Here is a 111,162-nt window from a genome sequence, read left to right as displayed (position 1 = left end):
AGCCTGTAAATTCGCTGCCAAGGCAATTTTGGTATTAGCCCTACTCAGTTGCCAGACCCCAGCACCACAGCCGATCGCAATCACCAGCAAGGCTGATAAAGTAGCGACTATGCGCTTGGCAACGAGGGCAAAAAACAGCTTATTCAATTGAGGGATTTGAGATGAAGTGGATTATTCCTATTGTCCTACTAATGATTGTTTTTAGCTTAGGATCGGCTTTGTATTACATGATGAAAGATAGGGGAAATAGCTCCCGCATGGTTCATTCACTGATGCTACGCATTGGCTTGTCCGTCGCGCTATTTTTAGGAATTCTGCTAGCCCACTACTTTGGCCTCATTGAGGCTACTGGTATCAGGGTGGGAACAAACTAACCGTTACTGCACAAGACAAGAGTACTAAAACAAATCGGGGCTTTAAAGCCCCGATTTTTTATTCAACTTACATCCAGTAAACAGCGATGTACAAGCCAAGCCAGACTACGTCAACGAAGTGCCAGTACCAAGCAGCGCCTTCAAAAGCAAAGTGGTGTTTAGCAGTAAAGTCGCCACGAATCATACGGCGCAATACAATGGCCAGCATAGTGCCCCCAAGGAATACGTGGAAACCATGGAATCCAGTCAACATAAAGAATGTAGAACCGTAGATACCTGATGTGAGCTTCAAATTGAGCTCATGGTAAGCGTGGTAATACTCAAAAGCCTGGAAGCACAAGAAGATGAAGCCTAGGCCAACAGTTGCAGCCAAGCCGATAATGGCCTTCTTCATGTGGTTCGCTACCAATGCATGGTGAGCAATAGTAATCGTCACGCCAGAGCTCAATAACAATAATGTGTTGATGGTTGGAATCGGCCATGGGCCCATAGTGGTGAACTTCTCAACCAATCCAGCAGGGCCATCATTTGGCCAGACAGCCTGGAAATTAGGCCAAAGTAATTTGCTCGTAACGTCACCCATCCAAGGCATTGCAATATTGCGTGCGTAAAAGAGGGCCGCAAAGAATGCGCCGAAGAACATGATTTCAGAGAAGATGAACCAAGCCATTGACCAGCGATAAGAAATATCAACGTTGATACCATTCTTGCCAGAATTGGATTCAGCAATCGTATCGCCGAACCAGTGATAGAGCACAAATAGAACCCATGCCACACCAACTAAACTTAGGGCACCGCCCCAAGAAGTGTGATTTACCCAGCCAGACATACCAGCGCCAAATGCAATTAAGCCGGCGGCGGCCATGGCAGGATGCCTAGATAGTCCAGGGACGAAATAGTATGGGGTTGAATTGGATGACATCTTATTCTCTCTATTCAATCAAAAAATAATCAATGGGACACAACTGCTTTCACTATCAACAGGAGAACGCCCATAAAAATCAAGGCGCCAACAACACCTGCAATGATAATGTGAACAAAACTGAGTGAAGCTACATCTTCCTGCAAACCTGATTGTTTACGCACCCCCAAAAAGCCCCACATCACGGCTTTCATGGACTGCATAAAACTACTTTTTTTCTTCATGACACCACCTTTGACTTTGGCGCAGGCGGTGTACCACCCATGCCCAGCTCAAAGAAGGTATACGACAAAGTAATGGTTTTCACGTCGTCCGGTAAACCCGCATCGATCACAAAAACTACCGGCATCTTCTTTGTTTCATTTGCCGCTAGTGTCTGCTCCTGAAAACAAAAACACTCTAACTTTGTAAAAAATTCTGTTGCGCTTTTAGGCGCATAACTTGGTATTGCCTGTGCTCGCACTTGGCGATTCTGATTATTGGTGACTTCATAAACAATCTCAGTCATTTCACCAGGATGCACTTCTAAAAAATTCTTTACTGGTTTGAAAGTAAACGGGCCACGGCTATTGGAGTCAAACTCAACCATCACCGTGCGAGCATAGTTAACCTGGGTATTACCAACCCTATTTGGGCTGAAAGCTCTAACGCCATAGTCATTTTTGCTCGTTACAACATTAATCCCGGTAGCTTCACACAAGGCTTTATACATTGGGACTAGTGCGTAACCAAATCCAAACATCATTACCGCTGCAATTAAGAGCTTTAATAAAATCTGGCGATTTAGTGATTGAGTTGAAACCATCGTCATTGCGGGATTAACCCAACATACTCCGTTTAATCACAATACCAATAAAAAATATCAGTGACACACTCAAAAGAATGAAGCCCATCCTGCGATTTTTCGCAGCAAGGGCTTGTTTCTCTGATGAATTAAATTCCGGCTTCATGCATTTGCTCAGCACTAGGTGGAGTTTCAAAAGTATGATGCGGTGCTGGAGAAGGAATAATCCACTCCAAGCCTTTAGCTCCATCCCATGGCTTCATTGGTGCTTTTTCACCTTGGCCGCGGTATGCAGGAAGCACGACGAAGATCAAGAAATAGACCTGCGACAAGCCAAAGCCCAATGCACCGATCGAAGCGATTAAATTGAAATCAGCAAACTGGGTTGGATAGTCGGCATAGCGACGTGGCATACCAGCTAAACCCAAGAAATGCATCGGGAAGAATGTGATGTTAAAGAAAATCATGGAAGTCCAGAAGTGGATCTTGCCGCGAGTTTCACTAGCCATGCGACCTGTCCACTTGGGGCACCAGTAGTAGAAACCGGCGAACATGGCAAACAATGAACCTGCTACCAGTACATAGTGGAAGTGAGCCACAACATAGTAGGTATCTTGCAAACCGATATCAATTGGCGCCATTGCTAAGATCAAACCAGTAAAGCCACCCATCGTAAATACGAAGATGAAACCAATAGCCCACAACATTGGAGTTTCGAAAGTCATCGAACCTTTCCACATTGTTGCTACCCAGTTAAAAATCTTTACACCAGTTGGAACAGCGATCAACATAGTTGCGTACATGAAGAACAGCTGGCCAGTAACAGGCATACCAGTTGCAAACATGTGGTGAGCCCAAACGATGAATGACAAGATCGCAATAGATGCGGTTGCATAAACCATTGAGCTGTAACCAAACAATGTTTTTCTGGAGAAAGCAGGAATAATTTCACTAACGATTCCAAATGCTGGAAGAATCATGATGTAAACCTCTGGGTGACCAAAGAACCAGAAAATATGCTGGAACATGATTGGGTCGCCACCGCCAACTGCAGAGAAGAATGAAGTGCCAAAGTGACGATCAGTCAAAGTCATCGTGATCGCACCAGCCAGTACAGGCATCACAGCAATCAACAAATAAGCAGTAATCAACCAAGTCCAGCAGAACATTGGCATCTTCATCAAAGTCATGCCCGGAGCGCGCATATTCAAGATGGTCACGATGATATTGATCGAACCCATAATGGAAGAAGCACCCAATAAGTGGAGGGCAAAAATTGCCATGTCCATGCCAGGACCCATTTGTGAGGTCAGCGGAGCATACATAGTCCAACCGCCTGCTGGAGCACCACCAGGGACAAGGAATGAGCTCAATAACAAGGTTGCAGCCACTGGAAGAATCCAGAAGCTAAAGTTGTTCATACGAGCAAATGCCATATCGGATGCGCCAATTTGCAAAGGCACCATCCAGTTAGCGAAACCAACGAATGCCGGCATGATCGCACCGAATACCATTACCAAGCCATGCATAGTTGTTAGCTGATTAAAGAACTCAGGGCGGAAGAATTGCAAACCAGGCTGGAATAATTCCAGGCGAATACCCAAAGCCATCGTGCCACCAGCCAATAGGCTGATGAATGAGAAGAGCAAATACATCGTGCCAATATCTTTGTGGTTGGTTGCAAACAACCAACGACGCCATCCGTGTGGCATATGATCATCATGCGCGTGGTCGTGTGCGTGATCGTGGGTAGTAGAGACTGTACTCATGGATTACTCCGGTTTCGTTTTTATCTGTATTAGTTAATCTGGATTACTTACCGCCATGTGCGGTCATAATTTCTTGCGTCTGAATCACTTCACCTGTCTTGTTACCCCAGGAGTTACGGGTATAAGTAATTACAGCAGCAATGTCGGCATCAGAAAGAACGCCACCCCATTTCGGCATTGCATTTTTACCGTTCAACAAAATATTAAATTGACCTGCTTTAGGTCCATTGACCACTTTGCTGCCATCTAATGCTGGGAATGCACCAGCACCTTTGCCATTCGGCTGGTGACAAGCCGCGCAATTAGCTGCGTATACTTTTGCGCCGCGCTCTTTTTGCTCTTCCAGGGTGTAAACCTTAGAAGGATCATCACCGCCAGCACCCATTGCTTTTTTCTTCTCAGCAACCCAAGCGGTGTAGTCCTCTTGTGACACTACTCTCACAACGATAGGCATGAATGCATGCTCTGCACCGCATAGCTCAGAACACTGACCGCGGAATGTACCAATCTTGTCGGCTCTAAACCAAGTGTCACGAACGAAGCCCGGGATCGCATCTTGCTTTACGCCAAATGCTGGGATAGTCCAAGCATGAATAACGTCGTTAGCAGTAGTGATTAAACGAATTTTTTTGCCAACTGGCACAACCATTTCGTTATCCACTTCCATCAAATAAGTATCAGACTTAGGTGCTAAGTTATTGATTGCTTCACGTGATGTTGCCAAAGTGGAAATAAAATTGATGCCTTCACCCTCACCCTTGATGTAGTCGTAACCCCACTTCCACTGATAACCAGTGGTCTTAATAGTGATGTCGGAGTTAGTAGTGTCTTTCATCGCCACAACAGTTTTTGTTGCTGGCAATGCCATGCCGATAACGATCAGCAGTGGAACAACTGTCCAAATGATTTCAACAGTCGTGCTCTCATGGAAAGATGCTGATTTGTGACCTAATGATTTACGGTGCTTCAAGATGGAATAGAACATCACTCCAAAAACACCAATAAAAATCACTGCGCAAATGACCAACATCATCCAATGCAACCAATGAATCTCTTGCATGATTTTGGTAGCAGGAGGCGCGAAATTCAGCTGATTAACAGCTGGGCCACCGGGCATGTTCTCTGCTGCATGAGCAAAAGCAGTGCCAAAAGCAACTGCGAAATAGAGCGAAGCCCTAGTGACTTTTCCAAATAAATTCATCTTATTCTCTGTTTATTGTCGTGAGCAAAGCAGCAAAAATGCCACAAAATGCCCAAAAAACGGTCTCAAGCCAATACATCCAGCCGTGATTATAGGGTTAATTAGGCGCAACAACAAACAGGGTTAACCCAGCTTGAACCAATCTTGGTCGAGGTTTAAATGATAGTAAGCACTTACACTTAGGCAGAATCTGACCTAGTCTTGTGCCCAATTTGATTTAGATCAATGTAGGCGACGTTGTCCTTTGCCTTTGCGAGGTGCTTTCCGAGTGCCCATGCATGCCCATAAACCACCTCTAAGGTGATTTTTTGCGGCAAAACCTCTTTTTCAGTGACTTCAGGAGGGGTGGAATGCATCAATTTCAGCGCACAAATGTCTGCTAACAGCAAGGCTGGCTTCTCATAGTCCAAAGTGAGGTACTCCATGTCCATTACGGGATCAGAAAACCGCTCACCCAGCAAAGCATCTCCCATATCGTGCATATCCCAGGGACTCAATAAATTCTTCAGCTTTACGTCCGGAAGCTCCAAGGCGCGCAACTCTTTTCCGGTATCGGGCCCTAAATAGCTAAATGTGATTAAGCCGCCCTCGCGCAGAACGCGCCAACACTCCTGCAAAAAATGCTTCGGATCAGGCAAATCGTGCAGTAAAAGATCGCTGAACACTAAATCAACAGAATTGTCGGGAATATCAAATCTTCCAGACGAGATGTAACTTGCGAAGGAGCTAGTGTTGCTAGCAAATAAGGATCGCCAATTACTAAGTGCTTTAGCACGCCACATTTGAAATCCTGAAACACCGTTTTCGGCGATGCTAAAAATGCGCGCCTTTGGATAGCGTTTAGCAAGTACATCCAGATGCTTGCCAGCAAAATCAGGCGCCACCAAAATGTCTTTTACATCAAGCTTAACGATGTCTAATTTCTGCAGCATGCGATCTGCAATTTCGTCTTGTAACCATCTAAGGGGCTGGGTCATTGGCTCAGTATACTCAGCGCCCCATGCGATTTCCAGAGAACATTTTTCAAACCATTTGTGAACAGCTTTTGCCCACGGCTTGCATTGCTTGTGGGGAGTTTCAAAAATCATCCCTATGCGATCGCTGTCTCAATCAATTGCGAGATGATGGCTTAATGAACTACCAATGCTGCTATCAATGTGGCATAGCACTTCAGGCACCAGAAATTGCAGAGCAAAGTTGTGTGCAATGCCAAATCTCTCGACCATACTTTGATGCAACCCATTGCTTGGATCGCTATGATGGATTGCTACAAACTCCACTGCATGAATTGAAGTATCAAAAACGCATTGCATTTGCTAATGCCCTTGGCAGAACATGGAACTTACTTCTTAGTAAGGAGCTTGAAGATATTTCTGCTGATTATTTACTGCCAGTGCCCCTCAGTATTGAAAAATTAGCGCAGCGTGGCTTCAATCAAAGCTGGGAAATTGCTAAACGAATTCGCTGCGGAAGGCATATTCAAAAATCACCTTTTATGCTGCAGCGCCATCATTATGCAAAGCACCAGGCCGGAAGCACCTTGAGTAATCGCCACATTGCCATTCAGGGAATGTTTTACGTTGAAGAGCGCTACATTCAGCAGCTAGCACACAAGACTGTGATTGTGTTTGATGATGTGATGACAAGCGGCGCAACCCTTAATGAAATTGCGCGCGTTCTGAAGGACAATGGTGTATCTCGCGTAATTAATTGGGTAGTACTTCGAGCTGCGCGACCAATTTAAAGAGTGTCAAATGTTTAATATTGTTTTATTTGAGCCAGAAATCCCACCCAATACAGGGAACATTATTCGCTTGTGCGCCAATACTGGAGCAAAGTTACATTTAATTGAGCCGCTTGGGTTTCCCATGGAAGATGCTAAGTTACGTAGAGCAGGTCTCGATTATCACGAGTTTGCACGGGTCATAGTCCACAAAAATTGGGCCCAGTTTTTAAATGATGAGCATCCTGATCCCCAGCATCTCTTTGCATTAACCACCAAGGGCTCAGGAAAGTTTCATGAAGGCAAATACGCGCCCGATGATTACTTCGTATTTGGCTCTGAAACTAAAGGCATTACAGATGAAGTTAGGGATTCCATTCCACCTGAGAATCGTATGCGCCTAGCGATGCAAGATAGCAGTCGCAGTCTGAATTTATCAAATACTGTTGCAATCGTAGTGTATGAAGCTTGGCGCCAGAATGGCCTTGCAGGCGGTCAGTAAAAACCGATTCAGCTGCTGTACTTACGATTCGATTTTAGGATCGCGCCCCATAAGCTTTTTAACGGCATCATGCGGCTTCAACTTTCCAGAGAGCACTTCACCCATCATCGAAGTAATCGGCATCTCAACCCCTAGGCGTTTTGCCAAATCGCCAACCGCCTCCGCACAAAGCACACCCTCGGCAACGTGACCAAGACTTGCAAGAACCTCAGGTAGCGACTTGCCAGCAGCAAGCTCAAGACCAACGCGACGATTGCGAGAAAGGTCACCAGTGGCAGTCAAGATTAAATCTCCAACACCAGTTAAACCCATACAAGTTTCAGATTTGCCACCGGCAGCCTTCACAATGCGCATCATCTCTGCTAAACCGCGTGTGAGAACAGCAGCGCGTGCATTCAGACCCAAATCCAAGCCGTCTCCAATACCTGCGGCAATAGCTAAGACATTCTTAATAGCGCCTCCTAACTCCACCCCAATCAAATCATCGCTTGAATACACGCGCATATTGCCGTGATGGAAAGCGGTCTGCACTACTTCACATAACTTGGGAGATTTGCTAGCAACTGTTAAAGCGCAAGGCATACCTTCACCAACCTCACGCGCAAAGCTTGGGCCAGATAAGGCGCCATATGAATGCGTTATTCCACGAGAATGCATCTTGCTCTCACGCTCTACAACCTGGTGGGGCAATAAGGCGGTATTCGGCTCAAGACCTTTGCAGAGCCAAATAATATTGAGTGGGTGCTCAGCAATCTTTAAAGCTTGGGCGATTGTTTCTGAGAGCCCCGACATTGGTGTAGCAATGACCAATAAATCATCACTAGAAAGTCTTTTGATGGCAGTAGAAAAGTTGCTCTCAAACTTGAGGCCTGCAGGCAACTGAATCCCTGAAAGATAAGCGCGATTTTCAGCGCTCTCTTCAATTTCTTTTAACTGTTGTTTGCTACGAGACCATAAAACAATATCACCTTCTTGGAGAAAGCGAGCTGCTTGCGCGGCCATCGCCGTTCCCCAGGCACCAGCACCAAGCAGTGTCACTTTCATGATCTGTGGGCTCGCTCGTTGAGCTTAGTGAGGCTTGCTCTCAGCGGCAGCGCCATCCTTAGCGGCAGCTTCTTGTTGAGCTTGCATCAAACGATGTTCATACATGCCGTGGAAATTAATCTCATTCAAATGAATTGGCTGGAAGCCTGCGCGACTAATAATGTCGGCGATATTTGAACGCAAATACGGATACAAAATCGTTGGGCAAGCAATGCCAAGCATGGGATCAATTTGCTCAACCGGAATATTACTAAATTCAAAGATGCCAGCTTGTTTTGCTTCTACCAAGAATAGTACTTTGGTATCGACTTTAGCAGTCACGGTGGAGCTTAGAGCCACCTCAAAGATACCTTCACTTAAGGGTGCAACGGAGATATCAATCTCAACATGCACTTGTGGCTCAGATGCAACCAACAAAATCTGCGGAGCATTTGGTTGCTCAAGAGATACATCTTTTAAGTAAATTCGCTGAATACGAAATCCAGGTTCTTTAGCTTGCTCGGCACTTGCCTGGGGTGCTGGGGATTTTTCAGTCATTGCTAACTTTCTTTGTATGTTTAATCTATTAAGCTAATAAGGGATCAAGCTTTCCAGCCCGATCTAATGCCACTAAGTCGTCATAACCACCAACATGCGTGTCACCTATATAGATTTGTGGAACAGTGCGGCGGCCAGTGCGTGTCATCATTATTTCGCGCTGGGCCGGATCACGATCAATCAAAATCTTTTCGAGATTAGCAACGCCTTTTTTAGTCAGCAACTTTTCCGCCATGACGCAGTAAGGGCAAACTTGGGTGCTATACATTGTTACTGGAGGCATCGATTTCTCCTTACTTCACTAAAGGTAGGGCTGCTGCTTTCCAAGCCAGCACGCCGCCATCTAAAGCGCCTACTTCGGCAAAGCCTAGTTTTTGAGCTTCGGCTACGAGTTTGCGTGACTGGGAGCCCGTTTCACAAACCAAGACCACTGGGTGCTTGCGGTCTAACTTGAGCTTTTCAATGGCTGCAGTTAAGCCGGCAGCATTGGCGAATTTGGCGCCAGGTAAATGCCCTGATTTGAAAGCCTCCTCCGAGCGCAGGTCCAAGACATAGGCTTTGCGACGATTAATCCAAATCGTCGCTTCAGTAGGCGTTAAGCCTTTCCCGCCAATAAGCGTAGATAATGAGGGTAGGAAAAGCGCTATGCCTGAAACCAACAGCAGGGCAATAAGCGCTAAATTATCAATTTGCGTAAGAAAGTTCATCACCAGATTATAGAATGGCTCTATGAAACAACTTGTCCTTATTCGTCATGGCGAATCCGCCTGGAACCTTGAAAACCGCTTCACTGGCTGGGCGGATGTCGACTTAACCCCTAAAGGCGCAGAACAGGCCATCGCAGCAGGTGAAAACCTCAAAAAAGCAGGCTATGAATTTGATATTGCCTATACCTCCGTTTTAAGGCGTGCCATTCGCACTCTTTGGCACGTTCAAGATGCCATGGATTTAATGTGGCTCCCTGTTGTCCATAGCTGGCGCTTAAATGAACGTCACTATGGCGCACTCACCGGATTGAATAAAGCTGAAACCGCAGCTAAATATGGCGATGAACAAGTTCATATTTGGCGTCGCTCCTATGATGTACGTCCGCCGCTACTTGAGCATGATGATGAGCGTCACCCAAAAAATGACCTCCGTTACTCAAAGCTCAATCCTTCTGATATTCCTTTGGGTGAATGCCTGAAAGATAACGTTGATCGAGTATTACCCTTGTGGAATGAATCTATTGCACCCGCACTCAAAGCTGGCAAACGCGTTTTACTAGTAGCACACGGCAACAGCATTCGCTCACTCATTAAGTATTTAGATCAAATGTCTGATGAAGCCATCATGGAAGTGAATGTACCTAATGGTGTGCCACTTGTTTATGACTTAGACGACAACCTCAAACCCATTCAACACTTTTATTTGGATTAAAGCAAAAGAGATATGCGCCAATTTCTAAAGAATTTCGCCCTGATAGCCGTTGGCCTTATCGCCGGCGTAGCAGCCACGATACAGCTCTCCGCGACCGCCCAGCAAAGCCCTCAGCTACCGCTGGATGAGCTTCGCACGCTCTCCAATGTCTTTGCCCAAATTAAGCGCGAATACGTTGAGCCTATTGAAGACAAGCAACTATTAACGGATGCTGTTAAAGGAATGGTCAGTAGTCTTGATCCTCATTCCACTTTCTTAGATAAAAAAGATTTTGCAGAAATGCAAGAGATGACCTCTGGAAAGTTTGCTGGACTTGGTATTGAAATCACTTCTGAAGATGGTGTAGTGAAAGTACTCAATCCAATTGAAGATAGTCCTGCTGCTCGCGCGGGTCTTCAAGCCGGAGACCTCATTACACGCCTTGATGACAAACCTGTACGCGGTATGTCTCTAGACAAAGCGGTACGCACTATGCGCGGCGAACCTGGAACCAAAATTACTTTGACGGTATTTCGTAAGAGTGAAGAGCGTAGCTTTCCGGTCACAATCACTCGCGCAGAGATTAAAGTTCAATCAGTCAAAACAAAAATTCTGGATAACGATATTGCTTGGGTACGCATCACCAGCTTTCAGGAGCGCACCGTTCCTGATCTTGCTAAGAAATTAACCGATATTGCCAATCAAGATCCAAAACTCAAAGGCATCATTCTTGATCTGCGCAACAATGGCGGCGGTCTATTGCAAGGAGCCGTAGGTGTGGCTGCAGCATTCTTGCCTGCTGACGCAGTTATTGTCTCCACTAAAGGCCAGTCCCCAGATTCAAAACAGGTATTTAATGCAACGCCAGCGATGTATCGCCTAAATGAGTCTGGCGACCCTTTGGCGGGTGTTCCAGCGATATTTAAGAAATTACCTATGGTGGTCTTGGTAAACGCTTATTCCGCCTCAGCCTCTGAGATTGTGGCTGGCGCACTCCAGGACTATAAACGCGCAACCATTATTGGAAAAACGACCTTTGGTAAGGGCTCTGTCCAAACCGTTCGCCCCCTGACCAATGATTCAGCACTGAAGATTACTACCGCTTATTACTACACCCCAAGTGGTAAGTCGATTCAGGCTTTTGGTGTAAAACCAGATATCCCAGTAGACCAAAACAAAGATGGTGATCCAGATGATGTCTTAATCACTCGTGAGATCGATAGCGAGAAACACTTACGCAATAAGCAGTCTGCTGAAGATAATCTGATTAAAGATCGCGAACAACGTCGCCTCGAAGAGCTGCAGCGCATTGAAGAGAAAAATGCCAAGAAGACTCCTGAAGAAAAAGAGAAAGATAAGAATAAGAAACCGCCTGAGCTAGGCAGTGCAGATGACTTCATGCTTTCTCAGGCAGTAGCCTTTATTAATGGCCAGCCCGTGAAGCGCTCCTCATCCAAACTCGAATAATCTTTTAATCTCTGCGGCTGGCACATGAATGACGAGCAGTTACTTCGATACTCAAGGCACTTGCTGCTTGACGAGATTGATGTTGCTGGCCAAGAGAAGCTTCTCCAATCACATGCATTAGTCATCGGCGCCGGCGGCTTAGGTAGTGCTGCCGCCCCCTATTTAGCCGCTGCCGGAGTGGGACACATCACCCTAGTAGATCATGATGATGTAGAGCTCACCAATTTGCAGCGTCAAATCATGCATACCGAAAGTAGCGTTGGCAAAAGCAAAGTTGCTTCAGGAAAAGAATTTTTACAATGCCTTAACTCCAGCATTCAGATTGAAACCATTCAGGCTAAAGCCACAGCTTCGCTATTAGATGAACTGCTGCCAAGCGTTGATGTTGTGCTCGATTGCACAGATAACTTTTCAACCAGACACCTTATTAATGCTGCCTGCGTTAAACATCAAATTCCATTGGTTTCAGGCTCAGCTCTCAAGTTCGATGGTCAAGTGAGCGTCTTTGATCTGCGAAATCCAAGCTCACCATGCTATGCCTGCATCTTTTCTCCAGATGAAGTATTTGAAGAAGTCAGTTGCTCCAGCATGGGCATCTTCTCGCCTCTAGTAGGGATCATTGGAGCCATGCAAGCCGCTCAAGCCCTGCAGGTATTAATTGGTTTTGGAGAGCCCTTGGTGGGCCGCATGTTGCTTTGGAATGGGCTTACGACCCAAATCGATGAAATCCGTATTAGCCGTAATTCCGAGTGTTCGGTATGCGGCTCAGCCCACTAGGCAGCGCAATAAATAATTAAGACAGCAGTCGCTCTAGAGCCTTTGCCTGCTCTTCTGGCTCATATGCCTTCAAGACTCTAGCAACGCGGGCTTTTAACAAGCCGACATTGGCCTGAAGAATTTCCCGCTTGACCAGCAATAACTGGCTGAAGTGCATTGAGAAATCCGTTAAACCCAAGGCAAGCAATAACTTCGTTAATGCAGGATCACCAGCCATCTCGCCACAAACAGCCACAGGCACATTGGCACGTTTAGCTTGCTCAATGATATTGGCTAATAAATTCAATATCGCTGGATGTAATGGGTCATATAAATGGGCAACTGCATGATCTGCACGATCAATCGCCAGTGTGTACTGAATTAAATCATTCGTTCCAATAGAAAGAAAATCGAATCGATTAATAAACAAAGGCAAGACTAAAGCAGCGGCCGGAATCTCAATCATTGCACCAACTTGAATATTCGGATTAAATGCTTTGCCACGCTGATGCAATTGTTGTTTCGCTTTTTCAATCAGTCTAAATGTTTCATCAATCTCTTTAGCATGAGCCAACATTGGAATCATGATGCGCGCTTGACCATGTGCTGATGCACGCAGAATTGCTCTGAGCTGCGTTAAAAAGATTTCAGGCTCCGTTAAAGACCAGCGGATTGCCCGCAAGCCCAATGGTGATGTGCCTGTTTGAGAAATATCGCCACCGCCGCCCAATGCCTTATCTGCACCAACGTCAATCGTTCTGATGTTGACAGGTAAGCCATGCATTAAATCGACTACGCGACGATATTCTTGGTATTGCTGCTCTTCATCTGGCAAAGCCTGCTTACGGTCCATGAATAAAAATTCAGAGCGGAATAAACCAACCCCTACAGCACCCAACTTCACCGCCTGAATAGCATCTTCTGGCAATTCAATATTGGCAAACAACTCAATCTCAACACGGTCGGCTGTTTCTGTTTTTGCATGCTTTAACTGTTGGAGCTTGCGAGCTTCTTTGAGAACCTGAGCTTGTAGTTTGCGATATTCGGCTAGTAGCTGCTCATCTGGGGCAACTACTACAACTCCTCGATCGCCATCTAGCACCAACCAATCACCATGACGAATCATTTCGCTAGCATGGCGCACACCAACTACTGCGGGTATTTCCATGCTGCGCGCCACGATAGCCGTATGGGAAGTTTTACCACCCAGATCCGTTACAAATCCGGTAAAAGCATGCTCTTTAAAACGCAGCATGTCATGCGGAGCAATATCGTGGGCAACGATGATGGACTCAACGCCGATATCACTGGTTGGCAAAAAATCGGCATCGTTTAATGGATCTTTTTTCTGGGCATTTAATGCCTTAATCACGCGTTCAGCAACCTGACGAATATCGTTGGCGCGTTCCTTTAAATACGCATCCTCAATGTCTGCAAATTGCTCCAACAGATCATTCAACTCAGTAGTTAAGGCCCATGCTGCATTTAATCGTTGCGTGCGAATGAGTTTAATGGGCTTCTCAGCCAATGCTGGGTCCGCCAATATCATGCCGTGCACGTCTAAGAATGCCGCCATCTCTTGCGGGGCATCTTTTGGCAATCCTTGGCGCAATTGCTCAAGCTCTAGGCGAACCTGATCAAATGCGTCTAATAGCTTTTGTGCTTCAGCCTCTTCTTTACCAGCCTCAATCAGGTGATGGCTGACTTCTAATGCTGCACGAGAAATCAGTACCGCCTTGCCAATGGCAATGCCTTTCGATACTGGAATTCCATGTAATGCAAAAGTCATACTATTTACTCACCCTCACCAAATCGGTCATTAATTAAGGCGGTGAGTGCCTGCATAGCTTCATCCGCCTTTTCGCCCACAGTCTCAAGGGTCACAGTGCTGCCGATACCGGCCGCCAACATCATCACACCCATAATGCTCTTCGCATTAATTTGACGCCCATTACGTGACAGAAATATTTCACAGGGAAACTGAGCGGCTAATTGAGATAGCTTGGCAGATGCGCGCGCATGCAAGCCTAATTTATTGATGATTTCGATTTCTACCGAAGGCATAGTGTGCTGGCCCTTATCTATTCTTGATTTACTTTTGCACCTAAGCGCAAGATGCCATTCTGTCCACCAGCAAGGGCTTTTTGCGCCAAGTCTTCCAGATTTTCTCCGCGATGAGAAATGCAACGCATCAGCATAGGAAGGTTTAATCCCGCCAACACAATTACAGGCGCATTCAATCCCGATAAAGGACCCAAGGCCTCTAACTTTGAGGCCACATTAGCAGGAGTTGCACCCATAACATCTGTCAGGATTAAGACGCCGTTGCCTGTGTTCACACCATAAGCCGCCTTCATCACGCGATCAAAGCTTGCCTTGGTATCTTCATGAGGAGGGATATCCACTGCTCGAACACGCTCAGGCAATACACCAAAAGTATGCTCAGCAAACCCCAGCATTGCGCTGGCAACCGGTGTGTGAGCAACGATGACAATTCCAACCATATTTATGCCAATGCTTTCTCTAGCGCTGCCAACCAAAATTGCGCAACATTAAAGTTGCTTTGGTCAGTAATTTCAACAAAACAAGTAGGGCTCGTCACATTAATTTCGGTGAGATAACCACCAATTAAATCCAACCCTACCAAGAATAATCCACGCTGATTTAAAACAGGGGCTAATTTTTCAGCAATCCCTTTTTCGGTCTCGGTTAAAGGCAACGCTACGCCTTTGCCACCGGCAGCCAAATTACCCCGAATTTCGCTACCCTGCGGAATGCGAGCTAGCGCAAATGGCACTACCTCTCCGCCAATTAAAAGCACCCGTTTGTCGCCCTGGGCAATTTCTGGCAGAAAACGCTGAACCATCAGGGTTCTTGCGCCATTCTCGCCAAGCGTTTCTACAATGCTAGCAAGATTGAGTCCATCAGCCCCAACCCTAAATACACCCATGCCGCCCATGCCATCTAAAGGCTTAATCACGATATCGCGATGTTCCTGATGAAAAAGCTCTACCGCAGCTAATTCACGCGTGACCAAGGTAGGCGGAATCAGTTCTGGAAACTCTGTAATAGATAGTTTTTCTGAATGATCTCGAACAGCGCTTGGCTCGTTAAATACTTTCGCGCCCTGACGTACTGCGGCCGATAACAACCAAGTGGTATTGAGATATTCAATATCGAAAGGAGGGTCTGTGCGCATGAGCACAGCAGAAAAAGACTTGAGTGTTCGAGACTCAATCTCACCCAACTCAAACCAGTTCGTGGAGCCGGGCTTAATCACTAAAGATTGGCAATCAGCTACTACGAAATCATCTCTCCACAACACATTGCGACTTTGACAAAACCATAAGTAGTGCCCAGCCTCTTGCGCTGCTCGCATCATTGCGAGTGTGGAATCTTTTTGAATCTTAAAAGATTCAAGGGGGTCTGCAATAAAAAGAAGGTTCATTATTTCTATTGAGAGATTGGTGATTTATTTATGCAGCTTCAGCATTGGGATCGGTTCGCTCTAGCTCCAATGATGCAGCAAGCAGCGCTAAGCGAGCAACCACACCATACAGATAGAAGCGATTTGGAGCGGCGCTACCTGGCTTAGCCCCTAGATCAGGCATCGAGTTTTGCTCGAAGGCTAGAGGTACAAAATGCATGCCGGGAGCGTTCAGGTTCTCATCTGGCCCACGGTCAGTATGAACACGATAGAAGCCGCCAATGACATAGCGATCAATCATGTACACCACGGGCTCAGCAACCGCTTCATTGACCTTCTCGAAGGTATACACACCCTCCTGAATCAATACATCACTGACCTCAAGGCCCTCCTTGACCACACTCATCTTGTTGCGGTCTTTACGATTCAAGCCCTTTAACTGCGCGGGATCATTGACTACCATCACACCCATGCCATAAGTACCAGCATCAGCTTTTACTACGACATAAGGCTTCTCTTTAATACCGTATTCACGGTACTTCTTAGCTGTCTTTTTCAAGACTTGCTCTACGGCAGTTTGAAGTTCGTCTTCGCCCTTACGCTCATGGAAATTAATATTGGAGCAACTAGTAAAGTAAGGGTTGATCATCCATGGATCGATATCTACAACTTTGGCAAATTTCTTTGCCACCTCTTCATAGGCGGCAAAGTGATTTGATTTACGACGAACATGCCAACCAGCATGTAAGCCCGGCAGCAAGTACTGCTCATAGATATTCTCCAGAATCGGAGGAATGCCTGCGGATAAGTCGTTATTTAACAGGATCGAGCAAGGATCAAAATCTTTTAACCCTAAACGTTGTTTCTTGAGACCTAATCGAGAAAGTGGCTCCATCAACAAGCGATTGCCATCGGGTAAATCAATCCAGGTTGGCTTCTTAATTTCTTCAGAGAAAGTACCTAGTCGAACATTTAAGCCAGCTTGACGCAAAATCGAAGACAAGCGCGCAATGTTCTGCAAATAGAAAGTATTGCGTGTATGTCGTTCTGGTATCAGCAATAAGTTTTTGGCCTCAGGGCAAATCTTCTCAATGGCAGCCATGGCAGCCTGAACAGCAAGCGGCAACATCTGCGGCGAAAGGTTATTAAACCCTCCAGGGAAAAGATTGGTATCAACTGGAGCTAACTTAAAGCCAGAATTGCGTAAATCGACAGAACAGTAGAAAGGCGGGGTATGTTCTTGCCATTCCAGCCTGAACCAACGCTCAATGGTTGGGGTCGCTTCTAGAACCTTTGACTCTAATTCGAGCAAAGGGCCGGTGAGTGCAGTAATGAGATGTGGAACCATTCCACCATTGTAAGATTATTAAAAGAAAGACGCGGGATCCGAGGATCCCGCGCTTAAAACTAGGCAGCCAACTAGGGCCGCCCAGTGAGGGGTAAATCTACTGATTAAGACTCGTAAGCAGTCTCACCGTGTGAGCTGATGTCCAAGCCTTCGCGCTCTTCTTCTTCCTTAACGCGCAAACCAATCACGATATCGATCAATTTGAAGGCTACAAAAGAAACTACGCCAGACCAAATTACAGTGGTAATCACACCTTGAGCCTGGATCCATAATTGGCTAGCAACAGAGTAATCGGGAGCAACTGCATTAGCTACATAATCCCAGATACCTGTTCCACCCAAAGCTGGGTCAGCGAATACACCAGTCAACAATGCGCCAGTAATACCACCTACGCCATGAACACCAAACACGTCCAAGCTGTCATCTGAACCCAAAATCTTCTTGAGACCAGTAACACCCCAGAGGCAGATTACGCCAGCGATAACACCGATTACGATTGCACCCATTGGGCCAACGAAACCAGCAGCAGGAGTAATTGCAACTAAACCAGCTACGCAACCAGATGCAGCACCTAACATTGATGGCTTACCTTTGAGAACCCACTCAGCAACTGACCAACCCAATACAGCAGCAGCGGTAGCTAAATAAGTATTCACGAATGCCAAGGCAGCGCTACCGTTTGCTTCAAGAGCTGAACCAGCATTGAAACCAAACCAGCCGAACCACAAGAGAGCAGCGCCAGACATTACATAAACTAAGTTATGTGGCTTCATTGCTTCTTTGCCGTAGCCCAAACGCTTGCCGATTACAAAGGAACCAACCAAACCAGCGATCGCAGCATTGATATGCACAACGGTACCACCAGCAAAGTCGAGAACACCTTTTTGCCACAACCAACCAGCACGAGCAGTAATCGCTTCGAGTGATGCAGCATCTTTGATGTCATCTGGACCAGGCCAGAACCAAACCATGTGAGCGATTGGCAGGTAGCTCAAAGTGAACCAAATCACCATGAATACCAAGATTGCAGAGAACTTAGCGCGCTCAGCAAAAGAACCAATGATCAAGCAGCAAGTAATAGTTGCGAACACCGCTTGGAAAGCCATAAATACATACTCAGGAATCACAACACCCTTACTAAAGGTTGCTGCTACTGAGTCTGGATTCATACCGCCCAAGAAGAGGCGATCTAATCCACCGATGAATGCTCCGCCTTCCGTGAATGCAAAGCTATAGCCATAAATCGCCCATAGCACTGAAATCAAAGAGAAGACCATGAAACATTGCATACAGATAGACAAGATGTTCTTGCTACGTGTCAAACCGCCGTAGAACAACGCCAAGCCAGGAAGAGTCATCAACAGCACTAATGCTGTACAGACCATCATCCAAGCAGTGTCACCTTTATTGCACTTTTCAGAGCAAAGAACAGGAGCAGGTTCTGCAGCAGCAGGAGTAGCAGCAGGAGCTGTTACAGCTGGTTTTTTTACTTCATCAGCATGCGCTGGCGAAGTAACCATTACACCAGTAGCGCCAATAGCCAAAGCCATAGCACCACCAGCAACGAGTCGTTTCATCCAAGTTAACATTTTGAACCTCTCTTTAAAGTGCTGACGCGCCGGTTTCACCGGTGCGAATACGAATGACGTGCTCAACTGGAGAGACAAAAATCTTGCCATCGCCAATCTTGCCAGTACGTGCTGATTTTTCAATTGCTTCAATCGCACGCTCCAAGATGCCATCTTCAACAGCAGCTTCAATTTTTACTTTAGGTAAAAAGTCGACAACATACTCAGCACCACGATACAACTCGGTGTGACCTTTTTGACGACCAAAGCCTTTAACTTCAGTGACGGTAATGCCCGAAACTCCCGCTTCCGAGAGAGCTTCGCGCACTTCGTCAAGCTTGAAGGGCTTGATGATTGCGGTAATTAATTTCATGTGTTTCTCCGTTCAGAGTGGAAATTAGAAAGTTTTTGTCAAAGCTACAACTGCGTTAGCACGACCAGCGTTGCCGCCGTTAGGAGTTGTGTAAATATAGTTATTACCAACTTTTTGTGCAGTTGTACCAGTGTAGTAAGCAGAACCTGACAAGCCACCACCGAAGTCCTTAGTTAAACCGAGTTTCCAGTCTGCATAGCTCCAGTTATATGTTCCACCCATATTGGCGCCAGCTAAGGCTGAGGTAGTAACAATATTATTAGGAACATATTGGTAACCAACGTGCGCATTGACAGTAATACCGTAGTAGCCGGTGTCGTAGTTCGCTGTCAAGTCTGGGTAGAAAGAGCCCTTAGAGTTATAGATACCAAAGAGGTTGCTTAACGCGTATGAGAACTTGAAGAAACCGGCAACAGGACCAGCAGTGAAGTTTTGGGCTGCATAAACTTCAGTTGTGCTAGGTGCAGCACCAGAAGCTTGACGGTATGTAGGAAGCTTTTGCAATTGCGCGCCAGTTGGAGCATTAGGCATCATTCCAGAAACTGGGTAGTAGTACTGCAATACACCAAAGTCACTAGCAAAACCTTCGCCGATAAATTCTTTCTTGAAACCAGCATAGAAGTCCATTTCGATTGGCGCAGTAACAGCATTTGTGCCGCTTGGGGCTCCATTACCGCCATAGCTATCGCTGATCCAGCTAATGTTTGAGTTCCAGTTACCTACATAGAAACCGCTCTCATGCGCGTAGTCAAAGCCACCTTGAATCGCTGGCTTGTTATTGGTTTGTGTCAAACCACGATAGATATAGTTGCTTGCAACAGTTACGTTAGCAGTGATTGGGCTTACTTCTGGTGCTGCTGGCTCGTCAGCTGCGAATGCTGCAGTTGAAAGGCCTGCCAACAAAGCTACTGCTGCCGCAGAGATTGCTGTCTTTTGCAAAGTTTTCATGAACTACTCCTTACTGGTTGTAATAAAAAAATGGGTTGAATGCTTATTGCATGGGGTGATATTGAATCCCCAGGGGTTCATGGCCTTGTCACAAATCCCCTAAATAAGGCAAATGCTCTTTTTTGGTGCTAAATATTGCACCGAATGAGTGAATATGGGGCATTTTTCGGGTTTTAACCCCTTTTTGGGCAGTTTTACGCATACAACTTAAAATACAAATGTGTATCTTTTCTGCAACTCTCAATAGAACTGCGAACCCTCATCATGCAAAAACCAGGCGAAATCCTCGAGCAAATCCAACGTATCGCGAACGATATGCAAAACAAGGTTGGTGATGCCATTCGCAATTCGCCAGCTCAAGAAATTGAAAAGAATGTACGCGCCATGATGAATCAAGGATTTCAGAAAATGGATTTAGTAACGCGCGAAGAATTTGATCTTCAAAGCAAAGTGCTTGCTAAGACACGTGAAAAGTTAGAAGCGCTTGAAGCTAAAGTTGCTGCCCTAGAAAAACAATAATTAAATGATCTTCTCTTCAGACTACTCTGGAGAAAAATCACTAAAGAAGTTTTCACACTCTTCTTTAGACAATAAAGTTTTTGCATTCTCCGTGCCTGCATTCATATGCAGGACTGATATTTGATAAACCCAGATATCACCATTCGGTGCAACTCGATTAATCCAACGAACGCGCATGAGTTGCTGTGATTTACCGTTGGATTTCAAATCCAGAAAATAATCCTTGATCGGTAAACGCTGTCGATCTGTTGTTTTATAAAAAGCATCCTCAACAGTGACATCGCCACCAGATGCTTTTGCCCTATCAATTAAGTTAGCCTGTAATTGCGAAAGTAACTTGCTTAGTGAGGCACTTTGATTGGCCGGCAACTGGATAGTGCTGACCGAGTAAATATCATCATCAATTTTTACCGCTTCAAGTGTCTGTAAAAGTTCTTGATCAAGATAAGGAATGCGGCGCTCTAACTTATCTGGTTTGCCAGGAAATAAAGCGGTATATCTTTCTTGCGGCGCTTGGACTGTACGCCAATCTAATTTAGGACTACATGCAATGAGAAAAATGAAGGTCGCTAGTAAGGTAGCGGCCTTAGAAACCAGTCTAAACAACCCCTGCTCCATGCGCTTGTTGATCTGCGTGATAGCTTGAGCGCACCATAGCGCCTACAGCCGCATGAGAAAAGCCCATTTCATAAGCCTTTTCTTCAAACATCTTAAAGACGTCGGGATGAACGTAACGCGTAACAGGTAGATGATGTCCTGACGGGGCGAGATACTGACCAATAGTGAGCATGTCGATATTGTGCTCACGCATATCGCGCATCACATCTAAGATTTCTTCATCTGTTTCACCAAGGCCCACCATCAAACCGCTTTTAGTAGGGACATGAGGAAAGCGCTCTTTAAAATCTTTCAAGAGCTTTAAAGAATGCAAATAATCTGCACCCGGTCTAGCCTGTTTATATAAACGTGGCACTGTTTCGAGGTTGTGATTCATCACATCAGGCAAACCACTAGGCGCATGCTCAGCAAAAATATCCAACGCTTTATCTAGACGACCACGGAAATCTGGCACCAACACTTCAATTCGGGTATTTGGGGAGAGTCCGCGTGATTGAGAAATACAATCAACATAGTGCATTGCGCCACCATCACGAAGATCATCACGATCTACGCTTGTAATCACCACATAGTTCAGTTTGAGAGCGGCAATAGTGCGCGCTAAATTAGCAGGCTCTTTATCATCCAGAGGATCTGGTCTGCCATGGCCTACGTCACAAAACGGACAACGACGGGTGCACTTGTCACCCATGATCATGAAAGTGGCAGTTCCTTTGCCAAAGCATTCGCCAATATTGGGGCAGCTGGCCTCTTCACAGACAGTAACTAACTCGTTCTCGCGCAAAATCTTTTTGATTTCAGAAAAGCGAGAATTATTAGATGCGGCCTTCACCCGAATCCAGTCAGGCTTTTTCAATACCTCTGTTAAAGGAATAATTTTGATCGGAATGCGCGCAGTCTTCTCGCTCGATTTTTGTTTACGTGACGCGTCGTAATTGAGGTCTTGGCGCGCCTCGATAGGTGTCTTGGTGTCAGGCTTATTTGTGGTCATGATGGCATCAGTTGCTTTTGTAAGTGCTGCAAAAGCCTTTGGCTAATAGTGTCTATATTGTCCTTGATCCCAAGGGTTTGCATGTCGACCGTCTTTAAACCCTCATACCCACAGGGGTGGATACGCTGAAATGCCCCTAAGTCGGTAGCGACATTCAGGGCTAGGCCATGATAGGAGCAGCTTTTGGAGACTTTGAGGCCCAAGGCAGCCACCTTAGCGCCAATCCATTCTGAGGGCACTCCTGACTGCTGAGAGACATAAATTCCTGGAGCCCCCGGATGCCTTTCAGCCTTAATCCCAAAATCTGACAACGTATCTATCAGCGCCTGCTCTATACGAGAGACCAATTCTTTTACAAAGATCCCTAGACGCTTTAGATCTAGCAAAAGATAAACCACGATTTGGCCTGGCCCGTGATAGGTAATCTCTCCACCCCGATCTACTTGCACGAGTGGAATTTGATTGCTGGGTGTATGCAAGTTACCCGCATCACCTGCCAAACCTAAAGTGAAAACAGGGGGATGCTCTAGGACCCAAATTTCATCAGGCGTTTCACTAGTACGCTCTTTAGTAAAAAGTTTCATCGCCTCATATGTAGAGGCGTAATCTGCTAAACCCAGTTGTTTTACTAAAGCTGGCATGAATTCAATTACAGAACAACACTAACTAATGGATGAGTGGACAAGGTTCTATACAACTCATCTAACTGTTCACGGCTAGTCGCAGTAATTGGCAAAGTAATGCCTAAATAATTTCCATCCTTAGAAGGACGCTGCTCGACCTTACTCTCATCAAACGTAGGATCAAATTGTTTGGCAATATGCACTATCGCTGGAAGATATTCTGGGTTTGCTTTACCCATGACCTTGATAGGAAATAATGATGGGTACTCGATTAATGATTTTTCTTCGGCCATATAGTCTTTCTATTTCTAATTACTTACGATGATCTGGCATGCCTAACCACGCGCCAGTAATGATATTGCGAATGCAATGTAGGCGGCGATGGAAAAAGTGATCTGCGCCAGGCACTACTTGCACAGTCAACTCTTGCGGACGCGCCCAATCTAAAACATCAATCAAGGGAATGGTTTCATCCAGTTCCCCATGAATCAAAATCGTATCGGCAGGCACTGGGGCCAGAGTCCATTTGCCTGCAGCACTACCCACCATCACTAGGCGCTCAGCTGGACGACCTAATTCTGAAAGCCGTTGCACTAAGTGACTACCAACAAAGCTTCCAAAAGAAAAACCTGAAACTACTAGCGGCAGCGTATTCGCCTCCCTTGTCCAGGAATGATTCGCCGTTGCTTCAAATTGACTCCAACTTGATGGTGTTTGCATCCAATCGGTTACATGTAGCAAGTCCTCTAACTCACCAACACCGTCGTCATGAACACCCTCAGTTCCACCTACACCGCGAAAGTTTGGGCGCACGCTGACGTAACCCAACTGGTTAAAAGCACGCGCCATAGTTTGGGCCACCTTGTTATCCATCGTGCCACCCATCAATGGATGGGGATGTGCCACGAGGGCCAAGCCACGCACAGCAAATGCAGGATCATTTTTTAATTCATCCGGCAGATCAATAGACATTTCCATTGATCCGACAATGCCTTCAATCTGAATTACTTTTGTACGGCTATTCATAAAAAACTTTCAACTCTCTGTAATGGCTAGGCTAATTGCAAGCGCTCTACTGGACGACCTTCGATTAAATGGGACTGGATAATTTCTTCAACATCATCTACATCAACCATGGTGTACCAAATACCCTCTGGGTAGACAACCATGACAGGACCGTCAGCACAGCGATCCAAGCATCCCGCCTTATTCACCCGAATTTTTCCTGGGCCCGCAAGACCAAGCTCTTTCACTCTTTTCTTGGCGTAGTCAAACAAAGCAAAAGCATTATGTTGATCGCAACAATCTTCACCATTGGCACGCTGATTGAGACAAAAAAATAGGTGGTGTGAAAAACTCATAGGAAAATTATATTCATCAATGTTTCGGTTTAAATTCCACGGCACTTCGAACCATCCAAATCAGTGCCAGAGGTAACCATACTACGGAAACCCATTGCATCAACTCATTAAAGTGCAATAAGCGCCCTTGATACCAGTGTCTGAGCGTCAGAATGAAATATGGATTGTCAGGCAAAACATTGACCGCTATTGTGGTTCCCAGCAAGCAAATTAAAGCTAACCAAAACTTAGTCATTTGCTTGAGCTTTAACGTCCATCTTAATAAGATGCCGCCTATTACCATTCCCCATAGAGCTCCAGCCGTAAGCCAGATCAAACTAAACTCAGCGCCAAATTGAAGGGCGGTAAATAGAATCTTCACCATCACGGTTAGACCAAGCAGTCCATTGAGAATGCGCCACTGGGGGGCTTTAGTGCGCAATCCTAGAGATAGCAACAAGGCCACTCCAAGCCAGCATAGCGAGGTGATTGCCGCCTCTTGAATAACCTGATTAATCACCACAGTACCCCAATCGACCGAGCCAAATATGGCATGGCCCCATACACCTGTGCCAAGCCAAGAGCTTTGTGGATAAATTTGTGACCAGGGAAACAATAAGAACAGGGCACACGCTGCCCAATTAAGGCCAAACCATTGATCAAAGCGCCGACGAATTGCGCTTCCAGAAAGCCATTGTGGCCCTAGAGGAATCGCTAATAAGCCGCCTAACAGTCCTCCCAATATATTGGCCCACCAGTCCATCTGACTCGGTATGCGAGTAGGCAGCCAAGACTGCAAAGTTTCTACACCTAGTGCCAGGCCAGCACTCAAGCTAAGGGCCATTCCAAGAGCTACGTAGTTACGCCAACGAGGATAGGCAGCAAACACTACCAAAAATCCAAAGGGAATATAAGCCAAGATATTGACCGATACATCAAATAAAGTCATAAAACGTGGCAAGGGAGCATCCAACCACGCCCAAGCAGAGATCCCATTCTGAAAATCAAAGTCAAAGGGGTTTAGGCTTACATAGATGATCAAAAGCGCGTAGCTTAAGCTCATAGCCCTCGCTAAAGGCATAGCCTGTAGTGGCCATACTAGCTTCCGAGGTCGTTGATCTTTTTTATCCATCCCACAATTCTAGGTCAGACCTTTCTACAATGGCGGAATGACTGCAAATTGCATCCTTGAGCGCGTTACCGAGACTAGATCCACCAATGACGATCTGATGAGTCGCTGGCGTGCAGGGGAACTCATTGATCCGGTGGCTCGGATTGCCCACAAACAAACTGCGGGCAAAGGCAGGGCAGGCCGAGCATGGCTAGCCAACCCCGAGGACTCTCTTTGCTTCTCTCTCGCATTTTCATTTAAAAGAACTCCGGCCGAACTCAGCGGACTCAGCTTATTAGTTGGCCTTGCAGTGATAGAAGGTATTGCACAAGCTTGCAATCTAAGTGAGAAAGCCCTTCAAGAGGCTGGCCTGCAACTGAAATGGCCCAATGACTTATTACTAAACAACCGTAAACTTGGCGGCATCCTGATTGAGGGCGGCCAAGCAAAAGCGGGTGATCCTACTTGGATGATTATTGGGGTTGGCATTAACTTGCGCAATCCAGAAGCAATTGAAGCAAATCTAGATACGGGCCTGAAAGTGGGTTCACTTGCTCAACTGACAAAATCACTCCCTGATACAGAATATCTCTGGCTCAAACTGATTGCTTCACTCGAACACAGTCTTGCCGAATTTGACCTGCATGGATTTAAGTCCTACAAAGAACGCTGGATGGGCTGGGATGCATATCGAGATCAGGCCGTGTACATTTCGGGCGCTGGTAAGGATCCTATTCATGGCATTGCAAAAGGTGTAGATGGGACAGGGGCATTACTATTGCAACAAGAAAACAAAATCATCGCCATTCATGCGGGTGATTTTTCATTGCGGATTCAATCATGAGCCTTTATTTATTTTTTGATGTTGGTAACACGCGCCTGAAGTGGGCAGCTGTGGAGTCAACACAAAATCCTAGCGCTCAACAAAAAAAGTTATGGGCATACTCAGGCTCTATTAGTAGCAAGTCTTTGCAATCAGCAGAACATCGAGCTGAGTTGGCTGACTATATTGCTAAAACCTTACCGAAGCCTGCAGCTATTGGCTTTGCCTGCGTTGCTGGCCAGGAAGCGATTGCCAATCTCAAATCACTGTTCCCGCAATGGAATGACCTGGATTGGAAACAACTTGCTGGCAATAGTGCTTACACAGGAATGCGTAGCCTGTATCAAGATCCCAGCAAGCTCGGCGCTGACCGCTGGGCCGCTCTGATTGGGGCACGCGCCTTATCAAATAAAAACACCTTGATTGTGAATGCCGGTACTGCCACCACCATCGACTTATTGGGTTCTAACGGCGTACATTACGGCGGATGGATTTTGCCTGGCTTAGGATTAATGCAAGAAAGTCTGGCAAGTAATACTGCACAGTTAGGCTTGGCGAAGCGTGCGGAACATCATGGATTTGGATGCTCTACCAATGACGCAATTATCGGAGGATGTGATGCGGCGCAAATTGGTGCAATCCTCTATGGCATACAACATGCAAAAGAGTTAAATTTTCCCATCGAAAAAATTTGGCTTGATGGCGGCAACGCCAAAGTCCTAGCGCAAGAAATTACAAAAACTAATTTACCAATCAAGCAATCCGTGGAAGTAACTGAAGGATTAGTACTTCGCGGTATCTGGGCGTGGTTACTGCAAAACCTCTAAGAGCGGATCTTACCCAACAGGCTTGTAGTTGATCGCTCATATAGGAAAGGTATCGCAACTGCTTTACCACCCCAACTTTTTACCAAATGGGTTTCTGCCAAAGTGTCGATATCGTAATCACCACCCTTGACGTAAATATCAGGACGAATTTTTTCAATCAAATTGACTGGCGTTTGTTCGGTAAACAACACAGTCATATCCACGCTTTCTAATGCAGCCAATAAAGCCTGGCGATCAGCCTCTGCATTAATGGGTCTGTCATCGCCTTTACCCAACATCTTCACTGAGGCATCAGAATTTACGCCCACCACCAAGCTAGCCCCTAGGGCACGAGCCTGGGCCAAATAACTGGCATGGCCACGGTGCAGGATATCGAAGACTCCATTAGTAAAGACCAATGGTCTAGGAAGATTTTCCAGGCCAGTAGCAAGCTGTTCTGGTGAGCAGACTTTTGCTTCAAAAGAAGGGGGTGGCAAATGACTCATAACCCAATATTAATGGCAATCTTGCGAGGCCAGCGATATTACCCAGAATGTCTTAGACTTGGCTTCTCACTCGTGAATAAAAAAGGTGCAATATGCCCCGTTTTGTAATGAACTGCCTATTTGGGCTAATTGCATTCTTATCTGGATTTCAGCTTGCCAATGCTGCGCCGACTTGCAGCCCCCTGCTCTCCCATACTTTTCCTCGCTTGCAGGATGAAGCGCCGCAAAACCTTTGCCAATATCAAGGGAAAGTCATATTGGTAGTCAATACAGCCAGCTTTTGCGGCTTTACCAGCCAATATGAAGGTCTTGAGAAGATTTACGCCAAATATAAAGATCAAGGCTTTGTCATTCTGGGCTTTCCTTCTAATGACTTTGGACAACAGGAACCTGGTAGCAATAAAGAGATTGCCGATTTCTGCAAGAACACCTATGACGTGAAATTTCCGATGTTTGCTAAGAGCACGGTTTCCGGCAGCAACCCTAACCCATTATTTAAGATATTGATAGCCAAAACTGGCACAACCCCAAAATGGAATTTTTATAAATATTTAATCGATCGAAACGGTAATGTGGTTGATTCGTTTGGAAGCGTTACTAAACCCACGAGCACCAGCGTTATAAATGAAATTGAAAAGCTTTTAGGAGAAAAAGCTCAGTGAGTAAAAAAAGAATTGCCATTATTGGCGCAGGCATCTCTGGGTTAGGCTGTGCCTACGCCTTAAGACAACATCCTGAATTTGAAATCACCTTGTATGAAGCTGGCGATCACATTGGTGGCCACAGCAATACTGTTGATATCACTTGCAATATCGGTGGAAATGAAATCACACACGGTGTAGACACTGGTTTCTTGGTATTTAACCGTAAGACTTATCCACGGCTCGTTCGTTTATTCGAAGAAATTCAAGCGCCAGTAGCCCCCTCAGAAATGTCTTTTTCTGTATCGATTGATACCGCCAGTAAATCTGGGGCGGGGAAAAAGATTGAATGGGCTGGTAACGACATCAATTCTTTTTTTGGACAAAGATCCAATCTCCTATCTCCATCATTTTGGAGAATGGCTTATGACATCATGCGTTTTAATCGTTTGGCCACTCAGTTAGCACATGACCAAATTGAAGCTGGTCATCAATACAAAGAGCCTGATGAAAAAATTGCCGATTTTTTAAAACGTCATCGCTTTAGCCAAAGCTTTAAAGAGAATTACTTTCTACCCATGATCGGCGCCATCTGGTCTTGTTCAGTCGAACAGATGCTCGAGTTCCCTATTCAAACCATGGTGCGCTTTTGCCATAACCACGGCCTTTTGCAAATCCAAAATCGCCCGCAATGGTTGACTATCAAGGGTGGCTCACGAGAATATGTAAAGCGCCTTGTGACAGCACTAGAAACGCATGGGGTGGCCATTAAAAGGGACTGTGTCCTGAGGGTGAATACAGGTCATGATGTCGGGCCAGTTGAGGTTATCAGTCAGGCTGGCTCGGCTCATTTCGATGAAGTCATCATGGCTTGTCACAGCGACCAAACATTAGATTTAGTTCATGGCATTGACCAACAATCAAGAAATATCCTGGCATCAGTTCCATACCAAAAGAATCGAGCAATATTACATACCGATATTCGTTTCTTGCCAGATGCAAAACGTTGCTGGGCTGCGTGGAATTACACCGCTAAATCCGGCGCTAAACCCAATACAAAACAACATGTCAGCGTACACTACTTAATTAATCGTCTGCAACCTCTACCAGTTCAACTTCAAGACACCCAAATTATTGTGAGCTTAAATCCCTCGGAAGAGCCAGATCCAAAACTTGTACATCAAGAGATTCACTATTCACACCCTGTCTTTGATATGAGTGCGATTCAAGCCCAGAAGGAGCTACCCCTAATTCAGGGCACATCCTCTATTTGGTATTGCGGCGCCTGGACGGGATTTGGGTTTCATGAAGATGGTTTACGCTCCGGAGAATTAGTGGCAGAAGCTTTAATTGAAAGCATTCGTCAACCGATCAAAACCAAACAAGATGTGTAGTTGATGTCAGGCGCCAAGATTAACTTTGGAGTAGTAAAACACCAGCGCTTAAGGCCGGCTAAGAATGCCTTTGGTTATGGGGTTTTCACCATCTCCATCCCTATGCGTACTCGCAATGCCAACCCGAATTTACTGAATCAAAATGGCTTAAGTGATAACCGTTGGGGTCTTTGCGCATTTTTTGATAAAGACCACGGCCTCGGAGAATCCAATAGCCTTGCTTGGATCGAAAAGATTCTTGCAGACAATCATGTGCAACATGTCGATGGAGAAATTTGGCTACAGACCTTTCCTAGGGTATTGGGTTACGTCTTTAATCCAGTGAGCTTTTGGATCTGCACGCGCGCCGATGGCAAAGTACAGGCGGTACTGGCTGAAGTTAACAATACCTTTGGTGAGCGTCATTGCTATTTACTTCACAAAGATTCGGGTGAAGCATTGCACTCGGGCGAAACACTTAGCAGTAAAAAGGTATTTCACGTTTCACCATTTTGTGCGGTACGTGGCGATTACCATTTCCGCTTCTTATTTCCGCAAGATAGTAGTAGTGGTAAGAATAATGTCTGTCGCATTGAGCTTCATGAGGACGGCCAACCCCTCATCAACACCAGCATTAGCGGCACCAGCCGCCCACTCAGTCGCGCCAATATCATGCTGGCACTACTACGCTACCCATTAATGAGCTTGGGTGTCATTTTCCGAATACATTGGCAAGCATTGAAATTGTGGGTAAAAGGTGTACCCTTTCACTCAAAGCCTAAACCACCAGAACTTGAAGTTAGCAGATGAATCGCCCAGGACAATCCCTTCTCTCCAGACTCAATTTTTCTCGTCCACAAGGACGAGATAGCGCTTCGCCGCAACACCAAATTAAGGCTAAGGCACTCCTAACCCTCCTGACAAAGCTAAGCAGTGGTCATTTAAAACTCACCCTTCCCAATGGCGAGAAGCGGGAGTTTGGCATTCAAAGTGATCAATTGCATGCTGAAATTCATATCTTAGAGTGGTCTGTATTTAAAGAGATCATGTCCCATGGAGATATTGGTTTTGCCGAGAGCTATATTCAAGGCAAATGGAATACTCCAGACCTCAAAGCACTGCTTGAGTTAGCCATACGCAACCGAACTATTTTAGAAAAAGCCATTTACGGCAATTGGTATGGATCAATTTTTTACCGTCTAAAACACTGGTTGCGAGATAACAGCAAAGCGGGAAGCCGCAAGAATATTCATGCGCACTATGACCTGGGTAATGCTTTTTATACGCTGTGGCTTGACCCCACGATGAGTTACTCGAGCGCCTGGTTTTCTGAAGGCAGTCAGCAAGTCCTAGCTGATGCACAGCGCGCAAAGATTGGACGCATTCTAGATTCTTTAAAAACTGCACCAGGGGATCACATACTTGAAATTGGCTGTGGCTGGGGTGGCGTCATGGAGGAATCTCTTCGTAACAATAGAGCTATTACTGGCCTAACTCTTTCTACAGAGCAAAAAGTATTTGCAGAGAAACGTTTGCTAGAAGTGCAAGCTCAAGTTGCCAACCCCCCTGGATTTGAAGTCCGCCTTCAAGACTATCGTGATTGCCAAGAAAAATTTGATGGTATTGCTTCCGTCGAAATGTTTGAAGCAGTCGGAGAAAAGCATTGGCCAGAGTATTTTGAAACGATTGCTGATTGTCTCAAAGCAGGTGGCAAAGCTTGCATCCAGACGATTGTGATTGCAGAAGATCTTTTTGATCGATACAGGCGCAATACTGACTTTATTCAGCAGTATGTATTTCCTGGAGGTATGCTGCCCTCTAGAGCAAGCTTTAAAGCAAGCGCTGCTAAAGCTGGATTGCGAATTGATGACGAGTTCGCCTTTGGCGGAGATTACGCAAGAACTCTTTGCTTGTGGCGCGATAGCTTTAATCAAAAACTGCAAGAAGTACGTCAACTTGGCTTTGATGAAGCATTCATACGCCTTTGGAACTTCTACCTCATGTATTGCGCCGCCGGCTTTACTGAGCATAATATCGACGTAGTGCAATTCACTCTGAGTCATCAACCATCACCAGCATCTTCTGATGCACTAGGCACATGAAACAAAGCGGAATAGACCACTTTTCAGGCAAAAGAGTCTGGGTCATAGGCGCATCCAGCGGCATTGGCGAAGCTTGTGCGAAAACCCTTCTTCTCAAGGGCGCTAAAGTAGCACTTTCCAGCCGAAGAGCTGAACGATTAAATGAAATTGCCCTCACTGGAACGATTGAACAAAGCCTAGTCATTCCTATCGACGTTACCGATGATGCGCAACTCCAGGATGGCTATAAAACAATTTTGAACGCCTGGCACGGAATTGATCTCCTGCTCTTTGTATCGGGCGTATACACCCCATTGCGAGCAGCTTATTTTGATTTCAAGATTGCTGAAAAAACAATCGATGCAAATCTTCTGGGGCCTATGAGAGCAGTTGCATTAGTGATGCCAGAGATGCTAAAGGCTCACTCGGGACATATTGCCATCGTGGGTAGCGTTGCAGGGTATAGCGGCCTGCCAAAAGCTTTGGCATATGGCCCAAGTAAAGCTGCCATCATTAACTTTTGCGAGAACTTATATTACGACTTGCTGCCGACAGGAGTCAGCGTGCACATGATCTCGCCAGGATTTGTGGCTACTGAGGCTACTGCAAAAAATGACTTTGAAATGCCAGCTTTAATTAGTGCCGAGGAAGCAGCCAGCGAGATATTGACCGGTATTCAGAAGGGGGAATTCGATATTCACTTCCCCAAGCGATTCACAAGATTCTTAAAGTTTCTGAGAATCTTGCCTTACCCAATCTACTTTTGGATTGTGCGCCGCTTCGTCAAAATTTAAGCGGCGCTAAAGCATTACGCAGCAACCTATTTTTAAGTTACTGCTTGTACTTGTCTTTACGAATTTTCTCTTCTAGATAATCCATTACTGCAATTGCTTTAGCTTTAGATCCAGCAATGGATGGTGATGTCACATACTTGCCCTGCATCACAATCGTCGGCACTCCATCAATACGATAGGCTTCGGTTAATTGCTTAGCGGCACGCGCTTTAGAAACTACTGCAAAAGAACGATAAGTTGCTAAGAAAGTATTACGATCAACCCCTTGAGATGCGACCCAATCCGCGATCTCCGTCTCCGTCAAGAGGTGCTTATTTTCTTTATGTATTGCGTACATGACTTTTTCGTTTAGAGCATCAGCTTTGCCCATCGATTCGAGCGCGTAATACATTTGGCTATGGGGCAAGAAGTCATCACGGAAAGCTACGGGGACTCTTTTGAAGAGAACATCCTTAGGCTGGCGCTTTACCCAGCTACTGAGCTCTGGCTCAAAGTCGTAGCAATGCGGGCAGCCGTACCAAAAGAATTCAATAACCTCTACTTTTCCCTTGGTTTCGACCGGCTGTGCAACTGGCAATATGCGGTAATCAAAGCCTTCTTCGATTTTTTGAGTTTGTGCACTAACAAAGCCACTTAAAGAAAGCAGTGCTAATAAAGTAATGAATCTTTTGCTGAATGAAATCATGATTTACTGGATTTGATTAAAGTTGGTTTAATGCCAATGCTACTCAATTTGTCTCGCACTGAGTTGCTCTCTTCAACGCTGTTATATGGACCTACCCGCACGCGCCAGAGGGTATTGCCATCACTCGTAACTTCGCTAAGCTGAGCCTGAATTCCCTGGATTGCTAAATTCGCTTTTTGCGCATCTGCATCAGCACGCTTTGTAAACGCGCCCACTTGCAAGAAATAAATGGAGTCTGATTTGCTTGCAGGGGATGCGTCCGCTGGCTTATCAGCAGTTTTCTTGCCATTTACCAAATCTCCAATCGGATCGGGTGATGCAGGGGCGGGTGATTTACCCTGGAGCGGCTTATTTAAATCAACTGGTTCAGCAGGAGAGCCCGCTTCACCTTCAGCAGGTGCCGCAGAAGGTTTAATAGTCAAAGGCAGACTAGGGGCACGCATCCCCGGTCTTTCTTGAGGGGTATTTTTAGAAAGATAAAAGGCAATGACAAAGGCGATTCCAAGACCGACGCCTAAACCCAAAATAAAGCCGAGAATAGTGCCGCCGTATTGGGAGTTTTGTTGATTCGGTATTTTCATCATTTCCTCATCTTACATCTTCACTTCATACCTCGCCATTACATCTTTATTGGCGCCGATACCCCGAGTACTTTTAAGCCATTTTGCAGAACTTGGCGGGCTGCTAATAGCAATGCAAGACGCGCTTGCTTTAAGTTTTGATCGTCAACCAAGACGCGATCCGCGTTATAGAAGGCATGGAAATCGCCCGCTAAGTCACGCAGGTAAAAAGCCAAGGCATGCGGCGCTAATTCTTCGGCAGCAGCGGTCAGAACTTCTGGGTATTCTGCCAAACGACGCAGTAAATGATCCGATGCTTTACTTTGTAAGAGCGATAAATCGGCCGCAGCCAAATCCGATATTTGACCACCCCACTGCTGCAAGATTGAATTAATTCTTGCATGCGCATACTGAACGTAGAACACTGGGTTCTCATCATTTTGCTGCAAGGCTAAATCAATATCAAAAACAAATTCAGTATCTGCTTTACGTGAGATCAAGAAAAAGCGCACAGCATCGCGACCACGTTGCAAAGCTAACTCCCGCTCTTCAGGCGTCATCTCTGGAGTAACGCCACCAGACCATTCAACCAAATCACGCACAGTGACATATGAGCCCGCACGCTTAGAAATTTTGACTTCTTCACCATGGCGCATAACCGTAACCATCTTATGCAGCACATACTCTGGATACGTTTTAGGAATATCCCAGCCGCGCTTCTGCGCTACACCTTGCAGGCCCGATCGTACACGGGCAATGGTGCCGTGGTGGTCGCTACCCTGCACATTAATCACTTTCTGAAAGCCGCGATTCCACTTGCTGGTGTGATACGCCACATCAGGCACAAAGTAGGTAAAGCTACCATCTGACTTACGCATCACGCGATCTTTATCGTCACCATCATCCGTACTCTTCAACCAGAGCGCGCCTTCGGATTCATAGGTCTTGCCAATGCTTTGTAAGTCGCCAACAATTTGTGCAACACTACCGTCGGTATATAGAGAGGACTCTAAGTAATAGCAATCAAATTTCACGCCAAAAGTTTTTAAATCAATGTCTTGTTCATTACGCAAATAAGCAACCGCAAATTGGCGAATAGCTTCAAGATCATCTTTAAATTCTGGAGAAGATTTAAATGCGCTAGCAATCTCCGCAATATATTCACCGTTATATGCCTGCTCAGGCCACTTGGCATCACCTGGCTTCAAACCCTGTAAGCGTGCTTGAACAGACAAGGCTAAATTCGCAATCTGCACACCGGCATCGTTGTAATAAAACTCACGATGAACTTTGATTCCCTGGGTAGCCAATAGATTAGCTAAGGCATCGCCCAGCGCTGCTTGTCTACCGTGACCTACATGCAATGGGCCGGTTGGATTGGCGGAGACAAACTCAATCATGGCGCTTGGCGCAGACCGACCGTCCTGCACAGACTCGCCAAAATGAGCTCCCGCAGAAAGGATCTCCTGAACTACAGCAGTCTTAGCAGCATTGCTAAGGCGGAAATTAATGAAGCCAGGGCCAGCGATGTCACAGGATGCAATCAGCTCATTAAAGCCTACTTGCTGCTGCAAGCGCTCTACCAAAGCCTGTGCCAGCTCACGCGGGTTCAGCTTCCAAGCCTTTGCTAGCTGAAGGGCGATATTACAAGCGACATCACCATGGTCAACAGCCTTGGGACGCTCCAAACGGGGGGTAGGAGCCTCCCCTAGGTCGCACTCCTGAGCCAAGCCTGCAAGTGCAGCACTCAGCATTTCAATTAAACGATTTTTATTGGTTAACAACATAGATAAGTGAGTTTATCAGGTGGTAAGCTATCGAAATGATCTATCAATTTCGCTCAAAGGCTGGTCCAGATGTCATCATGCTGGCGGATCTGACTAAACGAATTTTTGATATTTTGGGGCGCCCCCTGGAGCCTCGCGGAATTTTGACCGTTGAGCAACTTCCTGACCTCATCACTGCCCTAGAAACTGCCATCCTCAAAGATCTTGAGGAGCGGGCTAAAGCAAATGACGAGTCCGAGAAGGGCGCTGAGAAGCCTAAGCTGGCCGATCGCCTTGGGCAGCGAGCCTACCCGTTCCTAGAGCTCATGAAGCAGTCCAAAGCCAAAGACGAGCCCGTTATGTGGGGCGTTTAATCAAGCAAGCTCGCTAGCTGGCGACGGGTGTCCTCAATACTTTGCCCACGGCGCTTAGCCAAGTCTTCAACCTGATCATCGGATAGCTTGCCCACATTAAAGTAGCGCGCATCCGGATGGGCAAGATAGAAACCGCTCACGCTTGAAGCTGGATTCATGGCCATTGACTCGGTCAGAGTCATGCCAATATCTTCAGAGCCAATGACTCGTAATAAATCCTCTTTAACTTCATGTGCAGGGCAGGCTGGGTAACCAGGTGCCGGACGAATACCGCGGTATTCTTCATTGATCATTTGATCGTTTGACAAAATCTCATCTGTTGCATAGCCCCATAAGTCTGTACGCACTCGATGGTGCATCAGCTCAGCAAAAGCTTCAGCTAATCTGTCAGCCAAGGCCTTCAACATAATGGCGCTGTAGTCATCGTGCTTTGCCTGAAACTCAGCCACTTTCTTTTCAACACCATGACCGGTGGTCACTGCAAAACAACCCAGGTAATCAGCAACGCCAGAATCTTTTGGCGCAACGTAATCAGCCAGACAACGATTAGGTCTGCGTACACCCTCTACAACTGGACGCTCGGATTGTTGACGCAAGTTGTGCCACACGAATAAAGGATGCTCGCGTGCTTCATCGCTATACAAAACGATATCATCGCCAACGGTATTAGCAGGATAGAGAGCCACTACTGCATCGGCTTGTAGCCATTGCCCCTTAATCAACTTATCAAGTAAGGCTTGAGCGTCAGCAAATACTTTGCGAGCTTCCACACCAACAATTTCATCATCCAGGATTGCGGGGAATTTGCCTGCTAAGTCCCAAGTCTGAAAGAATGGTGTCCAGTCAATATATTTAGCAATATCGCTCAGTGCAAAGTTTTTAAATACGCGACGGCCAATGAACTTCGGCTTCTCTGGAACATAAGCAGACCAGTCGATCATCTCGCGGTTCTTGCGCGCTGCCTCTAAAGAAATTGTTGGCGCCGCTTTCTTATTGGCGTGCTGTTCACGAATGCGTACATAGTCGTCACGCAAATCTTGAATAAATTTCTTAGCGCTCTCATCCGAAAGCAGGCTAGAAGCCACTGAAACTGAACGAGATGCGTCAGGCACATACACCACAGGGCCATCGTAGTGTGGGGCAATCTTCACCGCTGTGTGAACACGTGAAGTTGTTGCGCCACCAATCATCAGCGGAATTTGACGTTCACGGAACCAATCATCACGTTGCATCTCTTGCGCAACATAAGTCATTTCTTCTAGCGAAGGTGTAATCAATCCAGATAAACCAACAATATCTGCATTCTCTTCTTTGGCACGCTTGAGAATCTCTGCACAAGGAACCATCACACCCATATTGGCTACTTCAAAGTTGTTACATTGCAGAACAACAGTCACAATATTTTTACCGATATCGTGCACGTCGCCCTTCACGGTTGCCATGACAATCTTGCCCTTAGCTTTGGCTTCACCGCCTGCTGCAATATGTTGGCGCTTTTCTTCTTCGATGTACGGAATCAAGATGGCAACCGCTTGTTTCATCACGCGGGCGCTTTTGACTACCTGAGGCAAGAACATCTTGCCCGCACCAAACAAGTCGCCCACGACATTCATACCATCCATCAGAGGGCCTTCAATGACCTCAATAGGTCTGCCGCCAGCGCCCATAATTTCTGCGCGCAACTCTTCGGTGTCTTCTTCGATAAAGGTGGTGATGCCATGCACTAGGGCATGCGTTAGACGCTCGCGTACTGGGGCTTCGCGCCATACCAGATTTTCTACTTGCTTAGCGCCACCGCCCTTAAATTGATCAGCAATATCGAGCAAACGCTCGGTAGGTGTTTTGCCATCTTTTTCTTTAAAGCGATTGAGAACAACGTCCTCAACACGCTCACGCAACTCAGGATCCAAATCAGCGTAAACACCCAACTGACCAGCGTTCACAATACCCATGTCCATGCCAGCCTGAATGGCGTGATACAAGAACACCGTATGAATCGCTTCGCGCACACGATCATTACCGCGGAATGAGAAGCTCACATTGGAAACGCCGCCGCTAACCTTAGCACCCGGTAGATTTTCTTTAATCCAGCGGGTGGCATTAATAAAGTCGACCGCATAGTTGTCGTGCTCTTCAATACCAGTAGCGATTGCAAAAATATTCGGATCAAAAATAATGTCTTCTGCTGGGAAGCCAATCTCGTTTACCAAGATCTCATAGCAGCGCTGACAGATTTCTGTCTTACGCTTAAAGGTATCAGCTTGCCCTACCTCGTCAAAAGCCATCACCACTGAGGCAGCACCATAACGACGGATTAAACGCGCTTGCTTTCTGAAGGACTCCTCACCCTCTTTTAAGGAGATCGAGTTCACAATTGGCTTACCTTGAATACACTTCAGACCCGCTTCAATCACGCTCCACTTGGAGGAGTCGATCATGATGGGAACACGAGCAATATCAGGCTCAGAAGCGATTAAGTTGAGGAAGCGTGTCATCGCCGCCTCAGAATCCAACATCGCTTCATCCATATTGATGTCGATGACCTGTGCGCCATTCTCAACCTGCTGACGCGCCACTACGAGCGCCTCATCAAATTGATTATTCAAAATCATCCTAGAAAATGCTTTTGAGCCAGTGACATTGGTACGCTCACCAATATTGACGAAGCCAACATCTGCTGTAACGTTAAATGGCTCAAGGCCAGAAAGCTTCATTGCTGGCATCGCTTTTTTCTCTATCTTGCTCATGCTGGTACCTCCGCATTCTCGCGATAGAAAGCGCGTGGCTTCCGTTTGGCAACCGCATTAGCAATTGCGCGAATGTGATCAGGTGTTGTGCCGCAGCAGCCACCTACTAAATTGACCAAGCCATCTTTGGCAAAACCATCTACTAGGCTAGAGGTGATTTCTGGAGTCTCATCAAAGCCCGTATCACTCATCGGGTTAGGCAAGCCCGCATTGGGGTAACAAGACACTGCGGCATCGCAAATTCTTGCTAGCTCTGCAATATAAGGGCGCATTAAAGCAGCACCTAATGCACAGTTCAAACCAAAGGTGAGTGGCTTGATGTGGCGCAAACTATTCCAGAACGCCTCAACTGTTTGACCTGACAAAATACGGCCAGATGCATCGGTCACTGTTCCAGAAATCATTACCGGCAAACGCTCACCGGTCTCTTCAAAAAATTCATCGAGGGCAAAGAGTGCCGCTTTGGCATTGAGCGTATCAAAAATGGTTTCAACTAAAAATAAGTCGACGCCACCCGCAAACAATCCTTCAATCTGCTCACGATACGAAGCACGCAATGCATCAAAGGTTACATTGCGCGCACCTGGATCATTAACATCTGGTGAAATACTTGCCGTCTTTGGTGTAGGACCAATCGCGCCCGCAGCAAAACGCGGTCTTTCTGGGGTGCTATATTTTTCACAAGCTGCGCGCGCTAATTTGGCAGAGACTTCATTCATCTCACGAGCCAAGCCAGCCATTTTGTAGTCCTCTTGCGCCACTGAGGTTGCACCAAAAGTATTGGTTTCAATAATGTCTGCGCCAGCATCCAAATATTGCTCATGGATCTTGCTAATAATTTGCGGCTGAGTCAAAACTAAGAGCTCATTGTTACCTTTGATATCGCCAGGATGATCGGCAAATCGGGTATTTCCCGGCAAACCGCGATAGTCGGCTTCAGTTAACTTGTATTGCTGAATCATGGTGCCCATGGCGCCATCCAAAATGAGGATGCGCTGCTTCAAAAGCTCGGGAAGCTTTTGACCACGGGTATAGGGCTGGGACAAACCATTAGATTGCATTGTTAAACCGGGGTTAATCTCTAGAATCCCTTATTCTATTGGAAAAGCCACTTTTCATTTACCCCGGAGCCCCTATGTTTGGAACCATTCCAGAATTCAATCAAAGCCTAGATATGTTTAAAACCATGTGGGGACAAGGTGCCGCAGGTCAGGCTGGGCAGTTTCCCTTCACGGCAGACGCCTCTAAGGCTGCCGGTGGCTTCGCTTCAGCTTTTCCTGGCTTGGATGTAGATGAGCTTGAAAAGCGTATTAAAGACCTGAAAAGCGTTGAAAACTGGCTTAATTTGAACCTCAACATCCTCAAATCGACTATTCAGGGTCTTGAAGTTCAGCATGCCACCATGATGGCGCTCAAATCCTTTGGTGATGCTGTCTCAGCAGCTAGCTCTGCAGCTAGCTCAACAAGCGCCCCAAAGGAAGAATCCAAGACTAAAACGACTAGCGCTAAGCCACGGAAAACCGCAACACGCCGTCCTCGCAAAGCTGGCGACGCAACTTTCCTCGACGAAGTAGGTAATTCAGATGAGCAATAGCCTCACCCATTGCAAATGTGAGTTGATGAATATCTAATTCACGTTTAAACAAGACCGGCACAATCTCTCTGGCATGTGCCGGTTTTTTACATGCGGCCAAAGTATCCGCCAAGCGATCATCATGATGCGCTTTGAGTTGCGCAACACGCGGCCTAATTCCAGTAAATGGTTTGCCGTGTGAAGGAAGTACCAATGCATCCTCAGGCAATACTAAATATTTTTCAATAGAATCAAGATATAAGCCTAGCGGATCTGCATCTGGATCTGCATCATAGACACTTACATTGGTAGAGATGCGAGGCAACAACATGTCTCCAGAAATCAACACTCCAAGATCTTTACAAAATAGTGAAGCATGCTCAGGCGCATGCCCATAGCCCATAATGACTTGCCAGGTACGACCACCTATTGAAATCAATTCGCCATCAATAATGCGACGATATTGACGCGGCACTCCAGGAACCATATTGCTGTAGTAATTGGAGCGCCCGCGAATTTTTTCTAAATCTTCTGAGCCCGTTAAACCATGTCTTTGAAAGTGATCTGCAGAACCGCCACTGCCAGCGCGTGAACCAACTGCAGCACCACCCTCTTTGCAACTTAACCATTGAGCAGTTAAGTAATCTGTCATGGAAATCCACATAGGGACCTTCCATTTTTCACAGAGCCATTGGGATAGACCCACATGGTCAGGATGCATATGCGTCACTATCACGCGCAAGACTGGTAAGCCTTCAAGCTGAGTAGCAAACACTTGCTCCCAAGAGTTTCTTGTCTCTTCATTAGCAATACCGCAGTCCACAATCGTCCAACCCGCAACGCCATCAATTTCATCGCGCAGCAGCCAAAGATTGATGTGATCTAAAGCAAAGGGCAGGCGCATTCTGATCCAGCGAACACCTGGCGCAACCTCTAAGCTGCTACCCACTTCCGGAAGATCGTCTCCTAAGGGATAATGAATTGCAGCTTCAGCACTTGCTTTGTTTTGAGTATTCATGGCTTAGTGTTATTGATTGATTTTTTACTTCTAGGTTTGCTTTGACAACAGTTCCATCGCCTTGCATTAATTGGTGTGACATTAATCCTGAAAATGGTTACTGTCGTGGCTGCTATCGTACCTTGACTGAAATTGCTGATTGGTCAGATCTCACGAATCCTGAGAAGCTTGAGGTTTGGACACAACTTCCAAGTCGCAAACCCCAAGCACCGCAGTAATACCAATCTTTACTTCTTTTTTATTTATTGACGTCGACAATCAAACGTCCACGTACGTTACCCGCCATTAATTCTTGCGCGTATTTGATTGACTCCTCAAGCGTGATCTCATGAGAGATTTCATCTAAGGTCTTCAGATCCACCAACTGACTCAATTGCTCATAAGCAGCAATGCGTTTTGCACGCGGCACAGTCACACTATTAATGCCGTACAAAGTAACGCCGCGCAAAATAAATGGTGCAACACTTGAAGGAAAATCCATGCCCTGAGCCAAGCCACAAGCAGCTACAGCACCATCGCTCTTGGTCTGCGCGCACGCATTAGCCAGGGTATGACTACCCACACTATCAACCACTGCAGCCCAACGCTCTTTTGCTAATGGCTTGCCAGGAGCAGATAAGGTGGCGCGATCAATTACTTCAGTTGCACCCAATTTTTTCAGGTAATCCGCTTCAGCCATACGGCCGGTACTCGCGACAACAGTAAAACCTAGCTTGCTGAGAAGTGTGATGGCAAAGCTGCCAACGCCGCCTGCAGCACCAGTGACCAAAATCTCACCATCACTTGGCTTAAGCCCATGCTTTTGTAGTGCCATGACGCAGAGCATAGCGGTATAACCTGCGGTGCCAATGGCTAATGCTTGTTTAGCAGTAAATCCCTTGGGTAGCGGAATCAACCAATCGGCCTTCACACGGGCCTGCTGTCCTAAGCCGCCCCAATGCCCTTCCCCAACTCCCCAGCCGTTAAGAAGCACCATGTCGCCAGTCTTGAAGTCGGAACTGGTGCTTTCCATCACTTCACCAGCAAAATCGATTCCCGGCACCATTGGAAAGCTACGAACCACTGGTCCTTTGCCGGTGATAGCCAGGCCATCCTTGTAATTGAGAGTGGAATACAGGACCTTTACGCGAACATCGCCCTCTGGGAGGCTGGCCTCATCCACTTGGGCTAATTCTGCGCGATACCCTTGATCATCCTTATTTACCAATATTGCTTTAAACATGTCTCTTCCTTTTAGAACGAGGTATTTCCCCACAGCAATTGCTTAATAGGTTTATCCTAACGAGCATTGCTGATTATGGAGGTTTCCATGAAAAAAATTCTACTATTAACTACGATTTCTGGCTTGGCGCTGTCTGGCTGCTATTCCACCCAAATTAATATGTCCATGGGCAATATGCGCCTGATCACCTCTAGCGCAGCACCGCAGGATGTTATGGATTTCGCCACCAAGACCTGTAAAGATGATTTCTATGAAGGCGCCAGCTTTCTATCCAAGGCAGGCAATGAATATCGCTTCAGATGCGTAAAAGCCGAAGAGAATGAAATTTTGATTCCTATTCCCGGCACAACACTGACCGCTACAGCAAAAGCTGAAGCTAAATAAGTAAAGACTAATGACCCCGTTTACCTCACAAGAGCTGCGCAAAGGTTTCGCATCATTTGCAACTGGGGTCACTGTTATCACTTGCTTGGATGAGGAAAATAATTCTCACGGCATTACGATTAGCTCCTTCAACACTGTCTCACTCGAGCCACCACTCATTCTTTGGAGTCTCAAGAAGCATTCAAGACTCATGCCTTGGGTTGAGCTTGGCAAGAAACATCTGATTCATGTGCTAGAGCGCTCTCAAGAGAATTTGGCAATGCATTTCGCTAATGTGAAGACCGATCAATTTAAGGGAATTGATCACAAGCTTGCGGCTAGCGGACTTACGCAGATTGATCATTGTGTAGCTTATTACGAATGTGAAACTGTTTGTGTTCACATAGGTGGTGATCACAACATCATTGTTGCCAAAGTGATTAACTTAAAAAATCATCCCGAGCGAGAGCCCCTCATTTTTGCGCGCAGCCAATTTGTTGGTCTCGATTTCACAGAAACTAAAGCCAGCTAATACCAAATCATCTTTGTAAGGAAATACCATGATGCGTTTATGGGGTCGAAAAAGTTCGATTAACGTTCAAAAAGTATTGTGGTGCCTTGCTGAGCTTGGACTCAAAGAAGGCAAAGACTTTGAGCGCATCGATGCTGGCCTGCAATTTGGAGTCAATAACACTCCAGAGTTTTTAAATCTCAACCCAAATGGCTTGGTACCTACACTGGAAGATGGTGAAGTGGTGCTTTGGGAATCCAATACCATCATGCGCTATTTAGCCCGTCTGCATGATCAGGCTGGGCGCTTTACAGCAGAAATTAAGACTCAGTACGAATCTGAGAAATGGATGGATTGGCAATTGGGCACGATGTGGCCAGCACTACGGATTGCATTTCTGGGTCTCACCAGAATACCAGAGGCAGAACGTAAATACGAATCCATTCTCAAGGGATATCAAGAAACCAATCGGCTACTTGGATTACTAGATCAAACATTGTCTAAGCAAAGCTATTGTGCGGGCAATCAATTTCAGACTGGAGATATTGTTCTAGCCCTGTGTGTCAGTCGTTGGATTCTTCTAAATCAGACCTTCCCACAGCACACTGGCGAGCGTGCACCCCTTAAGAATATCGATACCTGGATGCAACGCCTAGAAAATGAAACTTGCTTTAACGATATTGTTGAAAAAGAACTCAATATCGTTAAATAGTTTTTCTGTCTTTCATTTTTTACTGCTGCCTAAATTTCTTGGCGTGGTGATCAGCGCCAAGAAATAAGTACATTGCTGGCACTACAAAGAGTGTAAACAGTGTACCAATTGATAGGCCAGTGAAAATCACAATGCCCATGGATTTGCGTCCTGCGGCACCCGCCCCAGAAGCAATCACCAGAGGCAATACGCCTAAAACCATTGCTGCAGTTGTCATCAAAATCGGGCGCAAACGGACGCTACTTGCTTCAACGATAGCATCAAGCTTACTGCGGCCCGCCTCCTGAAGCTCATTCGCAAACTCCACGATCAAAATACCGTGCTTACTAATTAAGCCCATGAGTGTGACCAGGCCAACTTGGGTATAAACGTTTAAGGTCGTGAATCCCAGATTAATAAAGATCAAGGCACCAAATAAGGCTAGCGGCACAGAAACCAAAATCACAATCGGATCCCGGAAACTTTCAAATTGTGCTGCGAGCACCAAGAACACAATCAGAATCGCAAAGAACATGGTGACTAAGAAGCCGCCCGATTCAGCCATAAATTGGCGTGATGGCCCTGCATAGTCCATGGTGTAACCATTAGGGGCAACCTCTTTCAGAGTCTGACGCATAAACTCCAATAAATCCGCTTGCGAAATAAATGGTGTGCTTACACCCGAGATCGTTGCTGAATTCAATTGCTGGAAGTGATTAATAGACTGCGGCACCACTCTTTGTTTAATCGTTGCGATAGTGCGCGCTTGAACCATCGCGCCACTTGGCGTACGGATGTAGTAATCCAATATTTGATCTGGATTGAGACGATCTACTTGCTTCACTTGTGGAATCACACGATAAGAGCGTCCAGCCACTGAGAAGTAATTCACATATCCACCGCCTAAAGCAGCAGATAAGGCTGAACCGACCTGTTGCTGAGTCATGCCTAAGGCAGCGACTTTTTCTCGATCAATCTCTAAAACATCTTGTGGCTTATCAATCTTGAGATCAGAATCCACGAAGAAGAAATTACCACTACGGCGCGCTTTATCAAGCACTGCTTGGGAAACTTCGTTTAGCGCTGCATAAGATTCTGTTGTATTGATAACAACCTGCACAGGCAAGCCTTGTGCTCCAGGTAGGGCTGGAAACTGAAAGGCGGCAACGCGTGCACCTGCAATGGAGTTCCATTTTTGCTGCATATCTTCTTGGAACTTGGTTGCGTTACGACTGCGCTCACCCCAGTCTTTCAGCAAGATACCGCCAAAGCTCGAAGTTGGGCTCGTGATCTGGAAAGCCTGTTCGTATTCTGGTTCTGCAGCTGCAATTGCGTAGATTTGATCTGCATAAGTCTGCATTTGCGTCACAGTACTATTGGGAGGCCCTGATGCTTGCATCAAAACAATACCCTGATCTTCTGTTGGCGCTAATTCAGCACGCGCCGTTGAATACAAATAAGCTACGCCCCCCAGCAAGATGACACCCATCACGATGATGACCTGCCAAGTGCTTAGCAAATCACGCAAAGTGGTTTGATAGCTGTGATGTACCTTCTCAAAAATACGATCAATCTTTTGTACAAAAGGTGAAGCCTCTTGCTCTTCTGTAAAGATGCGAGAACACATCATGGGCGAGAGTGTTAAGGCAATTAAGCCTGAAACCGCTACTGCGCTAGCCAAAGTAAAGGCAAACTCAGTAAACAGCGCACCCGTCAAACCGCCCTGAAAGCCAATCGGGATATACACCGCAATCAGCACTACCGTCATTGCCAAAATAGGTCCACCTAATTCGCGGGCAGCAATTAAAGATGCCTCTAGTGGTGACTTGCCTTCTTTCATGTGGCGGTCAACGTTTTCCACCACGATGATGGCATCGTCCACCACCAATCCAATTGCCAAGACCAGAGCGAGAAGGGTAAGCAAGTTAATCGAATAACCCAGCACTTGCATGAGGAAGAAAGTACCAATGAGCGATAAAGGCATTGCAATTACTGGAACAGCAACCGCACGAGCACTACCCAAGAAGAGGTAGATCACCACAGTCACAATCACCAAGGCCTCTATTAAAGTAGACACCACTTCATCAATAGAGCTAGTAATAAATTTGGTAGAGTCATAAACAATCTTGCCCGTCATGCCAATGGGTAATTGCTTCTGAATATCTGGCACAACATCCCGCACACGCTGCGCTACATCTAATAGGTTAGCCTGCGGCGCAACCTTAATAGCAATAAATACTGACCTCTTACCGCTGAAGGCAACGTTCGTGTTGTAGTCCTCAGAACCCATAGTGACATTGGCCACTTGGTCTAAGTACACAATATTCACGCCATCTTTTTTAATGACTAACTTGCGAAACTCATCCAGGGTATGCAAGTCGGTTCCAGCAACCAAGTCAACCGAGACCATCTCGCCTTTGGTGCTTCCAACTGCAGACAAGTAATTGTTTGCTGACATTGCGTTATAAACATCATCTGCGCCCACACCAAGACCGGCCATCTTCTCTCGATCCAACCAGGCGCGCAAGGCAAATTTACGTCCACCAGTAATCTCTGCATTCTGAACCCCCTCAACAGAGTCCAGCTTTGGCTTTACAACTCGTAATAGATAGTCGGTAATAGCATTGTTGGCGATGTCATCGCTGTAGAAACCCATATACATCGCAGCAGTAGATTGCCCTACCTGCACTGTCAAAATAGGTTGTTGTGCCTGCGGTGGCAACTGATTTTTTACCGCACTAATTTGAGTCTGTATCTGCGTTAATGCAGCGTTTGAGTCATAGTTCAACTTCAAAGTTGCAGTAATGGTGGAGACTCCACTCACGCTGGCAGAAGATAAGTAATCAATACCTTGCGCCTGAGCTATAGATGCCTCAAGAGGCTGAGTAATAAACCCAGCAATCGTTTCAGGATCAGCACCATAGTAAGCCGTAGTGATGGTCACAATCGCATTTTGCGTTTGCGGATATTGATTTACAGGCAAAGAACCAATTGCCTTCAGACCAAAAATCAATACGAGCGCGCTCACCACCATGGAGAGCACTGGCCTGCGGATGAATATGTCAGTCCAATTCATCTGCTATTTATTCCTGCGGCTTTGGATCAGGTGAATTAGCTGGCTGCACCTTGTTATTAATAATTAGTGGCATGCCATTCTTGAGCTTGAGCTGGCCACTAGTAACCACCGTTGCGCCTTCATCAACACCCTTCAAAATGGCCACTTGATCACCACGAGTTAATCCAGTCGTTACAAATACCTGTTGTGCCTCAAGAGCTGGATTGCCTTGCTTATCTTTCTTGCCAGTAGGTTTTGCAATAAAGATGGTCGAGCCATACGGGTTATAGGTAACTGCCGTCTGGGGTAGGGTCAGGTATTTCACTTGATCGCCCAGCTTGATATTCACATTAGCAAACATGCCTGGCAGAATTTTCTTATCCGGATTAGCGAGTTGCGCCTCGACTTGAATATTGCGGGTATTGCTATCGACCTTTGGACTAACAGCAGTAATCTTGCCCGTGAAGCTTGCATCCTTAAATGCATCGGTAGTCACCTCAACCTCTTGGCCAACCTGAATGAGTTCAGCATTGTTTTGCGGTAAGTTGAAATCCACAAAAATAGGGTCTAAGGTTTGTAACGTTAGTAGCTTATCGCCAGGGTTTACATACTGTCCTGGGTTGATGGAAACAATACCTACACGACCACTAAATGGCGCCTTGAGATTTTTCTTGGCTACTAAAGCAGTTTGCTGCTCAACCTGCGCTTGCTTAGATTTGGAATCAGCGGCGCTCGTATCAAATACGTTCTTACTAATTGCCTGAATGGCCAACTGCTGTCTATCGCGCTCATTAATGACTTTAGCTAGGTCAGACATTGCTTTTAAAGAATTTAATTGGGCTACATCAGATGCATCATTTAATTTAATGAGGAGTTCGCCTTCTTTAACGTCTTGACCTGACTTAATGGGCACAGTCTGTACTAAGCCGCCAATCTCAGTGCTGAGCTCAACACCCCTAAATGCGCGCACATTACCAACGCTAGTTAACTTAGGCTGCCATTCTGCATTAGCAATCACCAGGGTGGATACCGTTGCAGGAGGCAATCCCATGCCCGCAATGAAATGCTTAATCATGAAAGTCTTCAGCTGATTGAAAGCGAAGATTAGGCCCAATAATAAAAATACACCACAAAGCATGATAGTCATACGACGTTGCAAAGGTTCCATTGCCATGAGCTTTTCATGGGCCTTGGTACCACGCCATTTCTGACCCATGCGCGCCCAAAAGGCTTTGGTCTTTTCCCAAAGCACAATTGCTCTTTCACGCAATTTCCATTCAATTGCTTTACGTTGCAGCCATGCCCATAAGGCAAGAACCAAAGCAACGAGCTTGTTCTTAATTTGTTCCAGAAGTTTCATTTTGATCTTTGTTCGCTATGTCTTTTGGTTTAAAAGCAGGGCCCTCACGATTCCACCAGCCACCCCCTAATGCTGCAAATAAAGCTGCCGTATCTGAGAAGCGAGTTGCTTGTGCTGCAACTGATTTTACTTTTGCTTGCTGATACTGATTTTGGTAATAGAGCACTGCTAAATAACTGGCTGTACCGAGTTTGTACTGTTGCTGCACTAAGTCCAGAGTTTCATAGGCATAACGCTCTGCATCTGATGCTGCTTTGAGTGCTTGCGCACCAGTCTCTAGTGCACGCAATGCATTGGCTACTTCTTGGAATGCATTTAAGACAGTTGCCTGATATTGAAAAGCGGCTTGCTCATAGTTAGCAATGGCTCCACGACGCTGCGCCAAAAGCTGACCACCCTGAAACAGCGGCTGCAAGATCCCACCACCCAAACTCCATAACGCAGAGTTTGGTCCAAACAGTCCATTGGATGTCAGTGCGGCTGCACCAATAGATCCCGTGATATTAAATTGCGGTAATAAATTGGCTGTTGCAACACCTACGAAAGCATTTTGAGCCTTTAACTGGGCTTCAGCTGCCCGTACATCAGGGCGCTGACGCACCAAGCTTGATGGAACTGATAGAGGCAACTTGTCCGGCAAATGCAAATTGGCCAAATCAAACTTGGCAATATTGGCGTTGCTCGGAATCTCACCTACTAGCACTGCTAATTGATTGCGCGCAAATGCAAGATTTCGTTCGTAATTAAAGAGATCCACTTGAGAGTTTGATACCAGGGTTCGCTGGGATGTGACGTCTACCTTAGAAACCGTACCAATGATTAACTGCTTCTCAGTTACCTCAGCAAGATTCGTTTGGGCTTTCAGAATTTCTTCTGTAGCCTGCATCTGTGCACGTAGCGCAGCCTCCTTAACAGCACTCGTTACTACGTTAGCTGTCAACGAAAGATAAGCACCCTCTAATTGAAACTGCGCAACCTCTGCTTGTGCGCGCGCACCTTCAACCGCTCTCCGAGCTCCACCAAAGACATCTAACTTATAAGTTACATTGACTGAAGTGTTGTAGAGGTTATAAGTATCGGAACCATAGTTCATGCCGTACACAGCTGAAGGTTGTTTTTGTCTTATGGCATTTGCACCAAGGCCAATTGCCGGAAAATATTGGCCGCCAATTTGTGCGTTGACGTTTTCTTGGGCAGCACGCAATGCTGCATCGGCTGCGCCTAAATTTGGATTTTGCTCAAGCGCTCTTTTAATCAACGCATCAAGTTCAGGGGATTTATAAAGCTCCCACCATTGCGCTTCAATATCTGCGCCTTCAACAAACTCTTGATCTGTGCCGCCCGGTACTCCAGGTGCGGTAGTGAGCTTCTTAGCTACAGGGGTTTCTGTATAGGAAGAAGTCTTGGGCGCCTCGGGTTGCTTAAAGTCTGGGCCGACCGCGCATGCAGAGAGAGCTAGCGCACAAATCAGCGGAAGCAATTTCAAACCTGAAAGACGGGGCATCGACAGAAACATGGGTTGCAATAAATATCCTCTTTTACAAGAGTTATTTGAACACAGAAATGCAATCAGGGCTTCGTAAAGCCCTGATTTACCTACTGAATTTTGTCCACAACTTTAGATGAAAGTCAAACAAGTAAAAAATTATTCGACCGTAACGCTCTTCGCCAGGTTCCTGGGTTTATCAACATCAGTGCCGCGTGCGCAGGCTGTGTGATAAGCCAATAGCTGTAGGGGAACTACATGCAATATTGGTGAGAGGTTGCCATAGTGCTCAGGCAGCTTGATGACATTGATGCCTTCGCTACTTGAGATGTGAGTATCTTGATCAGCAAAAACATAAAGTTTGCCACCACGCGCTTTGACTTCTTGCATGTTGGATTTGAGTTTCTCCAATAAGACGTCATTAGGTGCAACAGTAACAACCGGCATCTTGTCTGTAACTAGAGCAAGCGGCCCATGCTTTAACTCACCTGCTGGATAAGCTTCAGCATGAATATAAGAAATCTCTTTGAGCTTTAATGCGCCTTCAAGCGCAATTGGATAGTGCATTCCACGGCCAAGGAATAGGGCATTTTCACATTTAGAAAATGCCTCGCTCCAAGCAATAATTTGTGGCTCAAGCGCTAGTACTGCATGAAGTGCTTTCGGTAGGTGACGCAAGTCACGCAGTAACTCTTTTTCTTTTTCAGGGGATATTCTGCCATCGCGTTTAGCAATCGAAACCGCTAAGAGATAAAGCGCTAAAAGCTGCGTAGTAAATGCCTTCGTTGAAGCCACTCCAATTTCAGCACCTGCCTTGGTCAAGAAATGCCAATCGGTTTCACGAACCATGGCACTACTAGCCACGTTGCATATAGCCAAAGTAAAGCGGTGACCCAAACTCTTAGCATGACGCAATGCCGCCAAAGTATCTGCTGTCTCACCAGATTGTGAAACCACCACAATAAGTGTTTTTGGATTAGGCACAGTGGTGCGATAGCGATACTCACTAGCAATTTCTACTTGAGTCGGAATGCCAGCAATATCTTCTAACCAATATTTAGCAACACATGCAGAGTAATAACTCGTGCCACATGCCAATATTAAAATCTGCTCGAAAGCTCTCCAGTCTTCTGGCTTAGCTTCAAATAGTTCAGGGCCAAAGTCAGCGATATTAGCAAGCGTGTCGCCAATTGCTCCAGGCTGCTCAAAGATTTCTTTTTGCATGTAATGCTGATAAGGGCCGAGATCAACTGAGTCAGCTTGAGCTGGCATAGGCTTCAACTCTCTTTGGGCGACCTTACCAGCTTGATCAGTTACCTCAACGGAATCAGCCTTGAGAACAGCTACATCACCTTCTTCCAAATACATCATGGAATGAGCGCGTCCTGCCAATGCCAAAGCATCAGAAGCCAAAAAGTGCTCATGATCACCAATAGCAACCACCAAAGGAGATCCAACGCGGGCGCCTACTAAAATGCTTGGATTATCTTGAGAGATAACGCCAATAGCGTATGCGCCATGCAATTGAGGGAGCACCGCTCTTACCGATGCTGCAATATCTTTTTGGCCACTAGCAACATATTGCTGGTGAATTAAATGGGCGATAACTTCAGTATCTGTTTCAGAGGTAAACACATATCCAGCAGCCTTTAAATCTGAGCGCAGAACTTCATAGTTCTCAATAATGCCGTTATGTACGACTGCAATTAAATCGTTTGAAGTATGTGGGTGTGCATTTTGGGTATCTGGCTTACCGTGGGTAGCCCAACGTGTGTGCGCAATACCCAAGGTGCCGAAAAAATCTTTACCTTGCTCACCTAATTCAGAAACACGTGCAGTAGTTCGAGCTCTTTCGATGGGATGCTTGGCATCCTCACCATTAATGACCGCAAAACCACAAGAATCATAACCACGGTACTCTAGACGGCGTAAACCCTCAACCAAAACATCAACAATATTTTTATGGGAGGCCGCACCAACAATACCGCACATTATTTTTTACCCTTTGCAGTTTTCTTAACCGGCTTCTTGACGGCCTTCTTCACAGCCGTCTTTGATGCTGCTTTTTTTACTGGTTTCTTTTCTTGCTTGACAGGGCGCTGCCACTGTAAGGAAATTTGTTTTGCTCGAGATACAGTCAGTTGATTGGCAGGAGCATCTTTAGTCAAAGTTGTTCCCGCACCCAATGTGGCGCCACGACCAACACGCACAGGTGCAACCAACTGAGTATCCGAGCCAATGAAGACATCATCCTCAATAATGGTCTGGTGTTTGTTAACGCCATCGTAGTTACAAGTAATAGTGCCAGCACCAATGTTGACTCTGGAGCCAACAATAGAGTCGCCAACATAAGCCAAATGATTGGCTTTGCTATTAGCGGCAATTTTGCTGTTCTTCACTTCTACGAAATTACCAATATGTACATCGTTTGATAAATCTGCGCCAGGACGCAAACGAGCATAAGGGCCAATTAATGATTGATTGCCCACTTTTGCGCCGTCCACATGGCTATATGCATAAATAGAAACGCCTTTGCCGATCACGCTATTGCGAATCACGCAATATGGTCCAACCTTAGTACCAGCATCTAGAGTTACACAACCTTCAAATACACAACCAACATCAATTGATACATCAGTGCCGCACTCTAAGGTGCCACGTACATCAATACGCGCAGGATCAGCAAGCGATACGCCTGCATCCATTAATTGATAAGCATTATTGAGTTGGTGTACACGCTCTAATGCAGCAAGTTGATCACGACTATTGACACCAATAGTTTCAAACTCATCATCAGCTTGCGTTGTTCGAATCGGCACGCCATCTTTAACAGCCATAGCAATCACGTCAGTCAAGTAGTACTCGCCTTGTGCATTGCTGGCGCGTAAAGACTTGAGCCACTTCTTTAATGAGTTCGTTGGCAATACCATGATGCCGGTGTTAATTTCTTGAATCGATTTTTGCGCTGGCGTTGCATCTTTCTCTTCAACAATCTCTTTTACAGAGCCGTCAGCATCACGAACAATCCGGCCATATCCAGTTGGATTGGCAAGGTTTTGTGTGAGGAGCGCAAGTGCACTGTCTTGACCGCGAACACCATCAGCTAACTTCGCTAATTTGGCTAGCGTCTTTTTTGTAGTGAGGGGAACATCGCCATACAAAACTAAGGTTGGCTCTTGAAGATCTAATTTAGGCAGGGCTTGCAATAGCGCGTGACCTGTTCCTTTTTGTTCCGCTTGCAGCGCAGTGCTTACTTTGCCAAAGCTTGGATCTTCCTTGCTTGTGTTTAGCAAGAATGTTTTTACATCTGCTGCGCCATGACCAATCACTACAACGGGGCCAGATTTAGCCTTCTTATCCTGTAGCGAAAGAGCGGTATTGAGAACGTGTTGGAGCAGGGGTTTGCCTGCGAGAGTTTGCAGGACCTTGGGCAGAGCGGATTTCATCCGCTTTCCTTGCCCAGCAGCCAAAATGACGATATTCATAAAGGGGGATTATAAGTCCCCTGAATCATGGTTCCACAGGCTAATTCATCCAATTCAGCCTCATCAATTGCCCTGTCGCCAGAAGATCTAGCAGCAATACCCGCTAACTCGGTGGAAATCTCCAGATTTTTGAAATCAAAGGCTTCACCATCCATCAAATGGGATGGGACGATGTGATGCATAGAGCGGAACAAGTTCTCCACTCGACCTGGATGCTTCCTTTCCCAATCGCGCAGCATTTCTTTCATGACCTGGCGCTGCAAATTGGGCTGACTTCCACATAAATCACAAGGAATAATCGGGAAGTTCATATCTGCCGCATAACGTTCAAGCAGTTTCTCAGGGACATATGCCAAGGGGCGAATCACAATATGCTTGCCATCATCTGAGCGCAACTTGGGCGGCATCCCTTTTAGCTTGCCCGCATAAAACATATTGAGCATCAAAGTTTCTAGAATGTCATCACGGTGATGGCCTAAAGCAATCTTCGTAGCACCCAACTCATCGGCAACACGATACAAAATGCCGCGACGCAACCGTGAGCACAATCCACAAGTGGTTTTCCCTTCGGGAATCACACGCTTCACAATGCTGTAAGTATCTTGTTCTTCGATGTGATACTGAACACCTAATTTCTTCAAGTAATTAGGCAAGATTTCGGCGGGGAAATTAGGCTGCTTCTGATCTAAGTTCACCGCAATAATTTCAAAATTGATTGGTGCACGCTCACGCAGCTTCATCAGAATATCGAGCATGGCATAGCTATCTTTACCGCCCGATACACACACCATCACTTTGTCACCATCTTCAATCATGCCAAAGTCACCAATGGCCTGACCTACCAAGCGGCAGAGTTTCTTCTCTAGCTTGTTTTCTTCGAAGACAACTTTACGAATATCGCCCATAAGAGTTCTTTTCTAAATTCTATTTAAGAAGTCTTGATACGAAATACTTCAACGCCTACCGAGTGGCAATCTGGATAGACATCTGGCTTAGCCGTACTTACACGCGCAGCCAACACCTTTGGGTGAAGCAACATTGCCGTCACGATGTCATCGCAGAAGGTTTCCTGCAAATGAATATGCCCCTGAAAGGCCCGAGCCTTAATAGTTTCGCGCATGAAGTCGTAATCCACTACTTCATCCAACTGATCATTCGTTGGCGTATTCATATCAAGGGGAATATATAAGTCCACATTGAGGATGACGCGCTGCTCTGCTTTTTTCTCAAAGTCATGAACTCCGATGTTGATATAAATCTCATAGTCCCGGAGAAATAAACGGCGACAGTCAACAAGAGCGGGATGAGAAAGAATAGCGTGCATGTATGTTTGCTTTTTAAAAATACTTAATTAGTTTTGAACATCACATCACGTGATGATGGCAATAAATGTTGCCCGCCGTCCACATATAAGGTGGTTCCGGTGATGGCGCTAGAGTCCGCCAAAAATACGGCTGCCTTTGCAATATCTGCTGGTGTTGAGGATCTTCCCAGTGGCGTCATTTGATGTGCTTTGGAAAAACCATCCATTGTTTGATCGCCTGATGGCAAAGAGATTCCTGGTGCTAATCCGACTACACGCAGATGGGGCGCGAAATCCATTGCCAATAATTCAACAGAAGAAAGTAGCGCTGCTTTAGATAATGTGTAGGACAAATAATCTGGATTGAGATTAATCAACTTTTGATCTAACAATTGAATTACCGCTGGAATTACACCAAATGTATTTGGCTTACTTTTTTGAAACTCAAACATCTGCTGAGATAGCAAAATTGGCGCGGTTAAATTGACTTGCATATGGTCTTGCAAACTTTTTCCACTTAACGGGGTACCGGAGTTCGCGCGGTCATATTCAAAGATAGACGCGCTATTTACTAAGCAGGCCAAATTAGGGAATATCTTGCTGACAGCCAAAAAAAGATTTTTAGTGGCAGCCTCATCAGCCAAGTCCGCCTGGAAAGCTTGGGCTTTCACACCCATCATTTCGATTTCTCTGATGGTTTCTTGGGCCTCTTGCTCAGATCGCCCATAATGAACGGCAACATCCCAGCCCTGACGGGCAAACTGCAAGGCAATTTCTCGACCCAGGCGCTTGGCGGCGCCAGTCACTAAAACTGCTTTTCCTTGCTGGGATGGGGGCGTTGAACTAGGGTTCAATTAAATTCTCTTAGACTAGCGAGCTATGGATATTACCTTGACCAGCCTTGAAACGGAGCATAGTGCACTTCTAAAGGCCCAAATAGCCTCTCAAATCGCCTTACAGGGCGGCTGGCTGACATTCTCTCGCTATATGGAGATGGCTTTATATGAGCCCGGCATGGGCTATTACAGCGCTGGCGCTCACAAATTAGGTGCCGGCGGCGATTTCACTACTGCCCCTGAATTAAGCCCTCTCTTTGGCGCAGCCATTTGCTCCACTCTCCTACCGGTACTTGAGGGACTCAAGGAAAAAGGCCTTCCCACTCAAATCTTGGAGTTTGGCGCTGGGACAGGAAATCTTGCTACCTCAATACTGACCCGCCTCAATGATCTTGGCTTTCATTTGGATCGTTACGACATTATCGAAATTTCACCAGACTTAGCACAGCGCCAACAAGAAAGAATTAGAAATACTGTTGGACAACTTCATCTTAAGACCCAATGCAATTGGTTAACGGAGTTACCCGAAAATTTCAAAGGCATCATTCTGGCCAACGAAGTGATTGATGCGATTCCTTGTGATGCCATCATTTATCAAAATGGATTTTGGTATTGGTACGGTGTTGCATTTGAGAATGACAAACTGATCTGGAAAGTAGGCCCTCCAGTCGAACAACAATTACTTCCTGAAAGCCTTCTCAGCGGCAACTTCTCTGAAGGTTATGTCACCGAACTACACGCGCCAGCAAATGCATGGATGCAACAAGTTGCAAAACATTTAGATGCTGGCCTATTCCTCACGTTTGACTATGGATTTCCTGAGAGCGAGTACTATCACCCGCAAAGGCTTGAGGGCACCCTCATGGCCCATCATCGCCACCATGCAATTCAAGATCCATTTCATCTACCTGGTCTTTGCGATTTAACAACGCACGTTGAATGGTCCCAAATTGCTCGTAGCGCGTTGGCTGAAAATGTGGATGATGTATACCTTACCAACCAGGCTGCGTATTTATTAGATGCTGGCATTGGTGACATTGCTTTAGAAATTGGCGACCCAAGTGATCCAGAAACCTTCCTGCCGATCTCCAATTCTTTGCAAAAATTATTGTCTGAAGCAGAGATGGGCGAACTCTTTAAAGCTTTTGCATTTTCAAAGAAATTAGAAAGTTTGCTACCGGGATATGTACTCGAAGATCTGCCGGGCCTACGCGGCAGAAATAGGCTGTAAGCGCTCGTTTTAAGAAGCTAGAGCCATAGTAATTGCAGACAACCTGGCAGATTCAAATGCGCTGCCAATCCGCTCGCCGTTGGATCGATCTTCTGCAGCTACGCCAGCAATAATTTCGGCTGTATTGATGGCTTGAGTAGTACGCATTGCATTGATCAAAGGGGAAACAGGCATTCCCAATTTATCCGCAAGATTCAAAAGTGCTTGTGCTCGATCTGGCTTACGCCAAACATCTGCACGGTTGAACCAATTCAAAACGTCAACCGCCTGATAAGAAGCATTGGGATACTTGTTTATCAAGGCCCTAAGATCGCTGAATATTTCACTGAAATCTCGCACATCAATTGGCATGCGCACACATTCAGCCCATGAACGAATTTCATTTGCGGGCAAATTCATTAAGGCAATTGCGCAGCGCTCTTCAATACTATTTCCAGCTAAGGAAAAATACGCGATGAGCTCTTCACGAAACGACTCTTCAGACAGTTGGGTGGTCAATGAAGGTCCCAGTATCGTTCTGGCAGCACCGGCATCCAATAAAACCTGAAATAAGCGCATCGGCTTAGAAGCAACTAAGCCCCTGGCTAATTCCTGCCAAATACGCTCCGCCGATAAAGCATTTAGCTCACCTGATTGGACAATTGCCTTTAGGGCGCTGAGCGTTTCAGGAGCAACACTAAATTCAGGAAAGCGTGCAGCAAAGCGAGCAATACGCAGGAGTCGCAATGGATCTTCTGCAAATGCATCTGACACATGACGAAATACTTTGGCAGCCAAATCTTCTTGACCGTTATAAGGATCAATAATAGGGCCGAATTGCTTTCCATCAGCGCCCACTTCTTGCGCCATTGCATTGATTGTTAAATCACGACGCTCTAAGTCTTGCTCCAGAGTGACGGAAGGATCGGCATGGAAGTTAAAGCCTTTATAGCCTTTACCAGTCTTGCGCTCAGTACGCGCCAGCGCATATTCAGCCTGCGTCTCTGGATGCAAAAACACTGGGAAATCTTTGCCTACGGGACGAAAGCCCTTAGCAATCATCTCATCTACGCTGGAACCCACCACAACATAATCAATGTCGTGCAAAGGCAAGCCCATGAGGGTGTCCCTAATGGCTCCGCCTACTGCGTAGATTTTCATTACTGCATGCCCTCTAGGCTGCGACGACTCATTTTGAATACTTCCGGCAACGCATCAACACTATTCGCTGGCAAAGTATTGGGTACTTGCATAGATGCAATATTGTCACGAGACATCAATGTAGGACCTGGCAAGAATTCGAATGCCAATGCCTGTAGATAACCCACAAAAGCTGGCACGGGAATGATGAGGCACGAGGTTTTAGCCTTACGAGCGGCAAACTCAACAATCTCTTTCATGGTGTAAACCGTTGGGCCAACCAAGTCATAGGACTGACGAATTGTTTGAGGCATCGATAAGGATTTAACAAATGCACTTGCAACATCATCTGCGCTCACCGGCTGAAACTGCGCCTGGGAATTTGCCAAAGGCATAGCTGGAAACAACTTAGTCAACTTAGAAAACAAATTAATAAATTGATCCTGCGCCCCAAAAATGACTGAAGGCCTAAAGATAGTCCAATCTAAATTGCTGGCCTTGACTGCAGCCTCGCCATCACCTTTGCTGCGCTGGTACATCGATGGACCATGAGAGTCGGCACCCAATGCGCTCATATGTAAATAGCGCTTTAAGCCATGGAGCTGCATTGCCGTAATAATGTTTTTAGGCAGCTCCACATGCGCAGCTTTAAATACCTTTCCATAAGGCTTAGCCGGCTTATCGTGCAGTACTCCGACCAAATTGATCACGGCACCATTTTTCTTAATGCGCTCACAAAGGCTCTGCAGCTCATCAAACTCATGAACATCAGCCTCTTCGACATGTACCTTGGGCAACATGCGTAATTCACGCGCGGCACCTAAATGGCCTGTTGGAACTAATACAGAATAACCCGCTAGTTGAAGTTGCGCAGCAATCACTCGCCCCACAAATCCATTGCCACCGATTAGAAGGATGTCATATTTCATAGGAAGCTTTCTTTGCTTAGCTCGGTGTTTGATTGTTTAAGGAAGCTCAGATTGAGTAGCAGCCTTCGGTGTAATGACACCTAGGCGCTGTTTTAAAGATTGTGGCTGACCACTCATCACCGATGAATAGTAATTTGCATTAGAGAGCACATTCTTCACGTACACACGTGTCTCAGTAAACGGAATAGTTTCAGCAAAAATAGCACCCTCTGTAGGGCCAGATAATTTTTCCCGCCAAGCCTTTGAGCGCGAAGGGCCTGCGTTATAGGCTGCAGAGGCCAAAACCCAAGACCCATCTAAATCGATCAAAACCATATTTAAATAATTACTACCTAAAGTTAAATTGGTATTCATATCACTCAATTTGTCATTGGTGTAATTGGGCATCCCAATTTTCTTAGCTACGTACTTTGCAGTATTCGGCATCACCTGCATTAAGCCAGATGCACCCACAGAAGAGGCAGCATTCATAATGAAGCGTGACTCTTGACGAATTAAGCCGTAAGCCCAAGCAAGATTGAGATCTATTTGACGCGCAATTGGAGATAGCTCTTCTTTGTACGGAGTTGGGTAGCGCAAGCTAAAGTCATGCTCTTGCTTGGTACGATCGGCAGTGTTAACGACACGGTCATATAAATTGATTCGTTTTGCATATTCGGCAGCTGCTAACAACTGCTTGTCGGTCATATTGCGTAATTCCCAATTCCATTCACGATTACCTTCGAAGCGAAGATTCATGGAATACAAGCGCTCACCACGAATAAAGCCCTTGCGGCTGGCCATTGCATCTATCTCCTGCTCAGTCACTTTCGTTTTAGCAGGCGCATTATTAGATTTGCCTAATTCTTCACGCGCAAGCTGGCCGTAGAAGTTATATTGATCCGCAATTATTTCAAAACTGTCTTTGGCCTTTGCGTCCTGCCCTTCAGCTTTGAGCGCACGACCATACCAATAGGTCCATGCGGGATCTTTAGCCCGCACCGCTGGGTTCATGCCATCAATCGCATTTTTAACTAGAGCCCAATCTTTAGCGCGCAAGCCTGCGCGCACTTTCCACTCTTGTGATTCGACCGAAAGGAGTTCGTTATAGCCCAGCTCTTGCTGTAAGCGATAGGCATCATCCGCATTGGGATCTAATTTTTTGGCTAAAAATTGTCCGATCACGCCCCAAGCAACGGCTTGGTTTTCTTTGCTATAGCGTGAAGCGTTTTGAGAAAAGTCGCGATAGGCCTTTGATGGATCAGCTTTTACAGCCTTAACAATATCTGCGATCGGATCTTCACCGCCAAGGCGACGTGCCATCGTGTCATAGCCCCTCTCGCTAGCCGCACGCCCAATAGCTTTAGCCTCACTCGGGGACATGCCACCTGCGGCCACCAAAGATGGAACCAATTCTTGACATGCTTGTCCAAAATAACTTGGGTCAAGCAACACTGCTCGAGAATCAATCGCTAATTTAGTTGGGTTTTCGCCTTGTGATAATTTTGATAGCAGGGAATAGCACTTCACTTGTGTATCGTCATCCAATACAAACTTAGCGTACTCCACATCAAAGCGTGCCCAGTCCCTACGCTTACCCAAAACCAATAACCAATCATTGCGCATACGGTCAGCCAATGCTGTGCCTTGATATTGATTTAAGAACGCGACTACTTGAGCATCTGCACCATAGTCATTACGCGCGCCGCCAGCACTATCAAATAACTGTGGCTTGATACGGAAGTAGGCTACATAGTCATCAAATGGATAGTTGACTAGATTCGATGAAAGTTGCTGAGTACGAAATACATCATTCTTCTTTGCAGCTTCGCGCAAATCGACAAACATCCGATCGGTATCGGTAATTTCAGCTGGGGCAGCTTTGCTTTCATAGGACTTGGGCAGGCTTGGCTTCTTCAGCTTTTCAGCATAGGAATTGGACGCGCCTAACGCTAGGCCCAAAACCAGAATTTTGGCCCACTCAAGATATTTGCTGTTTACTGTTACAAACTTCATTCTTCCGACTCAACCCTATCTCTATTTGCAAGGCTAGAGACCTTGCAGTAATTGATTACTATATCCTTTAATTTTCGCCTGATAATGGTTGATATGCACGGTAATTCACCAAAAACTCTTCGCCAAGATTTATTAAAACAACGCAAAGAAATTGCTGCTGGGAATGGCCATGCTTCTGTAGAAGCGGGCTTGATTGCAGGCCTCAATCATTTTTTAGCAAATGAAGGCAAATCCATTCGCTCAATCGCCCTTTATTGGCCCATTCAAGATGAAATTGATTTACGCCCCACTTTATTAAGCTGGATGAAGAATGTCCCTCAGCGTCGCTTAGCGCTGCCCTATGCACGCCCGGATAAGCATCTTGAATTCTACGAGTGGCAAGAGGGAGATGTATTAATTCCAAGCGCTCACGGCGTTCCTGAGCCCAGCCCAGAAAACACTGCCAGGCCACAACTCATTCCCGACTGCATCCTGATTCCCTGCGTAGGCTGGTCTAGCTCTGTTGTGAGCGGTAAAGCACACTACTGGCGCCTAGGCTATGGTGGCGGGTATTTTGATCGAACACTAGCCCAGCTGCGAAAAGACAATCCAAACCTCATTTGCATGGGGGTTGGATTTGATTGGCAAAAATTAGATGATTCTCAATGGGCTGCTCAAACACATGACGAGCCCCTGGATATGCTGTTGACGGAGTCTGGCTTACTTATTTGATTTACTTCGTTAAATCCAAATTGTCTGCAATCGCTAAAACTGCATCAGCCTGATTTAGCGAGTAGAAATGAATTCCAGGTGCGCCAGCAGTTAACAACTGATCGCACAAGTCGGTCACCACTTCTTCACCAAATGCACGAATAGACGCGACGTCATCACCGTAGGATTGAAGGCGTAAACGAATCCAGCGTGGAATTTCTGCGCCACAGGCATCAGAGAATCGTAATAATTGGCTGCTATTGGTAATCGGCATAATGCCGGCAATAATTGGCTGTGTAACACCTAATTCATAAGCCTCGTCTACGAAGCGGAAGTAAGCATCGCTGTTGTAAAAATACTGAGTAACCGCGGAGTTAGCGCCCGCCTTCATCTTTTGCACAAAGAAATCGATATCACTAGCAGGTGACTTCGCCTGTGGATGCGTTTCTGGATAAGCAGCTACATCAATATGAAACCAATCGCCTGTTTCTGAGCGAATAAATTCCACCAATTCATTGGCATGATGAAACTCGCCATACTGACCCATGCCAGATGGCAAGTCACCGCGCAAAGCCACAATGCGCTTCACACCTAAGGCTTGATATTGCTTGAGCATCTCGCGCACGCTTTCACGTGAGCTACCAACACAAGACAAGTGAGGAGCAACAGCCGCACCAGCAGCGTGAATGTCACTCACCACTTTTAAAGTACCGGACTGAGTAGAGCCGCCGGCGCCAAAGGTCACGGAATAAAACGCTGGCTTGAGTGTTTCACTAAAACGCTCACGCACAAGATGCAACTTAGTCTCACCTTCAGGTGTTTTTGGAGGAAAGAATTCAACGCTTAATTCCATGATTTTGGGCCTAGGTTTCTATGTGACTGGATTAATAACGGTAATGGTCAGCCTTGTATGGGCCTTCCTTCGTTACGCCAATGTAAGAAGCTTGCTGATCTGACAACACAGTTAACTCTGCATTGAGAGTCTTGAGCTGTAAGCGTGCAACCTTCTCATCCAAATGCTTAGGCAATGTGTAAACGCCGACTGGGTATTTATCTGTTCCTACTGCATTCCACAATTCGATCTGCGCAATCACTTGGTTTGCAAATGAAGAGCTCATGACATATGAAGGATGTCCTGTGCCGCAACCCAGGTTAACCAAACGACCTTTAGCCAAAATAATGATGCGCTTTTCAGGCTTGCCATTGGCAGCTGGGAAAATCACATGGTCAACTTGTGGCTTGATTTCTTCCCACTTGTATTTCTCAATACCAGCAACATCAATCTCATTATCAAAGTGGCCAATATTACAAACGATGGCTTGATTCTTCATCTTAGCCATGTGGTCATGTGTAATCACATGGTAGTTGCCTGTTGCAGAAACAAAGATGTCCGCTTTATCAGCAGCGTAATCCATCGTCACAACACGGTAGCCTTCCATTGCAGCTTGCAATGCGCAGATTGGGTCTACTTCAGTCACCCAAACCTGAGCTGATAAAGCACGCAATGCTTGAGCTGAACCCTTACCCACATCACCATAACCACAAACCACAGCGACCTTGCCAGCCACCATCACGTCAGTCGCACGCTTGATCGCATCTACCAAAGACTCACGGCAACCATAGAGGTTATCGAACTTGCTCTTAGTAACAGAGTCATTTACGTTGATTGCCGGGAATTTCAAATCGCCCTTAGCAAACATTTGATACAGGCGATGTACGCCAGTAGTCGTTTCTTCTGTAACACCCTTAACTTTTTCTAAGCGTGTTGAGTACCAAGTTGGATCTTGTGCCAATTTTTTCTTGATAGCAGCAAACAAAATAGTTTCTTCTTCGCTAGTTGGATTGTTCAAGCAAGCTTGATCTTTCTCAGCGCGCGCTCCAAGGTGCAACAACAAAGTAGCATCGCCACCATCATCCAAAATCATATTGGTGTAGCCGCCATCAGCCCACTCAAAAATGCGGTGAGTAAAGTCCCAATACTGCTCAAGGGTTTCGCCTTTAATAGCAAATACTGGCGTGCCGTTAGCAGCAATGGCTGCAGCAGCATGGTCTTGTGTAGAGAAAATATTGCAAGATGCCCATTGAACTTCAGCACCGAGTGCCTCTAGCGTCTCGATCAATACTGCAGTTTGAATGGTCATGTGCAATGAACCAGTAATGCGTGCGCCACGCAATGGCTGTTGAGCAGCAAATTCATCACGAATGGCGATTAAGCCTGGCATCTCGGTTTCAGCAATGGCGATTTCTTTGCGACCAAAGTCAGCCAAAGAGATATCAGCGATTGCGCAACGAGTTGCTACAAAGTTATTTAAATCAGAAACGGTATTCATTAATGCTCCAGCTAAATACGATCCAATGCTGGAGTAAAAACTCGCTAGCCATTGAATCATGGGTTAGCGAGCGCGGTTGCAATTAGCAAACTCCGGGGGTTACCTTAGAGCCCACTCCCTTCAAGCCTGGGGAAGTGCTGGGTCTCAGCATTCCTTGCAACGCTCCTTGAAGGTATGCCGTAATTGTAAACAATTACGGCATATTTCGCCTCAATACACCTACAAACTGCGTATTTCCTACTTACAGACCTGCTGCCGCACGTAATGCAGCCGCTTTATCTGTTTGCTCCCAAGTAAATTCTGGCTCTTCACGACCAAAGTGGCCATAAGCAGCAGTCTTTTTATAAATTGGGCGCAAGAGGTTAAGCATCTTCACGATACCTTTTGGACGCAAGTCAAAGTGCTCAGAAACCAATTGAGCAATCTTCTCATCCGAAATCTTGCCAGTACCAAAAGTGCTCACCATGACTGAGGTTGGTTTAGCAACACCAATCGCATAGGAGATCTGAATCAAGCACTTGCTTGCCAAACCAGCAGCAACTACGTTCTTCGCAACATAACGTCCAGCGTATGCAGCAGAACGGTCAACCTTAGATGGATCTTTACCAGAGAAAGCGCCGCCGCCGTGAGGAGCTGCACCACCGTAGGTGTCCACAATAATTTTGCGACCAGTTAAACCACAATCGCCCTGTGGGCCGCCGATAACAAAACGTCCAGTTGGGTTTACCAAGAAATTAATAGCGCCTTTGATCAAATGCTTAGGCAATACTGGTTTGATGATTTCTTCAATGACTGCTTCACGTAATTTTTCGAGAGAAATTTCTTCATCGTGTTGAGTAGACAACACAACAGTATCAATAGAATCCGGCTTGCCATCCACATAGCGCAAGGTCACTTGTGACTTTGCATCCGGGCGCAACCAGTTCAAACGGCCATCGCGACGCAACTGTGATTGACGCTCAACCAAGCGGTGTGACAAGTGAATTGGCAAAGGCATGAGCTCTGCAGTTTCATCACAAGCGTAACCAAACATGAGGCCTTGGTCACCAGCGCCTTGATCCAAGCCGTCATCATGGGCTTTATCAACACCTTGAGCGATATCAGGGCTTTGCTTGTCGTAAGCAACCAATACTGCACAACCTTTGTAGTCGATACCATAGTCAGTGTTGTCGTAACCAATTTCACGCAAAGTATTGCGAGCAACTTGGATGTAGTCAACGTTGGCGTTTGTAGTGATTTCACCAGCCAAAACGACTAAACCGGTGTTACACAAAGTTTCTGCTGCAACACGTGCAGTAGGATCTTGAGCCAAGATGGCATCAAGAATCGAATCAGAGATTTGGTCTGCTACTTTATCGGGGTGACCTTCAGAAACGGATTCTGAGGTAAAGAAGTAATCATTTGCCATTGCATATTCCTTTAATAATTAACACGATCATTGGGACAACTCGACGTGCCAGGAACTACAACGGCGACGCTTTAGCAGAATTTATGAATCGCCCTGCAAGTTGCCTTAACTCAGCGATGGATGGATTCTATCCGAAAAATGCCTAATTCAGCAAGGCATGCTGAAATCCACACACTGAGAGCGGCATTGAATATCATTAGGGGGTGCGAACACTCCTTCTCAAGCTCTGCCTTAATGCGATTGCCGTGCTTCCTCTTGCGCTAGTGCAAGTGATTGGGGCCTTTTTAGGCATGCTGGCTTACCTTGGCTCCAAGCAATATCGCTCACTCTTTAAATCCCAATACGAAGCAGTAGTTGACGCACGGGGCCTGCCATTCAAGCTTTGGGATGCAGTAAGGGCCTCTGGAATGCTGTTTTCAGATAGCTTGTGGATTTGGCGCAACCCTGCAAAAGCACTGAAATTAGTGGAAGTGCAAAACTGGGATGTGGTTGAGGCGGCGATCGGCGAAGGGCACGGCTTAGTGATGCTGACTCCTCACCTTGGTGGCTTTGAGATCATTCCACGTGTTCTCGCACAGCATTTCCCAGCAACGATTCTCTATCGACCTTCACGCCAAGAATGGCTCAATGAAGTAGTAGAAGAAGGTCGCGCCTATCCGAATATGCATTTCGTGCCGACCAACCTCAATGGCGTGCGCCAAATGACTAGAGCGCTCACCCGAGGCGAAGCGATTGGCATTCTTCCAGATCAAGTGCCTAGTGGTGGCGAAGGTGTTTGGGTCCCATTCTTTGGGCGTCCTGCATACACAACGCCATTACCGGCGCGCCTAGCCAATAGGAATAACACGCCAGTAGTCATGTTTACCGCTAAGCGCAAAGGTATTGGCCAAGGATGGCTCATGCAGGCTACTCGTCTTGCGCCTTTATCTGAAGATGCCAATCTTGCCGCCGCAGAACTCAACGTTGCAATTGAAAATGCAGTTCTGGTTGCGCCAGAACAATTTATTTGGTCATACAACCGCTATAAGCATCCCGCCGGTGCAGAATTGCCTCCAAGAAATTAAATAAATTCGTTATCATTTTTGAAATGACCTGGTTACAAAACCTCTTCAATTTCTTGGCGCTCAGTCTTTTGCGTCTCTTTGCCTTTCTGCCTTATACGATCACCATCCATGTGGGCTACGGCCTGGGCTGGCTTGCCGCCCATATTCCAAACAGCCGCACCCACGTAGTCAAGACTAATTTACGTTTGTGCTTTCCCACTCTCAGTGAAAAAGAACTTGATGATCTGGCGATTGAGCATTGGAAATTATTTGGCCGCAGCGTATTAGAGAGAAGTCGTATCTGGCTGGGTAGTGGCAAACAAATTACCGATATCGTCACCATTGAATCAGCGATTACTTTGGGAGATCGCAAGCCACGCCTACTGATTAATCCACACTTTGTTGGGCTTGAAGGCGGCTTTATGGCGCTTTCAGTATTGGCCAATCAACACGACTGGCCCTGTGGTGCAGGCCTTTATCAAAACATGAAGAATCCTTTCTTCAATCAAAAAATGATTGAGTGGAGAAATCGCTTTGGTGGGAAGTCCATTGAGCGACAGAGCCGCTTACGTGACCTGATTCGTGAAATTCAAACGGGTAACTTTATTTTCATTGCCCCTGATATTGACTTGGGTCCACGTGACTCTGTCTTTGTCCCTTTCTTTGGCATACAGACCAACACCATTACCTCAGTCTCGCGCCTGGCAAGACTCAGTGGCGCTGAGGTATGTTTGATGACAACTACCTTAAACAAAGACCGTAAAGGCTATACCTGCCATATTAGTGAGCCATTGCCAAACTTCCCTAGCGATGATGTTGAAAAAGATACTGCTCGCCTAAATCAATATATCGAGGAACTTGTTCAAGAAAGACCAGCAGAGTACTATTGGGTTCATAAGCGTTTTAAACACAGGCCCGAAGGCGAACCGAGTCTTTACGATTAAACGGAATTATTTTGAGCACCAATACCAACAATCCAGTACGCAAGCTTCGCTTCACCAAAATGCATGGTGCCGGCAATGATTTCATTGTGCTCAATGGTATCGACCAAGACTTAAGCGGTATCTCCAAGGAGCAATGGCAAGCCTTAGCCCATCGTCAATTTGGCATTGGCGCCGATCAAATTCTCCTAGTTGAAAAAGCCACGCGCCCTGATGCTGATTTTCGGTACCGCATTTTTAATTCGGATGGCGGTGAAGTTGAACAATGCGGTAATGGCTCGCGCTGCTTTGTACGATTTGTGCAAGACCAGGGCCTATCTAACAAGAATCCTTTGCGCGTCGAAGTGGCACACACCGTTCTGACTCTCAAGTCCCATCCGGATGGCCAGGTGGAGGTGGATATGGGTGCGCCAATTTTTGAACACAGCCATATTCCATTTAATGCGACTGGTTTGGCAAGCGTTCAAGAATTTCAAGAAACCCTCTATGCACTCCCTTTGAATTACCCAGCTACTCACGATAGTTTGGTGGGCGTCCTCTCAATGGGGAATCCACATGCCGTCCAAGTAGTTGGTGATGTCGATAGCGCACCCGTTTTAGAAGAGGGTCCTGAAATTGAAAAGTTTGCTGCGTTTCCTAAAAAAGTAAATGTGGGTTACCTGCAGGCGCTTAATCGCAATGAAATCAAACTTCGCGTCTTTGAACGGGGCGCTGGAGAAACCTTGGCCTGCGGTACCGGCGCTTGTGCAGCCGTGGTTTCAGGGATTCGCAGAGGCTTGCTAGACTCGCCAGTAAAAGTACATACCCGCGGTGGAGATTTGCAGATTGCTTGGGGCGGGGTAATTGATGGTGTTGCTCAGCCCGTCATCATGACCGGGCCTGCCGTTACTGTCTTTGAAGGTGAAACAACAATCTAAAAGTAGCTGCTTTTAGATTCCATATAGATCGCGATAGGCTTTTACTGCAGGCAAGTAATGAGTAAGCTGAGCATCACTAGAAGAGTTTAGGAAAGACATTAAGCCGGCTAAGTTAGCAATCGCGACAACTGGCAAACCAAACTCTTGTTCTACGGCCTGTACTGCAGACTTGTCTCCAATTTCAACAGCATTACCTGAGCGCTCCATACGATCCAAAGCGATCAATACCGCCGCAGGCTGTCCTCCCGCTTTGCGAATGAGATCTACGGATTCCCTAACTGAAGTGCCAGCAGAAATCACATCATCAATGATGACCACTTTGCCTTTTACAGGCGCACCAACCAGCATGCCACCTTCCCCATGATCTTTAGCTTCTTTGCGGTTGTAAGCATATGGAACGTTAATCCCATCATCTGCCAGTGCAATGGCTGTTGCCGCTGCAAGTGTGATTCCCTTATATGCCGGTCCATAAAGCATATCGAACTGAATACCCGATTCTTGCAAAGCTTTGGCGTAATAACGACCCAATGCGCTTAGACGAGCTCCATCATTAAATTCACCAGCGTTAAAGAAATAAGGTGAGAGTCTTCCCGCTTTGGTTTTAAACTCCCCGAAGGACAAAACCTTTGCCTCTAAGGCAAAACGAATAAAGTTATCTTGATTTGAATTATTTGAGCTCATAGGCCTACATGTTACGCATCATTTCCGCGAACCTCAACGGTATCCGTTCCGCAGTCAAAAAAGGCTTTCTGCCATGGGCTGTGAAGCAAAAGGCTGATTTCATTTGTATGCAGGAGCTTAAGGCTCAGCGCGATGATCTAGAGGACGCCATTCTGAATCCCGACGGCATGCATGGCTACTTCCATCATGCGGAGAAAAAGGGCTACAGCGGTTGCGGTATTTATACGCCCCATAAGCCAGATGAGGTCTTGTACGGCTATGGCAATGAAGAGTTTGATGCTGAAGGGCGCTATGTTGAAGCCCGTTTTAAAGGTTTATCAGTGATCTCTGTTTATATGCCCTCAGGCTCAAGCTCTGAGGAGCGTCAAGAAGCTAAATATCGCTACCTCGACAGCTTTCTGCCACATCTCGTTTCCCTAAAAAAATCTGGTCGCGAAATCGTCCTATGCGGCGATGTCAATATTGCCCATCAAGAAATTGACCTGAAGAACTGGAAAGGGAATCTCAAAAATTCTGGCTTCTTACCTGAGGAGCGCGCGTGGCTTACCAATCTCTTTAGCAAAGTAGGTTACGTAGACGTCTATCGACATCTTGAACCAGAGGCAACAGAAACTTGCTACACCTGGTGGAGTAATCGAGGCCAAGCCTATGCTAAGAATGTTGGCTGGCGAATTGACTATCACATCACCACCCCTGGTATTGCTGCTACAGCCAAGAAAACTGCGGTGTACAAGGACGAGAAATTCTCAGACCATGCACCACTTACCGTGGATTACGACTGGAAGATTTAACAAGTAACGGGGAGAATTTACTTTCCCCATTACTCCGCTTTTACTCCCCCTCTTTTTTGGTCTGCACGATCTTGAAATGAATCGTTGCCCAAATAAGAAGTAGGACTGGGGCGCCAATAATGGCAGTGCCGTAGAAGAATGCTTGGTACCCAAAGTTATCAACAAACACTCCGGAGAAGCCCGCCAACCATTTGGGCAAGAGCAGCATCATCGAACTAAACAGGGCGTACTGGGTAGCTGAGTAACGGATATTAGTAAGTGATGACAAGAAAGCTATAAAGGCTGCACTAGCGATACCAGAACTTAAATTATCTGCAGAGATGACCCAAATCAAACCATGTAAATCATGTCCTTGAGTGGCCAGCCAAGCAAACAATACATTGCTGACCGCCGAGAGAACTGCACCCACAAATAGAATTCGCAGCACGCCAAAACGCAATGTGAGCACACCGCCTACAAAAGCGCCGACCAAGGTCATCACCACACCGAATACTTTACTGACGGCTGCAACTTCATCTTTGGTGTAACCCATATCAACATAAAACGGATTGGCCATGATGCCCATCACGACATCACTAATACGGTAGATGGCAATTAAAGACAAAATCAAAATGGCATGCCAGCGATAGCGCGTAATAAATTCTGCAAATGGCTCAACCAAGGTTTGATAAAGCCAGGCCTTAGCAGTGCGTACTTTGGCTAATTCGTATCTTGCTGGCTCTTTACTCAAGAGCGTTGTAATCACTCCCACCCCGATAGAAACTGCCATACAAAGATAAGCAAACTGCCATGCGCTGGCGTCGTAGCCGCTGCCTGTTTCAGCCCGAGCAGCAAGCCAAAGCACGCCGGCGCCAGCCCAAATTAGGGCAAGACGATATCCAGTTTGATAAGTAGCAGCAAGGGCTGCTTGATGGTCACTATTAGCTGACTCGATACGAAAAGCATCTAATGCGATATCTTGAGTGGCAGATCCAAAAGCCACCAAGAGCGCACACCAAACAATGGAATTGAGTGCCAGCTTGGGATCTAAAGTCGACATACCGACTAGGCCCAAAATAATGAGTGCTTGCGCAAAGAGTAACCAGCTGCGACGGCGACCAAATAATTGAGTTAAGAGTGGGATTTGTAGGCGATCCACAAGCGGAGCCCAAACCCACTTAAAAGCATAGATCAAACCAACCCAAGTTAAGTAACCAATGGTGCTGCGATCAATGCCGGCTTCACGCAGCCAAAAGCTCAGTGTTCCTAGAATAAGTAATAGAGGAAGTCCTGCGGAGAAGCCCAAGAACAACATGCGCAAACAAGGCCATTCGAGATAAACCCGAAAGTCTTGAAGCCAGGACTTCACTACATGGAGTTGCTTGTTAGGCACGACGAATGCGGAATAAAGCGAGGCTACCAAATAAATTTGGCATCAAAGTCACCTGGCGACCCTCATGCAAGATGCATTGATCGATTACCTTCAGGCCAAGGCTTGAGGCTAACTTCTCAAAGTCAGCAACCGTGAGTACGCGTACGTTAGGCGTGTTGTACCACTGGTAAGGCAAGCTCTTAGAAACTGGCATGCGGCCAAGACCAACAGCCAATCGATGAGACCAATGTCCGAAGTTTGGGAAGGAGATCACCGACTCCTTACCTACCCGCACTACCTCACGCAAAATCTTTTCAGTTTGATGAATAGTTTGCAGAGTTTGTGACAGCACAACTGTGTCAAAACTACCATCCTCAAAGAGCGCTAAGCCGCCCTCTAAATCCTGCTGAATGACATTCAAACCCTTTTGCACGCAAGAGAGTACGCGTGAATCATCAATCTCAACGCCATAAGCGTGAACCGGTTTTTGTTTCTGTAAAAACTCCAAGAAACTACCATCGCCACAACCGAGATCCAAGACTTGAGTATTGGGTGCAATCCAATTAGCTATGGCAGCAAAGTCGGCACGCTTATTAAAATTGCTCATGCTTGAACCTCACGCATTTGCTTAAAGTAAGCGCGGACCAGGTTGTGATAACGCTCGTCATCCAACAGGAAAGCATCATGCCCATGTGGCGCATCGATCTCAGCATAGGTCACTTCACTCTTATTGCTCAGCAAAGATTGCACAATCTCGCGACTACGATCCGGTGGGAAGCGCCAGTCGGTTGAAAAGCTGACAACCAAAAACTTGGCTTGTACTTCCGCTAGGGCGCGATTCAGACTGCCATCGTAACGACGTGCAGGATCAAAATAATCTAGTGCGCGTGTAATCAATAAATAAGTATTGGCGTCAAAGTAGGTTGAAAACTTATCACCTTGATGGCGTAAGTAACTTTCAACCTCAAACTCAACATCAAAGCTGAAGCGATAGTCATTTGACTCGCCATTAGGGCGCTGCAATTCTCGTCCAAATTTTTCTGCCATGTCATCATCAGACAAATAGGTGATGTGACCAACCATGCGCGCCAAACGTAAACCGCGTTTTGGTACAACGCCATGCTCGTAATAGTTACCACCATGAAAATCAGGGTCAGACAGAATGGCATTACGCGCCACTTCATTGAAAGCAATGTTTTGTGCGCTCAGCCTTGGGGTAGATGCCACCACCACGCAGTGATCTATGCGCTTAGGAAACTGAATGGCCCAAGCCATAGCCTGCATGCCGCCCAAGCTTCCGCCCATCACTGCAGCAAACTTACGAATGCCCAATTTATCAGCCAGGCGGGCCTGAGTATTCACCCAATCCTCAACCGTAACCACCGGAAAATCTGCGCCATATGGCTTGCCGGTAGCAGGATTGATGCTCATTGGCCCAGTAGAACCAAAACAAGAACCTAAATTATTAACGCCTATGACAAAAAAATGATTGGTATCCACTGGCTTGCCCGGGCCAATCATGTTGTCCCACCAACCAATATCTTCTGGATTATCTGGACTTGGTCCCGCTACGTGGTGAGATGCATTGAGCGCATGACAAACGAGAACGGCATTACTTTTATCGGCGTTGAGCTTGCCATAAGTTTCAATTACCAAATCATAGCCAGACAAGATGGCGCCACTCTGCAAAGGCAGGGGCTCGGCAAAATGAATAGTATTTCTAGAGAGGTGTAGCTCGCTCATTCTGACAGGAGAAGGCGCAGACTAACATCGGAGGCTTCAGTTGGCAGCTTCTTAAATCCGCTACGGGCAAAGCGATGCCAACGACCCAAAACAAAACTCATCAACATTGCAGCACGGATGCTGACCTCTTCCTGACCCAACTGCGCCCAATTGCCACCTTGGGTTTGGGCGATACGTAGAGCTTGCTTAAGAGATGCCTCGACACGATCGAGCACTTGAGTAATGCGCTCTTGAAGACGATCATCTTCTTGCAATAAAGCATCGCCCAATAAAACACGAGTCATGCCAGGATTCTTTTCAGCAAAGAATAAAAGCATTTGCAAGATACCGCGCGCCTGAGCAAGGCCGGATTCTTCTTTTTGATTAATTTGATTAATCAATCCAAAAACAGTTTGCTCAATAAAAGAAATTAGGCCCTCGAACATTTGCGCCTTGCTGGCGAAGTGACGATATAGAGCCGCTTCTGATACTTCAATCTTGGCTGCTAAAGCCGCCGTAGTGACACGCTCACCCTTCGGGTTTTGTAACATCTCAGCAAGCACTTGCAGAATCTGTAAGCGGCGTTCGCCTGGGCGAGGGCGCTTACGAGCTACACCAGCGTCAGCGTTTCTGTCGTTGATGTTTGCTGGCTCTAAGGACTCGCGCATGTTTATCTACTTATCTAGAGCGGATCATCGTACCAAACGCTTGCTCGGTCAGAATTTCTAACAATAAAGAATGCTCAATGCGGCCATCAATGATGTGCACTGAATTCACGCCGCTCTTAGCCGCATCTAATGCAGAAGAAATCTTCGGCAACATGCCACCAGAAATAGTGCCATCAGCAAAGAGTGCATCAATTTCTCGCGCAGTTAAATCTGTCAGTAACTTACCGTCTTTATCCATCACGCCCGGAATGTTAGTCATCATGACCAACTTCTCTGCGTGAAGAATTTCAGCCATCTTGCCAGCCACCAAGTCAGCGTTAATGTTGTAAGCCTGGCCTTCTGCACTAAAGCCAATAGGAGAAATCACCGGAATAAACGCGTCATCTTGCAGAGCCTTAACAACAGCAGGATTAATTGCTTCAATTTCACCAACAAAACCGATATCTATTTTTTTGCCTGGCTCCGTGTCACTCGGAATCATCATTTTTTTAGCATGAATCAAGCCGCCGTCTTTACCTGTCAAGCCAACAGCCTGGCCACCAAAGTGGTTGATCAACATCACAATATCCTGCTGCACCTCGCCACCTAGAACCCACTCCACTACTTCCATGGTTTCTTCATCGGTTACGCGCATACCTTGAATAAAAGTGCCGGTCTTACCAATCTTCTTTAAGGCCTCATCAATTTGTGGGCCTCCGCCATGAACCACTACTGGGTTCATGCCGACCAGTTTTAACAAGATAACGTCGCGCGCAAAACTTTCTTTGAGGCGCTCTTCCACCATCGCGTTTCCGCCGTACTTAATCACAATAGTCTTGCCGTGATACGCGCGGATATAAGGCAAAGCCTCAGCAAGAATCTCCGCCTTTAATAAAGGAGAGATATCACTAATAGTTGGTAAATGCTTAGTCATCGCTACTTAAAATTTATTCGCCAAATAATTTTTGACGGAGTTCACGACGCTCTTGAGCCTCAAGAGATAAATTGGCTGTAGGCCTTGCAATTAAACGGTTCAAGCCGATTGGCTCACCAGTTTCTTCGCACCATCCATAGTCGCCAGATTCAATGCGCGCCAATGCTTGTTCTACTTTTTTGAGCAGCTTGCGCTCACGGTCACGCGTGCGCAATTCCAATGCATGCTCCTCTTCAATCGTTGCACGATCGGCAGGATCAGGAACCAAAATATTTTCACGCAGATGCTCTGTTGTCTCAGAGGCATTCTTTAAAATGTCGTTTTTAAGAGTGAGCAGTTTTTGACGGAAAAAATCTAACTGCGCAGCACTCATGTAGTCCTTGTCGGACATCTTGAGCAACTCTGCCTCAGTTAATGGAGCACCTTTTGCAACCTTAGCGCTCGCAGCCTTGCTACTAGCTTTTGCAGCGGTTGCTGGTTTTGTTGCTGTTTTTACCGTCATCTCATTCTTTCCTGGTTTGAAGCATTATTGCCTCATTCTGCCAAACTTTTACGGCCCTTTTATTAATATTCATCAATATGGGCCGTGGCGGCGGATTGTACCCGAATCTTGCTAGGCCAAACAGCCCTCAAGCCCTGCCAATAGGGTGTCCTTGGGCAAATCGATGCCTATGAAGACCATACGGGTTTGCTTGGGTTCTGTGCCCCATGGGCCAGCTAAATCACTGCCCATCATCTGGTGAACGCCCTGGAACACTACTTTTCGGCTGCTTCCCTTCACGTAGAGCACGCCTTTATAGCGCAACATCTTCTCTCCAAAGACCTCCAAAATGCCCCCCAGGAAGTCTTCCAACTTTTTGTGATTAAAGGGTTTATCACTACGAAAAACAAAGGATTGGATACGATCAGTATGGCCAGCATGGCCATGGTGTTGGTGCTGGTGGTCGTGACTATGATCATGGCCACAGGTACTATGATCATGATCGTGACTATGGTCGTGACCACAATCCGCATGGTCATGGTCGTCCCGCTCCAAGAAATGAGGGTCAATATCCAGCTTGGCATTGAGATTGAAGCCCTTGAGGTCTAAGACAGCATTCAAGGGCACCACACCCTTAGAAATGCCTGTAATAGGCGCCCTTGGATTCATATGCATTAAGCGATTACGTAAGGCATCTACATCAGCAGGCGTCACTAAATCGGTCTTAGTAATAAAGATTTGGTCGGCAAAGCCAACTTGGCGCTGAGCCTCTTCGTGCTCATTGAGTTGTTGCTGACCGTGCTTGGCATCCACCAGAGTCACTACAGCATCTAAAACATAATGATCTGCTACATCATCATCCATAAAGAATGTCTGAGCGACGGGGCCAGGATTAGCAACACCTGTAGTTTCAATGACAACGCGATCAAAGCTAATCTTCTTATCTTTACGCTGCTCCCAAAGCTCATTTAAAGCATCCACGAGATCGCCACGAATGGTGCAGCAAATGCAGCCATTGCTCATTTGCACAATGTTCTCTTGGTTATCTTGCACCAAGATGTCGTTATCAATATTCTCTTCACCGAACTCATTCTCAATGACGGCAATTTTTTTGCCATGCTCTTCAGTCAGGATGTGTTTAAGCAAAGTAGTTTTGCCGCTTCCCAAGAAGCCCGTCAAAATCGTTACTGGAATTAATGCCATGGATGATCCAATCAAAATCTAAAAGCCAACAATTCCCAAAGCGGGAAACCTTCTATCTTACCGAGTTCCTCAGCCTTTGCCAGCCTTTGCGCGGGGATGCGCTTTATCGTATGCCTGAGCTAGGTGCTGAAAATCTAAAGACGTATAAATCTGGGTACTAGCAATGCTGGCGTGCCCCAGCATCTCCTGCACCGCTCTTAAATCTTGTGAGGATTGCAGCACGTGGCTGGCAAAGCTATGGCGCATCATATGAGGGTGCACATGGGTGGGTAAACCAGCACGCATAGCTAAAGTACGCAATCTTGCTTGCACCGTACGCGGCGATAAGCGCTTACCTGTTGCCGACAAAAACAAGGCGATGGATTCTTCTGGATAAGTTCCAGCATCGCGCAGCTCTCGCCATGTAGCAAGTGATTTCATGGCAGGGGCTCCAACTGGAACAGAGCGTCGTTTGCCGCCCTTACCTAAAACCGTTACTTCAGCAGCATCCCAATCGAACCAGCCAGCAGATTCCTGTTGGCGATCTTTGCTTTGCATGACATCAATCCCCAAGAGCTCTGAAAGGCGCAAGCCAGAGGAATATAGCAAATCAATAATGGCAGCATCGCGGATGGATTCCAAATCCTTTTTTTCTTCGGCCTCTTTGACTGCTTGGTTTACCAAGGAAAGCGCCTGCTCGACGGATAATGCCTTGGGTAAAGACTTCAGACGCTTGGGCGCCTTGACGTCGTCAACCGGATTGGCAATTAAATTGCTGGTTACCTTGCCGGCACGGGCATCGCGCCTGGCATCTTTTTCAGTAAGCCAGTCATACCATCCTCGCCATGCTGAAAGGGCTCTCGCAATACTTCTTGAAGATTTACCTTTGGAATGTAAGCGGCCGGCCCAACGACGTACATGGCCGTTACTCACTCTTAACAACTCAATACTGTCTTCAAGAGCAAAGTTTTGCAGGTCACTCAGGTCCATGCCGTACGCTTTAAGCGTATGCGGCGAAAGTTGACGCAACACATGTAACCCATACAAATACTCTTGCATGAGAGGATGTAGTTCAGTCGACTTTAATTTCATAAGCCTGGATGCGATCCAAAGCTGCAGCAGTTAATTCGGCAATTTGACGCAAATAGAAAGCGCCCATATCCGCCGTAAAGCGGGATTCATCCTTACTGGCTAACAGCAACACCGCGGGCGATTGAGTGGCACCAATACTTTTGCCTAATGGCAACCCAATGGCCACCATGCTTTGCCATTCAGGATTAATGCTTGTCTGGCTTGCTAACAAATCTACGCTAGCTGCTGCCAACTCCTTAGCAGAGCCGCATAACGGGGTATCTATCCAAGGGCTAAAAGCAGAGTTAGGCGACAGTAATTGTGCAGACTCCACTTCGAATACTTCGGCTAGACCTAAGGTAATTGCAGACTCCACATCAGGTTTATTGTTGGCCTTCATCAAACGCAATAACCAAGCAACCAAACTTTGTTGGGTTTTGTCATTACGACTTCCAAAGTGCAACATCTCACTTAAGCGACGATTGAGCTCTTGATTTTGTGTACGCAATACCGTCATCTGACGCTCTTGCAAAGAGATCGCACGATCCTCATGTGGATGCTTAATCCGAATCTCATTTAAGAGATCAGCGTAACGCTCAAAGAAGCCTGGGGTTACACGTAACCACTCTGCAACCAATTCTTCTTGTTCGGCTTGCTTTGGATCGATTGCGCTCATGTATTTCTTTCTAAATATGTTCTTTGGTTAACCAAGCTTTTTACGCAAGAGTTCGTTTACCTGACTAGGGTTTGCCTTGCCTTGCGAGGCTTTCATGATCTGGCCAACGAGAGCGTTAAACGCCTTCTCTTTGCCCGAGCGGAACTCTTCAACCGATTTCTGGTTAGCCGCTAACACCTGATCAATGATGGCTTCAATAGCACCGCTATCACTAATTTGTTTCAGCCCTTTGGCTTCAATGACTTGATCAACGGTACTGATAGCTTTACCTGCGATAGCCTCTTCCCAAAGAATGGCAAAGATATCTTTAGCGATCTTATTAGAAATAGTGCCATCTGCCACACGCGTTAGTAATGGCGCTAAATGCTCCGCTTTTAATGGCGCGTCAGCAGTAGCAATACCTGCACGATTTAAAGAGGAAGCAAATTCACCAGCAATTAAATTGGCCGCGGCTTTTGCCAATGGCTTACCTACGATTACTAATAGCTCTTCAAATACTTTTGCGGTGTCACGATCTTGCGTGAGCAACTGCACATCGTAGGCACTTAATCCAAATTCACTTTGCCACTGCTCACGTAATTGCGCAGGCAATGCAGGCATCTTGCTGCGAACATCTGCAATCCATGCATCATCAATCACAACGGGCAATAAGTCAGGATCGGGGAAGTAGCGATAGTCGTTAGCATCTTCTTTACTGCGCATACTGCGGGTTTCACCACGATCAGGATCGTAAAGTCGGGTTTCTTGAACAACGGTACCGCCATCTTCAATCAGCTCGATTTGGCGACGCACTTCATATTGAATGGCTTCTTCCAAAAAGCGGAAGGAGTTCAAGTTTTTAATTTCGCAACGGGTACCAAATTCAGTCTGGCCTTTGGGACGCACAGAGACGTTCGCATCACAACGGAAAGAGCCTTCTTGCATATTGCCGTCACAAACCCCAAGCCATACCACCAAGCCATGCAAAGCCTTGGCATAAGCAACGGCTTCAGCAGCGCTGCGCATGACTGGCTCAGTCACGATCTCGAGGAGTGGTGTACCTGCGCGGTTCAGATCAATCCCGCTAGAAGGTTCGCCATGAGGACCTGTAAAGCCCTCTTCATGGACGGATTTACCAGCATCCTCCTCCATATGGGCGCGAGTCAATTCAACTACTTTTATTTCATCCCCGACCAAGATCTCCAGATGACCCCCAACAACCACCGGGATCTCCATCTGACTGATTTGATAGCCCTTAGGTAGATCAGGATAAAAATAATTTTTGCGGGCAAAGATACTTGCTGGCGAAATCTTCGCATTCACTGCCAAACCAAAACGAATCGCATGTTCAACAGCCTGACGATTAAGCACCGGCAAAACACCAGGTAGCGCTAAATCCACTGCGCATGCTTGCGTGTTTGGGGCTGCACCAAAGCGTGTACTTGCACCGCTAAAAATCTTGGATTGAGTTTGTAGCTGAGCGTGGGTCTCTAGACCAATGACGACTTCCCATTGCATCATGCCACCTCGCTTGCTGGACGCAAATGCCAATCGCTGGCTTGCTGATATTGATGCGCCATTTGCAACAAGCGTGCTTCAGAAAAATAATTGCCAATGAGTTGCATGCCAATAGGCAAACTATTTCCATTAAATCCACATGGGACACTCATCGCCGGTAAACCTGCCAAGTTTGTAGAAAGCGTATAAATATCTTCTAGATACATTTGCACGGGATCTTTAGATTTCTCGCCCAAACGCCAAGCCACATCAGGGGCTACAGGCCCCAGGATGACATCGCACTGATTGAATGCAGCCTGAAAGTCTGCCGCAATAATGCGACGAATTTTTTGTGCCTGCAGGTAATAAGCATCATAGTAACCATGACAAAGAACATACGTTCCAATCATGATGCGGCGTTTAACTTCGGCACCAAAACCTTCGGTACGTGACTTGGCATACATATCATTGAGATCGCGATACTCATTGGCACGATACCCATAACGCACGCCATCAAAGCGACTCAAATTACTCGATGCTTCTGCCGGCGCTAAAACGTAATACACCGGAATAGAGAGCTTGGTTTTTGGCAGACTCACATCAATCAATGTAGCGCCTAAATTTTCTAAAAGCTTGGCTGCTTCATTAACGGATTTCGCTACATCGCTTGCCAAACCTTCAGCAAAGAATTCTTTTGGCAAACCAACACGCAAACCTTCCAATGGTTTTGCGGGATTGGTATTACCTTCCTTCCAATGTTGATTGAGATAACGACCGTAATCTTCACCAGAATCAGCCAAGGAGGTAGAGTCACGCGGATCATGCGAAGACATTGCAGACAGCAACAAGGCGCAATCTTCTGCAGTTTTGCCCATCGGCCCAGCTTGATCTAGCGAGGAAGCGTAAGCAATCATGCCGTAGCGCGACACGCGCCCATAACTGGGCTTAATACCGGTTAATCCACAAAATGCTGCTGGCTGACGAATGGAGCCGCCCGTATCTGTGCCAGTCGCAATTGGAGCCAAACCAGCCGCAACAGCTGCAGCCGAGCCGCCAGATGAACCACCAGCTACGTGGGCAGAATTCCATGGGTTTAAAACAGGGCCATAGGCAGAGTTCTCATTAGACGAGCCCATCGCGAACTCGTCCATATTGGTTTTACCCAAACAAACCATTCCAGCGCCATGGGGATTACTTTCGTCTGGGATTCCCAGATTGGCAACCACCGTGGCATCAAAAGGACTTTGATATCCAGCCAAGATTTTGGAAGCCGCAGTGGACTTCCAGCCACGCGTTACAAAGACATCTTTGTGGGCAACGGGGATACCCGTCAACTTACCAGCTTTTCCAGATGAAATAAGCTGGTCTGCTTTATTTGCTTGCTCTAAGCTTAAGTGAGCATTCACATCAAGGTATGCATTCCACTGCATTCCAGCCTCAATACGATCCAAAAAGTACTGGGTTAACTCCTTGCTGGAAACCTCTTTTGCAGCCAGTGCTTTTGCCATCAAAGCGATAGGGGTGTTGTGCCAACTCATTCGATCACCTTTGGCACCAAGAAATAGCCGTCGTGCTGAGCAGGGGCTGATTGCATGTTTTCGGCACGATGGTCTGATTCAGTAACCTGGTCAACACGCATGGGTTGGGCCAAATCACGCAAAAAGAGGATTGGGTGAGCCAAAGGCTCAAGACCACTTGTATCAACGGCTTGCATTTCCTCAACCAAGGAAAAAATGGCCTGCAATTGAGGCAAAACTGCCTCGGCTTCTGCCTGGTTTAACACAAGCCTAGATAGGTGCGCAATGCGCTGGACATCATCAAGTTTCATGGGACGAGAGTATCATTCCTATATATTTTCATTAACACTTTCTATTTTCCCACTACATCATGTTTGGTTTTTTCCGCAGCTACTTTTCCAATGACCTAGCCATCGACCTAGGAACCGCTAACACCTTAATTTATATGCGTGAGCGGGGTATTGTCCTCGATGAACCTTCTGTTGTGGCAATTCGCCAAGAAGGTGGGCCAAACGGCAAAAAGACCATTTTGGCCGTCGGCAAAGAGGCAAAAGCGATGTTGGGTCGTGTTCCAGGGAATATTGAGGCCATTCGCCCAATGAAGGATGGCGTTATCGCTGACTTCACCATCACCGAACAAATGCTCAAGCAATTTATCAAACTTGTGCATGAAAGCAAATTATTAAAGCCAAGTCCACGCATCATCATTTGCGTTCCTTGCGGATCTACCCAAGTTGAACGTCGTGCGATTCGCGAATCTGCATTAGGCGCTGGTGCATCACAAGTATTTCTGATTGAAGAACCAATGGCAGCTGCAATTGGTTCTGGCTTGCCTGTCTCAGAAGCTGCGGGTTCGATGGTTGTCGACATCGGCGGCGGTACAACTGAAGTTGGCGTCATGTCATTAGGTGGCATGGTTTACAAAGGCTCTGTTCGTGTTGGTGGCGATAAGTTTGATGAAGCGATTACCAATTACATTCGTCGTAACTACGGGATGTTGATTGGTGAACAAACTGCTGAGCTGATTAAAAAAACGATTGGCTCAGCTTTCCCTGGCGCTGAAGTGCGCGAGATGGAAGTAAAGGGTCGCAATCTTTCTGAAGGTATTCCACGTAGCTTCACCGTTACTAGCAACGAAATTCTTGAAGCGTTGACTGATCCGTTGAATCAAATCGTGACTGCGGTAAAAGCAGCTCTCGAGCAGATCCCACCTGAGTTAGCGTCCGATATTGCTGAACGCGGCATGATGCTTACTGGCGGGGGAGCCTTATTGCGCGACCTCGATCGCCTCTTGCTTGAAGAAACTGGTTTGCCAATTCATGTGGCAGAAGATCCCTTAACTTGCGTGGCTCGTGGTTGCGGTATCGCACTCGAGCGCATGGATAAGTTAGGCGGAGTGTTCTCGCACGAGTAAGCGACCTACACGTCGACCAGGGAATTGCAACATAGCGCTCCACCACTTTTCAGACAGGGCATTCCGGCCTTACTTAAACTGATTGTCTGTCTGTCGATCAGCATCGCTCTGATGCTGATCGATTTTCGTTTCAAAGCACTCGACCCCATTCGCAACAACATCAATTGGATTTTGCGCCCACTTGAATATGTCATGATGGCGCCGCGCAATGCCTTTGAAGCAACGTCTGAGTATTTCACAACCAGATCGACTCTTGATCAAGAAAATCAAGTAATGAAAGTACGTCAGGCAGAGCTTTCTTTGCTGGCAAATCAATCTGAATTTTTGATGGTGGAAAACCAAAACCTGCGCGAGCTCATGACTTTGCAAAAACAGGTTCCATTCAAAACATTGCCGGTAGAAATTCTGTTTAACCCACCCAATCCAATTTCACAACGCATCGTAATCAATCGCGGCAGTAATGATGGTCTAAAGCTTGGCAACCCGATTGCCAATGATTCCGGGATTTTGGGCCAAGTGGTCCGCCTCTATGAGCGCTCTGCTGAGGTTTCCCTGTTGGAGGACCGTGATTTTGCCGTTCCAGTCCAAGTGGCCCGCAACGGCCTTCGTGCAGCCGTATTCGGCGCAGGGCGCGGCAACCCACTGGAACTTCGCTATTTACCGGTAGCCAGTGATTTGGAAGTTGGCGATATTTTGCTGACCTCGGGGATCGATGGCGTTTACCCTCCAGGGTTTGCAGTAGCAGTGATTAGCAAAATAGAGCGCAATGTTGATAAGAACTCTTCTAACGTCTTTTGTGTTCCCGTTGCGGCAGTAAATCGCTATCGTCAAGCGCTTGCACTGTTGTACGATCCGCAACTTGATGCCAAAGCGGCAACTGTGAATAACAAATCCACTTCTGGTGCGCCACTCAGCAATACGCCGGGCAGGCGCCAAACTCGCGCACGAGGCATGCAATGATCGATTTCCAGAGCGGCTATATTCTGCGCCCAGTAAATCCGGTCTTTATTTATTTCAGCCTATTTTGTGCGCTGCTATTAAACCTATTACCCATTGGTAATTACGGTTGGGTGCCAGATTGGTTAATCCTGTGTATTGTTTTTTGGAATATTCATCAGCATCGCTATGTCAGTGTCATCACGGCCTTCATTTTGGGCTTGATGATGGATGTACATAATTCCGATTTATTAGGATTGCACGCCTTTAGTTACTCTCTGGTCGCCTACCTTGCTATCTCATGGCACAGGCGCATTGTGGCTCTGACCGTTCTTTCCCAAGCCCTGCACCTACTCCCCATCTTCTTATTGGTATCGCTATTTCCTGTGCTGGCGCACTGGCTGCTCAGCGGTGAACTCTATTGGTGGGCTTTAACAGGTGCGATCCAGGCTTTGATTGAAGCAATGCTTTGGCCGCTAGCCACCCGCATCCTGCTTGCGCCGCAACGTCGCCCTATAGATGTTGATCACAATCGACCCCTTTAAAAAGCGGCATGGTTTCTTTTAAAAAACCGGATCTCGACTCTTTTCAAGAGCGCATTCATATTGCGACTCTATTTGTCACGTTTTGCTTTTTACTACTCATCACCCGTCTTGTATGGCTACAACTAGTAAGCCACGGAAAATACGCACTTCTGGCTGAAAGCAATCGCATTGCCTTGGTTCCAGCGCCAGCAAATCGTGGGCTCATTATTGATCGCAATGGCATCGTTATTGGTCGAAATTATTCTGCCCTTACCTTGGATGTGAATGCTGAAGAAGTCAAAGGGAACGTAGATCAGCTCATCAACGATCTTTCTGAAATCGTTGCTATTTCGCCTCGGGATCGTCGCAATTTCAAGCGCTCCCTGGAGGATTCTCGAAATATGGGCACTTTCCCTCTGCGCTCCATGCTCAACGAGACCGAAACCGCCCGGTTTATGGCCAATCGCTATCGCTTTCCTGGGGTAGAAATCCGGGCTAGAAGCTTTCGGGAGTATCCATACAACGAATTAGCCTCCCACCTGATTGGCTATATTGGCCGCGTTTCGCAACGTGACAAAGAGCGCATGCAGACTGAAATTGAGGGCGCCAAGGCCGATGATCCCGATGCTTTGCAGGCTTCTTTTTTGCGTGGCATTCAGTACGTAGGCAAGATTGGTTTAGAGCAAAGCTATGAAAATGTTTTGCGTGGCGTGCCTGGTTACGATCAAGTAGAAATTACTGCGGGCGGCAAACCGGTGCGTACACTTTCAAGCTCCCCTTCAGTTCCCGGCAAAAATGTAGTTCTCTCCGTTGATATCAAGCTCCAATATTTAGTTGAGCAACTATATGGAAATTTTCGCGGTGCATTTGTGGCCATTGAACCAGCGACAGGTGATGTATTGGCTTTTGTCTCTAAGCCCAACTTCAATCCGAATGATTTTGTGGAAGGCATTGATTCGGTGACTTGGAAAGAGTTGAATGACTCTCCACAGAAGCCGCTCTATAACCGCCCACTGAAAGGAATCTATCCACCCGGATCTACTTACAAACCTTTCATGGCATTAGCCGCTTTAGAAAATAAAAAGCGTACTCCATCACAAACAATTTCGGATCCTGGCTACTTTGACTTTGGCAACCACACCTTCCGGGACGATAAAAAAGGTGGTCACGGAATTGTCGATATGCAAAAGTCGATTGTTGAATCTTGTGACACGTATTACTACATGCTTGCTCGAGACATGGGGGTAAACATGATTGCCGATTTTATGAAGCCATTGGGCTTTGGTCAAATCACTGGCATTGATTTACAAGGCGAAGCAAGAGGTGTTTTGCCATCCACCGAGTGGAAGAAAAATACTTTCAAAAAACCTGAGCAGCAAAAGTGGTACGAGGGTGAAACTATTTCCCTGGGTATTGGACAGGGTTACAACGCTTTCACAATCTTGCAATTAGCCCATGCCATGGCAAACGTAGCTAATAACGGTATTGTGATGAAGCCGCACTTAGTCAAAGCCATTGAAGATCCATTTACTCGCAACAGAGTGCTGACAACCCCAAAAGAAAGTTATCGGATCGATCTCAATGCTGAGAATATTGAAGTGATTAAGAAGGCCATGGTCGAGGTTAATAACTCCGGCACATCTGCCGCAGCATTTAAAGGAGCTGGATATCAAGTGGGCGGAAAAACCGGAACTGCGCAGGTATTTAGTTTGAACTCCAAAGATTACAAACATGGATCCACAGCAGAATTTTTGCGCGACCATGCCTTGTATATCGCATTTGCTCCAGCGGATAAGCCAACCATTGTGATTGCGATGGTTGTAGAGAACGCAGGCTTCGGCGCGCAGTATGCCGCTCCGATTGCACGTCAAGCATTGGACTACTACATTGAGGGCAAGTGGCCCAAGGAGGTTCCGGAATGGAAAAGAGCCCCTTAATCAAAGTTAAAAGATTTTTCTCCAGCATCTTCGCTGGTTTAGACCGCCAGCTAGGCCTTATTCTGCTTGGCTTAGCGGCTGTTGGCTTTTTTACTTTTTTATCTGCAAGTCAAAATACTCCCGTACAAATTACAGATGAATTGCGCAATCTCGCACTCTCGTTTTTAGTGATGTGGATCGTTTCACGAATTCCACCAAAGTGGTTAGAGATGGGTGCAGTTTGGATTTATGGATTTGGTGTTGCCCTCTTAATCGCAGTAGCCGCATTCGGACTCATTAAAAAGGGTGCTCGTCGCTGGCTCAATATTGGAGTTGTCATTCAGCCATCCGAGATCATGAAGATTGCGATGCCACTGATGCTTGCTTGGTACTTTCAAAAGCGAGAAGGCATTCAAAAATCCTGGGACTATGGTGTTGCTACTGTGATTTTAGCGATACCCGTTTTTTTAATCGCACGCCAACCAGACCTGGGAACTGCGTTACTCGTTTTTGCAGCAGGACTATACGTCATCATCTTGGCGGGCCTGCCGTGGAAATGGATACTGCCATTTGTTGGCTTGGGCGCCATTGGCATTTTGTTAATTATTATTTTTGGTGGCACTATTTGTGCCAATGATGTAGTGTGGCCATTTGTGCACGACTATCAAAAGCATCGCATATGCACTCTGCTAGATCCGACTAGCGACCCACTCGGTAAAGGCTTTCATACCATTCAATCCATGATTGCTATTGGCTCTGGCGGATTCTTTGGCAAAGGTTGGTTCCAAGGAACGCAAGCGCATCTAGAATTTATTCCAGAAAAACATACTGACTTTGTCTTTGCAGTTTTTTCTGAGGAATTTGGTTTATTAGGCAACCTGGTATTGATTGCCTTGTTCTTCGCACTCATTAAAAGAGGCTTAGCGATCTCGGCGAGCGGGCCAAACTTATTTACGCGCCTCTTAGGTGCGTCAGTGACTTTAATTTTCTTTACCTATGCATTTGTCAACATTGGTATGGTGAGCGGTCTCTTGCCGGTAGTTGGAGTGCCGCTTCCATTTATTAGTTATGGTGGCACTGCATTGGTGACACTTGGCTTTGGCGCAGGAATATTAATGAGCATCCATCGTCACCGTCGTTTAGTGCAAAGCTAACTCAGCGTAGTGATGAATTGAATTGATTGAGATTTTTGATGAAATAAAAAAGCCCGGCATGCCGGGCTTTTTTATCAACAAAGGAAGAATTACTTCTTACGTTTGTTAACTGAATCTTTAAATGCTTTACCAGCAGAAAACTTAACAGTCTTTGCAGCAGCAATTTTGAGTGGCTCGCCAGTTTTTGGGTTACGACCCATACGTGCAGCACGTTTGCCAGAAGCAAAAGTACCAAAGCCGATCAGTTGTACTGAGTCACCTTTAGTAACAGCTTTGATAATTGTGTCGATTGCAGAATTCAATGCGAATTCAGCTTTGGCTTTAGAAATCTCCGCGTCGTCAGCAATCGCTGCGATTAGTTCGGCTTTGTTCAAGTGAAGCTCCTTATAGATATTGATGTCAGCGCACATTACGCTTACATGATTTTAACCACAAAAAATTACAAAAATAAAGTTGCGTTACAGCAATTTTTTACTACGACTACAAATTACTCATCCAAAACGGTGATATCAGAAACAAAATACTCGGTATCGCCAAAACAGGTAGTTGGCAAACCAATGTGTTGCTCATACTTAAGAGCCACCTTTTTACCCAAATTAGCATTTATTTTTTGCGCTACAGCATCTTCACGCACCGTAAAGAAGAATTTTTCTGACATTGTGCCTGGCATAGAAACCATGGCTAATTCGCCTTCCCAGGTTTTGCATACGTAACCGCGATTAGAGAATTTCTGAACATACCCCGCACGCTCACCGCTGCCATAGCTCCAAGTTAGCATTCCCCACGTATAGACTGAAATACCCACTAACCCAATTAAAACAAGGCTTAAGAGCCACTTTATAAAGCTATTCATAAGATCATCCTTAGCAAAACTCCACATAAACCCTAGGCCGGTTTTCAAACCCTCTGCTTGAAGTATATGAGCATCCGAGCATAAGAAATAGTCAATTTAGGGCTGATATACAAATTAAAATATTAACAATTACCCCACTTAGACAAAGCTCATGGAAATTCGCCACATCATCTTTTTTATTTTTATAGCATCGGCCGTTTGCGTCTATTTCAGAGGAAAGGTTCGTTTTGGGGTCATTAGATCTCTTACCGACTACCAAGTGCTTTTGGCTCCCGTAAATGCACTTTTGTATTTATTTTCAAAAGTAAAACCCGGTGCTTTTATTCCAGTAAGCCAATTTCCTGAAATGCAGCCCATCCAAGATAACTGGGAAATGATTCGACAAGAAGCGCTTTCACTGCAGGAAGGCGGATCTATTGCTGCGGCAACTGGATACAACGATATTGGCTTTAACTCCTTCTTTCGCACTGGATGGAAGCGTTTTCACCTCTGCTGGTATGGAAAAGAGGTGCCCTCTGCTCAAGCAGGTTGCCCCAAAACAGTTGCACTGCTTAAATCAATTCCCTCAGTCAAGGCTGCCATGTTCGCCTCACTACCGCCTGGAGCAACGCTGGTGCGCCACCGCGACCCCTATGCGGGCTCCTTGCGGTATCACATTGGCCTAACGACTCCCAACGACCCCAAATGCTTTATTGATGTAGATGGGGAGCGTTATTTCTGGAAAGATGGGGAAGCGGTCATGTTTGATGAAACTTACATTCATTTCGCTGCTAATGAAACAGATCAGCAAAGAATCATCTTATTTTGCGATGTCGAGCGCCCGGTTCACACTAAGGCAGTTACTCTATTCAATCGCTGGTTTGGGCGCTATGTAATGAGCGCTGCATCATCTCAAAATGTTGAAGGTGAAAAAATAGGCTTTGTAAATATTCTGTTTACCTATTTTTACCATCTCCGTGCACAAGCCAAAAAGCTCAAAGCAAAACATCGCTCCGTTTATTACGTAGGTAAGTGGGTGCTTATTTTGGGAATCTTATGGGCAATATTTTGGTAAGCGCCGACCTTTAAATCAAGGGCTCAACAACTGTACAATTTGCTCGGGACTGATGGGGCCCCAAATTTCTACTCGTTTCTTGCGGCTATTTTGACCAGAAACGAATTGAATTTGTTTTTGAGGCACCCTTAATTGCTTAGAAAGCCAAGCCAATAATAGCTCATTAGCCTTATTTTCTAAGGCAGGCGCCTGTAAAGAAATCTTTAAACAGCCGTCATGCAGGCCAACGACCTTGGTCACTTTGGCTCCTGGCTGACAATGCAAATTTAAGATTATTCCGGTGGGGGTTTGTTTTAACCAATTAGGCGTCATTAAAGTACTTTAAACTGAAAACATGCCATACAAAAATTCTCAAGCCCTAGAGCATCTCTTTACAAGCAACCGAGAGTGGGCCGAAGGCATGATCGCAAAAGATCCTGACTTCTTTAAGCGCCTAGTTAACCAACAGGCACCAGAGTATCTCTGGATTGGCTGCGCAGATAGTCGCGTGCCCGCAAACGAAATCGTAGACCTATTGCCAGGCGAGCTATTTGTTCACCGCAACGTAGCTAACGTTGTAGTTCACACTGATCTAAATTGTTTATCCGTTATTCAATTTGCAATTGACTTGCTTAAGGTCAAGCACATTCTGGTGGTTGGTCACTATGGATGTGCCGGTGTCCACGCGGCACTAAGTGATCAACGCGTAGGTCTTGCTGATAACTGGTTGCGTCATGTAAAAGACGTACATCAAAAACATGAGCGTTATTTAGGTGAAGCTATTCCAACCCCTAAGCGTCAAGATCGACTTTGCGAACTCAATGTCATTGAACAAGTGGTTAACGTATGCGAAACAACTATCGTGCAAGATGCTTGGGCGCGTGGGCAAGATCTCACTGTTCACGGCTGGGCATATCGTCTTGATACGGGCCTAGTAAATGATTTAGGTATGTCGATCAGCTCTACAGAAGAAATGTTAGTGCGCTACAAGAAGTCCATCAACCGTTACGAATCAGAGCAAAACTAATTTGCTGAAGTCTTTTTCCAATCAAGTAGTCGTCGTTCTACTCAAGCTTCTTGCCCTTTTGCCTTATAGGTTTCTGGTTGCTCTGGGCTACGGCCTTGGATATATTGCGGCTCGAATTCCAAGCGACAGAAATCGAGTGGTCAAAACAAATCTCCACTTATGCTTTCCAAGCTTAAGTCCGGCTGAAATCGACGATCTTGCCAAAGAGCATTGGCGATTGCTTGGACGCAGTCTCGTAGAGAAAAGTATTATCTGGTGCGGCAGCTCTAAACAACTGAGCAATATGATTGAGGTGAAATCAGCGGTTGACCTCTCAAGCAAAAAACCGCGCATCTTAGTAAACATGCATTTCACAGGGATTGAGGGCAGCATTATTTTGAGCGCGCTCTCCAAAACAAAACATTGGCCGCGCACTTCAGGATTTTTTCAGAGAATGAAGAATCCATTCTTTAACAAACGAATTGTGGAATGGCGCAACCGTTTTGGTGGGAATTCAATTGATCGCCAAGGCAACGCAAAGGCGATCATCCGAGAAATTCGCAACGGAGACTTCATCATCATTGCGCCGGATCTTGATTTGGGTCTTAAGGATTCTGAATTTGTGCCATTTTTTGGAATTCAAACAAATACCATCACCACCATTTCTCGTTTAGCAAAAATTACTGGCGCTGACGTATGCTTAATGACCACCACATTAAAAGCAGATGAATCAGGTTACCTTTGCGAAATTGGGAAGCCTTTAGAGAATTTTCCTGGGGCAGACCCCAAGTCAGACACCGCACGCCTTAATCAATGCTTTGAGGCAGAAATTCGACTTCGGCCGGCCGAATACTACTGGGTTCACAAGCGCTTTAAAAATCGACCAGATAATGGTCCGAGCCCCTATAACCCTTCTTTCTAGGGGCCTTTTGTCCTATCATTAAGGGATGACTGAACGTATTGGGCTATTTGCCGATCTCCACAGCAATTTAGAGGCTTTTGATGCCTGCATGGCTCGTGCCGAGGAACTTGGCGTTACTCGCATGGTGTTTCTGGGGGACCTCGTGGGCTATAACGCCGACCCTGTTGCACTGCTTGAACGCGTTGCCGGGCTTGTAGAAAATAAAAAAGCGATTGCCATTCTTGGCAACCATGATGAGGCTGTTTTTAAGGACAGCCGTAATCAAATGAACGCCAGCGCCAATGCCGCAATTGAGTGGACTAAATCTCAATTAAATAATGACCATGTAGATTTCCTTAAAAATCTTCCTCTGATGGTTCAAGAAGATCGGATTTGTTTTGTGCATGCCTCTGCTTACAATCCAGCCGAGTGGAATTACATTACTGACAGCATGAGTGCATGGCGTTGTGTACAAAGCTCTGGCAAAAATTACACTTTTGTTGGTCATGCACATGAGCAAGCGCTTTTTTATCAAAGCGCTGTTGGGAAACTCATTCGATTTGCACCATACCCTGGCGATGAAATTCCGGTACTACCTCATCGCCAATGGGTAGGTGTTGTTGGCTCTCTTGGTCAACCTAGAGATGGCAATCCAGAGGCCTGCTTTGCTGTTTTTGAGCCCGCTTCAGAAGCCCTTACATTTCATCGTACGCCCTACGATCACTACACTGCCGCAGAGAAAGTACGTCGCGCTGGCCTACCAGAAGACCTGGCAAACCGCCTCATCACCGGCAAATAAACAATGCCCATCAATACCGACATTCAAGCAGTAGACGATATATTTCAAGAAGGCAAAATAGTAGATGGATTTGTTTTAGGCAAGGAAGTTCACCGCGGCGGAATGGCGAGCCTTTTTTCAGCAACTAAAGAGGGGATAGATGTCCCTATCTTGCTGAAAATCCCGCGTGTTGGCAGAGATCAACCGGTTGAAAGTTTGATCGGCTTTGAAACCGAACTCACTATCTTGCGCTCCCTAAAAAGTCCTTACGTTCCTCAATATTTAGGTTCAGGCAATATGGCCACGCGTCCTTATATTGCAATGGAAAGGGTTGAGGGCCGGCCATTAGAAGATTACATCAAGGAAGGTAAAGTATTTACGATTGATGAGGTAGTACGCATTGGGGCAGATTTAGCGCAAGCCGTTCAGTCACTGCACTCACAAGATGCCATCCACCTAGATGTCAAGCCTGAAAATATTTTGATTGATGAGAAGGGGAAGTTAACGCTCATTGATTTTGGTTTGTCGCACCACGCTCGATACCCAGACTTGCTTGCAGAAGAGATGCGAAAAGGTATCGGCTCTGCGCCTTATATTTCTCCAGAACAAGTAGCCGGCATTCGCTCTGATTCGCGAAGTGATATTTTTTCCATTGGCGTGATCATGTATGAGTTGCTGACTGGCGAACTGCCATTTGGTAACCCTCAAACAATGAGTGGTCTACGTAAACGGATGTGGGCAGAACCCTTTCCACCACGCGCTATTCGTAGAGAAATTCCTCGCTGGTTACAAGAAGTAGTGCTCAGATGTCTAGAGCCACGCGCTGCCGATCGCTATCAAAGCGCAGCGCGCTTACGTCAAGTATTGCGAGACCCCGAGGGCGTTACGCTCACCGAACGAGCCGACCGGGTTGAGCCACCTAGCTTTTGGGAAAATCTCAAAGGCATGTTCAAAGCTGCTGGTTACGAGCCCTCTCCCAGCCCACGGCCTAGTATGGGCAACCTTGATGCGCCCCTCATGATTGCTGCGATTGATACGCGTCAGTCTGATGAAGCTCTGCGTGAGCGCATGCAAGTTACAGCGAAAAATTTATTACAGGCCTATCCTGAAAGCCGCCTAATTTGTTTGAGCACGATTGCCAGCACACCAACCTATGAAGGCAATCATGAAAGCCAAACCGCTAGCGGCATCGTCCGCGGCCACCTAGTGCAATTGATGGAGTGGGCTAAACCACTCAAATTACCACCTGAAAGAATTTCTTATCACGTACTTGAGGCGCTTGATCCCGCCTCTCGAATCGTTGAATTTGCCAAGGACAATGATGCTTCCCTCATTTTGATTGGGGCATCACATAAGCTGCCTAATAAAGTAACGCCCTGGAGAACCTCGATGACCAAGATTGTCGAAGAGGCTCCCTGTAGCGTTCATATTGTGCGCACTTAAATATCAGCGCATTTTGTCTTGCTTTTGATCCAAGATCAATTCTGGCTCTTGTGCTTCAATCCAATTGTCGCGATTAAGGACGCTAGTTAACTGCTTTTGATCTAGCTCGCCAGTCCACTTGGCAACCACAATCGTAGCCACGCCATTGCCAACTAAATTCGTCAGCGCTCGTGCTTCAGACATAAAGCGGTCGATGCCCAAGATGATTGCTAAACCAGCAACCGGAACATCTCCAACAGCAGAAAGGGTGGCTGCCAAAACGATAAAGCCACTACCAGTTACGCCTGCTGCACCTTTAGATGTGAGCAATAGCACTAGCAAGAGCGTAACCTCCTGCATGAGTGTCATCGGCGTATTGGTTGCTTGCGCAATAAATACTGCAGCCATTGTTAAATAAATAGAGGTGCCATCTAAATTGAATGAATAACCCGTTGGAATAACTAAACCAACGCACGCTTTCTTGGCGCCCAACAGCTCCATTTTTTCCATCATGCGTGGCAAGACGGATTCGGATGATGAAGTTCCCAAAACAATTAACAACTCTTCTTTAATGTAGCTCACGAATTTAAAAATATTGAACCCATTAATTCGCGCGATGATTCCCAAAACAATGAACACAAAGAGTAGGCAGGTTAAATAAAACGAGCCCATGAGTTTGCCCAAAGAAAATAAAGAGACTATGCCGTATTTGCCAATGGTGAATGACATTGCGCCAAATGCACCAATAGGCGCAAACTTCATAATCACACCAATCATGTCAAAGAGAACATGGGATGTTTTTTCAATTAAGTCGAACACCATTGTTCCGCGACCACCAAACTTATGCAATGCAAATCCAAACAAGATTGCAATGAAAAGAACCTGCAAAATTTCACCCTTAGCAAATGCATCAACCGCACTGCTCGGGATAATATTCATTAAGAAATCTGTAGTAGTACCTATTTTTCCGGGCCCGGTATACGAAGCAATTCCTTTGGTGTCTAAGCTTGCTGGATCGATGTTCATGCCAGCACCAGGCTGAAGCACATTCACTACAACTAAGCCGACCATCAAAGCAATCGTGCTCACAATCTCAAAGTACAACAGTGCGAGTCCACCAGTTTTGCCCACCTTCTTCATGTCTTCCATGCCGGCAATACCTAGAACCACCGTACAGAAAATAATGGGGGCAATTAACATCTTGATGCCTTTAATGAAGGCATCCCCAAATGGTTTCATTTCTGTACCCAAGCTTGGGTAAAAATGACCCAGCAAAACACCAATTACAACGGCTGTAAGTACTTGAAAATAAAGGATTTTATAGATTGGTGGTTTTTTTAATGCAATAGTCATTTGGTCATCCTTTATTAAATTATGAGCAGGCTTTTTTATTTCGTCTGCCCCCATCTTAACTCCAGGCCAGTATTTAACCCTAATATCGGATAATGCAAGCATGGAAGAAAAAGTACGCGTCTCAAAATTACTCTCTGAGCTTGGTCTTTGCTCCCGTCGTGAAGCCGATTCATACATTGAGCAAGGTTTAGTCACAGTAGATGGCGAAGTGGTGAATGAATTAGGTGTTCGCGCCTACCGTGATCAAAAAATTGAGTTGCAATCTGGCGCCAAAGCACAGCAAGCCTCTCGCATTACCGTCATTCTGAATAAACCCGTTGGCTACATTTCTCACTATGACGACGAACAAGAATATCAACCGGCGGCCTCTTTGATTACCCCTGAAAATTACTTTGCCAGCCCGCTTGATAAAGGTAGAAGCCCTCGCTTTAATACCAAAGGGCTAGCGCCAGCAGGCAGGCTAGATATTGACTCTACAGGCATGCTAGTTCTGACTCAAGATGGTCGTATCGCCAAATTATTGATTGGTGAAAACAGCCCCATCGAAAAAGAATATTTAGTGCGCGTAGAGGGGGCTCTCTCTTTTGAAGATTTAGATCGCTTAAAACATGGTCTCTCTCTTGATGGAGTAGAACTCAAACCTGCACAGGTTAGCTGGCAGAACGAAGATCAGCTTCGCTTTGTATTGCGTGAAGGGCGTAAGCGCCAAATTCGTCGGATGTGTGAGATGGTGGGCCTCAAAGTGATAGGCCTCAAACGCGTCAGAATGGGTCGCATCTCATTGGGACCGCTTCCTCCCGGGCAATGGCGCTATGTAGGGGCTCATGAGCAGTTCTGAAGCACCTTGGCACGCTTATAATTGCCTCCGAACCTAGATACTCAACGCAGAATTACCATCGAAACTCTTACCTCCAGCACTCCAGGCGCAGAAGTACTTAGACGTCGAAGCTTTGCAATCATCTCTCACCCAGATGCAGGTAAAACTACGCTTACAGAAAAGTTACTGCTGTATGCGGGAGCTATTCAAATTGCGGGTAGTGTTAAAGCGCGTAAAGCCAGCCGTCATGCAACATCTGACTGGATGGAAATTGAAAAGCAGCGCGGCATCTCTGTAGCAAGCTCGGTGATGCAAATGGAATACCGTGATTGCATCATTAACTTATTAGATACACCAGGTCACCAAGATTTCTCGGAGGATACCTATCGTGTGTTGACTGCGGTTGACTCCGCTCTCATGGTGATTGATGCTGCTAATGGTGTTGAATCTCAAACATTGCGCTTGCTTGAAGTTTGCCGTGCGCGTAATACGCCTATCGTGACATTCATCAATAAGATGGACCGCGAAGTTAAGCCCCCAATGGAATTAATGGATGAGATTGAAACTGCGCTTGGCATAGAAGTAGTACCCTTCACTTGGCCAGTTGGCATGGGCAAATCCTTTGCCGGAGTGATTGATATCGCCAATGCTCGTATGCGCATGTTCAAAGCAGGTGAAGATCGCGTGACCGAAGACTCACATGCAGTAGTTGCTATAAATGATCCAGCCCTTAAAGAGCGTCTGGGCACAGACTTAGAAAATGCCCTAGCTGAAGTGGAGCTGATCAAAGAAGCAATGCCAGCCTTTGATCTCAAAGCCTTTCTGGCTGGCCGCCAGTCACCGGTCTTCTTTGGTTCAGCTATCAACAACTTTGGTGTGCGGGAGATTCTCAATACATTGGTTGAGCTCGCACCATCGCCAGGCTCACGTAAAGCCTTGCAACGTGAGGTCAGCCCTGCCGAGAACAAGTTCTCAGCAGTTGTGTTCAAGATTCAGGCCAATATGGATCCAGCACATCGTGACCGTGTAGCTTTTTTACGCATCTGTTCTGGCCATTTTCAGCGCGGCATGAAACTCAAGATTTGTCGCAACGGCAAAGAAGTACGAACCAACAATGCGCTATCTTTCTTATCCCAAAGACGGGATATTTTGGATGAGGCTTTTCCAGGCGACATCATTGGCTTGCCAAATCATGGCTTACTGCGATTGGGTGACACCTTAACCGAAGGCGAGCAATTGCAATTTACGGGGCTCCCATTCTTTGCACCAGAAATTTTCCGCATGGTTGAGTCCGCCGATCCTTTGCGCTCTAAGCAATTACGCACTGGACTGATGCAATTGGGTGAAGAGGGGGCTATTCAGGTCTTTAGGCCAATGGCTGGGGGCACCATGCTACTTGGCGCCTTTGGTCAACTTCAATTTGAGGTGGTAAGCCATCGCCTCCAAACTGAATATGGCGCGGAAGTGCGCCTTTTGCCTGCCCGCTATAGCCTGGCTCGCTGGGTTAGTTCAGATGATCCAGTTGCCCTGAAAAAATTTACCCAAGAAAATATCCACCGCATGGCAGAAGACGTAGTGGGTGCATCCGTTTTCTTGGCATCACATAAATCAGAGCTGGACGTTGCCCAACAACGTTGGGAGTCCATTCAATTCCATGCCCTCAGAGAGCATGCTGGCTTAATTTATCAATCCGATATGGCAGGCTAATTCGCCCAGCGGTTGCATTAAATTAGCGTGTTGTTTTGCAATCAAAGACAGCAACCAACTGCGTATCACTACTTTTAAACGAGGCAACCTTGCCATACTGCGCACAATAGGCGCTGGCCTTCTGAGTTAATTGCTCAACTGATTCGCCGCTACTATTTAGAAAAGTAACATGGTTAGAATCTGATGCATCGGTATATACCGCAGCACAAGCGCTCAAAATAGATGAGCAACATGTAGCCAAAACAGAAGACCTCATCAATGCATTCATTTAATCATTCCTCATCCATAACTTAGGGCTTATTGAGGCCCAGTACATTCATAATCTTTGCAGTGATTTTGCTAGCAAATGGCCTGTAAATCAGAATACAAACAATAGCCACTGGGTAAGCTACTGACCAAACTTCAAACCACGCCCAGAAGAAATTTTCTGCAAGGTCAACACGAACAAAAGTAGTGGCGAGCGTAATGCTTAAAGACATTAAGCACCCCATAACTAAAGCAAAGATAAGGTTCTGTATCTGAATCATGATCTAAACATAAAGTAGACGGCGCCCAATAAGCATAATCCCGCCCAGATGTAATCGGTTTTAAATGGCTCGCCCATGTAAAACACTGCAAACGGAACAAATACACTGAGAGTAATCACTTCTTGAGCAATCTTGAGTTGTCCCAGACTAAAAAACTGATAGCCTATTCGATTGGCTGGAACCTGCAAGGCATACTCAAACAAGGCAATCGCCCAGCTCACTAAAACTGCAATCCACCATGGCTTGGCTGATAAGTTTTTTAAGTGTGCATACCAAGCGAATGTCATAAATACATTGGATAGCGCTAATAGGCCAATAAAACTAATTGGGCTATTGAATACAGATAGATTAATCATGGCTACATCATAGCTTCTAGGTTTGTTAACTGTTATTCTGGACTGTGATCACTATTGTGCGCCCTAGACAGGGGAATCTCTTAAGAAAGTCTTTGAGATTCATCATTCCATTACTCTAGGAAAACTCCATGGCTGTAGGCCAAAATCAAAGAACCAGAAAAAATGACTCTATGCTCACCAAAACAGGAAAAGCGCGCTTAGGCCCCCTGAATACCGCTCAACTTACTAAGTTACTAGAATCGAGCACCAAACCCAAAGAGAAAAGCAAAATCTTGCGTGCACTCAGCAAACACAAAGTTGTTGCCGCATAATTAAAAAGCCCCGTTTAATCGGGGCTTTTTAATTTCATGGTTAGAAATAAAACTACGCTCTTTTTACCAGCATTCTTTTCCCAAGGATAACAGTAGATACAACCAACATAGCAAAGATTAAATTCATCACCGTGAGTGAATCGCCCAATAAAACGCTTGCTGCTACTAGAGTGCAAAATGGCTGAATCAATTGCACTTGACTGACACGTGCAACACCGCCAATCGCAAGACCCTCATACCAAAAGAAGAAGCCAAGAAACATGGGGAATAAACTCAGATAGACAAAGCTAGTCCATGCCACGGCACCCGCATGAATATATTCTGGGCTATAGGTAAGCCAAGTCATCACAATATTCAACGGCAATGAAATAACCAAGGCCCAAGAAATGACCGCGCGTGGATTCATTTTTCTGGAGAGCTCGCCACCCTCTACATAGCCAATACAAGCGCTAATCCCGCCAAGCACTAAAAGGCCATCAATATACGTAAAGTTGCCGGAGCTCTTCAATAGAGCGTACAGAATGACTAAACCAGCACCCAATAAAGATACCAGCCAGAATCCCAAGGATGGGCGCTCTTTAAAGCGCAGCACTCCAATAACCGTTGTAGCAATCGGCATCACCCCCAAAATCACTGCCCCATGTGAAGATGAACCTTGAGTCATAGCAACAGTAGTGAATATGGGAAAGCCAAACACGACACCCAAAGCTATGACAACAAATTTGACAAAATCTACTTTAGTGGGCGTGTGCTCTTTTTTGTACGCAAGATAGACCAGAGCAACCAACCCTGCTAAGGTTGCCCTGCCAAAAGCAATGAAATACGGGTTAAAGCTTAAAACAGCAATCTTACTTACTGGTAGCGTTAAGCTAAAAATTAGAATACCGATAAAGCCAATCAGCATTCCCTTGCTTTCTTTATTCACCGTTGCCCTTTGTCTTGTGTTGTATTTATTGTATTAACAATCATCAAAGCATGAGTTGTAATATGTAAATAGTCCCTATGAAATTCAATGCCTATATTCAAGCCATCTATCTAGCAGCGTCTGCTGGCAAGCAGATGCTATCTGTCAGCACTGCCAAAGTCATAGTTGGCAGTGGCCTTGAAGGTGACCGTTATGCACTAGGTACGGGCGCCTATTCAGCCATCGAGCCAACTAAAGTGCGTCACGTCAGTATCATCGCCCTATCTGCTATCAATACAGCAAATGATTGGCTAACAGCTGGAGATGAACCGACTTTTGAGGGCTCTGAAACACGCCGTAATATTGCACTTGCAGGAATTACGGCGTCTGAACTAAATGCGCTCGTAGGCCAACGATTTCAGCTAGGTGACATTCAACTACTTGGCACAGAACTATGCACCCCCTGTGAAAGACCGGCGCAATTACTGAGTAGGCCAAGCTTCATGGAGGCATTTGAAGGGCGCGGCGGCATTCGGGCCGAAGTTTTAAATTCTGGAGCTCTTGCTGTGGGTGATAAGCTCTTCGTAGGGGAAGAGGAATGACATGATTCAATATCACGACAACGCCACTATTACTGTGGAGCAAGCCATCGATCTTTACAAGCGCTCCACCCTTGGGGAGCGACGCCCTGTTCACAACGTTCAAACATTTGAGGAAATGCTCAAGAATGCCAACCTCACTATTACCGCATGGGACGGCAAATCTTTGGTGGGTATTTCGCGTTCGCTGACAGACTTTTCTTATGTGGCTTACCTTGCGGATTTAGCCGTTGATGAAAAATATCAACGCTCTGGAATTGGCAAGCAACTAATTGAGGAAACCAAAGCGCGCCTTGGTCCTGAATGCATGATCGTACTTTTAGCAGCGCCTAAGGCAAATGAATATTACGGACATATTGGCTTTGAACACAATCCGCGCGCCTGGACTCTCAAAAAGTAATTCCGTCTTTATCATTGCCATATGACTATTACTCGATTTTGCTTAGTTCGCCACGGTGAAACCGACTGGAATGCCAGACGCCGCCTTCAAGGCCACACTGATATTGGCCTCAATGCCAAAGGATTAGCTCAAGCAGGGCAAATGGCGCGTGCCCTTAAAAATATGGGGCTTCAATTTGATGTTCTATATACAAGCGATCTTCAGCGAGCAGCAAAGACTGCACAAGCTATTGAAGAGATATTCGAAACCTCTGCGATACCTAATACTGGGCTAAGAGAGCGTCATCTTGGTGCTCTACAGGGACTCACTACAGATGAAGCCCCGATACGTGAGCCAGAACTTTGGAAATCTCATCTCAGCAGAAATATTGAGGAGAACTTAGGTGATGGCGAAAGCATTCGACAATTTGCAGATCGAATTAAAACTGCGCTTGTGGAAATCTGCGAACAACATTCAGGCAAAACTATTTTATTAGTAAGCCATGGAGGCGCATTGGACATGATGTACAGAATTGCGAGCAATCAAGCTCTGGATGCAGAAAAGACCGTTACAGTGCCCAATGCCTCCCTCAACTGGATTAGCCATGATGGGCTTGCATGGAAAGTAAACGGCTGGGCAAATACAAGTCATCTGAAGGATTTGGCTCTAGATAATCTAGACCTCTAGTGGCCCACAAGGGCTTATGATGCCTACATGAAATCGATTTTTCGCATAACGGCTCTTTTAATTGCTGCTGTAGTCTGCTTTCCGGCCTACGCCATGGATGATATTCCGGATACGCTTCCGGATCACATCGTTGGCGATATCGGTGTCGCCGCTTACACCACTAATTTACATATTGGCACTGAAGGGACTCAATCTTTGGCTGTGCCCTATGCCTTTTTTGACTATCAGCGTTTTTTCGCTCGTATAGATGAGGTGGGCATTAAGACTTTCAAGATGGGCTACGGCTATTTTGAAGTTATTGGCAAAATTAATTTAGATACCTACAAAGTAAAGTCGTCAATCAACGGCAACTCTATCAATCGAAGTGATCCAATACCACTTGGCTTGGGAACTTTTCAAGAGACGCCGATCGGAGGATTTTTTGTTAATGCCTATCATGACTTTGGGAAGTCAAAAGGGGCGCTCTATGAATTTTTATACTTCGCCGAAATTGAAACCTATAAAAAAGTAACCGTCTATCCGCAAATTGGTGTGGAACGACAGTCAAGTCAATACGCTAATTACTACTATGGCATCAACCCTGGAGAGTCGATGGCTACTGGTTATGCGGCTTATAGCGCCCCCGCAACAAACAATCTTCTAGCGGGACTCATGGTGGAGATTCCAGTGGTGGATAACTGGTACATCAACGTATATGGTAAACGCAAATGGATGGGTGGCGGAATTAATAACAGTCCCGTCATGAATCGCTCATTCCAAGACAATATCTTTATGGCACTTGCGTATCGCTTTAAGTAAGCGGGAGAGGTTAACTAACTCTAAGTGGCGGCTTTAGAAAGACATGGCAAGAATGGAAAAGCCTGAAATTAACATCACCAGCTCCATCAGTAATAAAAATTTCTTTTCTGGCAATGCCAAAACAATCTTCTTAGAAAAAATGGAGCCGACCAAAACGCAGCTACCAATAAGTAGCCCCTGAATGATTATGGTGGCATTGAGAAAGCCTAGTTGATGAAATGTAATGCCCTTGGTAAACAGAATAGATAAGGTGCTGGCCGCCTCTGTTCCCAAGAAGGCACCCTTGGTGAGGCCGTAGGCTAAAAAGAAGGGGGTGTTGATAGCTCCAGTAGTCGCAACAATCCCAGTCAAATACCCAATTACAGCGCCAACCAAGGCCATCTGCCAAAGTTTTAGATAAAAATTTTGATTGCGCATCCAGCGACGAATCGGTATTAATAAGATTAAAAATACTCCTAGAGTAATTTCTATTAATCGCTCATTAAGCTGAACGAGAGTGTTCACCCCTAATACCGTGAACGGTATTGCAGCCAGGCTGTAGACAAAACAAACGCGCCATTGAATCACACTCCACCACAAAAAAATGCGGGAGAGATTGGCTACTGTGGCAACCAAAGCAATAACCGGAATTGCCTGAATGGGGCCATAAAAATAGACTAAGGCAGGCATCAGGATGATCGTTGTGCCAAAACCAATGACGCCCCCTAAAACCCCAGCGGCCAGGCCCAATGAACCGAGCACTAAGGCTTGAAGAACTAAATCAGGCAGCACTATTGATCTCGATTAAATTTAAAAATGAGTTAACGCCCACCCTGACAATCTAAAGGCATTTCCCACATAGGCTTGCCTTGACTAAAGTCACAATTCACTCCGTCTGGAGAGGTAGTGCTAGCAAGACAACCGCTCAAGACCAGAGCAAATAAAGTCACAGTCAAAGCTAGGAATATTTTCTTCATATTGCAATACCTTAATTGAAATACAGTTTTATAAATAATTTTTCATTAAGCCCAAAATGCTTTCATCATTGCTACATCAGCAACACCCCTATCATTTCCATACTTCAAATAGGGTGCAATCCATTTTGGATCAAGAAGATTCTCCACCTTAGATAAACCAGGCGGAAGGCCAACAACAATGTGTTTGGTCTTTGTGCCACCACCCTCTAAATCCTTCACTTCTTGATTAATCGTATTGGGCAGAGAAGATAAGCGCAATCCCTGCTTTTGCTCGTTGATGGTTCCATCGCCCAAAGAAATCACAATGGCTCGTTTAACGCCGGCAATAACATCGCTATGCGTACTACTCTGGCTCATGCCGCCATCCATACATAACCTATCTTTTATGAATGTAGGGCCAACCTGGCCTGGCGCCGAAGAACTTGCAGCACAAGCAACGTTAATAGGAACATTATCTGCTATTGATACAACAATACGCTGCCCCGTAAAGCAATCAATAGCCGTAGTAAACATTCCATCGGACGGCCAAGCAGAAGCCGTTAGCAGCTTCTTCATTACCTTGTAGTGATTGGCTACACCATCAGGATTGAATGAGGCCATCGCAGCCTTGCCGATGCGCTGAATAGACGCAAGAGATCCATCACGCACCGTCAGCTCGGCACGCTGCGCTCTTAATTGAGAAGCATTAAATTTCAATGCGGGCATCATTTCTGCAAGCAATTTTGGGAAATCGGCAAAAAGATCTATCTCATCCACAAGGCGCCACAAGTGCCCAGATGTCAGCATTGCACCAAATATTGAACCCGCAGAAGTGCCGACCACTACATCTGCACTGCTTAAATCTATACCAGCCTTCTTCAGTGCGTTGCAGTACCCGGCATACCAAGCAATTAATGGAGTTCCACCACCGCCCAACGCTAAACCTCGCTCCTTACCTTGCGCAAACGGATTCTTAAATGGAGCTGGATAAACCAAACCATCATTCCAACTCGCTGTAGATTCAACATCTTTTTTAGCTGCCAAGGCCTCAACTTCGGCGATGGTTTTTGGTGACAAATTTTGGGCCTGGGCTAGAGCTTGCGTACTGGCAACTGCGGCGATGCCAGCAGCGGAAGTTTTTAAGAAATTACGGCGTGATGGTGTAGTCATATAGTTTCCATAAGTAATACTCGATTTAAAGCGGGCCCTAACAGCAAAGAGTCGTTTAGACGGCGAGCCTGTAGAGAGACCATGTTAAGTTCAAAGCAACCAATGCAATGAGCGTAAAAAAAGTAAATTTCATTCCAAGCACGCGCTTGCTGAAATCTGGCGGTGGAGTATTCATGCCTTTTGCATGAATCAAACGCCCAATGATGAGTGAGACGCCTGGAATAGCCACCAACCACCAGGGGGCGCCATTTAACTCAAGACAAGCAATTAAGATAACTCCCAAAGGAATGTATTCAGCAAAATTTGCCTGGGTACGAATAGCCCTCTCAAGATCTTCGTGACCACCACTTCCTAGACCAACCTTATTTTTTCTTCTTAAGCCAATGACCGCAAAAGAGAGCTTGATAAAAATGATTGTTAGGATGGCGGCAATGATTGATGTAATTAAAAGCATTCATATTTCCTTAGATAACTTCTAATACCTTGCTTAAAGAATTGCCTTCATAGTTTGGCTTTTCACCAATCTCTTCAAAAGGGTGGCCAAGACGATTGACCCAAAATACATCAAAGCCATACCACTTTGCAGCTAAAGCATCCCAAGCATTGCTCGATACAAAGAGAATTTCTTCCTTCTTGACAGGAAATGCCTTTAATAGCAATTCATAGGCCTGTGGGGCCGTTTTAAATAAGCGCACATCCTCGATAGTGACAACTTTATCCAGGTAAGGCTTCAAGCTATTACTCTCAACTACGGTTGCCAACATTTCTCTGCTGCCGTTAGACAAAATCGCAGTAGATATTCCTTTCTGTTTTATTGTTTTGAGGACATTAAGACTATCTTCAAAGCCAGTGAGCTTGGCATACTGGTCCATCAACCGCCCCTCATAATCAGGGGTGAGATTTAGGTTCATACGCTTACAGACATACCGCAATGAGCGAATGGTTAACTCCCAAAACGGGAGATAGTGCTTACTCCCATTGGGATTGGGGTCACTCATCGTTACCAAGCGGGTGTATTCAATTTGGCGATCGCGCCACATTAAAGCAAAGGCCTGCCCATGACCCGGAAATAATTCTTCTGCCAACTGCCCCATGGAATACACATCAAATAATGTGCCATAGGCATCAAAAGCGATTAGCTTATACATGCGTTTCTTGCTTTCTAATATAAATTTCTATTGTCGTTTAAACGCATTATGAGCCGAAACGTATCTTTATATTTACTCAGAAAATTTAGCCAGTGCATGCCACCCAAAACTGAGAAGGGGAAGCATATCTTTAGCAAAATCAGTGACTTCTTTAGTCAACTCTTTCGAGCAAATCGTTGATCTGGGCAACTGCTTTCTAACGATCCAGCCTTTGAGCTTGATTGCTCGCTCAACTTCTAGAGGAACATCATTAAAGCCTCTCGGAATGCGGGCCAACGTGTTGGAATAATCTAGCTCATAGCCTTTTCTTTTTAGAGACTTCTCAAGAGATAGCCAGGCCTTAGGGTTATCTAAAATCCCCTGCCTGAGTTTTTTTAGATTATGGGCTTCTGGCTGCAAATAACCAGCGGCGCATCTGCTGCCCAGGGGGTCTAAACGAAAATAGAGAACCCCCGGAGAGTGCTTGTCGCCAGTTCTCGTAAAGAGCCCGCTGGCATGCATGTTGTAAGGATGCTTTGCTTTTGAAAACCGAGCATCTCGATTAATTCTAAAGAGAGATTTTTTAGGGTCGCCCCACAGGGGCACATCTTTTTTTGCGAGACTCTCAGACAGGGCATCTGTAAAGTGCTTCATGGGTTCGCGCACAAACTCTTCATATTCTGAACGATGCTCAGAAAACCAAATCCTAGTTTGATTGTCTGTAAGCTCTTCAAGAAATTTGAAAGCCTTCGGACTAAACCCAATAAAGTCAGTCATTGTAGTAGGGGGCGAAGATGCCAAACCTAACCCGGTTGTTTAAACCACTTCTGCTTCTCCTCAGGACTCATGTTGTCCCATTTAGCTCTATGGGCTTTCATTTCTGCCTGCTCTTCTGGTGTTAGCCCCTCAAAGAACGCTTTTCTTTCGGCTTTCATTTTTTCCTTTTGTTCAGGAGTAATAGATTGCCATTGGGTCTTCATCTTTTCCTGAATCAACTTACGATCCTCAGGACTTAAGGCCTTCATTTGATTGCGCCTCTGATGCCAATACGCTTTTCGCTCTTCTGGTGTTGCCTTCAGTAATGCAGCGTCTATTTCCTTCATCTGCTCAAAGCGCTGATCAAAACTCAGATTGATGTTGGCCAAAGGATTTGGTGGCTCAGGTATAGCTGCGCTAGCCAAGGAAATCACAGAAACACTAAATAGCGCTCCAACTATCCATTTTTTATAAATCATTGATTCATCTCCTGCTGGTTATGAACCATTCTAATCCCGGCTAGGGCAGAGTCAACTGGCCCTATCTAGTAAGTTAGACCGGCAACATAAGCGTAAAGCGGTATCCCCAAAATGATATTGAAGGGGAAAGTAATTCCTAATGACATGCCCATATATAAGGCGGGGTTTACTTCTGGAAGCGCATGCCTTAACACTGCAGGCACCGCAATATAAGAAGCGCTGGCGGCAAGCACCATCAATAAGACGGTATCACCCAATGGCAAGCCCAATAACTTGCAAAGTACTAACGCAATAGAGGCATGAACCAAGGGGGCGCCGATTGCATAAAGCAAAATAATGGGTGGCTTACCCTTTAATCCCTCAAAGTTCTTAGCTGCCATCAAACCCATATCGAGCAAGAAGAAAGCCAGCATTCCCTTAAATAAATCAATTGAAAATGGGGCCATTATTTTTTGCCCGCTATCGCCACTTACTAAACCAACCATCATTGAGCCCAAAAGAAGCAGCTGGGCGCCATCAGTAAAAGATTCATGAAGAATCTTGGACATACCTGTCGGCTGCGTTGAATTCGTAGTTGATGTCCTAGCTTTATTTGCTAACAAGATTGCCAGAATGATTGCCGGCGACTCCATCAAGGCCATTGCGGCCGCCATGTGTCCACCAAACGCAATGCCATACTGATCAAGCGCTTGTGTCGCAGTAATAAACGTTACAGCGCTAATAGAACCATAAGTAGCCGCAATGGCAGCTGCATCATAGTTATTGAGTCTGCTTCTTAAAACCACATATCCCATGAGAGGAATGAGGATTGCTAAAAATACCGCGAGCCCAAGCGCCAAAGACAAAAAAGAGAATTACTGGATTTAGGAAATTATTCATACCAAGATCTTAGGTAATTTTAGAAGTTCTTGTATTAGCCCCACAGTGCCTGAGGGCTATACAGGATCTATATGCGTCATGACATTGAGTACCGGCAATTGCTTCTTGATTTCATTACCCGCGTTTAGGGCAATGTCGTGCCCCACCTTGACGGTGGCATTGGCATCCACATCGATATGGACATCTACCAAAATCATATCGCCCATCTTGCGAGTACGCAGATCATGAAAACCTCTAACGCCATCAGTAGATTTGATAATGTCCTCTATTTGACGATGCTCTTCTTCTGATACCGCCCTGTCCATCAGGTCATGCAGGGCATCCCAACCAAACTTCCAACCCATTTTTGCCACCATTAAGCCAACCACCAAGGCGCCAATAGCGTCAAAGATTGGGTGCCCAAATAAAGCACCAACAATACCGATAGAAACGACTAGTGAAGAGGCTGCATCAGATCTCGCGTGCCAAGCATTGGCTACCAACATAGAAGATCGCACACGCTGAGCTACTACCAACATGTATCTAAAAAGTATCTCCTTTGCGACCAAAGAGGCCAACGCAACATACAAAGCTAGGATTTGAATTTGTCCAGCTGGCACTGGATCAATGATCTTTTCTCCAGCCTTAAAGAGCATGCCAGCACCAACAGCTAATAATGAGATTCCTAAAAATAGAGAGGCTGCAGTTTCATATCGTTGATGACCATAGCGGTGATCTTCATCCGCATCTTTAGCGCTATGGTGATTGGCAAAAAGCACTACAAAGTCTGCAACTAAATCTGTCGCGGAGTGAATACCATCCGCAATCAAGCCCTGAGAGCCAGACACAATACCCGCAAATACTTGAGAAACTGTCAGGCCGATATTAACCAGGACGCTGACCAATGTGCTCTTCTTCGCGGCCTGTTGCTTCGCAGGCGTTTGTGATTCGTGATCTTCTATCTCTTTATCCATTTGCCCATGCTACCAAGTATTTATGAAATATTGGCATATATGTGTGCTGTAGAACACTTCAATTGAAATAAAGCTTATAAAGTGAATCGAGGAATGGTCAAGCAGACATTAGAGGATGCGATAAGTAAGAAGTTTTTCTGCTTTCCAACTTACGGCTAACAATCGCCAAATCTCCATTTCCTATAGTTTTGTATTTACTCTTGCTGGACGACCAAATGAAAAAACCACCCGAAGGTGGTTTTGATCTTCTTGGTGCACCGGCGTGGAACCTAATGACTCATACAAGTGGCGAAGTATTTAATACGTCTTATGAGCTTAGTAATAAGTCAGTGGCTCGGTTTTTCCCCAAAAGATTTTGTAGGAATAAATGGTGTATCCAATGATGGTTGGCAGCACAACTATAGCCCCCCAAAATATGACCCACAATGATTCCGTAGCTGAAGCCGCCTCCCAAATCGTCATTTTGTCGACAACGATGTAAGGGAACATGCTGTAAGCAATTCCTAAAAAAGCCAGGACAAAGATGGCTACACTTAGAGCAAAAGGCACCCATACAGGAGCGGGCTTATTTTTTTGCATTTTTAACAAGTTCAAATCGATCAAGATAAAACAGGCCAAGGTCAGAACTGGGAACGGCAACAAGAAAAAGACATTGGGAAAGTTAAACCACTTTGCCGCAATCTCCGAACTAAAGAATGGTGTCGCTACAGAAATGATCCCAACACCAAGCGCCGTTAATAAGAGGCATTTTCTTGCCCAACCTACTGCCTTGTGTTGTAACTCACCAGACGTTTTCATAATCAGCCAGCTAGCGCCCAATAGGGCATACCCGGCAGGCAGGCATAGCGCAACGATAAAAGAAAATATCCAGCCCAAGTATCCGGAGTCAAAACCAATCACTTCTCTACCAACCATGACCCCTTGAGATGCTGCGGCCAAGAAGCTGCCAAAAAAGAATAGAAAGTTCCAGAGCGACTTCTGGCTCAAATGTGCTTTTGCGCGAAAGTCAAAAGATACGCCTCGTAAAATTAAACCGGCCAACATGATGCCCACAGGCAAATAGAGTTCAGTCAAAATAATTCCATGGGCCATGGGAAAGGCAATCAAGAGAACTCCGACTCCGAGCACTAACCAAGTTTCATTAGCGTCCCAAAAAGGACCGATTGATGAAATCATGATGTCTTTTTCTGATTCGCTTGCCTGATTCAATAAGATACCAACACCCAAGTCGTATCCATCCAAGATAACGTAAGCAATCATTGCAATTCCCATTGCAACCAAAAAGAAAAGGGGCAACCAACCAGATGGTTCGTATAAATTAGGAATCATTCTTATGCTCCTGCAATGTTGTTAATGAGGCCTGGTTTTTGCTCATCAATAATATGTACAGGATTAGCTTGTCTTGCTAAATAAAACACAACCCAAATATAAGAAACAATAAGTCCAAAATACAGCGCAAGGTACATTACGAGCGTACCTAAAACCATATTGGTAGGCACTTTAGTAACTGCATCAGCAGTTTTTAGCACTCCACTAACAAGGTAAGGTTGTCTGCCTATCTCGGTCACATACCAGCCGGCAACTACACCGAGCCAACCAGAAAATGTCATCACACTGAGCCCTTTTAAGAGCCAAGTTGGTAGTTCCTTATTTTTTCTTGTCAGGAAGAACCCAACGAATGCAGTAAAGAGCATCAACATGCCAATGCCGACCATAATGCGAAAGGCAAAGAAAATGGGGGCGACTGGTGGGGTTGCCCCAGGGAAAGCATCCAAACCTTTCACCTCACCCGCAAATGAGTGTGTCAAATATAAAGATGCGAGTTTTGGAATAGCTATTTCGTATTTATTGGCTTTAATACTCTCATCCGGTATGGCAAATAAAACGGCGGGGGCACCTTTTGTTGTTTCCCAAATTCCCTCCATTGCCGCCACCTTTGCAGGCTGATACTCCAGCGTATTTAGGCCATGTGAATCGCCAAGCACAATTTGTAATGGAGCCAACACCACCGCCATAGTCATTGCCAATTTGATCAGCGCTCGGTTGCCAGAAAGATTGATGCCTTTCAAATATCGATAAGAAGAAATGCCTGCAATTAAGAATGTTACCGTCAAAAATGATGCTGTCATCATATGAAGGAGGCGATAAGGCATCGAAGGATTAAAGACAATCTCAATCCAATTGGTCGCATGTGCTTGACCATTGATCATCTCAAACCCCTGTGGGGTTTGCATCCAAGAATCTAAGGCAATGATCCAAAATGCTGAAAGTGATGTGCCGAAAGCAACTAAAAATGTGGCGACAGTGTGCGCTCTTTGAGAGACTCGTTTAGAGCCAAACAACATAATTCCTAAAAAAGTTGCCTCAAGGAAGAATGCGGATAAAACTTCGTAGCCAAGCAAAGGCCCTGCGATATTGCCAACCGTTTGCATATATCCAGGCCAGTTAGTTCCAAACTGAAAGCTCATCGTAATGCCGCTGACAACCCCAAGCGCAAAGGTTAAGGCAAATATCTTGACCCAGAATTGATAGGCTTCGCTCCATACTGAGTCGCCAGTTTTATTAAATTTAACTTTGAAATAAAAAAGTACCCATCCCAATGCAATCGATATGGTTGGGAAAAGAATATGAAAAGTCATATTCGAAGCAAATTGAATTCTGCTCAAAATAAGCGTATCAAGCATTTGGCTACCTCTTATTTTTAATATGTTTTTATTATGCTCTTTACCCCTCTAGCCTGCTGAGGCTGATTTAATAAGCCTACTCTAAGCATGGCATGCCGTTTTAACGCCCTTGCCCCAAGTGAAAAAAACCATCCGAAGGTGGTTTTGGTGATTCGTGGTCGCCGGGACTGATCGACCTGGGCCGAGGATCTCTAATCCTTATCGGCATATTGCATTTCACCATTACCAAACGACCAATTTTCTTTGCTTACCTCAAGCAGGTTAATAAAAACATCCTGTGGTCTGACTTTAAGCTTTTGCACTAAAGTCTCACAAATGACTTTATATAGCCTCTTTTTTATCTCAATAGACCTTCCAAAACTTATGGTCGCTTGAATAAAAATGATGCCTTCTGAATATTCAATTCCTAGATAGCTTTTTGGAATATTTAATTCCGATGCATCGTGTCTAGTAATAATCTGAAATTTATCGTCTTCAGGAACGTTGATTTGTTCGCGCATCACCTCATAGATAATGTCTCCGACTTGCTGAGCAAAGCTCTCAGAGTGTTTTTTACTTAAATTAATTCTGACTAATGGCATCACTATTCTCCTTGGGTCCATCCATCTTAAACAGATTCAACCTTATTTAGGTCTATACAACTTAAAGAGTTGCTCTTTGCCAATAGTGAAGTAATCGCCTGGACCGCCACCCCTAAGGACATGACCAGCCTCTGAGGTTTCGTAGATTCCCTGTTTTAATAAAGACTTAGCAATATGAATTTCTACAACTTCACCAAGCACCAACCATGTTTGCGCCTTTTCACCTGAAATACCTTTGAGCTGAATGATCTCAGTACATTTACATTCAAATGCAACCTTGGCTTTTGCAACCCTTGGGGGGATGACCAATGTCGATTTAGCTTGCTCAAGTCCTGTGGCCTCAAACTCACTGACTTCAGGCGGATATGGGGCGCATGATTGGTTCATAGCCTCTACTAAATCGAATGTAACTAAGTTCCAAACAAAGTCGCCAGTTTCTTCAATGTTTCTTAGGGTGTCTTTATAGCCAACACTAGAGAAGCCAATAATTGGTGGGACATAGTTAAACGCATTAAAGAAACTATAGGGGGCTAAGTTAATAATCCCAGCTTTGCTTTGTGTTGAGATCCACCCAATCGGCCTTGGACCAACGATGGCATTAAACGGATCATGCGGTAAACCATGTCCATTCTTGGGCTCATACGAATACATATCTGTCATCTCTGCTCCTTAGGCAGTTAGTACCACTT

At 46.0% G+C, this 111,162-nt stretch carries 125 protein-coding genes, 1 pseudogene and 1 riboswitch (1 of these 127 only partly in view); of the genes and pseudogenes, 43 read left to right on the top strand and 83 right to left on the bottom strand.

The window, feature by feature from the left end:
* Positions 1-147: the start of an SURF1 family protein gene (locus tag AOC28_RS03990; RefSeq protein WP_237767731.1), read on the bottom strand. It extends 642 nt beyond the left edge of the window; 147 of the gene's 789 nt are visible here — the first part of the coding sequence; its start codon is at positions 145-147; its stop codon lies off the left edge, out of view.
* A gap of 14 nt (positions 148-161) precedes the next feature.
* On the opposite strand from AOC28_RS03990, the gene AOC28_RS03985 reads away from it, so the two are divergent.
* The gene (locus AOC28_RS03985; RefSeq protein ID WP_072582679.1) at positions 162-374 is read left to right on the top strand and encodes a twin transmembrane helix small protein; all 213 of its coding nucleotides are present in this window, start codon (positions 162-164) and stop codon (positions 372-374) included.
* Positions 375-441: 67 nt separating this feature from the next.
* On the opposite strand, the gene AOC28_RS03980 is transcribed toward AOC28_RS03985, so the two are convergent.
* From AOC28_RS03980 to AOC28_RS03955, 7 genes are all read right to left on the bottom strand, one after another.
* The gene (locus AOC28_RS03980) at positions 442-1,296 is read right to left on the bottom strand and encodes a cytochrome c oxidase subunit 3 (protein WP_072582678.1); all 855 of its coding nucleotides are present in this window, start codon (positions 1,294-1,296) and stop codon (positions 442-444) included.
* 29 nt (positions 1,297-1,325) lie between these two features.
* Positions 1,326-1,520, bottom strand: coding sequence for a DUF2970 domain-containing protein (locus AOC28_RS03975; RefSeq protein ID WP_072582677.1), 195 nt, complete (start codon positions 1,518-1,520; stop codon positions 1,326-1,328).
* Positions 1,517-2,101 carry a cytochrome c oxidase assembly protein gene (locus AOC28_RS03970; protein WP_072582676.1) on the bottom strand — a complete coding sequence of 195 codons (585 nt, stop codon included), beginning with the start codon at positions 2,099-2,101 and terminating at the stop codon, positions 1,517-1,519. Before AOC28_RS03970 ends, AOC28_RS03975 begins: the two co-directional genes overlap by 4 nt.
* Before the next feature lie 13 nt (positions 2,102-2,114).
* A complete protein-coding gene (locus AOC28_RS11575) occupies positions 2,115-2,246 on the bottom strand; it encodes a cytochrome oxidase small assembly protein (protein WP_216120175.1) in 132 nt (43 codons plus the stop codon).
* Positions 2,230-3,849 carry a cytochrome c oxidase subunit I gene (ctaD, locus tag AOC28_RS03965; protein WP_072582675.1) on the bottom strand — a complete coding sequence of 540 codons (1,620 nt, stop codon included), beginning with the start codon at positions 3,847-3,849 and terminating at the stop codon, positions 2,230-2,232. Before ctaD ends, AOC28_RS11575 begins: the two co-directional genes overlap by 17 nt.
* A 43-nt stretch (positions 3,850-3,892) precedes the next feature.
* A complete protein-coding gene (coxB, locus tag AOC28_RS03960; protein WP_072582674.1) occupies positions 3,893-5,050 on the bottom strand; it encodes a cytochrome c oxidase subunit II in 1,158 nt (385 codons plus the stop codon).
* Positions 5,051-5,229: 179 nt separating this feature from the next.
* Complete coding sequence (locus AOC28_RS03955; protein ID WP_143143876.1) at positions 5,230-6,027, bottom strand: methyltransferase domain-containing protein; 798 nt, start codon at positions 6,025-6,027, stop codon at positions 5,230-5,232.
* A 23-nt stretch (positions 6,028-6,050) separates the two neighbouring features.
* Here AOC28_RS03955 and AOC28_RS03950 point away from each other — a divergent pair, with 23 nt between their 5' ends.
* Both AOC28_RS03950 and trmL read left to right on the top strand, forming a co-directional pair.
* Complete coding sequence (locus tag AOC28_RS03950; RefSeq protein WP_072582891.1) at positions 6,051-6,794, top strand: ComF family protein; 744 nt, start codon at positions 6,051-6,053, stop codon at positions 6,792-6,794.
* A 10-nt stretch (positions 6,795-6,804) separates the two neighbouring features.
* On the top strand, positions 6,805-7,275 hold the full coding sequence (gene trmL / locus AOC28_RS03945; RefSeq protein WP_072582673.1) for a tRNA (uridine(34)/cytosine(34)/5-carboxymethylaminomethyluridine(34)-2'-O)-methyltransferase TrmL: 471 nt from the start codon (positions 6,805-6,807) through the stop codon (positions 7,273-7,275).
* Between the two features lie 21 nt (positions 7,276-7,296).
* Here the strand turns inward: trmL and AOC28_RS03940 are convergent, their stop codons facing one another.
* The 4 genes from AOC28_RS03940 to AOC28_RS03925 are packed head-to-tail and all read right to left on the bottom strand — an operon-like array spanning position 7,297 to position 9,563.
* Positions 7,297-8,319: an NAD(P)H-dependent glycerol-3-phosphate dehydrogenase gene (locus AOC28_RS03940; RefSeq protein ID WP_072582672.1), complete on the bottom strand. Its 1,023-nt coding sequence runs from the start codon at positions 8,317-8,319 to the stop codon at positions 7,297-7,299.
* A 24-nt stretch (positions 8,320-8,343) separates the two neighbouring features.
* Positions 8,344-8,856: a protein-export chaperone SecB gene (gene secB, locus AOC28_RS03935; RefSeq protein WP_072582671.1), complete on the bottom strand. Its 513-nt coding sequence runs from the start codon at positions 8,854-8,856 to the stop codon at positions 8,344-8,346.
* A gap of 28 nt (positions 8,857-8,884) precedes the next feature.
* Positions 8,885-9,139, bottom strand: coding sequence for a glutaredoxin 3 (gene grxC / locus AOC28_RS03930; RefSeq protein WP_072582670.1), 255 nt, complete (start codon positions 9,137-9,139; stop codon positions 8,885-8,887).
* Positions 9,140-9,149: 10 nt separating this feature from the next.
* Positions 9,150-9,563 (bottom strand): rhodanese-like domain-containing protein, encoded by a 414-nt coding sequence (locus tag AOC28_RS03925; RefSeq protein WP_072582669.1) that lies wholly within the window; start codon positions 9,561-9,563, stop codon positions 9,150-9,152.
* A gap of 22 nt (positions 9,564-9,585) precedes the next feature.
* On the opposite strand from AOC28_RS03925, the gene gpmA reads away from it, so the two are divergent.
* The 3 genes from gpmA to AOC28_RS03910 are packed head-to-tail and all read left to right on the top strand — an operon-like array spanning position 9,586 to position 12,498.
* A complete protein-coding gene (gene gpmA, locus AOC28_RS03920) occupies positions 9,586-10,275 on the top strand; it encodes a 2,3-diphosphoglycerate-dependent phosphoglycerate mutase (RefSeq protein WP_072582668.1) in 690 nt (229 codons plus the stop codon).
* A 12-nt stretch (positions 10,276-10,287) separates the two neighbouring features.
* Entirely contained in the window at positions 10,288-11,721 is a 1,434-nt protein-coding gene (locus tag AOC28_RS03915; protein ID WP_072582667.1) for a S41 family peptidase, read from the top strand.
* 24 nt (positions 11,722-11,745) lie between these two features.
* Positions 11,746-12,498, top strand: a complete 753-nt coding sequence (locus tag AOC28_RS03910; RefSeq protein ID WP_072582666.1) for a HesA/MoeB/ThiF family protein — start codon at positions 11,746-11,748, stop codon at positions 12,496-12,498.
* Positions 12,499-12,514: 16 nt separating this feature from the next.
* Here AOC28_RS03910 and ptsP read toward each other — a convergent pair whose 3' ends face one another.
* From ptsP to AOC28_RS03870, 8 genes are all read right to left on the bottom strand, one after another.
* Positions 12,515-14,266 (bottom strand): phosphoenolpyruvate--protein phosphotransferase, encoded by a 1,752-nt coding sequence (gene ptsP / locus AOC28_RS03905; RefSeq protein ID WP_072582665.1) that lies wholly within the window; start codon positions 14,264-14,266, stop codon positions 12,515-12,517.
* A gap of 5 nt (positions 14,267-14,271) precedes the next feature.
* Positions 14,272-14,541, bottom strand: a complete 270-nt coding sequence (locus AOC28_RS03900) for an HPr family phosphocarrier protein (protein ID WP_072582664.1) — start codon at positions 14,539-14,541, stop codon at positions 14,272-14,274.
* A 17-nt stretch (positions 14,542-14,558) separates the two neighbouring features.
* Complete coding sequence (locus tag AOC28_RS03895) at positions 14,559-14,981, bottom strand: PTS fructose transporter subunit IIA (protein WP_083564218.1); 423 nt, start codon at positions 14,979-14,981, stop codon at positions 14,559-14,561.
* A 2-nt stretch (positions 14,982-14,983) separates the two neighbouring features.
* The gene (gene gshB, locus AOC28_RS03890) at positions 14,984-15,925 is read right to left on the bottom strand and encodes a glutathione synthase (RefSeq protein ID WP_072582663.1); all 942 of its coding nucleotides are present in this window, start codon (positions 15,923-15,925) and stop codon (positions 14,984-14,986) included.
* A gap of 28 nt (positions 15,926-15,953) precedes the next feature.
* Positions 15,954-17,252 (bottom strand): glutamate--cysteine ligase, encoded by a 1,299-nt coding sequence (gshA, locus tag AOC28_RS03885; protein ID WP_072582662.1) that lies wholly within the window; start codon positions 17,250-17,252, stop codon positions 15,954-15,956.
* Positions 17,253-17,356: 104 nt separating this feature from the next.
* Positions 17,357-18,841, bottom strand: coding sequence for an ammonium transporter (locus AOC28_RS03880; protein ID WP_072582661.1), 1,485 nt, complete (start codon positions 18,839-18,841; stop codon positions 17,357-17,359).
* A 13-nt stretch (positions 18,842-18,854) separates the two neighbouring features.
* A complete protein-coding gene (locus AOC28_RS03875; protein WP_072582660.1) occupies positions 18,855-19,193 on the bottom strand; it encodes a P-II family nitrogen regulator in 339 nt (112 codons plus the stop codon).
* Between the two features lie 24 nt (positions 19,194-19,217).
* Positions 19,218-20,141 carry a TorF family putative porin gene (locus tag AOC28_RS03870; protein WP_072582659.1) on the bottom strand — a complete coding sequence of 308 codons (924 nt, stop codon included), beginning with the start codon at positions 20,139-20,141 and terminating at the stop codon, positions 19,218-19,220.
* A 264-nt stretch (positions 20,142-20,405) separates the two neighbouring features.
* Between AOC28_RS03870 and AOC28_RS03865 the strand changes: the two genes are divergently transcribed.
* Complete coding sequence (locus AOC28_RS03865) at positions 20,406-20,660, top strand: accessory factor UbiK family protein (protein WP_072582658.1); 255 nt, start codon at positions 20,406-20,408, stop codon at positions 20,658-20,660.
* Between the two features lie 21 nt (positions 20,661-20,681).
* On the opposite strand, the gene AOC28_RS03860 is transcribed toward AOC28_RS03865, so the two are convergent.
* From AOC28_RS03860 to AOC28_RS03830, 7 genes and pseudogenes are all read right to left on the bottom strand, one after another.
* Positions 20,682-21,266, bottom strand: a complete 585-nt coding sequence (locus AOC28_RS03860) for a hypothetical protein (RefSeq protein ID WP_072582657.1) — start codon at positions 21,264-21,266, stop codon at positions 20,682-20,684.
* A pseudogene (gene lipA / locus AOC28_RS03855) lies at positions 21,259-22,212 on the bottom strand (lipoyl synthase); the annotation flags it as partial. The pseudogene lipA and the gene AOC28_RS03860, both read right to left, overlap by 8 nt.
* A gap of 53 nt (positions 22,213-22,265) precedes the next feature.
* Positions 22,266-22,910: a lipoyl(octanoyl) transferase LipB gene (lipB, locus tag AOC28_RS03850; RefSeq protein WP_072582655.1), complete on the bottom strand. Its 645-nt coding sequence runs from the start codon at positions 22,908-22,910 to the stop codon at positions 22,266-22,268.
* An 8-nt stretch (positions 22,911-22,918) separates the two neighbouring features.
* Positions 22,919-23,185 carry a DUF493 family protein gene (locus tag AOC28_RS03845; RefSeq protein WP_072582654.1) on the bottom strand — a complete coding sequence of 89 codons (267 nt, stop codon included), beginning with the start codon at positions 23,183-23,185 and terminating at the stop codon, positions 22,919-22,921.
* A 19-nt stretch (positions 23,186-23,204) separates the two neighbouring features.
* Complete coding sequence (locus tag AOC28_RS03840) at positions 23,205-23,918, bottom strand: alpha/beta hydrolase (RefSeq protein WP_072582653.1); 714 nt, start codon at positions 23,916-23,918, stop codon at positions 23,205-23,207.
* 26 nt (positions 23,919-23,944) lie between these two features.
* Positions 23,945-24,253, bottom strand: coding sequence for a ferredoxin (locus AOC28_RS03835; protein ID WP_072582652.1), 309 nt, complete (start codon positions 24,251-24,253; stop codon positions 23,945-23,947).
* Between the two features lie 16 nt (positions 24,254-24,269).
* Entirely contained in the window at positions 24,270-25,295 is a 1,026-nt protein-coding gene (locus AOC28_RS03830; RefSeq protein WP_237767730.1) for a VanZ family protein, read from the bottom strand.
* 106 nt (positions 25,296-25,401) lie between these two features.
* On the opposite strand from AOC28_RS03830, the gene AOC28_RS03825 reads away from it, so the two are divergent.
* Positions 25,402-26,187, top strand: coding sequence for a biotin--[acetyl-CoA-carboxylase] ligase (locus tag AOC28_RS03825; protein WP_072582650.1), 786 nt, complete (start codon positions 25,402-25,404; stop codon positions 26,185-26,187).
* Positions 26,184-26,993, top strand: coding sequence for a type III pantothenate kinase (locus tag AOC28_RS03820; protein ID WP_072582649.1), 810 nt, complete (start codon positions 26,184-26,186; stop codon positions 26,991-26,993). Before AOC28_RS03825 ends, AOC28_RS03820 begins: the two co-directional genes overlap by 4 nt.
* Here the strand turns inward: AOC28_RS03820 and rfaE2 are convergent.
* A complete protein-coding gene (gene rfaE2 / locus AOC28_RS03815; protein WP_072582648.1) occupies positions 26,990-27,478 on the bottom strand; it encodes a D-glycero-beta-D-manno-heptose 1-phosphate adenylyltransferase in 489 nt (162 codons plus the stop codon). The genes AOC28_RS03820 and rfaE2 overlap by 4 nt on opposite strands.
* A 92-nt stretch (positions 27,479-27,570) precedes the next feature.
* Between rfaE2 and AOC28_RS03810 the strand changes: the two genes are divergently transcribed.
* Genes AOC28_RS03810 through AOC28_RS03790 form a run of 5 tightly spaced genes read left to right on the top strand, consistent with a single transcriptional unit; the run spans position 27,571 to position 32,367 of the window.
* On the top strand, positions 27,571-28,140 hold the full coding sequence (locus AOC28_RS03810; RefSeq protein WP_072582647.1) for a glutathione peroxidase: 570 nt from the start codon (positions 27,571-27,573) through the stop codon (positions 28,138-28,140).
* Entirely contained in the window at positions 28,137-29,513 is a 1,377-nt protein-coding gene (locus AOC28_RS03805; protein WP_072582646.1) for an FAD-dependent oxidoreductase, read from the top strand. Before AOC28_RS03810 ends, AOC28_RS03805 begins: the two co-directional genes overlap by 4 nt.
* Positions 29,514-29,516: 3 nt before the next feature.
* Complete coding sequence (locus AOC28_RS03800; protein WP_072582645.1) at positions 29,517-30,302, top strand: DUF1365 domain-containing protein; 786 nt, start codon at positions 29,517-29,519, stop codon at positions 30,300-30,302.
* On the top strand, positions 30,299-31,594 hold the full coding sequence (locus tag AOC28_RS03795) for a cyclopropane-fatty-acyl-phospholipid synthase family protein (protein ID WP_072582644.1): 1,296 nt from the start codon (positions 30,299-30,301) through the stop codon (positions 31,592-31,594). Before AOC28_RS03800 ends, AOC28_RS03795 begins: the two co-directional genes overlap by 4 nt.
* On the top strand, positions 31,591-32,367 hold the full coding sequence (locus AOC28_RS03790; RefSeq protein WP_072582643.1) for an SDR family NAD(P)-dependent oxidoreductase: 777 nt from the start codon (positions 31,591-31,593) through the stop codon (positions 32,365-32,367). Before AOC28_RS03795 ends, AOC28_RS03790 begins: the two co-directional genes overlap by 4 nt.
* A gap of 37 nt (positions 32,368-32,404) precedes the next feature.
* Here AOC28_RS03790 and AOC28_RS03785 read toward each other — a convergent pair whose 3' ends face one another.
* The 3 genes from AOC28_RS03785 to argS are packed head-to-tail and all read right to left on the bottom strand — an operon-like array spanning position 32,405 to position 35,366.
* On the bottom strand, positions 32,405-33,052 hold the full coding sequence (locus AOC28_RS03785) for a thiol:disulfide interchange protein DsbA/DsbL (RefSeq protein ID WP_072582642.1): 648 nt from the start codon (positions 33,050-33,052) through the stop codon (positions 32,405-32,407).
* Positions 33,049-33,636 (bottom strand): SPOR domain-containing protein, encoded by a 588-nt coding sequence (locus AOC28_RS03780; RefSeq protein WP_072582641.1) that lies wholly within the window; start codon positions 33,634-33,636, stop codon positions 33,049-33,051. Before AOC28_RS03780 ends, AOC28_RS03785 begins: the two co-directional genes overlap by 4 nt.
* A 35-nt stretch (positions 33,637-33,671) precedes the next feature.
* Positions 33,672-35,366, bottom strand: coding sequence for an arginine--tRNA ligase (argS, locus tag AOC28_RS03775; protein WP_348534720.1), 1,695 nt, complete (start codon positions 35,364-35,366; stop codon positions 33,672-33,674).
* A gap of 68 nt (positions 35,367-35,434) precedes the next feature.
* Here argS and AOC28_RS03770 point away from each other — a divergent pair, with 68 nt between their 5' ends.
* Complete coding sequence (locus tag AOC28_RS03770) at positions 35,435-35,752, top strand: DUF1840 domain-containing protein (protein ID WP_072582639.1); 318 nt, start codon at positions 35,435-35,437, stop codon at positions 35,750-35,752.
* Here the strand turns inward: AOC28_RS03770 and metH are convergent.
* Together metH and AOC28_RS03760 are read right to left on the bottom strand one after the other, a co-directional pair.
* Positions 35,749-38,499: a methionine synthase gene (gene metH / locus AOC28_RS03765; RefSeq protein WP_072582638.1), complete on the bottom strand. Its 2,751-nt coding sequence runs from the start codon at positions 38,497-38,499 to the stop codon at positions 35,749-35,751. The two genes, AOC28_RS03770 and metH, sit on opposite strands and share 4 nt — an antisense overlap.
* Positions 38,496-39,560, bottom strand: coding sequence for a homocysteine S-methyltransferase family protein (locus AOC28_RS03760; protein ID WP_072582637.1), 1,065 nt, complete (start codon positions 39,558-39,560; stop codon positions 38,496-38,498). The genes metH and AOC28_RS03760 overlap by 4 nt, the downstream gene beginning before the upstream one ends.
* Before the next feature lie 74 nt (positions 39,561-39,634).
* Between AOC28_RS03760 and AOC28_RS03755 the strand changes: the two genes are divergently transcribed.
* A complete protein-coding gene (locus AOC28_RS03755) occupies positions 39,635-40,093 on the top strand; it encodes a PhaM family polyhydroxyalkanoate granule multifunctional regulatory protein (RefSeq protein ID WP_072582636.1) in 459 nt (152 codons plus the stop codon).
* On the opposite strand, the gene AOC28_RS03750 is transcribed toward AOC28_RS03755, so the two are convergent.
* Entirely contained in the window at positions 40,005-41,090 is a 1,086-nt protein-coding gene (locus AOC28_RS03750; RefSeq protein ID WP_072582635.1) for an MBL fold metallo-hydrolase, read from the bottom strand. The genes AOC28_RS03755 and AOC28_RS03750 overlap by 89 nt on opposite strands.
* Positions 41,091-41,131: 41 nt before the next feature.
* Here AOC28_RS03750 and AOC28_RS03745 point away from each other — a divergent pair, with 41 nt between their 5' ends.
* Positions 41,132-41,308: a DUF1289 domain-containing protein gene (locus tag AOC28_RS03745; protein ID WP_072582634.1), complete on the top strand. Its 177-nt coding sequence runs from the start codon at positions 41,132-41,134 to the stop codon at positions 41,306-41,308.
* Between the two features lie 20 nt (positions 41,309-41,328).
* On the opposite strand, the gene AOC28_RS03740 is transcribed toward AOC28_RS03745, so the two are convergent.
* The gene (locus tag AOC28_RS03740; RefSeq protein WP_072582633.1) at positions 41,329-42,312 is read right to left on the bottom strand and encodes an MDR family oxidoreductase; all 984 of its coding nucleotides are present in this window, start codon (positions 42,310-42,312) and stop codon (positions 41,329-41,331) included.
* A gap of 87 nt (positions 42,313-42,399) precedes the next feature.
* Between AOC28_RS03740 and AOC28_RS03735 the strand changes: the two genes are divergently transcribed.
* From AOC28_RS03735 to AOC28_RS03725, 3 genes are read left to right on the top strand one after another with little or no spacing between them, the layout of a single operon-like run.
* Complete coding sequence (locus AOC28_RS03735) at positions 42,400-42,696, top strand: hypothetical protein (protein ID WP_072582632.1); 297 nt, start codon at positions 42,400-42,402, stop codon at positions 42,694-42,696.
* A gap of 10 nt (positions 42,697-42,706) precedes the next feature.
* Positions 42,707-43,207, top strand: coding sequence for a flavin reductase family protein (locus tag AOC28_RS03730; RefSeq protein ID WP_072582631.1), 501 nt, complete (start codon positions 42,707-42,709; stop codon positions 43,205-43,207).
* Between the two features lie 28 nt (positions 43,208-43,235).
* Positions 43,236-43,898, top strand: coding sequence for a glutathione S-transferase N-terminal domain-containing protein (locus tag AOC28_RS03725; protein WP_083564217.1), 663 nt, complete (start codon positions 43,236-43,238; stop codon positions 43,896-43,898).
* Between the two features lie 19 nt (positions 43,899-43,917).
* Here the strand turns inward: AOC28_RS03725 and AOC28_RS03720 are convergent, their stop codons facing one another.
* From AOC28_RS03720 to AOC28_RS03685, 8 genes are all read right to left on the bottom strand, one after another.
* The gene (locus tag AOC28_RS03720; protein WP_072582630.1) at positions 43,918-46,953 is read right to left on the bottom strand and encodes an efflux RND transporter permease subunit; all 3,036 of its coding nucleotides are present in this window, start codon (positions 46,951-46,953) and stop codon (positions 43,918-43,920) included.
* A 7-nt stretch (positions 46,954-46,960) separates the two neighbouring features.
* Entirely contained in the window at positions 46,961-48,100 is a 1,140-nt protein-coding gene (locus AOC28_RS03715; protein WP_072582888.1) for an efflux RND transporter periplasmic adaptor subunit, read from the bottom strand.
* Between the two features lie 169 nt (positions 48,101-48,269).
* The gene (locus AOC28_RS03710; protein WP_143143882.1) at positions 48,270-49,796 is read right to left on the bottom strand and encodes an efflux transporter outer membrane subunit; all 1,527 of its coding nucleotides are present in this window, start codon (positions 49,794-49,796) and stop codon (positions 48,270-48,272) included.
* A gap of 141 nt (positions 49,797-49,937) precedes the next feature.
* Positions 49,938-51,770 carry a glutamine--fructose-6-phosphate transaminase (isomerizing) gene (gene glmS, locus AOC28_RS03705; protein ID WP_072582628.1) on the bottom strand — a complete coding sequence of 611 codons (1,833 nt, stop codon included), beginning with the start codon at positions 51,768-51,770 and terminating at the stop codon, positions 49,938-49,940.
* Positions 51,770-53,263 carry a bifunctional UDP-N-acetylglucosamine diphosphorylase/glucosamine-1-phosphate N-acetyltransferase GlmU gene (gene glmU / locus AOC28_RS03700; protein WP_072582627.1) on the bottom strand — a complete coding sequence of 498 codons (1,494 nt, stop codon included), beginning with the start codon at positions 53,261-53,263 and terminating at the stop codon, positions 51,770-51,772. The genes glmS and glmU overlap by 1 nt, the downstream gene beginning before the upstream one ends.
* Complete coding sequence (gene ttcA, locus AOC28_RS03695; RefSeq protein WP_072582626.1) at positions 53,260-54,168, bottom strand: tRNA 2-thiocytidine(32) synthetase TtcA; 909 nt, start codon at positions 54,166-54,168, stop codon at positions 53,260-53,262. The genes glmU and ttcA overlap by 4 nt, the downstream gene beginning before the upstream one ends.
* 23 nt (positions 54,169-54,191) lie before the next feature.
* Positions 54,192-54,587: a dihydroneopterin aldolase gene (locus AOC28_RS03690; RefSeq protein WP_072582625.1), complete on the bottom strand. Its 396-nt coding sequence runs from the start codon at positions 54,585-54,587 to the stop codon at positions 54,192-54,194.
* Positions 54,588-54,610: 23 nt separating this feature from the next.
* Positions 54,611-55,420, bottom strand: a complete 810-nt coding sequence (locus AOC28_RS03685) for an SDR family oxidoreductase (protein WP_072582624.1) — start codon at positions 55,418-55,420, stop codon at positions 54,611-54,613.
* A 25-nt stretch (positions 55,421-55,445) separates the two neighbouring features.
* On the opposite strand from AOC28_RS03685, the gene AOC28_RS03680 reads away from it, so the two are divergent.
* Positions 55,446-56,633, top strand: coding sequence for an SAM-dependent methyltransferase (locus AOC28_RS03680; RefSeq protein ID WP_072582623.1), 1,188 nt, complete (start codon positions 55,446-55,448; stop codon positions 56,631-56,633).
* A 9-nt stretch (positions 56,634-56,642) separates the two neighbouring features.
* Here the strand turns inward: AOC28_RS03680 and AOC28_RS03675 are convergent, their stop codons facing one another.
* Genes AOC28_RS03675 through AOC28_RS03665 form a run of 3 tightly spaced genes read right to left on the bottom strand, consistent with a single transcriptional unit; the run spans position 56,643 to position 60,676 of the window.
* Positions 56,643-57,773: a polynucleotide adenylyltransferase gene (locus tag AOC28_RS03675; RefSeq protein WP_072582622.1), complete on the bottom strand. Its 1,131-nt coding sequence runs from the start codon at positions 57,771-57,773 to the stop codon at positions 56,643-56,645.
* Positions 57,773-58,681: a complex I NDUFA9 subunit family protein gene (locus AOC28_RS03670; RefSeq protein WP_072582621.1), complete on the bottom strand. Its 909-nt coding sequence runs from the start codon at positions 58,679-58,681 to the stop codon at positions 57,773-57,775. The genes AOC28_RS03675 and AOC28_RS03670 overlap by 1 nt, the downstream gene beginning before the upstream one ends.
* A gap of 36 nt (positions 58,682-58,717) precedes the next feature.
* Positions 58,718-60,676, bottom strand: a complete 1,959-nt coding sequence (locus AOC28_RS03665) for a lytic transglycosylase domain-containing protein (RefSeq protein WP_072582620.1) — start codon at positions 60,674-60,676, stop codon at positions 58,718-58,720.
* An 84-nt stretch (positions 60,677-60,760) separates the two neighbouring features.
* On the opposite strand from AOC28_RS03665, the gene AOC28_RS03660 reads away from it, so the two are divergent.
* Positions 60,761-61,387: a 5-formyltetrahydrofolate cyclo-ligase gene (locus tag AOC28_RS03660; RefSeq protein WP_072582619.1), complete on the top strand. Its 627-nt coding sequence runs from the start codon at positions 60,761-60,763 to the stop codon at positions 61,385-61,387.
* A gap of 1 nt (position 61,388) precedes the next feature.
* Here the strand turns inward: AOC28_RS03660 and metF are convergent, their stop codons facing one another.
* The 3 genes from metF to metK form a co-directional block, all read right to left on the bottom strand.
* Positions 61,389-62,219, bottom strand: a complete 831-nt coding sequence (metF, locus tag AOC28_RS03655; RefSeq protein ID WP_072582618.1) for a methylenetetrahydrofolate reductase [NAD(P)H] — start codon at positions 62,217-62,219, stop codon at positions 61,389-61,391.
* A 31-nt stretch (positions 62,220-62,250) separates the two neighbouring features.
* Entirely contained in the window at positions 62,251-63,696 is a 1,446-nt protein-coding gene (ahcY, locus tag AOC28_RS03650) for an adenosylhomocysteinase (RefSeq protein ID WP_072582617.1), read from the bottom strand.
* Positions 63,697-63,757: 61 nt separating this feature from the next.
* A riboswitch (S-adenosyl-L-homocysteine riboswitch) is annotated at positions 63,758-63,870 on the bottom strand.
* A gap of 67 nt (positions 63,871-63,937) precedes the next feature.
* Positions 63,938-65,104 (bottom strand): methionine adenosyltransferase, encoded by a 1,167-nt coding sequence (gene metK, locus AOC28_RS03645; protein ID WP_072582616.1) that lies wholly within the window; start codon positions 65,102-65,104, stop codon positions 63,938-63,940.
* A 203-nt stretch (positions 65,105-65,307) separates the two neighbouring features.
* Between metK and AOC28_RS03640 the strand changes: the two genes are divergently transcribed.
* The 3 genes from AOC28_RS03640 to dapF are packed head-to-tail and all read left to right on the top strand — an operon-like array spanning position 65,308 to position 68,005.
* Entirely contained in the window at positions 65,308-66,168 is an 861-nt protein-coding gene (locus AOC28_RS03640) for a lysophospholipid acyltransferase family protein (RefSeq protein WP_072582615.1), read from the top strand.
* Between the two features lie 23 nt (positions 66,169-66,191).
* On the top strand, positions 66,192-67,091 hold the full coding sequence (locus AOC28_RS03635) for a lipid A biosynthesis acyltransferase (RefSeq protein ID WP_072582614.1): 900 nt from the start codon (positions 66,192-66,194) through the stop codon (positions 67,089-67,091).
* 59 nt (positions 67,092-67,150) lie between these two features.
* Positions 67,151-68,005 (top strand): diaminopimelate epimerase, encoded by an 855-nt coding sequence (gene dapF, locus AOC28_RS03630; protein WP_202816823.1) that lies wholly within the window; start codon positions 67,151-67,153, stop codon positions 68,003-68,005.
* Positions 68,006-68,017: 12 nt separating this feature from the next.
* On the opposite strand, the gene pyrE is transcribed toward dapF, so the two are convergent.
* On the bottom strand, positions 68,018-68,686 hold the full coding sequence (gene pyrE / locus AOC28_RS03625; protein WP_072582612.1) for an orotate phosphoribosyltransferase: 669 nt from the start codon (positions 68,684-68,686) through the stop codon (positions 68,018-68,020).
* An 8-nt stretch (positions 68,687-68,694) separates the two neighbouring features.
* On the opposite strand from pyrE, the gene AOC28_RS03620 reads away from it, so the two are divergent.
* Positions 68,695-69,477, top strand: a complete 783-nt coding sequence (locus AOC28_RS03620; RefSeq protein ID WP_072582611.1) for an exodeoxyribonuclease III — start codon at positions 68,695-68,697, stop codon at positions 69,475-69,477.
* Between the two features lie 40 nt (positions 69,478-69,517).
* On the opposite strand, the gene AOC28_RS03615 is transcribed toward AOC28_RS03620, so the two are convergent.
* The 12 genes from AOC28_RS03615 to gatC all read right to left on the bottom strand — a co-directional run bounded on the left by AOC28_RS03615 (position 69,518) and on the right by gatC (position 80,845).
* Complete coding sequence (locus AOC28_RS03615; RefSeq protein WP_237767739.1) at positions 69,518-70,825, bottom strand: MFS transporter; 1,308 nt, start codon at positions 70,823-70,825, stop codon at positions 69,518-69,520.
* A 16-nt stretch (positions 70,826-70,841) separates the two neighbouring features.
* Entirely contained in the window at positions 70,842-71,435 is a 594-nt protein-coding gene (metW, locus tag AOC28_RS03610; protein ID WP_072582609.1) for a methionine biosynthesis protein MetW, read from the bottom strand.
* On the bottom strand, positions 71,432-72,571 hold the full coding sequence (locus tag AOC28_RS03605) for a homoserine O-acetyltransferase (protein WP_072582608.1): 1,140 nt from the start codon (positions 72,569-72,571) through the stop codon (positions 71,432-71,434). Before AOC28_RS03605 ends, metW begins: the two co-directional genes overlap by 4 nt.
* Entirely contained in the window at positions 72,568-73,218 is a 651-nt protein-coding gene (gene slmA / locus AOC28_RS03600) for a nucleoid occlusion factor SlmA (protein ID WP_072582607.1), read from the bottom strand. The genes AOC28_RS03605 and slmA overlap by 4 nt, the downstream gene beginning before the upstream one ends.
* Before the next feature lie 10 nt (positions 73,219-73,228).
* Positions 73,229-74,131 carry an acetylglutamate kinase gene (gene argB, locus AOC28_RS03595; protein ID WP_072582606.1) on the bottom strand — a complete coding sequence of 301 codons (903 nt, stop codon included), beginning with the start codon at positions 74,129-74,131 and terminating at the stop codon, positions 73,229-73,231.
* Between the two features lie 13 nt (positions 74,132-74,144).
* Positions 74,145-74,522 (bottom strand): RNA polymerase-binding protein DksA, encoded by a 378-nt coding sequence (gene dksA, locus AOC28_RS03590; RefSeq protein WP_072582887.1) that lies wholly within the window; start codon positions 74,520-74,522, stop codon positions 74,145-74,147.
* 222 nt (positions 74,523-74,744) lie between these two features.
* Entirely contained in the window at positions 74,745-75,815 is a 1,071-nt protein-coding gene (locus AOC28_RS03585; RefSeq protein ID WP_072582605.1) for a GTP-binding protein, read from the bottom strand.
* A 69-nt stretch (positions 75,816-75,884) separates the two neighbouring features.
* A complete protein-coding gene (locus AOC28_RS03580; RefSeq protein ID WP_072582604.1) occupies positions 75,885-76,886 on the bottom strand; it encodes a tyrosine recombinase XerC in 1,002 nt (333 codons plus the stop codon).
* Entirely contained in the window at positions 76,867-77,541 is a 675-nt protein-coding gene (locus tag AOC28_RS03575) for a DUF484 family protein (RefSeq protein ID WP_072582603.1), read from the bottom strand. Before AOC28_RS03575 ends, AOC28_RS03580 begins: the two co-directional genes overlap by 20 nt.
* 27 nt (positions 77,542-77,568) lie before the next feature.
* Positions 77,569-79,041 (bottom strand): Asp-tRNA(Asn)/Glu-tRNA(Gln) amidotransferase subunit GatB, encoded by a 1,473-nt coding sequence (gene gatB, locus AOC28_RS03570; RefSeq protein WP_202816818.1) that lies wholly within the window; start codon positions 79,039-79,041, stop codon positions 77,569-77,571.
* A complete protein-coding gene (gene gatA, locus AOC28_RS03565; protein WP_072582602.1) occupies positions 79,038-80,555 on the bottom strand; it encodes an Asp-tRNA(Asn)/Glu-tRNA(Gln) amidotransferase subunit GatA in 1,518 nt (505 codons plus the stop codon). The genes gatB and gatA overlap by 4 nt, the downstream gene beginning before the upstream one ends.
* Entirely contained in the window at positions 80,552-80,845 is a 294-nt protein-coding gene (gene gatC, locus AOC28_RS03560) for an Asp-tRNA(Asn)/Glu-tRNA(Gln) amidotransferase subunit GatC (RefSeq protein ID WP_072582601.1), read from the bottom strand. Before gatC ends, gatA begins: the two co-directional genes overlap by 4 nt.
* Before the next feature lie 59 nt (positions 80,846-80,904).
* On the opposite strand from gatC, the gene AOC28_RS03555 reads away from it, so the two are divergent.
* From AOC28_RS03555 to rodA, 5 genes are read left to right on the top strand one after another with little or no spacing between them, the layout of a single operon-like run.
* Positions 80,905-81,948 carry a rod shape-determining protein gene (locus AOC28_RS03555; RefSeq protein ID WP_068319852.1) on the top strand — a complete coding sequence of 348 codons (1,044 nt, stop codon included), beginning with the start codon at positions 80,905-80,907 and terminating at the stop codon, positions 81,946-81,948.
* 24 nt (positions 81,949-81,972) lie between these two features.
* Positions 81,973-82,908, top strand: a complete 936-nt coding sequence (mreC, locus tag AOC28_RS03550; protein WP_072582600.1) for a rod shape-determining protein MreC — start codon at positions 81,973-81,975, stop codon at positions 82,906-82,908.
* Positions 82,905-83,429 (top strand): rod shape-determining protein MreD, encoded by a 525-nt coding sequence (gene mreD / locus AOC28_RS03545; RefSeq protein ID WP_072582599.1) that lies wholly within the window; start codon positions 82,905-82,907, stop codon positions 83,427-83,429. The genes mreC and mreD overlap by 4 nt, the downstream gene beginning before the upstream one ends.
* A gap of 8 nt (positions 83,430-83,437) precedes the next feature.
* Positions 83,438-85,345, top strand: coding sequence for a penicillin-binding protein 2 (gene mrdA, locus AOC28_RS03540; RefSeq protein WP_072582598.1), 1,908 nt, complete (start codon positions 83,438-83,440; stop codon positions 85,343-85,345).
* Positions 85,327-86,478, top strand: a complete 1,152-nt coding sequence (gene rodA / locus AOC28_RS03535) for a rod shape-determining protein RodA (RefSeq protein ID WP_072582597.1) — start codon at positions 85,327-85,329, stop codon at positions 86,476-86,478. The genes mrdA and rodA overlap by 19 nt, the downstream gene beginning before the upstream one ends.
* An 89-nt stretch (positions 86,479-86,567) precedes the next feature.
* On the opposite strand, the gene AOC28_RS03530 is transcribed toward rodA, so the two are convergent.
* Together AOC28_RS03530 and AOC28_RS03525 are read right to left on the bottom strand one after the other, a co-directional pair.
* On the bottom strand, positions 86,568-86,888 hold the full coding sequence (locus AOC28_RS03530; RefSeq protein WP_011903860.1) for an HU family DNA-binding protein: 321 nt from the start codon (positions 86,886-86,888) through the stop codon (positions 86,568-86,570).
* A gap of 77 nt (positions 86,889-86,965) precedes the next feature.
* Positions 86,966-87,331, bottom strand: coding sequence for a hypothetical protein (locus tag AOC28_RS03525; protein WP_072582885.1), 366 nt, complete (start codon positions 87,329-87,331; stop codon positions 86,966-86,968).
* A gap of 157 nt (positions 87,332-87,488) precedes the next feature.
* Between AOC28_RS03525 and AOC28_RS03520 the strand changes: the two genes are divergently transcribed.
* On the top strand, positions 87,489-88,385 hold the full coding sequence (locus tag AOC28_RS03520; RefSeq protein ID WP_202816822.1) for an aspartyl/asparaginyl beta-hydroxylase domain-containing protein: 897 nt from the start codon (positions 87,489-87,491) through the stop codon (positions 88,383-88,385).
* A 15-nt stretch (positions 88,386-88,400) separates the two neighbouring features.
* Here AOC28_RS03520 and AOC28_RS03515 read toward each other — a convergent pair whose 3' ends face one another.
* The gene (locus tag AOC28_RS03515) at positions 88,401-88,697 is read right to left on the bottom strand and encodes a DUF167 domain-containing protein (RefSeq protein WP_072582595.1); all 297 of its coding nucleotides are present in this window, start codon (positions 88,695-88,697) and stop codon (positions 88,401-88,403) included.
* 22 nt (positions 88,698-88,719) lie between these two features.
* On the opposite strand from AOC28_RS03515, the gene can reads away from it, so the two are divergent.
* From can to AOC28_RS03495, 4 genes are read left to right on the top strand one after another with little or no spacing between them, the layout of a single operon-like run.
* Positions 88,720-89,391 (top strand): carbonate dehydratase, encoded by a 672-nt coding sequence (gene can / locus AOC28_RS03510; protein ID WP_072582594.1) that lies wholly within the window; start codon positions 88,720-88,722, stop codon positions 89,389-89,391.
* Position 89,392: 1 nt separating this feature from the next.
* Complete coding sequence (locus AOC28_RS03505; RefSeq protein WP_072582593.1) at positions 89,393-90,292, top strand: lipid A biosynthesis acyltransferase; 900 nt, start codon at positions 89,393-89,395, stop codon at positions 90,290-90,292.
* Between the two features lie 25 nt (positions 90,293-90,317).
* Complete coding sequence (locus AOC28_RS03500) at positions 90,318-91,070, top strand: metallophosphoesterase family protein (RefSeq protein WP_072582592.1); 753 nt, start codon at positions 90,318-90,320, stop codon at positions 91,068-91,070.
* A 3-nt stretch (positions 91,071-91,073) separates the two neighbouring features.
* Positions 91,074-92,492, top strand: coding sequence for a protein kinase (locus AOC28_RS03495; protein ID WP_072582591.1), 1,419 nt, complete (start codon positions 91,074-91,076; stop codon positions 92,490-92,492).
* 3 nt (positions 92,493-92,495) lie between these two features.
* Here the strand turns inward: AOC28_RS03495 and AOC28_RS03490 are convergent, their stop codons facing one another.
* Positions 92,496-93,824 carry a dicarboxylate/amino acid:cation symporter gene (locus tag AOC28_RS03490; RefSeq protein WP_072582884.1) on the bottom strand — a complete coding sequence of 443 codons (1,329 nt, stop codon included), beginning with the start codon at positions 93,822-93,824 and terminating at the stop codon, positions 92,496-92,498.
* 100 nt (positions 93,825-93,924) lie between these two features.
* Here AOC28_RS03490 and AOC28_RS03485 point away from each other — a divergent pair, with 100 nt between their 5' ends.
* Together AOC28_RS03485 and AOC28_RS03480 are read left to right on the top strand one after the other, a co-directional pair.
* Positions 93,925-94,662: a pseudouridine synthase gene (locus tag AOC28_RS03485; RefSeq protein WP_072582590.1), complete on the top strand. Its 738-nt coding sequence runs from the start codon at positions 93,925-93,927 to the stop codon at positions 94,660-94,662.
* 57 nt (positions 94,663-94,719) lie between these two features.
* Positions 94,720-96,348, top strand: a complete 1,629-nt coding sequence (locus AOC28_RS03480; protein ID WP_072582883.1) for a peptide chain release factor 3 — start codon at positions 94,720-94,722, stop codon at positions 96,346-96,348.
* A gap of 22 nt (positions 96,349-96,370) precedes the next feature.
* On the opposite strand, the gene AOC28_RS03475 is transcribed toward AOC28_RS03480, so the two are convergent.
* From AOC28_RS03475 to AOC28_RS03465, 3 genes are read right to left on the bottom strand one after another with little or no spacing between them, the layout of a single operon-like run.
* Positions 96,371-96,616, bottom strand: a complete 246-nt coding sequence (locus AOC28_RS03475; RefSeq protein WP_072582589.1) for a hypothetical protein — start codon at positions 96,614-96,616, stop codon at positions 96,371-96,373.
* Between the two features lie 22 nt (positions 96,617-96,638).
* Positions 96,639-96,839 (bottom strand): DUF2798 domain-containing protein, encoded by a 201-nt coding sequence (locus AOC28_RS03470; RefSeq protein ID WP_255407115.1) that lies wholly within the window; start codon positions 96,837-96,839, stop codon positions 96,639-96,641.
* 32 nt (positions 96,840-96,871) lie between these two features.
* Entirely contained in the window at positions 96,872-97,231 is a 360-nt protein-coding gene (locus AOC28_RS03465) for a DMT family protein (protein WP_072582587.1), read from the bottom strand.
* A 128-nt stretch (positions 97,232-97,359) separates the two neighbouring features.
* Between AOC28_RS03465 and AOC28_RS03460 the strand changes: the two genes are divergently transcribed.
* The gene (locus tag AOC28_RS03460) at positions 97,360-97,542 is read left to right on the top strand and encodes a hypothetical protein (RefSeq protein ID WP_072582586.1); all 183 of its coding nucleotides are present in this window, start codon (positions 97,360-97,362) and stop codon (positions 97,540-97,542) included.
* A 52-nt stretch (positions 97,543-97,594) separates the two neighbouring features.
* Here AOC28_RS03460 and AOC28_RS03455 read toward each other — a convergent pair whose 3' ends face one another.
* Positions 97,595-98,467, bottom strand: coding sequence for a DMT family transporter (locus AOC28_RS03455; protein ID WP_072582585.1), 873 nt, complete (start codon positions 98,465-98,467; stop codon positions 97,595-97,597).
* Between the two features lie 77 nt (positions 98,468-98,544).
* Here AOC28_RS03455 and AOC28_RS03450 point away from each other — a divergent pair, with 77 nt between their 5' ends.
* Genes AOC28_RS03450 through AOC28_RS03435 form a run of 4 tightly spaced genes read left to right on the top strand, consistent with a single transcriptional unit; the run spans position 98,545 to position 100,909 of the window.
* Positions 98,545-99,048, top strand: coding sequence for an MOSC domain-containing protein (locus tag AOC28_RS03450; protein WP_072582584.1), 504 nt, complete (start codon positions 98,545-98,547; stop codon positions 99,046-99,048).
* Between the two features lies 1 nt (position 99,049).
* Positions 99,050-99,445 (top strand): GNAT family N-acetyltransferase, encoded by a 396-nt coding sequence (locus tag AOC28_RS03445; protein ID WP_072582583.1) that lies wholly within the window; start codon positions 99,050-99,052, stop codon positions 99,443-99,445.
* Between the two features lie 21 nt (positions 99,446-99,466).
* Entirely contained in the window at positions 99,467-100,111 is a 645-nt protein-coding gene (locus AOC28_RS03440; RefSeq protein WP_072582582.1) for a histidine phosphatase family protein, read from the top strand.
* Between the two features lie 27 nt (positions 100,112-100,138).
* Positions 100,139-100,909 carry a MipA/OmpV family protein gene (locus AOC28_RS03435; RefSeq protein ID WP_072582581.1) on the top strand — a complete coding sequence of 257 codons (771 nt, stop codon included), beginning with the start codon at positions 100,139-100,141 and terminating at the stop codon, positions 100,907-100,909.
* Between the two features lie 33 nt (positions 100,910-100,942).
* On the opposite strand, the gene AOC28_RS03430 is transcribed toward AOC28_RS03435, so the two are convergent.
* From AOC28_RS03430 to AOC28_RS03375, 13 genes are all read right to left on the bottom strand, one after another.
* The gene (locus tag AOC28_RS03430) at positions 100,943-101,680 is read right to left on the bottom strand and encodes a sulfite exporter TauE/SafE family protein (RefSeq protein WP_158009034.1); all 738 of its coding nucleotides are present in this window, start codon (positions 101,678-101,680) and stop codon (positions 100,943-100,945) included.
* A 29-nt stretch (positions 101,681-101,709) separates the two neighbouring features.
* Entirely contained in the window at positions 101,710-101,865 is a 156-nt protein-coding gene (locus AOC28_RS11460; protein ID WP_192846848.1) for a hypothetical protein, read from the bottom strand.
* 45 nt (positions 101,866-101,910) lie between these two features.
* Positions 101,911-103,014, bottom strand: a complete 1,104-nt coding sequence (locus tag AOC28_RS03425) for a patatin-like phospholipase family protein (protein ID WP_072582580.1) — start codon at positions 103,012-103,014, stop codon at positions 101,911-101,913.
* Between the two features lie 55 nt (positions 103,015-103,069).
* On the bottom strand, positions 103,070-103,468 hold the full coding sequence (locus AOC28_RS03420) for an MAPEG family protein (RefSeq protein ID WP_072582579.1): 399 nt from the start codon (positions 103,466-103,468) through the stop codon (positions 103,070-103,072).
* A gap of 10 nt (positions 103,469-103,478) precedes the next feature.
* Complete coding sequence (locus AOC28_RS03415; RefSeq protein WP_072582578.1) at positions 103,479-104,162, bottom strand: haloacid dehalogenase type II; 684 nt, start codon at positions 104,160-104,162, stop codon at positions 103,479-103,481.
* Positions 104,163-104,234: 72 nt separating this feature from the next.
* Entirely contained in the window at positions 104,235-104,918 is a 684-nt protein-coding gene (locus tag AOC28_RS03410) for a DUF2461 domain-containing protein (protein WP_072582577.1), read from the bottom strand.
* Between the two features lie 26 nt (positions 104,919-104,944).
* The gene (locus AOC28_RS03405; RefSeq protein WP_072582576.1) at positions 104,945-105,376 is read right to left on the bottom strand and encodes a DUF3106 domain-containing protein; all 432 of its coding nucleotides are present in this window, start codon (positions 105,374-105,376) and stop codon (positions 104,945-104,947) included.
* Positions 105,377-105,441: 65 nt separating this feature from the next.
* Complete coding sequence (locus tag AOC28_RS03400) at positions 105,442-106,215, bottom strand: sodium-dependent bicarbonate transport family permease (RefSeq protein WP_237767728.1); 774 nt, start codon at positions 106,213-106,215, stop codon at positions 105,442-105,444.
* Positions 106,216-106,311: 96 nt separating this feature from the next.
* A complete protein-coding gene (locus tag AOC28_RS03395) occupies positions 106,312-107,208 on the bottom strand; it encodes a cation diffusion facilitator family transporter (RefSeq protein WP_072582575.1) in 897 nt (298 codons plus the stop codon).
* Positions 107,209-107,523: 315 nt separating this feature from the next.
* Entirely contained in the window at positions 107,524-108,537 is a 1,014-nt protein-coding gene (locus AOC28_RS03390; protein ID WP_072582574.1) for a cytochrome d ubiquinol oxidase subunit II, read from the bottom strand.
* Positions 108,538-108,539: 2 nt separating this feature from the next.
* On the bottom strand, positions 108,540-109,892 hold the full coding sequence (locus AOC28_RS03385) for a cytochrome ubiquinol oxidase subunit I (RefSeq protein ID WP_072582573.1): 1,353 nt from the start codon (positions 109,890-109,892) through the stop codon (positions 108,540-108,542).
* 191 nt (positions 109,893-110,083) lie between these two features.
* Positions 110,084-110,473: a tautomerase family protein gene (locus AOC28_RS03380; protein WP_072582572.1), complete on the bottom strand. Its 390-nt coding sequence runs from the start codon at positions 110,471-110,473 to the stop codon at positions 110,084-110,086.
* Positions 110,474-110,515: 42 nt separating this feature from the next.
* Entirely contained in the window at positions 110,516-111,133 is a 618-nt protein-coding gene (locus tag AOC28_RS03375; RefSeq protein WP_072582571.1) for a flavin reductase family protein, read from the bottom strand.
* Positions 111,134-111,162 lie beyond the last annotated feature (29 nt).

Source organism: Polynucleobacter sp. MWH-Adler-W8, from assembly GCF_001889925.1.
In the GTDB taxonomy this organism is placed as follows: Bacteria; Pseudomonadota; Gammaproteobacteria; order Burkholderiales; family Burkholderiaceae; genus Polynucleobacter.
The sequence above is the reverse complement of the archived record's forward strand: the minus strand, read 5'-3'. Positions and strand labels throughout refer to the sequence as shown.

Excerpts from the sequence above, each read along its gene's own strand:
- AOC28_RS03985 (WP_072582679.1), top strand. The coding sequence starts at position 162 with ATGAAGTGGATTATTCCTATTGTCCTACTAATGATTGTTTTTAGCTTA.
- AOC28_RS03980 (WP_072582678.1), bottom strand. The coding sequence starts at position 1,296 with ATGTCATCCAATTCAACCCCATACTATTTCGTCCCTGGACTATCTAGG.
- AOC28_RS03975 (WP_072582677.1), bottom strand. The coding sequence starts at position 1,520 with ATGAAGAAAAAAAGTAGTTTTATGCAGTCCATGAAAGCCGTGATGTGG.
- AOC28_RS03970 (WP_072582676.1), bottom strand. The coding sequence starts at position 2,101 with ATGGTTTCAACTCAATCACTAAATCGCCAGATTTTATTAAAGCTCTTA.
- AOC28_RS11575 (WP_216120175.1), bottom strand. The coding sequence starts at position 2,246 with ATGAAGCCGGAATTTAATTCATCAGAGAAACAAGCCCTTGCTGCGAAA.
- ctaD (WP_072582675.1), bottom strand. The coding sequence starts at position 3,849 with ATGAGTACAGTCTCTACTACCCACGATCACGCACACGACCACGCGCAT.
- coxB (WP_072582674.1), bottom strand. The coding sequence starts at position 5,050 with ATGAATTTATTTGGAAAAGTCACTAGGGCTTCGCTCTATTTCGCAGTT.
- AOC28_RS03955 (WP_143143876.1), bottom strand. The coding sequence starts at position 6,027 with ATGACCCAGCCCCTTAGATGGTTACAAGACGAAATTGCAGATCGCATG.
- AOC28_RS03950 (WP_072582891.1), top strand. The coding sequence starts at position 6,051 with ATGCGATTTCCAGAGAACATTTTTCAAACCATTTGTGAACAGCTTTTG.
- trmL (WP_072582673.1), top strand. The coding sequence starts at position 6,805 with ATGTTTAATATTGTTTTATTTGAGCCAGAAATCCCACCCAATACAGGG.
- AOC28_RS03940 (WP_072582672.1), bottom strand. The coding sequence starts at position 8,319 with ATGAAAGTGACACTGCTTGGTGCTGGTGCCTGGGGAACGGCGATGGCC.
- secB (WP_072582671.1), bottom strand. The coding sequence starts at position 8,856 with ATGACTGAAAAATCCCCAGCACCCCAGGCAAGTGCCGAGCAAGCTAAA.
- grxC (WP_072582670.1), bottom strand. The coding sequence starts at position 9,139 with ATGCCTCCAGTAACAATGTATAGCACCCAAGTTTGCCCTTACTGCGTC.
- AOC28_RS03925 (WP_072582669.1), bottom strand. The coding sequence starts at position 9,563 with ATGAACTTTCTTACGCAAATTGATAATTTAGCGCTTATTGCCCTGCTG.
- gpmA (WP_072582668.1), top strand. The coding sequence starts at position 9,586 with ATGAAACAACTTGTCCTTATTCGTCATGGCGAATCCGCCTGGAACCTT.
- AOC28_RS03915 (WP_072582667.1), top strand. The coding sequence starts at position 10,288 with ATGCGCCAATTTCTAAAGAATTTCGCCCTGATAGCCGTTGGCCTTATC.
- AOC28_RS03910 (WP_072582666.1), top strand. The coding sequence starts at position 11,746 with ATGAATGACGAGCAGTTACTTCGATACTCAAGGCACTTGCTGCTTGAC.
- ptsP (WP_072582665.1), bottom strand. The coding sequence starts at position 14,266 with ATGACTTTTGCATTACATGGAATTCCAGTATCGAAAGGCATTGCCATT.
- AOC28_RS03900 (WP_072582664.1), bottom strand. The coding sequence starts at position 14,541 with ATGCCTTCGGTAGAAATCGAAATCATCAATAAATTAGGCTTGCATGCG.
- AOC28_RS03895 (WP_083564218.1), bottom strand. The coding sequence starts at position 14,981 with ATGGTTGGAATTGTCATCGTTGCTCACACACCGGTTGCCAGCGCAATG.
- gshB (WP_072582663.1), bottom strand. The coding sequence starts at position 15,925 with ATGAACCTTCTTTTTATTGCAGACCCCCTTGAATCTTTTAAGATTCAA.
- gshA (WP_072582662.1), bottom strand. The coding sequence starts at position 17,252 with ATGGTTCCACATCTCATTACTGCACTCACCGGCCCTTTGCTCGAATTA.
- AOC28_RS03880 (WP_072582661.1), bottom strand. The coding sequence starts at position 18,841 with ATGTTAACTTGGATGAAACGACTCGTTGCTGGTGGTGCTATGGCTTTG.
- AOC28_RS03875 (WP_072582660.1), bottom strand. The coding sequence starts at position 19,193 with ATGAAATTAATTACCGCAATCATCAAGCCCTTCAAGCTTGACGAAGTG.
- AOC28_RS03870 (WP_072582659.1), bottom strand. The coding sequence starts at position 20,141 with ATGAAAACTTTGCAAAAGACAGCAATCTCTGCGGCAGCAGTAGCTTTG.
- AOC28_RS03865 (WP_072582658.1), top strand. The coding sequence starts at position 20,406 with ATGCAAAAACCAGGCGAAATCCTCGAGCAAATCCAACGTATCGCGAAC.
- lipB (WP_072582655.1), bottom strand. The coding sequence starts at position 22,910 with ATGCCAGCTTTAGTAAAACAACTGGGTTTAGCAGATTACGCCTCTACA.
- AOC28_RS03845 (WP_072582654.1), bottom strand. The coding sequence starts at position 23,185 with ATGGCCGAAGAAAAATCATTAATCGAGTACCCATCATTATTTCCTATC.
- AOC28_RS03840 (WP_072582653.1), bottom strand. The coding sequence starts at position 23,918 with ATGAATAGCCGTACAAAAGTAATTCAGATTGAAGGCATTGTCGGATCA.
- AOC28_RS03835 (WP_072582652.1), bottom strand. The coding sequence starts at position 24,253 with ATGAGTTTTTCACACCACCTATTTTTTTGTCTCAATCAGCGTGCCAAT.
- AOC28_RS03830 (WP_237767730.1), bottom strand. The coding sequence starts at position 25,295 with ATGAGCTTAAGCTACGCGCTTTTGATCATCTATGTAAGCCTAAACCCC.
- AOC28_RS03825 (WP_072582650.1), top strand. The coding sequence starts at position 25,402 with ATGACTGCAAATTGCATCCTTGAGCGCGTTACCGAGACTAGATCCACC.
- AOC28_RS03820 (WP_072582649.1), top strand. The coding sequence starts at position 26,184 with ATGAGCCTTTATTTATTTTTTGATGTTGGTAACACGCGCCTGAAGTGG.
- rfaE2 (WP_072582648.1), bottom strand. The coding sequence starts at position 27,478 with ATGAGTCATTTGCCACCCCCTTCTTTTGAAGCAAAAGTCTGCTCACCA.
- AOC28_RS03810 (WP_072582647.1), top strand. The coding sequence starts at position 27,571 with ATGCCCCGTTTTGTAATGAACTGCCTATTTGGGCTAATTGCATTCTTA.
- AOC28_RS03800 (WP_072582645.1), top strand. The coding sequence starts at position 29,517 with ATGTCAGGCGCCAAGATTAACTTTGGAGTAGTAAAACACCAGCGCTTA.
- AOC28_RS03795 (WP_072582644.1), top strand. The coding sequence starts at position 30,299 with ATGAATCGCCCAGGACAATCCCTTCTCTCCAGACTCAATTTTTCTCGT.
- AOC28_RS03790 (WP_072582643.1), top strand. The coding sequence starts at position 31,591 with ATGAAACAAAGCGGAATAGACCACTTTTCAGGCAAAAGAGTCTGGGTC.
- AOC28_RS03785 (WP_072582642.1), bottom strand. The coding sequence starts at position 33,052 with ATGATTTCATTCAGCAAAAGATTCATTACTTTATTAGCACTGCTTTCT.
- AOC28_RS03780 (WP_072582641.1), bottom strand. The coding sequence starts at position 33,636 with ATGATGAAAATACCGAATCAACAAAACTCCCAATACGGCGGCACTATT.
- argS (WP_348534720.1), bottom strand. The coding sequence starts at position 35,366 with ATGCTGAGTGCTGCACTTGCAGGCTTGGCTCAGGAGTGCGACCTAGGG.
- AOC28_RS03770 (WP_072582639.1), top strand. The coding sequence starts at position 35,435 with ATGATCTATCAATTTCGCTCAAAGGCTGGTCCAGATGTCATCATGCTG.
- metH (WP_072582638.1), bottom strand. The coding sequence starts at position 38,499 with ATGAGCAAGATAGAGAAAAAAGCGATGCCAGCAATGAAGCTTTCTGGC.
- AOC28_RS03760 (WP_072582637.1), bottom strand. The coding sequence starts at position 39,560 with ATGCAATCTAATGGTTTGTCCCAGCCCTATACCCGTGGTCAAAAGCTT.
- AOC28_RS03755 (WP_072582636.1), top strand. The coding sequence starts at position 39,635 with ATGTTTGGAACCATTCCAGAATTCAATCAAAGCCTAGATATGTTTAAA.
- AOC28_RS03750 (WP_072582635.1), bottom strand. The coding sequence starts at position 41,090 with ATGAATACTCAAAACAAAGCAAGTGCTGAAGCTGCAATTCATTATCCC.
- AOC28_RS03740 (WP_072582633.1), bottom strand. The coding sequence starts at position 42,312 with ATGTTTAAAGCAATATTGGTAAATAAGGATGATCAAGGGTATCGCGCA.
- AOC28_RS03735 (WP_072582632.1), top strand. The coding sequence starts at position 42,400 with ATGAAAAAAATTCTACTATTAACTACGATTTCTGGCTTGGCGCTGTCT.
- AOC28_RS03730 (WP_072582631.1), top strand. The coding sequence starts at position 42,707 with ATGACCCCGTTTACCTCACAAGAGCTGCGCAAAGGTTTCGCATCATTT.
- AOC28_RS03725 (WP_083564217.1), top strand. The coding sequence starts at position 43,236 with ATGATGCGTTTATGGGGTCGAAAAAGTTCGATTAACGTTCAAAAAGTA.
- AOC28_RS03720 (WP_072582630.1), bottom strand. The coding sequence starts at position 46,953 with ATGAATTGGACTGACATATTCATCCGCAGGCCAGTGCTCTCCATGGTG.
- AOC28_RS03715 (WP_072582888.1), bottom strand. The coding sequence starts at position 48,100 with ATGGAACCTTTGCAACGTCGTATGACTATCATGCTTTGTGGTGTATTT.
- AOC28_RS03710 (WP_143143882.1), bottom strand. The coding sequence starts at position 49,796 with ATGCCCCGTCTTTCAGGTTTGAAATTGCTTCCGCTGATTTGTGCGCTA.
- glmS (WP_072582628.1), bottom strand. The coding sequence starts at position 51,770 with ATGTGCGGTATTGTTGGTGCGGCCTCCCATAAAAATATTGTTGATGTT.
- glmU (WP_072582627.1), bottom strand. The coding sequence starts at position 53,263 with ATGAATATCGTCATTTTGGCTGCTGGGCAAGGAAAGCGGATGAAATCC.
- ttcA (WP_072582626.1), bottom strand. The coding sequence starts at position 54,168 with ATGGGCGATATTCGTAAAGTTGTCTTCGAAGAAAACAAGCTAGAGAAG.
- AOC28_RS03690 (WP_072582625.1), bottom strand. The coding sequence starts at position 54,587 with ATGCACGCTATTCTTTCTCATCCCGCTCTTGTTGACTGTCGCCGTTTA.
- AOC28_RS03680 (WP_072582623.1), top strand. The coding sequence starts at position 55,446 with ATGGATATTACCTTGACCAGCCTTGAAACGGAGCATAGTGCACTTCTA.
- AOC28_RS03675 (WP_072582622.1), bottom strand. The coding sequence starts at position 57,773 with ATGAAAATCTACGCAGTAGGCGGAGCCATTAGGGACACCCTCATGGGC.
- AOC28_RS03670 (WP_072582621.1), bottom strand. The coding sequence starts at position 58,681 with ATGAAATATGACATCCTTCTAATCGGTGGCAATGGATTTGTGGGGCGA.
- AOC28_RS03665 (WP_072582620.1), bottom strand. The coding sequence starts at position 60,676 with ATGAAGTTTGTAACAGTAAACAGCAAATATCTTGAGTGGGCCAAAATT.
- AOC28_RS03660 (WP_072582619.1), top strand. The coding sequence starts at position 60,761 with ATGGTTGATATGCACGGTAATTCACCAAAAACTCTTCGCCAAGATTTA.
- metF (WP_072582618.1), bottom strand. The coding sequence starts at position 62,219 with ATGGAATTAAGCGTTGAATTCTTTCCTCCAAAAACACCTGAAGGTGAG.
- ahcY (WP_072582617.1), bottom strand. The coding sequence starts at position 63,696 with ATGAATACCGTTTCTGATTTAAATAACTTTGTAGCAACTCGTTGCGCA.
- metK (WP_072582616.1), bottom strand. The coding sequence starts at position 65,104 with ATGGCAAATGATTACTTCTTTACCTCAGAATCCGTTTCTGAAGGTCAC.
- AOC28_RS03635 (WP_072582614.1), top strand. The coding sequence starts at position 66,192 with ATGACCTGGTTACAAAACCTCTTCAATTTCTTGGCGCTCAGTCTTTTG.
- dapF (WP_202816823.1), top strand. The coding sequence starts at position 67,151 with ATGCATGGTGCCGGCAATGATTTCATTGTGCTCAATGGTATCGACCAA.
- pyrE (WP_072582612.1), bottom strand. The coding sequence starts at position 68,686 with ATGAGCTCAAATAATTCAAATCAAGATAACTTTATTCGTTTTGCCTTA.
- AOC28_RS03620 (WP_072582611.1), top strand. The coding sequence starts at position 68,695 with ATGTTACGCATCATTTCCGCGAACCTCAACGGTATCCGTTCCGCAGTC.
- metW (WP_072582609.1), bottom strand. The coding sequence starts at position 71,435 with ATGAGCAATTTTAATAAGCGTGCCGACTTTGCTGCCATAGCTAATTGG.
- AOC28_RS03605 (WP_072582608.1), bottom strand. The coding sequence starts at position 72,571 with ATGAGCGAGCTACACCTCTCTAGAAATACTATTCATTTTGCCGAGCCC.
- slmA (WP_072582607.1), bottom strand. The coding sequence starts at position 73,218 with ATGCGCGAGTCCTTAGAGCCAGCAAACATCAACGACAGAAACGCTGAC.
- argB (WP_072582606.1), bottom strand. The coding sequence starts at position 74,131 with ATGACTAAGCATTTACCAACTATTAGTGATATCTCTCCTTTATTAAAG.
- dksA (WP_072582887.1), bottom strand. The coding sequence starts at position 74,522 with ATGTCCGACAAGGACTACATGAGTGCTGCGCAGTTAGATTTTTTCCGT.
- AOC28_RS03585 (WP_072582605.1), bottom strand. The coding sequence starts at position 75,815 with ATGGCATTAATTCCAGTAACGATTTTGACGGGCTTCTTGGGAAGCGGC.
- AOC28_RS03580 (WP_072582604.1), bottom strand. The coding sequence starts at position 76,886 with ATGAAATTAAAGTCGACTGAACTACATCCTCTCATGCAAGAGTATTTG.
- AOC28_RS03575 (WP_072582603.1), bottom strand. The coding sequence starts at position 77,541 with ATGAGCGCAATCGATCCAAAGCAAGCCGAACAAGAAGAATTGGTTGCA.
- gatB (WP_202816818.1), bottom strand. The coding sequence starts at position 79,041 with ATGATGCAATGGGAAGTCGTCATTGGTCTAGAGACCCACGCTCAGCTA.
- gatA (WP_072582602.1), bottom strand. The coding sequence starts at position 80,555 with ATGAGTTGGCACAACACCCCTATCGCTTTGATGGCAAAAGCACTGGCT.
- gatC (WP_072582601.1), bottom strand. The coding sequence starts at position 80,845 with ATGAAACTTGATGATGTCCAGCGCATTGCGCACCTATCTAGGCTTGTG.
- AOC28_RS03555 (WP_068319852.1), top strand. The coding sequence starts at position 80,905 with ATGTTTGGTTTTTTCCGCAGCTACTTTTCCAATGACCTAGCCATCGAC.
- mreD (WP_072582599.1), top strand. The coding sequence starts at position 82,905 with ATGATCGATTTCCAGAGCGGCTATATTCTGCGCCCAGTAAATCCGGTC.
- mrdA (WP_072582598.1), top strand. The coding sequence starts at position 83,438 with ATGGTTTCTTTTAAAAAACCGGATCTCGACTCTTTTCAAGAGCGCATT.
- rodA (WP_072582597.1), top strand. The coding sequence starts at position 85,327 with ATGGAAAAGAGCCCCTTAATCAAAGTTAAAAGATTTTTCTCCAGCATC.
- AOC28_RS03530 (WP_011903860.1), bottom strand. The coding sequence starts at position 86,888 with ATGTGCGCTGACATCAATATCTATAAGGAGCTTCACTTGAACAAAGCC.
- AOC28_RS03525 (WP_072582885.1), bottom strand. The coding sequence starts at position 87,331 with ATGAATAGCTTTATAAAGTGGCTCTTAAGCCTTGTTTTAATTGGGTTA.
- AOC28_RS03515 (WP_072582595.1), bottom strand. The coding sequence starts at position 88,697 with ATGACGCCTAATTGGTTAAAACAAACCCCCACCGGAATAATCTTAAAT.
- can (WP_072582594.1), top strand. The coding sequence starts at position 88,720 with ATGCCATACAAAAATTCTCAAGCCCTAGAGCATCTCTTTACAAGCAAC.
- AOC28_RS03500 (WP_072582592.1), top strand. The coding sequence starts at position 90,318 with ATGACTGAACGTATTGGGCTATTTGCCGATCTCCACAGCAATTTAGAG.
- AOC28_RS03495 (WP_072582591.1), top strand. The coding sequence starts at position 91,074 with ATGCCCATCAATACCGACATTCAAGCAGTAGACGATATATTTCAAGAA.
- AOC28_RS03490 (WP_072582884.1), bottom strand. The coding sequence starts at position 93,824 with ATGACTATTGCATTAAAAAAACCACCAATCTATAAAATCCTTTATTTT.
- AOC28_RS03485 (WP_072582590.1), top strand. The coding sequence starts at position 93,925 with ATGGAAGAAAAAGTACGCGTCTCAAAATTACTCTCTGAGCTTGGTCTT.
- AOC28_RS03475 (WP_072582589.1), bottom strand. The coding sequence starts at position 96,616 with ATGAATGCATTGATGAGGTCTTCTGTTTTGGCTACATGTTGCTCATCT.
- AOC28_RS03470 (WP_255407115.1), bottom strand. The coding sequence starts at position 96,839 with ATGGGGTGCTTAATGTCTTTAAGCATTACGCTCGCCACTACTTTTGTT.
- AOC28_RS03465 (WP_072582587.1), bottom strand. The coding sequence starts at position 97,231 with ATGATTAATCTATCTGTATTCAATAGCCCAATTAGTTTTATTGGCCTA.
- AOC28_RS03460 (WP_072582586.1), top strand. The coding sequence starts at position 97,360 with ATGGCTGTAGGCCAAAATCAAAGAACCAGAAAAAATGACTCTATGCTC.
- AOC28_RS03450 (WP_072582584.1), top strand. The coding sequence starts at position 98,545 with ATGAAATTCAATGCCTATATTCAAGCCATCTATCTAGCAGCGTCTGCT.
- AOC28_RS03445 (WP_072582583.1), top strand. The coding sequence starts at position 99,050 with ATGATTCAATATCACGACAACGCCACTATTACTGTGGAGCAAGCCATC.
- AOC28_RS03440 (WP_072582582.1), top strand. The coding sequence starts at position 99,467 with ATGACTATTACTCGATTTTGCTTAGTTCGCCACGGTGAAACCGACTGG.
- AOC28_RS03435 (WP_072582581.1), top strand. The coding sequence starts at position 100,139 with ATGAAATCGATTTTTCGCATAACGGCTCTTTTAATTGCTGCTGTAGTC.
- AOC28_RS11460 (WP_192846848.1), bottom strand. The coding sequence starts at position 101,865 with ATGAAGAAAATATTCCTAGCTTTGACTGTGACTTTATTTGCTCTGGTC.
- AOC28_RS03425 (WP_072582580.1), bottom strand. The coding sequence starts at position 103,014 with ATGACTACACCATCACGCCGTAATTTCTTAAAAACTTCCGCTGCTGGC.
- AOC28_RS03420 (WP_072582579.1), bottom strand. The coding sequence starts at position 103,468 with ATGCTTTTAATTACATCAATCATTGCCGCCATCCTAACAATCATTTTT.
- AOC28_RS03415 (WP_072582578.1), bottom strand. The coding sequence starts at position 104,162 with ATGTATAAGCTAATCGCTTTTGATGCCTATGGCACATTATTTGATGTG.
- AOC28_RS03410 (WP_072582577.1), bottom strand. The coding sequence starts at position 104,918 with ATGACTGACTTTATTGGGTTTAGTCCGAAGGCTTTCAAATTTCTTGAA.
- AOC28_RS03405 (WP_072582576.1), bottom strand. The coding sequence starts at position 105,376 with ATGATTTATAAAAAATGGATAGTTGGAGCGCTATTTAGTGTTTCTGTG.
- AOC28_RS03395 (WP_072582575.1), bottom strand. The coding sequence starts at position 107,208 with ATGGATAAAGAGATAGAAGATCACGAATCACAAACGCCTGCGAAGCAA.
- AOC28_RS03390 (WP_072582574.1), bottom strand. The coding sequence starts at position 108,537 with ATGATTCCTAATTTATACGAACCATCTGGTTGGTTGCCCCTTTTCTTT.
- AOC28_RS03385 (WP_072582573.1), bottom strand. The coding sequence starts at position 109,892 with ATGCTTGATACGCTTATTTTGAGCAGAATTCAATTTGCTTCGAATATG.
- AOC28_RS03380 (WP_072582572.1), bottom strand. The coding sequence starts at position 110,473 with ATGCCATTAGTCAGAATTAATTTAAGTAAAAAACACTCTGAGAGCTTT.
- AOC28_RS03375 (WP_072582571.1), bottom strand. The coding sequence starts at position 111,133 with ATGACAGATATGTATTCGTATGAGCCCAAGAATGGACATGGTTTACCG.